This is a genomic window from Micromonospora sp. CV4 (assembly GCF_003667455.1).
GTDB lineage: Bacteria > Actinomycetota > Actinomycetes > Mycobacteriales > Micromonosporaceae > Micromonospora.
On the sequence record NZ_RCVI01000278.1, the window covers coordinates 56,731 to 172,073 of the forward strand.

Annotated in this window: 85 protein-coding genes and 1 pseudogene (2 of these 86 only partly in view); 51 read left to right on the plus strand and 35 right to left on the minus strand. The window is 69.0% G+C overall.

The window, feature by feature from the left end; all coding sequences use genetic code 11:
- Positions 1–1,341, minus strand: partial view of a hypothetical protein gene (locus EAD98_RS17390; protein WP_199723446.1) — the 5' portion only. The gene continues 15 nt to the left of window position 1, outside the view; 1,341 of the gene's 1,356 nt are visible here — the first part of the coding sequence; its start codon is at positions 1,339–1,341; its stop codon lies off the left edge, out of view.
- A 363-nt stretch (positions 1,342–1,704) separates the two neighbouring features.
- Here EAD98_RS17390 and EAD98_RS17395 point away from each other — a divergent pair, with 363 nt between their 5' ends.
- Genes EAD98_RS17395 through EAD98_RS17430 form a run of 8 tightly spaced genes read left to right on the plus strand, consistent with a single transcriptional unit; the run spans position 1,705 to position 10,761 of the window.
- On the plus strand, positions 1,705–2,751 hold the full coding sequence (locus tag EAD98_RS17395) for a LacI family DNA-binding transcriptional regulator (protein ID WP_121655104.1): 1,047 nt from the start codon (positions 1,705–1,707) through the stop codon (positions 2,749–2,751).
- A gap of 39 nt (positions 2,752–2,790) precedes the next feature.
- The gene (locus EAD98_RS17400; protein ID WP_121655105.1) at positions 2,791–4,386 is read left to right on the plus strand and encodes an FAD-dependent oxidoreductase; all 1,596 of its coding nucleotides are present in this window, start codon (positions 2,791–2,793) and stop codon (positions 4,384–4,386) included.
- A gap of 27 nt (positions 4,387–4,413) precedes the next feature.
- Positions 4,414–5,697, plus strand: a complete 1,284-nt coding sequence (locus tag EAD98_RS17405; RefSeq protein ID WP_121655106.1) for an ABC transporter substrate-binding protein — start codon at positions 4,414–4,416, stop codon at positions 5,695–5,697.
- Between the two features lie 11 nt (positions 5,698–5,708).
- Positions 5,709–6,656 (plus strand): carbohydrate ABC transporter permease, encoded by a 948-nt coding sequence (locus EAD98_RS17410; protein WP_121655107.1) that lies wholly within the window; start codon positions 5,709–5,711, stop codon positions 6,654–6,656.
- Positions 6,646–7,488 carry a carbohydrate ABC transporter permease gene (locus EAD98_RS17415; RefSeq protein ID WP_121655108.1) on the plus strand — a complete coding sequence of 281 codons (843 nt, stop codon included), beginning with the start codon at positions 6,646–6,648 and terminating at the stop codon, positions 7,486–7,488. The genes EAD98_RS17410 and EAD98_RS17415 overlap by 11 nt, the downstream gene beginning before the upstream one ends.
- The gene (locus EAD98_RS17420) at positions 7,485–8,414 is read left to right on the plus strand and encodes an ROK family protein (RefSeq protein WP_121655109.1); all 930 of its coding nucleotides are present in this window, start codon (positions 7,485–7,487) and stop codon (positions 8,412–8,414) included. The genes EAD98_RS17415 and EAD98_RS17420 overlap by 4 nt, the downstream gene beginning before the upstream one ends.
- Positions 8,411–9,118, plus strand: a complete 708-nt coding sequence (locus EAD98_RS17425) for an N-acetylmannosamine-6-phosphate 2-epimerase (RefSeq protein ID WP_121655110.1) — start codon at positions 8,411–8,413, stop codon at positions 9,116–9,118. Before EAD98_RS17420 ends, EAD98_RS17425 begins: the two co-directional genes overlap by 4 nt.
- Before the next feature lie 2 nt (positions 9,119–9,120).
- Positions 9,121–10,761: a DUF4127 family protein gene (locus tag EAD98_RS17430; protein ID WP_121655111.1), complete on the plus strand. Its 1,641-nt coding sequence runs from the start codon at positions 9,121–9,123 to the stop codon at positions 10,759–10,761.
- 99 nt (positions 10,762–10,860) lie between these two features.
- Here the strand turns inward: EAD98_RS17430 and EAD98_RS17435 are convergent, their stop codons facing one another.
- Positions 10,861–12,039: a MalY/PatB family protein gene (locus EAD98_RS17435; RefSeq protein ID WP_121655112.1), complete on the minus strand. Its 1,179-nt coding sequence runs from the start codon at positions 12,037–12,039 to the stop codon at positions 10,861–10,863.
- A 266-nt stretch (positions 12,040–12,305) separates the two neighbouring features.
- Here EAD98_RS17435 and EAD98_RS17440 point away from each other — a divergent pair, with 266 nt between their 5' ends.
- Together EAD98_RS17440 and EAD98_RS17445 are read left to right on the plus strand one after the other, a co-directional pair.
- Entirely contained in the window at positions 12,306–14,792 is a 2,487-nt protein-coding gene (locus EAD98_RS17440) for a M14 family metallopeptidase (protein ID WP_121655113.1), read from the plus strand.
- Positions 14,793–14,964: 172 nt separating this feature from the next.
- Positions 14,965–15,309: a DUF1801 domain-containing protein gene (locus EAD98_RS17445; protein WP_121655114.1), complete on the plus strand. Its 345-nt coding sequence runs from the start codon at positions 14,965–14,967 to the stop codon at positions 15,307–15,309.
- 86 nt (positions 15,310–15,395) lie between these two features.
- Here the strand turns inward: EAD98_RS17445 and EAD98_RS17450 are convergent, their stop codons facing one another.
- From EAD98_RS17450 to EAD98_RS17485, 8 genes are all read right to left on the minus strand, one after another.
- A complete protein-coding gene (locus EAD98_RS17450; RefSeq protein ID WP_121655115.1) occupies positions 15,396–16,019 on the minus strand; it encodes a response regulator transcription factor in 624 nt (207 codons plus the stop codon).
- A complete protein-coding gene (locus EAD98_RS17455) occupies positions 16,016–17,239 on the minus strand; it encodes a sensor histidine kinase (protein ID WP_233583863.1) in 1,224 nt (407 codons plus the stop codon). Before EAD98_RS17455 ends, EAD98_RS17450 begins: the two co-directional genes overlap by 4 nt.
- A complete protein-coding gene (locus EAD98_RS17460; RefSeq protein ID WP_121655116.1) occupies positions 17,197–18,021 on the minus strand; it encodes an ABC transporter permease in 825 nt (274 codons plus the stop codon). The genes EAD98_RS17455 and EAD98_RS17460 overlap by 43 nt, the downstream gene beginning before the upstream one ends.
- The gene (locus EAD98_RS17465) at positions 18,018–18,872 is read right to left on the minus strand and encodes an ABC transporter ATP-binding protein (protein WP_121655117.1); all 855 of its coding nucleotides are present in this window, start codon (positions 18,870–18,872) and stop codon (positions 18,018–18,020) included. The genes EAD98_RS17460 and EAD98_RS17465 overlap by 4 nt, the downstream gene beginning before the upstream one ends.
- Before the next feature lie 119 nt (positions 18,873–18,991).
- A complete protein-coding gene (locus EAD98_RS17470) occupies positions 18,992–19,177 on the minus strand; it encodes a hypothetical protein (protein WP_147457416.1) in 186 nt (61 codons plus the stop codon).
- Between the two features lie 97 nt (positions 19,178–19,274).
- Positions 19,275–19,709: a glutaredoxin domain-containing protein gene (locus EAD98_RS17475; protein ID WP_199723447.1), complete on the minus strand. Its 435-nt coding sequence runs from the start codon at positions 19,707–19,709 to the stop codon at positions 19,275–19,277.
- A 773-nt stretch (positions 19,710–20,482) separates the two neighbouring features.
- Positions 20,483–21,082, minus strand: a complete 600-nt coding sequence (gene wrbA / locus EAD98_RS17480; RefSeq protein WP_121655119.1) for an NAD(P)H:quinone oxidoreductase — start codon at positions 21,080–21,082, stop codon at positions 20,483–20,485.
- A gap of 412 nt (positions 21,083–21,494) precedes the next feature.
- Positions 21,495–21,962 carry a YkgB family protein gene (locus tag EAD98_RS17485; RefSeq protein WP_121655120.1) on the minus strand — a complete coding sequence of 156 codons (468 nt, stop codon included), beginning with the start codon at positions 21,960–21,962 and terminating at the stop codon, positions 21,495–21,497.
- A 209-nt stretch (positions 21,963–22,171) separates the two neighbouring features.
- Here EAD98_RS17485 and EAD98_RS17490 point away from each other — a divergent pair, with 209 nt between their 5' ends.
- Entirely contained in the window at positions 22,172–23,377 is a 1,206-nt protein-coding gene (locus tag EAD98_RS17490; RefSeq protein WP_121655121.1) for a low temperature requirement protein A, read from the plus strand.
- Positions 23,378–23,834: 457 nt separating this feature from the next.
- Positions 23,835–24,491, plus strand: a complete 657-nt coding sequence (locus EAD98_RS17495; RefSeq protein WP_121655122.1) for a TetR/AcrR family transcriptional regulator — start codon at positions 23,835–23,837, stop codon at positions 24,489–24,491.
- A gap of 11 nt (positions 24,492–24,502) precedes the next feature.
- Here EAD98_RS17495 and EAD98_RS17500 read toward each other — a convergent pair whose 3' ends face one another.
- Entirely contained in the window at positions 24,503–24,832 is a 330-nt protein-coding gene (locus tag EAD98_RS17500) for a hypothetical protein (protein ID WP_233578533.1), read from the minus strand.
- 424 nt (positions 24,833–25,256) lie between these two features.
- Between EAD98_RS17500 and EAD98_RS17505 the strand changes: the two genes are divergently transcribed.
- Genes EAD98_RS17505 through EAD98_RS17515 form a run of 3 tightly spaced genes read left to right on the plus strand, consistent with a single transcriptional unit; the run spans position 25,257 to position 26,856 of the window.
- The gene (locus EAD98_RS17505; RefSeq protein WP_121655199.1) at positions 25,257–25,853 is read left to right on the plus strand and encodes a sulfite oxidase-like oxidoreductase; all 597 of its coding nucleotides are present in this window, start codon (positions 25,257–25,259) and stop codon (positions 25,851–25,853) included.
- Positions 25,823–26,563: a ferredoxin reductase gene (locus EAD98_RS17510; RefSeq protein WP_121655123.1), complete on the plus strand. Its 741-nt coding sequence runs from the start codon at positions 25,823–25,825 to the stop codon at positions 26,561–26,563. The genes EAD98_RS17505 and EAD98_RS17510 overlap by 31 nt, the downstream gene beginning before the upstream one ends.
- Positions 26,560–26,856, plus strand: coding sequence for a DUF6510 family protein (locus tag EAD98_RS17515; RefSeq protein ID WP_233578532.1), 297 nt, complete (start codon positions 26,560–26,562; stop codon positions 26,854–26,856). Before EAD98_RS17510 ends, EAD98_RS17515 begins: the two co-directional genes overlap by 4 nt.
- A gap of 384 nt (positions 26,857–27,240) precedes the next feature.
- Here the strand turns inward: EAD98_RS17515 and EAD98_RS17520 are convergent, their stop codons facing one another.
- On the minus strand, positions 27,241–28,158 hold the full coding sequence (locus EAD98_RS17520; protein WP_121655125.1) for an NADP-dependent oxidoreductase: 918 nt from the start codon (positions 28,156–28,158) through the stop codon (positions 27,241–27,243).
- A gap of 864 nt (positions 28,159–29,022) precedes the next feature.
- On the opposite strand from EAD98_RS17520, the gene msrB reads away from it, so the two are divergent.
- From msrB to EAD98_RS17560, 7 genes are all read left to right on the plus strand, one after another.
- Entirely contained in the window at positions 29,023–29,502 is a 480-nt protein-coding gene (gene msrB / locus EAD98_RS17525) for a peptide-methionine (R)-S-oxide reductase MsrB (RefSeq protein ID WP_121655126.1), read from the plus strand.
- A 9-nt stretch (positions 29,503–29,511) separates the two neighbouring features.
- Positions 29,512–30,018 (plus strand): peptide-methionine (S)-S-oxide reductase MsrA, encoded by a 507-nt coding sequence (msrA, locus tag EAD98_RS17530; protein WP_121655127.1) that lies wholly within the window; start codon positions 29,512–29,514, stop codon positions 30,016–30,018.
- Between the two features lie 309 nt (positions 30,019–30,327).
- Positions 30,328–30,756, plus strand: coding sequence for a carboxymuconolactone decarboxylase family protein (locus tag EAD98_RS17535; RefSeq protein ID WP_121655128.1), 429 nt, complete (start codon positions 30,328–30,330; stop codon positions 30,754–30,756).
- A 445-nt stretch (positions 30,757–31,201) separates the two neighbouring features.
- The gene (locus tag EAD98_RS17540; protein ID WP_121655129.1) at positions 31,202–32,107 is read left to right on the plus strand and encodes a ferritin-like domain-containing protein; all 906 of its coding nucleotides are present in this window, start codon (positions 31,202–31,204) and stop codon (positions 32,105–32,107) included.
- An 802-nt stretch (positions 32,108–32,909) separates the two neighbouring features.
- Entirely contained in the window at positions 32,910–33,644 is a 735-nt protein-coding gene (locus EAD98_RS17550; protein ID WP_121655131.1) for an alpha/beta hydrolase, read from the plus strand.
- A 506-nt stretch (positions 33,645–34,150) separates the two neighbouring features.
- The gene (locus EAD98_RS17555; protein ID WP_368666161.1) at positions 34,151–35,944 is read left to right on the plus strand and encodes a hypothetical protein; all 1,794 of its coding nucleotides are present in this window, start codon (positions 34,151–34,153) and stop codon (positions 35,942–35,944) included.
- Positions 35,945–35,979: 35 nt separating this feature from the next.
- On the plus strand, positions 35,980–37,044 hold the full coding sequence (locus EAD98_RS17560; protein WP_121655133.1) for a glycosyltransferase family 2 protein: 1,065 nt from the start codon (positions 35,980–35,982) through the stop codon (positions 37,042–37,044).
- Between the two features lie 30 nt (positions 37,045–37,074).
- On the opposite strand, the gene EAD98_RS17565 is transcribed toward EAD98_RS17560, so the two are convergent.
- Both EAD98_RS17565 and EAD98_RS17570 read right to left on the minus strand, forming a co-directional pair.
- On the minus strand, positions 37,075–38,922 hold the full coding sequence (locus EAD98_RS17565) for a hypothetical protein (protein ID WP_121655134.1): 1,848 nt from the start codon (positions 38,920–38,922) through the stop codon (positions 37,075–37,077).
- 199 nt (positions 38,923–39,121) lie between these two features.
- A complete protein-coding gene (locus EAD98_RS17570; protein WP_233583864.1) occupies positions 39,122–40,360 on the minus strand; it encodes a DUF418 domain-containing protein in 1,239 nt (412 codons plus the stop codon).
- Positions 40,361–40,496: 136 nt separating this feature from the next.
- Between EAD98_RS17570 and EAD98_RS17575 the strand changes: the two genes are divergently transcribed.
- Positions 40,497–41,111: a TetR/AcrR family transcriptional regulator gene (locus EAD98_RS17575; protein WP_121655135.1), complete on the plus strand. Its 615-nt coding sequence runs from the start codon at positions 40,497–40,499 to the stop codon at positions 41,109–41,111.
- A gap of 117 nt (positions 41,112–41,228) precedes the next feature.
- Here the strand turns inward: EAD98_RS17575 and EAD98_RS17580 are convergent, their stop codons facing one another.
- Complete coding sequence (locus EAD98_RS17580; RefSeq protein ID WP_233583865.1) at positions 41,229–42,818, minus strand: HEAT repeat domain-containing protein; 1,590 nt, start codon at positions 42,816–42,818, stop codon at positions 41,229–41,231.
- 460 nt (positions 42,819–43,278) lie between these two features.
- Here EAD98_RS17580 and EAD98_RS17585 point away from each other — a divergent pair, with 460 nt between their 5' ends.
- The 5 genes from EAD98_RS17585 (at position 43,279) to EAD98_RS17610 (ending at position 50,270) form a co-directional block, all read left to right on the plus strand.
- Positions 43,279–43,668 (plus strand): hypothetical protein, encoded by a 390-nt coding sequence (locus EAD98_RS17585; protein ID WP_147457417.1) that lies wholly within the window; start codon positions 43,279–43,281, stop codon positions 43,666–43,668.
- A 953-nt stretch (positions 43,669–44,621) separates the two neighbouring features.
- Positions 44,622–45,155, plus strand: a complete 534-nt coding sequence (locus EAD98_RS17595; RefSeq protein WP_121655138.1) for a DUF6817 domain-containing protein — start codon at positions 44,622–44,624, stop codon at positions 45,153–45,155.
- A 273-nt stretch (positions 45,156–45,428) separates the two neighbouring features.
- Positions 45,429–46,163 (plus strand): alpha/beta fold hydrolase, encoded by a 735-nt coding sequence (locus EAD98_RS17600; protein ID WP_121655139.1) that lies wholly within the window; start codon positions 45,429–45,431, stop codon positions 46,161–46,163.
- 378 nt (positions 46,164–46,541) lie between these two features.
- On the plus strand, positions 46,542–47,237 hold the full coding sequence (locus EAD98_RS17605) for an ABC transporter ATP-binding protein (RefSeq protein ID WP_121655140.1): 696 nt from the start codon (positions 46,542–46,544) through the stop codon (positions 47,235–47,237).
- A gap of 201 nt (positions 47,238–47,438) precedes the next feature.
- Positions 47,439–50,270, plus strand: a complete 2,832-nt coding sequence (locus tag EAD98_RS17610) for an ABC transporter permease (protein WP_147457418.1) — start codon at positions 47,439–47,441, stop codon at positions 50,268–50,270.
- 135 nt (positions 50,271–50,405) lie between these two features.
- Here the strand turns inward: EAD98_RS17610 and EAD98_RS17615 are convergent, their stop codons facing one another.
- Together EAD98_RS17615 and EAD98_RS17620 are read right to left on the minus strand one after the other, a co-directional pair.
- Positions 50,406–50,999: a lytic polysaccharide monooxygenase gene (locus tag EAD98_RS17615; protein WP_121655202.1), complete on the minus strand. Its 594-nt coding sequence runs from the start codon at positions 50,997–50,999 to the stop codon at positions 50,406–50,408.
- A 468-nt stretch (positions 51,000–51,467) separates the two neighbouring features.
- The gene (locus EAD98_RS17620; RefSeq protein ID WP_121655142.1) at positions 51,468–52,049 is read right to left on the minus strand and encodes a hypothetical protein; all 582 of its coding nucleotides are present in this window, start codon (positions 52,047–52,049) and stop codon (positions 51,468–51,470) included.
- Between the two features lie 502 nt (positions 52,050–52,551).
- Between EAD98_RS17620 and EAD98_RS17625 the strand changes: the two genes are divergently transcribed.
- From EAD98_RS17625 to EAD98_RS17665, 7 genes are all read left to right on the plus strand, one after another.
- Positions 52,552–53,766 carry a sorbosone dehydrogenase family protein gene (locus EAD98_RS17625; RefSeq protein ID WP_233583866.1) on the plus strand — a complete coding sequence of 405 codons (1,215 nt, stop codon included), beginning with the start codon at positions 52,552–52,554 and terminating at the stop codon, positions 53,764–53,766.
- Between the two features lie 878 nt (positions 53,767–54,644).
- Positions 54,645–55,364, plus strand: coding sequence for a sulfite exporter TauE/SafE family protein (locus tag EAD98_RS17635; protein WP_158609813.1), 720 nt, complete (start codon positions 54,645–54,647; stop codon positions 55,362–55,364).
- Positions 55,365–56,089: 725 nt separating this feature from the next.
- Positions 56,090–56,470 carry a nuclear transport factor 2 family protein gene (locus EAD98_RS17645; RefSeq protein WP_121655146.1) on the plus strand — a complete coding sequence of 127 codons (381 nt, stop codon included), beginning with the start codon at positions 56,090–56,092 and terminating at the stop codon, positions 56,468–56,470.
- A gap of 89 nt (positions 56,471–56,559) precedes the next feature.
- A complete protein-coding gene (locus EAD98_RS17650) occupies positions 56,560–57,810 on the plus strand; it encodes an MFS transporter (protein ID WP_233583867.1) in 1,251 nt (416 codons plus the stop codon).
- 87 nt (positions 57,811–57,897) lie between these two features.
- A complete protein-coding gene (locus EAD98_RS17655; protein ID WP_121655147.1) occupies positions 57,898–58,866 on the plus strand; it encodes a GNAT family N-acetyltransferase in 969 nt (322 codons plus the stop codon).
- A 29-nt stretch (positions 58,867–58,895) separates the two neighbouring features.
- A complete protein-coding gene (locus EAD98_RS17660; protein WP_121655148.1) occupies positions 58,896–59,843 on the plus strand; it encodes a DNA-3-methyladenine glycosylase in 948 nt (315 codons plus the stop codon).
- A gap of 292 nt (positions 59,844–60,135) precedes the next feature.
- Positions 60,136–62,388 (plus strand): UvrD-helicase domain-containing protein, encoded by a 2,253-nt coding sequence (locus tag EAD98_RS17665; protein WP_121655149.1) that lies wholly within the window; start codon positions 60,136–60,138, stop codon positions 62,386–62,388.
- 37 nt (positions 62,389–62,425) lie between these two features.
- Here the strand turns inward: EAD98_RS17665 and EAD98_RS17670 are convergent, their stop codons facing one another.
- Positions 62,426–63,778, minus strand: coding sequence for an FAD-binding oxidoreductase (locus EAD98_RS17670; RefSeq protein WP_121655150.1), 1,353 nt, complete (start codon positions 63,776–63,778; stop codon positions 62,426–62,428).
- 47 nt (positions 63,779–63,825) lie between these two features.
- Here EAD98_RS17670 and EAD98_RS17675 point away from each other — a divergent pair, with 47 nt between their 5' ends.
- The 4 genes from EAD98_RS17675 to EAD98_RS17695 all read left to right on the plus strand — a co-directional run bounded on the left by EAD98_RS17675 (position 63,826) and on the right by EAD98_RS17695 (position 67,105).
- A complete protein-coding gene (locus tag EAD98_RS17675) occupies positions 63,826–65,250 on the plus strand; it encodes a PLP-dependent aminotransferase family protein (protein ID WP_121655151.1) in 1,425 nt (474 codons plus the stop codon).
- Positions 65,251–65,379: 129 nt separating this feature from the next.
- Positions 65,380–65,862, plus strand: coding sequence for a hypothetical protein (locus EAD98_RS17680; RefSeq protein WP_121655152.1), 483 nt, complete (start codon positions 65,380–65,382; stop codon positions 65,860–65,862).
- 91 nt (positions 65,863–65,953) lie between these two features.
- The gene (locus EAD98_RS17685; RefSeq protein ID WP_121655204.1) at positions 65,954–66,325 is read left to right on the plus strand and encodes a VOC family protein; all 372 of its coding nucleotides are present in this window, start codon (positions 65,954–65,956) and stop codon (positions 66,323–66,325) included.
- Between the two features lie 198 nt (positions 66,326–66,523).
- Positions 66,524–67,105 (plus strand): dihydrofolate reductase family protein, encoded by a 582-nt coding sequence (locus tag EAD98_RS17695; RefSeq protein ID WP_121655153.1) that lies wholly within the window; start codon positions 66,524–66,526, stop codon positions 67,103–67,105.
- Positions 67,106–67,250: 145 nt separating this feature from the next.
- On the opposite strand, the gene EAD98_RS17700 is transcribed toward EAD98_RS17695, so the two are convergent.
- The 4 genes from EAD98_RS17700 to EAD98_RS17715 form a co-directional block, all read right to left on the minus strand.
- The gene (locus EAD98_RS17700; protein ID WP_121655154.1) at positions 67,251–70,181 is read right to left on the minus strand and encodes a M20/M25/M40 family metallo-hydrolase; all 2,931 of its coding nucleotides are present in this window, start codon (positions 70,179–70,181) and stop codon (positions 67,251–67,253) included.
- A gap of 663 nt (positions 70,182–70,844) precedes the next feature.
- Positions 70,845–77,033: a S8 family serine peptidase gene (locus tag EAD98_RS17710; protein ID WP_121655156.1), complete on the minus strand. Its 6,189-nt coding sequence runs from the start codon at positions 77,031–77,033 to the stop codon at positions 70,845–70,847.
- Positions 77,034–77,047: 14 nt separating this feature from the next.
- Positions 77,048–77,200, minus strand: a complete 153-nt coding sequence (locus tag EAD98_RS30970; protein ID WP_158609814.1) for a hypothetical protein — start codon at positions 77,198–77,200, stop codon at positions 77,048–77,050.
- Between the two features lie 80 nt (positions 77,201–77,280).
- Positions 77,281–80,235, minus strand: a complete 2,955-nt coding sequence (locus EAD98_RS17715; protein ID WP_121655157.1) for an AAA family ATPase — start codon at positions 80,233–80,235, stop codon at positions 77,281–77,283.
- A gap of 269 nt (positions 80,236–80,504) precedes the next feature.
- On the opposite strand from EAD98_RS17715, the gene EAD98_RS17720 reads away from it, so the two are divergent.
- On the plus strand, positions 80,505–81,398 hold the full coding sequence (locus tag EAD98_RS17720) for a S41 family peptidase (RefSeq protein WP_121655158.1): 894 nt from the start codon (positions 80,505–80,507) through the stop codon (positions 81,396–81,398).
- 78 nt (positions 81,399–81,476) lie between these two features.
- On the opposite strand, the gene EAD98_RS17725 is transcribed toward EAD98_RS17720, so the two are convergent.
- On the minus strand, positions 81,477–82,871 hold the full coding sequence (locus EAD98_RS17725) for an alpha/beta hydrolase domain-containing protein (RefSeq protein WP_199723449.1): 1,395 nt from the start codon (positions 82,869–82,871) through the stop codon (positions 81,477–81,479).
- A 104-nt stretch (positions 82,872–82,975) separates the two neighbouring features.
- The gene (locus tag EAD98_RS17730) at positions 82,976–83,539 is read right to left on the minus strand and encodes a QsdR family transcriptional regulator (protein WP_121655159.1); all 564 of its coding nucleotides are present in this window, start codon (positions 83,537–83,539) and stop codon (positions 82,976–82,978) included.
- Between the two features lie 503 nt (positions 83,540–84,042).
- Between EAD98_RS17730 and EAD98_RS17735 the strand changes: the two genes are divergently transcribed.
- Positions 84,043–85,980, plus strand: coding sequence for a M14 family metallopeptidase (locus EAD98_RS17735; RefSeq protein ID WP_199723450.1), 1,938 nt, complete (start codon positions 84,043–84,045; stop codon positions 85,978–85,980).
- A gap of 117 nt (positions 85,981–86,097) precedes the next feature.
- Here the strand turns inward: EAD98_RS17735 and EAD98_RS17740 are convergent, their stop codons facing one another.
- The 4 genes from EAD98_RS17740 to EAD98_RS17755 all read right to left on the minus strand — a co-directional run bounded on the left by EAD98_RS17740 (position 86,098) and on the right by EAD98_RS17755 (position 90,816).
- Positions 86,098–86,304 carry a hypothetical protein gene (locus EAD98_RS17740; protein WP_121655160.1) on the minus strand — a complete coding sequence of 69 codons (207 nt, stop codon included), beginning with the start codon at positions 86,302–86,304 and terminating at the stop codon, positions 86,098–86,100.
- A 57-nt stretch (positions 86,305–86,361) separates the two neighbouring features.
- A complete protein-coding gene (locus EAD98_RS17745) occupies positions 86,362–88,686 on the minus strand; it encodes a M14 metallopeptidase family protein (protein ID WP_147457419.1) in 2,325 nt (774 codons plus the stop codon).
- Between the two features lie 190 nt (positions 88,687–88,876).
- A complete protein-coding gene (locus EAD98_RS17750; protein WP_199723451.1) occupies positions 88,877–90,517 on the minus strand; it encodes an amidase in 1,641 nt (546 codons plus the stop codon).
- Positions 90,514–90,816, minus strand: coding sequence for a hypothetical protein (locus EAD98_RS17755; protein ID WP_121655163.1), 303 nt, complete (start codon positions 90,814–90,816; stop codon positions 90,514–90,516). Before EAD98_RS17755 ends, EAD98_RS17750 begins: the two co-directional genes overlap by 4 nt.
- A 387-nt stretch (positions 90,817–91,203) precedes the next feature.
- Here EAD98_RS17755 and EAD98_RS17760 point away from each other — a divergent pair, with 387 nt between their 5' ends.
- The 7 genes from EAD98_RS17760 (at position 91,204) to EAD98_RS17790 (ending at position 95,232) form a co-directional block, all read left to right on the plus strand.
- Positions 91,204–92,271 carry a carboxypeptidase-like regulatory domain-containing protein gene (locus tag EAD98_RS17760; RefSeq protein WP_233583868.1) on the plus strand — a complete coding sequence of 356 codons (1,068 nt, stop codon included), beginning with the start codon at positions 91,204–91,206 and terminating at the stop codon, positions 92,269–92,271.
- 125 nt (positions 92,272–92,396) lie between these two features.
- Complete coding sequence (locus EAD98_RS17765) at positions 92,397–92,816, plus strand: YbaB/EbfC family nucleoid-associated protein (RefSeq protein WP_233583869.1); 420 nt, start codon at positions 92,397–92,399, stop codon at positions 92,814–92,816.
- Positions 92,813–93,136, plus strand: coding sequence for a WXG100 family type VII secretion target (locus EAD98_RS17770; RefSeq protein ID WP_121655166.1), 324 nt, complete (start codon positions 92,813–92,815; stop codon positions 93,134–93,136). The genes EAD98_RS17765 and EAD98_RS17770 overlap by 4 nt, the downstream gene beginning before the upstream one ends.
- Before the next feature lie 3 nt (positions 93,137–93,139).
- A complete protein-coding gene (locus EAD98_RS17775; protein WP_121655167.1) occupies positions 93,140–93,634 on the plus strand; it encodes a hypothetical protein in 495 nt (164 codons plus the stop codon).
- Entirely contained in the window at positions 93,627–94,175 is a 549-nt protein-coding gene (locus EAD98_RS17780; protein WP_121655168.1) for an endonuclease, read from the plus strand. The genes EAD98_RS17775 and EAD98_RS17780 overlap by 8 nt, the downstream gene beginning before the upstream one ends.
- Positions 94,172–94,705 carry a hypothetical protein gene (locus EAD98_RS17785; protein ID WP_121655169.1) on the plus strand — a complete coding sequence of 178 codons (534 nt, stop codon included), beginning with the start codon at positions 94,172–94,174 and terminating at the stop codon, positions 94,703–94,705. The genes EAD98_RS17780 and EAD98_RS17785 overlap by 4 nt, the downstream gene beginning before the upstream one ends.
- On the plus strand, positions 94,702–95,232 hold the full coding sequence (locus EAD98_RS17790; RefSeq protein WP_121655170.1) for an SUKH-4 family immunity protein: 531 nt from the start codon (positions 94,702–94,704) through the stop codon (positions 95,230–95,232). The genes EAD98_RS17785 and EAD98_RS17790 overlap by 4 nt, the downstream gene beginning before the upstream one ends.
- A 204-nt stretch (positions 95,233–95,436) precedes the next feature.
- Here the strand turns inward: EAD98_RS17790 and EAD98_RS17795 are convergent, their stop codons facing one another.
- The gene (locus EAD98_RS17795; RefSeq protein ID WP_121655171.1) at positions 95,437–95,649 is read right to left on the minus strand and encodes a hypothetical protein; all 213 of its coding nucleotides are present in this window, start codon (positions 95,647–95,649) and stop codon (positions 95,437–95,439) included.
- A 228-nt stretch (positions 95,650–95,877) separates the two neighbouring features.
- Between EAD98_RS17795 and EAD98_RS17800 the strand changes: the two genes are divergently transcribed.
- Positions 95,878–96,429: a GNAT family N-acetyltransferase gene (locus EAD98_RS17800; protein WP_121655207.1), complete on the plus strand. Its 552-nt coding sequence runs from the start codon at positions 95,878–95,880 to the stop codon at positions 96,427–96,429.
- Between the two features lie 431 nt (positions 96,430–96,860).
- Positions 96,861–97,195: pseudogene (locus tag EAD98_RS31885) on the plus strand (GntR family transcriptional regulator); the annotation flags it as partial.
- A 920-nt stretch (positions 97,196–98,115) separates the two neighbouring features.
- Here the strand turns inward: EAD98_RS31885 and EAD98_RS17810 are convergent.
- The 4 genes from EAD98_RS17810 to EAD98_RS17825 all read right to left on the minus strand — a co-directional run bounded on the left by EAD98_RS17810 (position 98,116) and on the right by EAD98_RS17825 (position 113,026).
- Positions 98,116–105,054 (minus strand): RHS repeat-associated core domain-containing protein, encoded by a 6,939-nt coding sequence (locus EAD98_RS17810; protein WP_147457420.1) that lies wholly within the window; start codon positions 105,052–105,054, stop codon positions 98,116–98,118.
- Between the two features lie 108 nt (positions 105,055–105,162).
- Positions 105,163–108,786 carry a LamG domain-containing protein gene (locus EAD98_RS17815; protein WP_147457421.1) on the minus strand — a complete coding sequence of 1,208 codons (3,624 nt, stop codon included), beginning with the start codon at positions 108,784–108,786 and terminating at the stop codon, positions 105,163–105,165.
- Between the two features lie 329 nt (positions 108,787–109,115).
- Entirely contained in the window at positions 109,116–109,652 is a 537-nt protein-coding gene (locus EAD98_RS17820; protein WP_147457422.1) for a hypothetical protein, read from the minus strand.
- Positions 109,653–109,939: 287 nt separating this feature from the next.
- Positions 109,940–113,026, minus strand: a complete 3,087-nt coding sequence (locus EAD98_RS17825; protein WP_158609815.1) for a LamG domain-containing protein — start codon at positions 113,024–113,026, stop codon at positions 109,940–109,942.
- 115 nt (positions 113,027–113,141) lie between these two features.
- On the opposite strand from EAD98_RS17825, the gene EAD98_RS30975 reads away from it, so the two are divergent.
- Complete coding sequence (locus tag EAD98_RS30975; protein ID WP_158609816.1) at positions 113,142–113,726, plus strand: hypothetical protein; 585 nt, start codon at positions 113,142–113,144, stop codon at positions 113,724–113,726.
- Positions 113,727–113,864: 138 nt separating this feature from the next.
- Here the strand turns inward: EAD98_RS30975 and EAD98_RS17830 are convergent, their stop codons facing one another.
- Together EAD98_RS17830 and EAD98_RS17835 are read right to left on the minus strand one after the other, a co-directional pair.
- Positions 113,865–114,332, minus strand: coding sequence for a hypothetical protein (locus EAD98_RS17830; protein WP_121655176.1), 468 nt, complete (start codon positions 114,330–114,332; stop codon positions 113,865–113,867).
- On the minus strand, positions 114,323–115,343 hold the final stretch of the coding sequence (locus tag EAD98_RS17835) for an RHS repeat domain-containing protein (RefSeq protein WP_147457423.1). The gene runs 5,381 nt beyond the window's last position; 1,021 of the gene's 6,402 nt are visible here — the last part of the coding sequence; the start codon falls outside the window, past its right edge; its stop codon occupies positions 114,323–114,325. The genes EAD98_RS17830 and EAD98_RS17835 overlap by 10 nt, the downstream gene beginning before the upstream one ends.

The window sequence follows — 115,343 nt, forward strand, 5'->3', positions numbered from 1 at the left end:
GTGTGGGACGGTGACGGTGACGGTGCAGCCGACCGGCCGCCCGATCTCGTCGTGGCCGGCATACGTGAGGTGGTACACCCGGTCTCCCCCGTTCCCGGCTCGTTCGGCCCGGAGCCTGCCACTCGTGTCCGGCGTGCCGATGGCGAAGTCGGTGACGTCCGCGGCGTCACCCCCGCTCACGCCGGTCAGGGCGAACGCGTTCGGTCCGAGTACGCCGTCGTGCAGGTCCACGTTGACGTTCACGTCGACCAGCTTGTGGTTCGGCGGCCACAGGACCGGGCGGTCCGCCACACAGTCCAGCTGCCGCGCCGGCAACGGGTTCGCCAGGGTGGCGGTGGCGTGTCCGATGGTCGCGGTGAGCCGGCCGCCGGCTTCGTAGTACATGTGCGCGGTACGCCCGTCGAAGTAGAACGTCGGCGCGGCTGAGCGGCCGAGGTCGGGCGCGGCGGCCATCGAGTCGTGCACGACGCCGAGGTGGATCTCCTGGTCGAAGTCCTGCCCGACGTCCACCGCGTGCATGTTGCCGTCGGCGGCGTGGTAGATCACCAGGTTGCGGTCGTTCCAGCGCAGGAAGAACGGTCCCGAGGCGTTCGGGCCTTCGACGCCCTGCGGGGTCACGATCGGTTCGGGCTGCATGCTCCAGGTCCGCGCGTCGTTGGAGACCGCCCAGCGGATCCGCCGTGACACGGGCCCGGTCGGTCCGGGCAGTGCCGCGGTCGGGTTGTCCATGAAGAGCATCAGGTACCGGGTGCCCAGGCGCGGCACGGACTGCTCGAACACCCGGGCGTACGAGGTCTCGCCACCGGTCGTGTCGTTCCGGCTGATCGCCGTCCCGCCGTAGCTGAAGTGGATGCCGTCGTCGGAGGTCGCGTACCGGGTGATCGAGTTCTCGCCGTGGAAGTAGAGGAAGAGTTTGCCCTCGCCCTCGATCCACACCGCGTGCGGCGAGGAGACATGGCTGACCGTCGGGTAGTTCGGCAGCCAGGTGTTGCTGATCAGGGGGTTGTCGGCGTACTCGGTCCACGGACCGTTGATCGAGTCGGAGTACGCGAGGGCGATGCCGCCGGGGCGCTCGTGCGGCGCGTAGTACAGGTAGTACGTGCCGAGCGGGTTGGGGAAGTAGTCGGCGGCCCGGATGACGCTCGGGAAGATGAACTCGTTCGTCGGGTTGTAGGCGAGGGCGCCCTTGTCGAACGCGGTGCCCTGGTAGGTGAACTGGGGGAAGTCCAGCCCTGGTTCGGCGGCTGCCGGCTGGGCGCCGGCCACGGCGGCGACGAGCAGGCCGGCACTGGCGGCGGCCAGGACGGCGCGTCGGGACGATGGGGCGGGTGGTCTCGTCATGCGGCTTCCTCTTCGGTCGGTCGGATCGGCGGCACGAGCGGCCCGGGGTGACGCTCAGTAAGAACACAGGGGACACCGCTCGACGGATGCCCCTTGGCGTCGTCGAGCTAATACGTATTAGCACCTATGTTTCTCGAATGTTGCTCGCCGGGCGCCGGTTCTGTCAAGAGGCCGCTCGGTGTCCGCCAATCCGGCCGGGCCACCCGCCAGCCCGGTGGGGACCCTGACCGCTAATGCGCATTACTCCAGCGGTTTTACCGCGCCGAAATCTTGCGGCCACCCCTTGACACACGCCGCTTCACCCACGAGGCTCCTTGCCAACACGAGCGCTAATACGCATTAGCCGCACCGGAAGGACCCGCCGTGACCGCTCCCCCCAGACGCGTCACCCAACGTGACATCGCGCGGATGGCCGGCGTCAGTCAGGCGACCGTGTCGCTGGTGCTCAACAACCGCACCGACGCCGACGTCCGCATCGCCCCGGAGACCCGGGACCGGGTGCTGCGGGTCATCACCGAGACCGGCTACGCCGCCGACCCCGTGGCCCGCCGGCTCGCCTCGCGGTTCAACCGGATCATCGGCGTCTTCACGTACGAGCCCGCCTTCCCCAGCGGCAGCCGGGACTTCTTCCACCCGTTCCTGCTCGGTATCGAGGAGTACGCCGAGCGGGTCGGCTGCGACCTGCTGCTGCTCACCAGCGCACCGGTGGTGGACGGCCGGCGACGCATCTTCCACCACGACAACCGGCTACGCCTGGCCGACGGGTGCATCCTGCTCGGGCGCGAGATCGACGGCGCGGAGCTGCACCGGCTCAACCGGGACGGATATCCGTACGTCGCCGTCGGGCGCCGCGACGACGCCGGCGGGCCGGTCCCCTACGTCGGCGCCGACTACGCCTCGGCGGTGGCCCAGCTCGTCGAGGCGGCGCTGCTGCGCGGTCACCGCCGCCTGACGTACGTGAGCATGGGCGCCCCCGCGGAATCCTCCGAAGACCGGCTCCGGGGGTTCCGGGCCGCCGCGACGACCGCGGAGAGCGCCGGGCAGATGTCGGCGTCGGCCGGGGAGGCCGACACGACCGTCGACACCCTGCTGGCCGACGGGACCACCGTCGTCTTCGTGGAGGACTTCGCCACGGCGGTCGCGCTGGAGTCCGCCGCCCGTCGGCGCGGCCTGAGCGTGCCCGGCGACCTGTCGATCGTGACCCTCGGCGATCCGACGTCCCCGGTCCCCACCGACATCGCGTTCACCGGATTCCGCATCCCCCGCGAGGAGATGGGCCGGCAGTCGGTCGAGGTGCTGACGGGCGTCATCGATGGCAGCGCCGCCGGCCTCCACCAGCGACTTCTCGCCTGCGAACTCGTCGAGGGCAGGACCCTCGGCACCCCTGATCCGGCGGTCGACCAGCGCTGAACGGTCGTCCGCGCAACTGGAAGGAAGCACGTGGTACTCATGCGTACGGACGTCCTCGTCGTCGGGGGCGGACTGGGCGGCGTCGCCGCGGCGCTCGCCGCGGTCCGGGCCGGCCGGTCCGTCATCCTGACCGAGGAGTTCGACTGGCTCGGCGGGCAACTCACCAGCCAGGCCGTCCCGCCGGACGAACACTCCTGGATCGAGCAGTTCGGCGCCACCGCCAGCTACCGGGCGCTGCGCAACGGCATCCGCGACTACTACCGTCGCCACTACCCGTTGACCGAACGGTCCCGGGCCTGGACGGACCTCAACCCCGGTGCGGGTTGGGTGAGCCGGCTCTGCCACGAGCCGCGGGTGGCCGTCGCCGTCCTCGACCAGATGCTCGCCCCGTACCTCGGTTCGGGACGACTGCGGGTGCTGCAGCCGTACCGGCCGGTCGCCGCGGAGACCGACGGGGACCGGGTGACCGGCGTGACGCTGGCGCACCGCGACCGGGACGAGCGGATCGACGTGGTCGCGCCGTACGTCCTGGACGCCACCGAGACCGGCGAGTTGCTGCCGCTGACGGGCACCGAGTACGTCACCGGGTTCGAGTCGCAGGCGGACACCGGTGAGCCGAGCGCACCGGCCGAGGCCCAGCCGATGAACATGCAGGCGGTGTCGGTCTGCTTCGCCCTCGACCACGTCGACGGCGACCACACCATCGACCGCCCCGCGGGGTACGACTTCTGGCGCGACTACAAGCCCGACTTCTGGGGTGACCGGCTGCTGTCCTGGAAGTCGCCGCACCCCCGCACGCTGGAGATCGTCGAGCGCAGCTTCACCCCCAACCCGGACGACGACCCGCTGAGCGTCAACGCCGACCAACGCGTCAACCCCGGTGACGGCAACCTGTGGACGTTCCGGCGGATCGCCGCGCGGCGCAACTTCACCGACGGCGCGTACGGCAGCGACATCACGCTGGTCAACTGGCCGATGATCGACTACTTCGAGGGTCCGGTCATCGATGTGCCGAACGCTTCGTGGCACCTGGCCAAGGCCCGCGAGCTGTCGTACTCGGTGCTCTACTGGCTCCAGACGGAGGCGCCCCGGCCGGACGGCGGCACCGGCTTCCCGGGGCTGCGGCTGCGCGGCGACGTGACCGGCAGCGCGGACGGCCTGGCCCAGGCACCGTACATCCGCGAGTCCCGCCGGATCCGGGCCGAGTACACCGTGGCCGAGCAGGACCTGTCCCTGGCGGTCCGCGGTGACCACGGCGCGGTCAGCTACCCGGACGCGGTGGGCGTGGGCATGTACCGGATCGACCTGCACCCGTCGACGGGCGGCGACAACTACATCGACGTCGGCTCCTGCCCGTTCGAGATCCCGCTGGGCGCGCTGATCCCGCGGCGGATGGAGAACCTGCTGCCGGCCGGCAAGAACATCGGCACCACGCACGTCACCAACGGCAGCTACCGGCTGCACCCGGTCGAGTGGAACGTCGGCGAGGTCGCCGGCCTGCTCGCCGACTTCTGTCTGGCGCGGGGCGAGTCCCCGCGTGCGGTCCGCAACACCCCCCGTCTGCTGGCCGATTTCCAGGACCGCCTCACCGCGGCCGGCGTGGAACAGCGCTGGCCGCGGATCGCGGGCTACTGAACAAACACCCCCGGTGAGGAGAAGATTGTGAGAGCAGGAAAGGCCCTGCGCGGCGTCGCCGTGGCACTGGCCGGCGCGCTCGCCCTGACCGCCTGCGGCGGCGGTGGCGAGGCCGAGGACAGTGGCCCGGCGAAGCTGCGGATGACCGTCTGGTCGGCCAACGAGGCGCATCTCAAGCTGTTCAACGAGATCGCCGACGAGTACCGCACGAGCCACCCGGACGTGGTGGAGATCAAGTTCGATCCGCTGCCGTTCGACACCTACACCACGACCCTGACCACCCAGATCGCGGGCGGGAACGCGCCCGACCTCGCGTGGGTGTTCGAGAACTCCGCCCCCGACTTCGTCGCGTCGGGCGCGCTGCTGCCCCTCGACGACGCTCTCAAGAAGGCCGAGGGTTACCAGTACGAGGACATCTCCCCCGCCACGCTCAAGCTGTGGCAGAACGACGGGAAGCTGTACGCGTACCCCTTCTCGACCTCGCCGTTCGGGGTCTTCGTCAACACCGACATGGTCAAGAAGGCCGGGCAGAAGACCCCGGCCGAGCTGATCGCGGCCGGTCAGTGGACCTGGGACAACGCCCTGGCCACCGCCGCGGCGACGGCGACGAAGTCCGGCAAGGCCGGCATGGTCATTCGGGACTTCGACTACAAGGGCTGGGACAACCTGTCCACCTTCTGGACCGGGTGGGGAGCCCAGGCGTGGAGCGAGGACGGCAAGGCCTGCGGCTTCAACAGCCCCGAGATGGTCGACGCGATGACCACCCTGCACCGGGCCACCTTCACCCAGAAGGCGCTGCCCGGTCCGGGCACGACCGCCGACTTCTTCGCCGGTGACTCGGCCATGACGATCACGCAGATCTCCCGCGCCTCGCTGCTGAAGGACGGCGGCTTCGGGTGGGACCTGGTGCCGCTGCCGGCGGGGCCGAAGGGGAACTACGCGGTGGTCGGCCAGGCCGGCGTCGGGGTGATGAAGAAGAGCCCGCACGCCAAGCAGGCGGCCGACTTCCTGGCCTTCCTCACCAACCCCACGAACTCGGCGAAGCTCGCCCAGTTCTTCCCGCCGCCCCGACAGTCGCAGCTCACCGCCGAGACCCTCGCCAAGACGAACCCGCAGCTCAAGCCGGAGCAGTTGCAGAAGGTCGTCATCGACGGCATCACCAGCGGCGTGGTCAAGCCGAGCCACTCCGGGCAGGCCGAGCTGAGCCAGCAGGTCCGCGCCGGGCTCGACCCGCTGTGGCAGCCGACCGCGGACGTCAAGGCCGTACTCGACGGCGTCTGCGCCAAGATCCAGCCACTGCTGGCGAAGTAAGGCCAACGATCATGACCCAGACGGACACCAGGGTGGGCTCGGCTGCTGCCGGGCCCGCCCCGGGCCCGGCCCGGCCGTTCTGGACCAGCCGCCGCCGGGATCAGCTCACCGGTTTCGTGTTCATCGCCCCGCAACTGCTCGGCAGCGCCGTCTTCGTGATCCTGCCGCTGATCCTCGTGCTCTGGTACAGCCTGCACGAGTGGAACGTGCTCGCCGGGACCTTCGACTTCGTCGGCACGGACAACTACACGGCTCTCGCCGATGATCCCAACCTCGGCGCGGTGCTGCGCGCCACCGGGCTGTTCTCCGTCGGCCTGGTGGTGCTGAACCTCGGCCTGGCCCTGCTGCTGGCCGTTCTGCTCAACCAGAGGCTGCGAGGCACGATCGTGTTCCGCACCCTGTTCTTCTCCCCGGTGGTGGTCTCGCTGGTGGCGTGGACCATCGTCTGGGGCTTCCTGCTCCAGGACAACGGCGGGATCAACGGGCTGCTCGACACCATCGGCGTCGACGGGCCGAACTGGCTGCGGGGCGAGTGCACCGCGATGGTGTCCGTGATCGTCGTGCAGGTGTTCAAGAACGTCGGCCTGAACATGGTGCTGTTCCTGGCCGCCCTGCAGGGCGTGCCGGCCGAGCTGTACGAGGCCGCGGAGGTGGACGGGGCGAGCCGGATGCGCCAGTTCTGGCGGATCACCGTTCCGCTGATCAGCCCGACGATCCTGCTGACCTCGATCATCACCGTGGTCGGGTCGTTGCAGGTCTTCGCGCAGATCGCGGTGCTCACCCAGGGTGGCCCCGGCACGTCGACGACGGTGCTCGTCTACTACCTGTACCAGCAGGCCTTCCAGTTCCACCACTTCGGCTACGGGGCCACGCTGTCGATCCTGCTGTTCGTCATCGTGCTCGCCCTCACCGTGTTGCAGTGGCAGATGCGCAAGAGGTGGGTCTTCCATGAGTCGTGACCTGTCCCGGCGGACCAAGCTGGTGCTCTACGGGGTGCTGCTGGTCCTGGCGATCCCGTTCGTCTTCCCGACCTGGTGGATGGTCACCTCGTCGCTGAAGCCGGTGGCGGACATCTTCGCCTTCCCGCCGCAGCTCCTGCCGACCAACCCGCGGTTCGACGCCTACCAGCGGGTGTTCGAGTTGCAGCCGTTCGGGCAGCAGTACCTGAACAGCCTCTACATCGCGCTGGTCGTCACGGTCGGCACGATGGCCGTCTCGGCGCTGGCCGGGTACGCGTTCGCGCGCATCCGGTTCCGCGGCCAGAACGTGTTGTTCCTTGTCGTCCTCGCGGGCCTGCTCATTCCCAGCGAGGTGACGATCGTGCCGCTGTTCCAGATGTTCTTCAAACTCGGCCTGGTCAACACCCACTGGCCGCTGATCCTGGTGCCGATCTTCGGCGCGCCGAGTGTCCTGGCGACGTTCATCATGCGGCAGTTCTTCATCAGCCTCCCCGGTGAGCTGGAGGAGGCGGCCCGGGTCGACGGGCTGGGCCGGTTCGCCACCTTCTGGCGGATCGCCCTGCCACTGTCGCGGCCGGCGCTGGGCGCGGTGGCCATCTTCACCTTCCTGCACAGCTGGAACCTCTACCTGGAACCGATCGTGTTCCTCTCCTCTCCGGAGAAGTTCACCCTGCCCCAGGCGCTCACCCAGTTCGTCGACGCCTACGGCGGCCCCATGTGGGACGTCCAGATGGCCGCGGCGTCGATGACCGCGCTGCCCGTCCTGGTGGTGTTCGTCATCGCGCAGAAGCAGTTCGTCGAGGGTCTCGCGCACACCGGCCTCAAGGGATGACGACACCGGTTGTCGGCATCGACATCGGCGGCACCAAGACGGCCGCCGCGCTGGTCGACCGGGCCGGGCGGGTGTTGGAGCGCCGCGAGGCGCCCACGCCGGCCCGGTCCGGGCCCGGGGCCGTGCTGGACGCCGCCGCCCGGCTGGCCACCGACCTGCTCGGCGCGACCGCCGGGCCGGTGGGGGTGGGCACCGCCGGCACGGTCGACCCCGCGACCGGCGGCATCCGGTACGCCACCGACAGCCTGCCCGGCTGGACCGGCACCCCGGTCGCCGACGCGTTGGCCGCCCGGCTGGGTCGAGGAGTGCGGGTCACCAACGACGTGAACGCCGCCGCGCTGGGCGAATGCTGGGCCGGCGCCGCCCAACCCGGTGCCGACGGCCACCAGCAGCACATGAGCACGGTCCCGTCCGGCGCCGGGTTGGGCGGCGCGGTCGTCCGCAACGGCCGCGTCGAGGCCGGCGCCCGTGGCGCCGCCGGCGAGGTCGGGCACCTGCCCGCCCCGGGCGCCGAACGGCTGCGGTGCGGCTGCGGCCGGTACGGGCACCTGGAGGCGATCGCCTCGGGCAGCGGACTGGCCGCCGCGTACCGCATCGAGAGCGGCGCCCGCGTCAGCGGGCGGACGGTGGCGGACCGCGCGACGGCCGGGGACGAAGTCGCCCAGCGGGTCGTGGAGCGGGCCGGCACCGCCCTCGGCGCGGCCCTGGCGGGGTTGGTGGCCCTGCTCGACCCGGACGCTGTCCTGGTGGCCGGCGGGGCGGCCGGCGCCCTGCTGCCCGCCGCGTCGGGCGCCTACTCGGCCGAGGTGCCGGCGGGCTGGGCCGACGTTGCGCTGCTGCCCGCCACGCTGGGCGCTGACGCGGTCGTGGTCGGCGCGGCCCGACTGGCCATCGACGAAGATGACATCGAAAGGAGCACCGGGTGAGCGTGCTCGACGACCTGGCCGGCGGGCTGGTGGTGTCCTGCCAACCGCTGCCGGACGAGCCGGACGACCCGATGCGGGACCCGTACGTCCAGGCCCGGGTGGCGGCCGCGGTGGTCCGCGGCGGCGCGGTGGCGGTCCGGGTCAACGGACCGGACGACGTCGGGGCCGTACGCGCCGCCGTCGACGTTCCGGTGATCGGGCTGTACAAGCACGGCACCGAGGGCGTCTTCATCACCCCGACGGCGGCGCACGCGCTCGAGGTGGCGCTGGCCGGTGCGGACATCATCGCGATCGACGCCACCGACCGGCCCCGACCGGACGGGCGCTCCTTCGCCGACACGGTCCGCGTGCTCCGCGAACGGACCGACGCGCTGGTCCTGGCCGACGTCTCCACCCCGGCCGAGGGCGTCGCCGCCGTCGAGGCCGGCGCGGACGCCGTGGCCACCACGCTGTCCGGCTACACCCCGGCCAGCCCACCGACTGACGGGCCCGACCTCGGGCTCGTGGCGCGACTCGTCGCCCTGCTGCCCGTGCCGGTGATCGCCGAAGGGCGGTACCGCGGCACGGACCAGATCGGCCGGGCCTTCGAGGCGGGTGCGCACGCGGTGGTGACGGGCAACGCCGTCACCTCACCGCTGTGGATCACCCGCCGGCTCGTGCCGAGCACCCCCCGCGCGGCGAGCGCCCCGAGAAAGAAGGAGTGAGGATGAGAAGGCGTACCCTCCTGGCCACCGGCGTGGCCGGGCTGAGCACCGTGGCCGTCGGCCGACCCGCGTTCGCCAAGCCCGCCGGTCGGCAGCTGACCATGGCGCTGGTCCCGTTGGACGACCGGCCGGTCAACACCTACGCCCCGCAGATGACCGCCGCGAGCGCCGGCGCCCAGGTGCGGCTGCCGCCACGGGACCTGCTCGGCCGCTTCTTCACCCCCGGCGACGGGGCCGCCATCGCCCGCTGGCTCGGCACCACCGAGGGCGTCGACGGGTACGTGATCTCGGTGAGCATGCTCGCCTACGGCGGCCTGATCGCCTCCCGCACCGCCGCCCCGACCCTGGCGGCCGCCCTGGAGAACCTGGCCGCGATCCGCAACCTGCGCTCGGTCCGGCCGGGGGCGGTGATCGAGGTGCACGACACCATCCAGCGTCTCGCCATCACCAGCACGGGCACCGAGTTGGACGAGTACCGCGACCTGCTGGTCACCTGGGCGAAGCTCTACGACCAGGTGGTGAACCTCGGGCAGGAGGAGCTGCGGGCCCAACTCGACGCCGTCCGGGCGCGGATCCCCGACCAGGTCGTGGAGGACTATCTCGCCGCGCGGGCCCGCAACCACCAGGTCAACCGGCTGATGGTCGAGTGGGTCGCCGACGGCACCATCAGCCACCTCGTGCTCTCCGAGGACGACACCGCGCCGGTCGGCCTGGCCCGAGCCGAGCGCGTGGAGTTGGAGGCGCTCGTCGCGGAACTCGGCGTCGGCGATCGAGTGGAGATCTTCCCCGGCGCCGACGAGGTCGACGCGTTGCTGGTCGCGCGCGTGATCGCAGCCCCCACGAAGCCCACCTACCGCGTGGAGTACGCGGGCGTCTCCGGCGAGGACTGGACCGCCCAACTGGAGGGCATCCCGTTCGCGGAGAACATCCGCCGGCACGTCACCGCCGTGGGGGGCCGGGTCGTCAGCGGCGACGCGGACATCGTGCTCGCCGTGAACACCCCCTCCTCGGCGCCCGGGCAGCGGGCCGCCGACCTGGACGCCTTCGTCGGACGGATCGGGACGCTGCTGACTGCCGGCACCCCGGTCATCGTGGTGGACCCGCTCATCGTGAACAAGGCGGACCACGACCTGGTCGCGCGGATGGAGAGCCGCCTGGATCTCGCGGCGCTGCTGTCGTATTCGGGGTGGAACACCGGCGGCAACGCCCTCGGCCTGGCGCTCGGCCACGGCACCGCCCGGTGGGCGTACCTCCGCTCCTCCGGCAGCGGGTTCGGCGTGCCGGACCTGCGCGGGCCCGGGCAGGCGCACGCCGAGTACCTGCTCTACCGGCTCGTCAAGGACGACCCGTGGAAGAACGTCGTGCAGGTCGAGGCGTACGCGCACGCCCGGGCGCAGGGCTGGGACCCGCTCGCGCTCACCCCCGAGCAGAAGAGCTACTTCGACGGCTGGGTGCGCGAACGGCTGGTGCCGCTGACCGAGCGGTACTTCGCCGACCACTTCGCGGGGCACCGCATCGTGCTGGGTCACCGGGGCGCGAAGACGTTCACGGCGACCCTGGCCCGCTTCGAGTCGGCGCGGGTCGAGCTGCCGTGGGACCGGCTCTTCGAGGTGATCCTGGAGCCTCGGCTGCGCCTGGCCTGACCGGGGCCGACGAGCACCCGGGCCGGCGGCGGGCGAACACGATCAGGGGACGCGTTCGCCCGCCGCCGCAATCCTGCTCGCGTACGCGTGACGGGATCGTCAGGCGACGGCGGTGGCCATCCGGCGTACCGCCTCGGTGATCAGCTCCGGTGCGGTGGCCAGATTCAGCCGCACGTGCCCGTCGCCGCCGGTGCCGAAGGCCGATCCGGAGTTGAGGGCCACCCGGCCACGCTCGAGGAACACGGTGGCGGGGTCGTCGCCCAGGCCCAGGGCACGACAGTCGAGCCAGGCGAGATAGGTGGCCTGACCGGGGCGGTGACGGATCGCCGGCAGGTGCTCGGTGAGCAGCCCGGCGAGGAGCCGACGGTTGTCGTCCAGGCCGGTCAACAAGGCGTCGAGCCACTCGCCGCCGTCGCCGAAGGCGGCGGTGTGGGCGATCACGCCGAGGTGGCTGGTGCTGACGCTGACCTCGTACGGAACGCGGGCCAGATCGCCGGCCGCGGCCGGGCCGGCGACGAGCAGCGCAGCGCGCAGGCCGGCCAGGTTCCACCCCTTGGAGGCGGACATCAGCGACAGGCCGTTCTCCGCGCCGGGCACCGAGAGGTACGGCACGAAACGCTCCCCCGCCGCCACCACCGGAGCGTGGATCTCGTCGGCGACCACCCGCACCCCGTGCCGCTCGGCCAGGCCGGCGACGGCGGCCAACTCGTCCGCGGTGTGGGTGACGCCGGTCGGGTTGTGCGGGTTGCACAGCAGGTACGCCGCTGGCCGCCCACCGGCCCGAGCCTGCCGGAACGCGTCCTTCAGTGTGCCGAGGTCGATCCGCAGATCCTCGCCGAGCGGCGCCTCCACGATCCGGCGGCCGGCGTGCGCCACGAACTCGTAGAACGGCGGGTAGACCGGGCAGTTGACGACCACCGCGTCCCCCGGCTCGGTGACCAGGCGCAGCGCCTCGACGACGCCGTGCATCACGTCGGGCGTCAGTGCGCTGCGCTCCACGGCCAGGCCGTCCCACCCCCACCGCCGCCGGGCGAACTCCGCCAGCGCCCCCGCGTACGCCGTGCCGGCGGTGTAGCCGGTGTCGCCACGCGCGACGGCGTCGGTGATCGCCCGCGCGACCGGCTCGGCCAGCGGCACGTCCATCTCCGCCACCCAGAGCGGCAGCACGTCGTCCGGGTACTCCCGCCACTTGAGGCTCGTCCGTTGCCGAAGCTGGTCGATCGTGAGCTGACGAAGGGGATTCACCGCGTTCCGGACACCGCTCTGCACGCCACTCATGGCTGAAGCCTATTCCGCCGCCTCGAACGGCCAACTCAAGCAATGCTCAAGATCCGGCTCACGCGACCCGTCGATGCGAAGAACGTGCATACACTCACCGCACTCAGGTCGCCCACAGCCCGCACGCTCCTCTTACGACGGTGACCGTCGTCGTATCCAGGCTCGCCGTGGGTGAGCTCAGCACGGCCGTCCTACCTGGACCGGTCCCGTCCGTTCGTGGGTCGGCCACGGCATCAACCACAGGCCGCAAACAGAAGGAGGGAAGCATGCACCGCAGACGACTGCGCATCGCGCTTCTCGCGCTGCCCGCCCTGGTGGCGAGCGTCCTCACCGTGCCCGCGCCCGCGCCCGCAGGCGCGGATCCCGCGGATTCCGCAGCGACGGCGGGCTCGGGGCGTTCCCACCTCGAGGACCAGGAGTTGGTGCGCCCCGTACGCATCCAGCTGACCGGCGCCGACATGCTGGACAAGGTGGTCGCCGCCGGATTCGACCTCGAACACGGCCTCCGGCGCGTGCCCAGCGGCATCGAGGGCGAGGCGGTGCTGACCGCCGAACAGGCTGCCGAGCTGAAGGGGATGGGCGTCAAGATCCTCGGCGACAACGAGGGCTTCGCCTGGAGCGAGGAGGCCGACGGCGGCATCCAGGCTCTCCGTACGCAAGCTGCCCAGCCGCTCAGCCACGAGGAGACGGTACGGGTCGTCCGCGCTGACTGGTTCACCACCAAGGGCCAGGGTTTCCTCTACGTCGAGGCGCGCACCACCGAAGGGCAGCAGGCCGACCCGATCGTCACGATGCAGCTCGAGAACGACTCGGGCCGCCGCACCCCGTTCGGCTTCGCCCGCACGATGAGCCGGTTCGTCGACTCCGGGCAGTACATGTTCCACCGGAACCTGTTCAAGCTCGACGCGCGCCCGAACCAGATCCGGGTCACCAGCTCGACCGGCGGCGTCACCACCGGCGACGTCTCGGACTGGCTCGAGGACGCTCCGCCGCCGCTGACGGAGAACCGGGGCTACAAGTCGGACTTCGTCGACGGCTACCGCAACCCCCAGCAGCTCTACAGCCGCGCCAAGGAGATCGCCCGGCAGTACCCGGACATCGCCGAGATCGTCTACCTGCCGAACCAGACGAACGGCTACCAGCGCAAGGCGCAGGCCACCATCGGTGGCACCGGGCAGTCCGCGGTCGTCGTCAGCTCGGCGGCGTGGGGCCACGAGGGCGGCAACGACATCACCGTCGAGTTCGTGGACCGGCCGGGGGCGGACCTCCCGCTCAGCGTCGAGGTGGCGGGCAAGGCCGTGCGCGTCCTCCTCGCGAAGGACGCCTCCGCCGCGGTCGCGAGTACGGCTACCGAGGTGGCGGCGGCGCTGGAGACCCAGTCCCAGGGCCTCATCGACCGGTCGCACCCGTACCGGACCAACGCGGGCACCGGCATCGTCGCTCCGACGTCCGGCCCGGTCGCGCTGACCGACTTCCTCGACCAGAAGCGCGTCGGCGCTCCGGAGGGCGAGGTGCCGCGTGGCCCGGTCACGATCCCCGTCCTGCGGATCGGTAAGCACCGCGACGGCCGGAACCCCGGCGTCCTGATCCAGGCGCAGGACCACGCCCGCGAGTGGGTGCCCGCGACGACGTCGCTGGAGTCGGCCGAGCGTCTGGTGCACAACTACAAGTCCGACAGGGAGACGAAGAAGATCGTCGAGAGCACCGACGTCTTCTTCATTCTGTCCAACAACCCGGACGGGGCGAACTACAGCTTCTACAACTTCGCCTCGCAGCGCCGGAACATGACGAACCACTGCCCGGACGAGAACGCCGATCCGGCCCGCCGCAACTCCTGGGGCGTCGACCTGAACCGGAACTACCGGGTCGGGTCGGGTCACGACGGCTACGCGGGTGCGTCGACCAGCTGCGTCAGCGACACCTACCAGGGACCGGAGAAGCTGTCCGAACCTGAGGCGGCGAACATCATCTGGCTGGTCGAGAAGTACAAGAACATCAAGTTCATGATGTCGGTGCACTCCAACGGCGGCCAGCTGTTCTGGCAGCCCGGCGCCTACATCGCGGACGGGCGGATCACCACGCCGCGCCCGCCGCTGGGCGACGAGGCGTTCTACTGGCAGTCGGCGGGCAGGATCCTGTCGCAGGTCAAGGCGCACCGGGAGACCGTCGTGACGCCGGAGAACGTCGGCGGCTCGTCGGACGTCCTCTACTCCTCCGCCGGCAACGTGCGCGAGGACCTGTACCACACCTATGGGATCTACGCCTTCGGCTGGGAGGTCGGCGGCTCGGTCTACAACCCGGCCACCGGCAACTGGCAGGGCGGCTCGTTCCAGCCGGTGTGGGAGGGCGATCCCAACCTCGTCAGCGGACACGCCGAGACGATGGAGTACGCCAACGGAATCATGGAGATGTTCCGGGTCGCGGCGGACTGGGGCAAGGACAAGAAGGACCCGCGCTCCACGCTCGTTCCCGGCGGCGGGAAGTACTCCAAGCCCGTCGACGTGCGCTTCGAGACCAACGAGCCGGCCACGATCTACTACACGACGGACGGCAGCCGGCCCACGCTCCAGTCGCCGCGCTACGAGGCGACCGAGTTCCGGGAGCCGGGCGAGGTGTTCCACGTGACCGAGACGACGACGTTCCACTGGTTCTCCGTCGACGCGGCCGGAAACATCGAACAGAACTACGACCCGACGAAGAGCGACAAGCGCAACAACTACCGCAAGGCGACGATCACCATTCGCCAGAGGTAGGCGCCCGTCCGGTCCGGGTGGGATCGCCGGGCCAGTTTTGCGCACCCAACTGGATTAGATTGATCCCCGGTACAGGCTCTCCTCGGAGAGCCTGTACCGGCCTATGCACGGCGCGTCGCGTCGGTCTCGACCGGGGCCGTCATTCTTGACGACGACGATGAGGGGGAAGACGATGAGTGACGAGGTCACCCGGTACGTCAACAAGGCGCAGCCGTGGCAGATCGATGTGTGCGAGAAACTACGTGCGATGGTCCGCCAGACCATTCCGGATGTCGAGGAGCGGCTCCAGTACGGCAAGCCGCACTACCTCAAGAACGGGCACTACGCGGCCGTCATCGCGGTGGCCAAGGACAAGGTCTCGTTCATGGTGTTCAACGCAACGGACATTCCGGAGGTCAAGGGGTTCCTTCGGGCTCTGGGCAACGGTGAACGCAAAGCCGTCGACATCAAGGATGGGCAGAGCGTCGACTACGACGCACTTGCCCGCATCCTGAAAGAGACCACGGACGCCCTGTAGGCACTGCCGCCGCGGGCTGACGTCTCCGGCGACCACAGCAGTGATGCGACGGTCGCCGGACCGGCTGGCCGCGGGTGACCGCTGAGTCAGGACGGCAGCAGGCCCGCGGCCATCGCGGTCGTCACCGCCGCGGTCCGGTCGGTGACGCCGAGCTTCGCGAACGCGCGCAGCAGGTGCGTCTTCACGGTGGCCTCGGTGATGTGCAGCCGCAGCCCGATCTCACCATTGGACAGACCCTGCGCGACCAGCCGCAGCACGTCGACCTCACGCGGTGACAGGGTGGCCGGCCGGGGGTTGCGGAGTTGACGGAGCACCCGGCCGGCCACCGACGGCGCCAGCACGGTCTCGCCGCGGGCGGCGCCGCGGACCGCGTCCACCAGCTCGGCCCGGGACACGTCCTTGAGCAGGTACCCCGCCGCTCCGGCCTCGACCGCGCGCAGGATGTCCCCGTCCGTCTCGTACGTGGTGAGCACGACCACCCGCGTGCCGGGCGCCACGGCCAGCACCTCGGCGGTCGCCGCCGCGCCGTCCACCCCGGGCATCCGGAGGTCCATGAGCACGACGTCGGGGCGCACCGCCCGGACGGCGGTGACCGCCTCGACGGCCGAGGCGGACTCGCCGACCACCTCGATGTCCGGTTCGCCGGCGAGCATGCCGCGCACCCCGGCCCGCACCACCGGATGGTCGTCCACCAGCAGCACCGAGATCATCCGATCGGCACCTCCGCCCGTACCGTGGTGCCGGCCCCGGGGCTGGACGACACCCGCAGCGTGCCGGCGACCTGCTCGACCCGGTTCCGCATGCTGGCCAGACCGTACCCGTCGCCGGCCGGCGGGATGGTGAAGCCGCAGCCGTCGTCGCGGACCTCCAGCACGACGACGCCGTCCCGCCCTTCGAGGCGCACCTCGACCCGGCCGGCGGCGGCGTGCTTGCGCGCGTTGGCCAACGCCTCCTGGGTGACCCGTAGCAGGACCACCTCGACCGGGGTGGGCAGCGGACGCTGCGTTCCGGGTGTGGCCAGGGTGACCGGCACGCCGGTCTCGGCCGTGAACCGGTCCGCCACCCGCCGCACCGCCTCGACCAGTGGTGACCCGGCCAGCTCCGCCGGGGTCAGCGCGGCGACGAGTGCCCGCGCCTCGGCCAGGTTGGCCCGGGCGGTGGTCACGGCGAGGGCCAGGTGGCGGCGGGCCTGCCCGGTGTCGCGGTCCAACTCCGCGTCGGCCGCCTGAATCAGCATGACCACACTGGACAGTCCCTGGGCGATCGTGTCGTGGATCTCGCCGGCCAGCCGTTGCCGCTCGGCGTCGACGCCGGCCTGCCGGGACAGTCGGGCCACCTCGTCACGGGAGGCGGCCAGCTCGTCGACCAGCGCGGCCCGCCGGTCGGCGTCGACGAACAGGTGCTGCACCCAGCTTCCGGTCACCGACACCACGACGGCGATCATCACGGCCGCCAGCAGCGTCTCCCGGGCGTCCGGGCCGCCGCCGGAGCGCAGCCAGTCCAGCACCACCTGGACGGCGGTGAATACCACCACCGCGCCGACCGCGGACGCCGTCGGCAGCAGCATGAACGCCTGCGGCAGGAGCACGAACAGGGCGAACGACGCGGACGACGCCAGCGCCACCGCCGCCACGTAGAGCGCGAGGGCGACGCTTAGATAGAGGTACGGCTGCGAGCCCCCGACCCCGTACCGCATGAGCGCCCGGCCGAAGACGGCGTACCAGATGCTGATCGTGGCCAGCAGCGCGACGGACCCGACGCGGTACGGCACGGGTGGGGCGCTGGTCGCCACGGCGACCCCGATGGCGACGGTCAGCACCGCGAAGTAGGCATCCCAGAGCGGGAACCGGGCGACCCACGCCGCCGAGGGCGGCGGATCGCCCGTGCTCACCGGTCCCGTCGGCCGCGCCAGCGGAAGGTGGTCAGACACAGCAGCAGACCTCCGATGCACCAGGCCGCGAGGATGAGCGCGGTCCGCCCGTGCTCCCAGTCGCGTACGACCTCCGCACCGAGAATCGTGTCGGGCAGCAGCGCCGAGCGGAAGCCCTGGGCCATCCATTTCAGCGGGAAGACCGAACCCAGCACCAGCAGCGGCTGCGGCAGGGCGCTGACCGGGGTGAAGAAGATGCCCGAGACGAAGGCCAGCACCAGGTACGGCAGTTGGGTCACCGCGCCCGCGCTGCGGGCCGAGCGGATCACGCTGCTCACCGCGATGCCGAGCAGCGAGCAGGCGGTGACGCCGAGCAGGAGCACCCAACCGAAGGTGAGCCAGCGCCCCGGGTCGGTGGGCAGCCGCAGGTCGAACAGGGCCACCCCGACGGCGAGCAGCAGCACGATCTCGGCCGCGACCACGACCATCGTCTGCACCGTCTTGCCCAGGAAGTACGCGATCGGTGGCATCGGTGCGCCACGGAGCCGCTTGAGGGTGCCGTCCTCCCGGTCGCTGGCGATACCGGCGCCGAGGTTGACGAAGGTGACGGCCGCTATCCCCGCCGCGATCATGCTGGGCACCAGGTACTGGGCGGAGGTGACGTCGCTGCCCGGGTAGACCCCGGAGATGAGCGAGCCGAGCAGTGCCAGGGTGACCACCGGCAGGGCGAACGTGAAGGCCACCGCATCCCACTCGCGGAAGAACGCCTTCAGCTCGACGACGCCGCGGTGCAGGCCGAGCGTCACCGCGGACGGGTGGTTGGTGCCGCTGGTCATCGTCATGGCCGGTGTCCGATCAGGTCGAGGTAGACGTCTTCCAGGCTGGGTCTGGTCACGGTGAGCCCGGGGATCGGGCCGCCGAACCGCCGGGTCAGCTCGGCGATCACCGTCGCCGGGTCGTCGGTCCGGCGCTCGCCGCCGGACCACCGCACCGTGACCTGGTGGCCGGCCCGCTCGGCGAGGGCTGTCGGCGGGTCGTCGGCGACCACCCGGCCGCCGGCCAGCACCACCACCCGGTCGGCGAGGGTTTCGGCCTCGTCCAGGTAGTGCGTGGTGAGCAGGATCGTGGTGCCGCCTCCGGCCAGGGCCCGGATCAGCTCCCAGAACGCCCGCCGGGCGGCCGGGTCGAAGCCGGTGGTCGGCTCGTCGAGGAACACCAGGCGCGGGTCGCCGACCAGACCGACGGCCACGTCCAGCCGGCGCCGCTGGCCGCCGGAGAGCTTGCGGACCCGGGTCCGGGTCCGGTCGGTCAGTCCGACCACCTCAATCACCTCGGCCGGGTCGCGGGGCGCGGGGTAGTAGCGGGCGAAGTGCCGGACCGTCTCGCCCACGGTCAACTCGCCGAGGTCAGCGGCCTCCTGGAGCACGATGCCGATGCCGGACCGCCAGTCCCGGGCGGCCCGACCGAACCGGCCGACCCGCGCCGGGTCCACCCCGAGCACGGTCACCTCGCCGCCGTCGCGGCTCCGGTGTCCCTCCAGGATCTCCACGGTGCTGGTCTTGCCCGCGCCATTGGGGCCGAGCAGGGCGACCACCTCGCCGTACGCGATGTCCAGGTCGATCCCGGCCAGCGCGGCGCGCCGGCCGTACCGCTTGTGCAGTCCGCGTACCCGGACCGCGGGGGATTCCGTCATGTCCTGATGCTCCGCCCGCCGAGCCCGGTCGCGGGACGACCGGTCGGTCGAGGGCGGGTGTCCACCGGTCGACGGACAGAGTGCTCGCCAGGGTCACCGCGGCCGGGGACTCGCAGCCGTCACGTCCTGGGCCGGCCCGTGCCGAACGTCAGGGTCGGCGGCCTGCGGCGCTGCCGCGCCGCGGGCGATGCGGACACTCGGCCGTCCACGACACCGTCGCAGACGACAATTTCGTAGGCGCCGGCCTGATCGTCGCCCACCTCGCCGAGCGCGGGCACCGGCGCATCGCCGACATCGAACTTCACGAGACCAATCCGGTACGGCTCACCGAGATGCCGAACGTCGTACGCGCTGACGGCTACCGCCACGCCATGGGGCAGCCGACAACCCCGCCAGGCGTGCTCAGGACGAGCGAAGCTGCTCGCGGAACCAGGCCCGGTCAGGGTTCACGACAGCCCGACCGCCGAGCACGACGGTGGGCACGGTCTCGTTGCCGTCGGCCACCGCCCGGACAGCGGCGGCACCCGCCGGGTCGCGCCAGATGTCCACCCAGTGCGCCCGCCGGGCGAGCCGGCCGAGGGAGAACCGGAGCTGAAGGCAGTAGCGACAGCCGGGGCGCCAGTACACGATCGGCCTGCCGTCCGCGGCGCTGGCCCGCTGCGCTTCGGCGGCGTCCATTGAGCGGGGAAAGGCCCGCGGCGACAGCAGCAGTGCCAGCGCCAAGAAGATCAGCAACTCGACGCCGCCGACGACGGGCAAGCCGGCGGCCAGTTGCGCCACCAGGACCAGCACGCCGCACGTCGCCATCAGGATCGTCAGGGTCCACCGCCGCAGCACGTCGAGGACCCTACCGCCAGATACCCGGATGGGCCGTCTTCGCTCGCCCATCCACGACTCAGAACGTGCCCCGTCAATCCGACCAGAGCCTGAGTCGGCGCTCAGGCCACGGCCGCGGGCGCCGCGCACGGCCGTGGGCCGCGGGAAGGGACTCACGCCCGGTCCTCGGACGTCACAGCGCCTGCTCCGGCCATGATCTCGCTGGCCAGCGAGATCATGGTGCCTGCGGCCGTGCTCGCGGGACGGTCGACCGGAGTTGGCCAGTTTCGCCGGTCGCCGCGTCAGCGACCGTCGCGCGGATGCTGCGGTGGCTCCAGAACGTCCGATGGTGGCGGTGGCTTCTTCGGGCCCAACCCGTACCGCACCGCCCAGAACGCGATGCCCGCCACGATGACGGCAACCAGAAAGACGCATGCTATGCCGCCGGTGATGCCCATAGCGGAAAATTACCGTGTTGCACGCAGTGGGGGACTCGGTTTCCAGGACCGGGGCTGACAACTCGGGCGGCCAGGGCTGAGCACTCCCCCAACCGTTTCCGCCCGACCGTCGACGCGTCGCCCCGGCGTTCACCGACCACCAGTCCGCGAAGGCTCGGGGCACGGCAGCTACCCGGCGACAGCGTGCGTCCGGGACGACGTCGAGCGGTCCCTCAAGCGGCGGACCAGGGCCGGTCTCCCGTGCGGGGAGACCGGCCCTTGGCCTGCTGCGGGCTCGAACCGCTGCCCTCTGATCGTTCTACGGCCGCTCGGAGACGACCGGCGCCTGCGGGTTTGTCAGGCGCTGAGCTTGCTGGCGATCTTGACGACCCGCTGGGCCATGTGGTCGAGGGCGTTGAGCTGGGCGTCGCCCAGCGGAGCGTCGTTGCCGCCGCCGGTGACGTGCGAGACGCCGTACGGGTTGCCGTCGCCGAACTTCAACGGGTCGGTGTAGCCGGGGGCGACGACCAGGCCGCCGAAGTGGTGGATCGTGTTGTAGAGCGCCAGGAGCGTCGACTCCTGGCCGCCGTGGGCGGTCATGGATGCGGTGAAGCCGGCGTACACCTTGTCGGCCAGCAGCCCCTGGCCCCACTGCGGGCCTAGGGTGTCGATGAACTGCTTCAGCTGGCTGGAGACGTTGCCGTAGCGGGTGGGGGTGCCGAACAGCACGGCGTCGGCCCAGACGACGTCGTCGGCGGTCGCCTTTGCCTCGCTCTTCGTGGCGTCGAAGTGCTGGCTCCAGGCGGCGTTGGAGGCGATGGCCTCCTCGGGTGCAAGCTCCGGAACCTGGCGCAGCCGCACCTCGGCGCCGGCCTTCTCGCCAGCCTCGGCGAGCCGCCTGGCCATGGCGTGGACCGTGCCGGTCGAGGAGTAGTAGATGACGGAGAGCTTGGTCATCGGAGGGGTCCTTTCCAAGGTAGTTGCCGCTGAGAAATTTGATTCGGCAACAAACTGACTGTAGCAACGCCAGCGGCGCCGTCGCCACCGGGCCCGACTGGGCGTCGCGACAGCGAACCGGGCTCGGACACGGACGCGCCCCACGGGCCTGAGCCCGCTTGGTGGCCGCTGCAGGGCCGGATTTCGTCGTGTCCGACGATGCTCACCTGGGTTGTTCGTCCCTGTTCCCAGCCAGAGCAGGCCTAAGCAACGCCTGTGGCGCGATTCGTCCCACCTGAAGAAGGCCGGGCCAGCTCGAAGCAGCCGGTCACCGCGGAGCTTTTTCGTCAGCTACTCGTACGGTGCAGCTAGTTCTGGGTCAGCGAGCGCAGGCAGATGCCCACGCTCCATCAAAGCGAGGGAAACTCAGGCGTTACCGGTGGCCGGCGACGCGCAGCGACTCGGCAGCTGTCAAGAGAGCGGCACCGAGGAGCACCGTGTCCTTCAACAGGAATTGCCCCAGCTGAGAAAGGCTGAACTTCCCCTGCCCTTCCTGCCGAGTTCCGGGTGCCGTGGCCAGGAAACTGAGCGTGGTGAGGAACATCCCCGCCGCCCCGAAGCTGCCGATCGCCGACGCTCTGGGCGCAAAGGGCTTCGCGGCGATCAGAGAGCCCACGGTGATCTCCGTGACACCGATGAGTCGGTTGAGCTTTCGTGCGCCCAGCTTCGTCCGGAACCGCGAGAACAGCGGACTCGAGGTGACCAGGGGCTCATCGTTCTCGACCTCGTACTGCTTGAATTTGAGCGCACCGATCCACAAGATGTTCGTCGCCAGTGCGGAGCGCAGGACCGAGAACCCCACGGAAGCGAGGTCATCGGCCAAGGCATATCGTGTGCCCATCGCTCGCTCCTAGTCGCTGTGTCGACGGTCGGCGTGCCGGGGACCATTACCCGCTGGGGTCCGCCACACACACCGAAGGGCTTCACCGGCGAGCATCGACGTTTCGACAGGTCATCCGCGCCGAAGTCATCCGTGATGCCCGGCGGCGGCTGCCGGGTTTAAGTGTTGAGTCCGGATCTGCCGGTCGTTGGGCGAAACAAGATAGGCCCATGAAACGCATCTTCCAGGCCAGGCCGCCGGTGCCGACCGAGGAAGCCCATCGGACCACGCCGTTCGAGGTGTTCTTCGACCTGGTGTTCGTGTTCGCATTCATCCAGGTGGCAACGTTCACGGCACAGGCGCCGACGCCACTCAGGCTGGCGCACAGCCTTGTGCTCCTGCTGCTGCTGTGGTGGCCGTTCACCAACTACGCCTGGTTGGCCAACCAGGTCCGCGCCGACGTGGGCCTGGTCCGCGCCGGAAACACCGCTGTCATGGCCGCGATGTTCGTGGCCGCCCTGGTCCTCCCCCAGGCGTGGCGGCACGACAGCCAGTCACTGGCCGCGCCCATGACCCTGGCCCTCGTCTACATCGTCATCCGGGCGGTGTATCTGGCCCTCGTCTGGCACATTTCGGCCGGTAACGCGCGGCTACGCGCTTCGCTGCGCTTGCGGCTCATCCCGGTCTCGCTGGGCTTTCCTGCTCTGCTTCTCGGCGCGGTGTTCGGCGGCGCCACGCAGACGCTGTTGTGGACCGCGGCGTTCCTCATCGACTGCGTCGGCGGCCTGTTCATCGCGGTGTCTGCCGGACGCGCTCCGTTGCCAAGCCCCGGCCATTTCGCCGAGCGGCACGGCCTGATAGTGATCATTGCTCTGGGCGAGTCGCTGATCGCGGTGGGCGTCGGCGCCGGATCGGCGGTCATTCGTTGGCCGGTCCTGATCGCTGCGCTGCTCGCCCTGACCACGGCGCTGACTCTGTGGTGGCTGTACTTCGAAAACGCCGCCGCACCCGCCGGTCAAGCCCTGGCGCGGATCCCCGTTGCGGACCGGACTCGGACCGGCAGCATCGCCTACAGCTTGACTCACTTCGTGCTCATCGCCGGGATCATCTACCTGGCCGTCGGCATCGAGGTGGTGCTCGCCCACATGACCCACCACCCGCCCCGGCGGCCCGCTGGGACCTCGCTGGACTGGACTTCGACCGCAGCTCTGCTCGGCGGCCCGGCCCTCTACCTCGTTGGTCGGGCCCTGTTTCTTCGACTCACCGTCCGGCACACCCCACCCGCCCCGATCCTCGCGGCCGGCATCATTCTCGCGCTGCTGCCGGTCGCCCGACACCTTCCCGCCCTCGCCGCCCTCGCTCTAGTCGCCATCATCCTGATCGCCCTGGTCTGCTACGAACGGATCACTTGGCAACCAACTGCCGCGGCGAAATGACCACGTATCCAGGCCTGGCGAACCCGAATACCGGCAATCTGGTCAAGTTCCCCGCTGCCGCTGAACACCTCGCTGGACGCGAGGACTTCCTCGCGTTCACTTGTTTGCTCCGTTGATTCCCCCCTTGTTGTTTCCTGGCCGCAGCCAGGTCAGCCGCGGTGGTGCGCGTGACGTACCGACGTATGTCAACGAGCGTTGACATGCGCTGTCCTCCGGCGCACCGCCCGCGACGCAGCGCCGAGCAACTCTCAGCAGCAACTTGCCACAATGAGGACCGTATGGTCCGGGTAAAGATCCGCCCTATTGATGATCCCGCGGACATAGCACCCGTCCAACCAAGCTGGCAGCGCATCCGCTCGTCCTTCACCATCACGTCAATGCGACATCACGCTGAATGGACTCCAAGGTCCCATCCTTCGTAGATTATTTAGCGCGCGCCGATGGATACACTTGACCGATGGGCGACGAGCAGGTGGCTGCGCCGACGAAGCAGCGGAGGATCAGCCAACGGGGCATCGCGACCCGAGAACGGATCCTCGAGGCGGCGAACCGGCTGATGTTCGTGCGCGGGGTGAACGCGACGACCCTTGACGACGTCCGCGAGGCAAGCCAGACGAGCAAGTCGCAGCTTTACCACCACTTCGCGGACAAGCAGGAGCTCGTGCGCGAGTTGGTCAAATATCGAGGCGCGCTTGTGCTTCAGCGTGAGCGCGCAGGGCTCGAACGACTGAGATCGTTCTCAGGGCTGGTCCGGTGGCGTAACGCGCTGGTCCAGGCCAACTCACTGAACAACGGCAAGTACGGGTGCGGCCTCGGGTCGATGGCTGTCGAGCTGTCTGATCAAGATGAGCAGGCTCGATCGATGCTGTCGGAGACGTTTGCGGCATGGGGAAAGCTGATCAGTGATGGTCTGCACCGGATGCGGGACAGCGGCGCACTGCGCCAGGACGCCGACCCGGAGAAGTTGGCCACGGGGTTGATGGCAGCCTTGCAAGGCGGCTACCTGCTGGCGAACGCCGCGCACAACGTCGAACCCATGGAAGTTGCTCTGGACATGGCGCTGGACCACATCAAATCGTTCCTCTCGGAGCCGTCCGGCGAGCCGACCCGTTAGTTGAACCCTGTTCATCGGTATCGGCCGTCGTAGCGGACTCGGCTCCGGGCATCCGTGAAGCTGACGCCCACTCGCACGCCGTCCTCGACGATCCACCGAACCGTGTACGTCGCCCGGTACGTTGGCGGCCAGAACGAAGCGAAGGTCCCGTCACCCGTAACAGACCACTCGCCAGCCGACGGTGTGCCCCTGTCGACGTAGGTCGTTCGACCCTCTGCCGTGAACGATTGAGTGGCGCCGTCTTGGAACACAAACTGTGCAGCGGTCAGGGCGGCGATCATGTCCGCCGCATCGACCGGCTGGCCATCGACAACGTCCCCACCGGAGGGAACAGGGTTCATCAAACTCTCCTGACATCGGACAAGACCTGGCCCGCGGCCATCTCGCACCGGCTGCAACATGTCGACGACCAACTCGGAACAGTCTCTAGCCGCGCCGCATGGACTGCATAGTCCCTTTATACTCGCGCTGCGGAGGTATCCGCCAGATGGGGTACGCACCCGCCACGACCGCCAGTCCCCGCTGTTGACCCCACCCACTGGCGGCCAGCGGAGGGATTTGCCGGCTGACGCCACGCCAGCCTATTCTGGACGTGGTGGTCCAGTAAATATACTCCGGACTGCGGGCGACTACGGTCCCAACGGGTGAAATCTCATTACCGGGGCACTCGCAAACGATGACGTCATGGGCGGGGTGGATCACCGGCCGAGCGGAAGCACGGGCAGCAGCGGGATCGCGGCCGCCTGGCCACATGGGGAGGGACGCATGGCATTGATCACACGCGGTTTCGGGGGCCGCAGACGCGACGACACGGACCTCCCGCCCGGCCAGTACCGCACGGACGACTTTCCGGTGCTGTCGGCGGGACCGACACCGCGCATCGGCCTCGACCGGTGGGAGCTCGCCGTCGTCACCGAGACCGGCGAGCGGAGCACGTGGTCATGGGCGGAGTTCACCGCCCTTCCTGCCGAGGAACCGACCGTGGACATCCATTGCGTGACGCACTGGTCGAAGTTCGGCACGCGCTGGCGAGGCGTCTCGGTGGACACGCTGCTGGCCGACGTCGAGACGACGGCCGAGTACGTCGTCGCCCACTCCTACGGCGGCTACACCACGAACCTGCCGCTCGAGGACCTTCTCGACGGCCAGGCCTGGGTGGCGTACGAGTTCGACGGTGAGCCGCTGGTTCCGGTGCACGGCGGGCCAGCGCGTCTCCTCGTTCCTCACCTGTACTTCTGGAAGAGCGCGAAGTGGCTGCGCGCTCTGGAACTGCGCCTCGACGACGAGCCTGGGTTCTGGGAGACGGCCGGCTATCACAACTACGGGGACCCATGGCGCGAGCAGCGATACCTGTCAGACTGACCTGGCAGCCGGCGACCGTCGCCGCCACCCGCGCGGAGACTGCGACGGCGCGGACCCTGGTCCTCGACGTCGACGGCTGGACAGGTCACGTGCCGGGCCAGCACGTCGACGTCCGGTTGACGGCTCCCGACGGCTACACGGCGTACCGCAGCTACTCGATCTCGTCCGCCCCGGGGCCCGACCGCCTCGGGGTGACCGTCCAGGCGGTGCCCGACGGTGAGGTCTCGCCGTACCTCGTCGACGTTGCAGAACCGGGTGACCAGCTCGAGATCCGTGGGCCGCTCGGCGGCTGGTTCGTACGCCGACCCGCCGATCCGCGCCCGGCGTTGCTGATCGGCGGCGGGTCCGGCGTGGCGCCGCTGATGTCGATGGTGCGCGCGGCGACGAATCCCACCAGGCTGCTCTACTCGACGCGATCCCCTTCCGATGCGCTGTTCACGGCGGATCTTGCCGCTGCACAAACCGCAGGCGATGGGCGCATCGCCGTCACACACGTCTATACCAGGGTCGCGCCTCCTGGTTGGCCGGCTCCACCCCGACGACTGGACGCGGACGCCCTCGCCCGCGTCGCCTGGCCCCGCGATGCCGACGCTGTGGCGTTCGTCTGCGGACCCACCGGCTTCGTCGAGACCGTTGCCGACCTCCTCGTCGACATCGGCCACGATCCCGCGAACATCCGCACTGAACGTTTCGGACCCACCGGAGGATGAGCATGCCGACCAACGTCGGAGCCGACGACGCACCCTGGGTGGACGGCAACGCCCTCGCCGGGCCGCTCGGCGAGATCATGGGGACCGACCTCACCGTTGCCGAGCTCACCTGCGCCGGGTGCCGGACGACCCGTCCGCTGGCCGCGATGCGCGTGTTCGACCGAGCGCCCGGCCTCGTCGCCCGGTGTCCCGGCTGCGAGGACGTCGTTATGCGCGTGGTGCGCACGGCCGGTCGTGTCCTGGTCGACCTGCGTGGGTCGCTCGTCCTCAGCCTGCCGGTGCCGACTGCCTGAGCGCTGAGAATCCGCTCAATCCTGACGCATCCGGACATGCCCACGTCTCGGACGTCGGTCACCCAACAGTCCGGGGCGGGATAGTCCTGCCGCTTCATCCGACCTGACTGGGCACTCCCAAATCGCTGACCAGACGCGAGATTCTAGGTGGGCGCCGGCGACGAGTACCGCTGTGCCCGGCAATCTCGTCGACGTCACGCTGGAGCAGCGCCAGTTGGCCGGGGCGGGGCAAGGAGTGCTGGTGGTCTCCGGCGGGCGGGGGCTGCGGACGCGTACAGGCACGTCCGCAGCCCAACCGGCGTTACGTTCCGAGGGTCAATCGCGGCCGACCATGATTCGACCCCGGGTTGACGCTGATCCACAAGGAGGGCTGCCCCCGCGTCCTTACGAACGAACGCGGATGACCGTCTTCCCGGTGATCCGCTCGGTCGAATTGAAAGCGGCGACGGCGTCGTCGAGGGTCGCGACCCTGCCGATGTTCGTCCGCAGTCGTCCGTCCCGCACCCGTCGGACGACCTCACCCAGTTGAGCGCGGTCGGGCTCGACGACGAAGTCGACCGCCAGGCCGTCGGCGGGCCGCGCCTCCGGCGGGCCGACGACGGATACCAGCGTTCCTCCGGCTCGAATCAGGCCTGTGGACCGCTTCCCGATGTCGCCGCCGATGACATCGAACACCAGCTCGACTCCGCCGACGTCTTCGAGGACATCATTCTCGAGGTCAACGAACTCCTGCGCGCCGAAGTCGAGCGCCGTCTGGCGGTCGGCAGCGCGCCCGGTGCCGATGACGTAGGCGCCGAACTCGCGTGCGAGCTGCGTCACCATCGAACCGACTGCGCCGGCCGCGCCGTGCACGAGGACGCTCTGACCCGCCCGAAGGCGGCCGTGCTCGAACAGTCCCTGCCACGCGGTCAGGCCCGAGATCGGCAGGCTCGCGCCCACCGTGAAGTCGACGTCGCCGGGAAGCGGCGCGAGGTTACGCGCCTCGACGGCCACATACTCCGCCAGGGTGCCGTCGCGGGTCCAGTCCGTGAGGCCGAACACCCGCTGCCCCACCGACAGACCCGTGGTGCCATAGCCGAGAGCGGTAACCACCCCGGCCAGCTCGTGCCCGGGGATCGACGGCGTCCGGTCACGGCCGAGGCGATCGGTCCAGGTCGAGGGCCACGCCAACTCAGTCGGGACGAATCCCGACGCATGGACCTGAACAACGACGTCGTTCAGCGCCGCGTCCGGCTCGGGCCGCTCCATTAGCGTCATCCCGGCCATTCCCGCGGCCTCGTCCGTCACTACGATCGCCTTCATCCGGCGCCTCCCTGTATCCAGTCCTCGTTTGCACGGGCACGAGGTGCACGTTTCGTTTCACCAGCATCAGCGGCGTCAGGCCTCGGTGTCTCACCACGTTGATCGGTAGCGGTTGTGGCGCGAGAGTGTCGAGGAACGAGCGCGACAGCGAAGTCGTCGGTAATGCGGCGCCGGGGTCGGGGCTCCGCCAGCGCGATCCCGGCGTTACGTTTCGAGAGTCAGTTGCGGCCGGCCACGGTGCCGCCGTCGACCTCGACGATGGCGCCGGTCATCCAGCTCGACTTCACCGACAGCAGGAATGACACCGCTTCGCGATCTCCTCCGGACGACGGGCCCCGACCTTGTCCTGGTCGCGGCCCGTGATCACGGCGGTGCCGCCCCCTGCGACGACCTGGTGGGCCGTGGCGAGACCCATGCCGCTGCCGCCGCCGACGACCACGACCTTACGGCCCCCGAAACCCTCACTCACGACAGTTGGCCCCTTCCCCACCCGATCGCGATGTGTGTTGGCCGCACCCGGCGCCCCGAGAGTGACACGACCTCCGTGAACTCGACGCCGGTAGGCACGTCGGACAGTTCGTCGCCAGCGGAGGCACCCCGTCGGCCGCCCCGAACCTAGTCGCGGTAGAACTGGTCGGTCAAGTCCACTCTTGGGATCACGCCGGTGCTACTGTGGCGGCGACATCTCCGAGGCCACACACCACAGCGACGCCGCCCAGCCGGGTACTTTCAAAGAGTCTTCCGGGACTTGGTGGTCCAAGGAAGCTAAGGGCCGCGGGAATACAGCCGGCCCGCAGGGTGTCTCTACAGGTGCGTTTCGCCTCGTTCCCCAGTTCCACGCCGAAAGGCCGGGAAGGGAGAGCTGTGCCCCAGCAGACCCACTACCACAAGAACCCGGACGCCGTTTCGCAGCTTGACCCGGAGCAGTACCGCGTGACCCAGGAGAACGGCACCGAGCGGCCGTTCGCCAACGCGTACTGGGACAACCACGAGCCCGGCATCTACGTCGACGTCGTGTCCGGCGAGCCGCTGTTCGCATCGGTCGACAAGTACGACAGCAACTCCGGCTGGCCGAGCTTCACGAAGCCGATCGCCAAGACGAACGTCGTCGAGAGCAAAGACTCCAGCCACGGGATGATCCGGACTGAGGCCCGCTCGCTGCACGGGGACAGCCACCTCGGCCACGTCTTCAACGACGGTCCCCGCGACAAGGGTGGACTGCGCTACTGCATCAACTCCGCGTCGTTGCGGTTCATCCACCTCGACGACCTCGCGAACGCGGGGTACGGCGAATACCGCACCCTGTTCACGAGTGGCAGCAACACTGACACCGACGACAAGTAAGGAGACGATGTGACCACCGAGAAGGCGATCCTCGCCGGCGGCTGCTTCTGGGGCATGGAGGAGCTCTTCCGCCACCAGCCCGGCGTCGTGTCCACGCGCGTCGGCTACAGCGGCGGCGACGTCCCGAACGCCACCTACCGCAACCACGGCACCCACGCGGAGTCCATCGAGGTCGTATACGACACCGAGAAGACCGACTTCCGCGCGCTGCTCGAGTTCTTCTTCCAGGTCCACGACCCCTCGACGAAGAACCGCCAGGGCAACGACATCGGCATCAGCTACCGCTCGGCGATCTTCTACACCAACGACGAGCAGAAGCGGGTCGCCGAGGACACCATCGCCGACGTCGACGCCTCAGGCCTGTGGCCCGGCAAGGTCGTTACCGAGGTCACCCCGGCAGGCGACTTCTGGGAAGCTGAGCCCGAGCACCAGAACTACCTGCAGACCTACCCCAACGGTTACACCTGCCACTTCCCCCGCCCCGGGTGGAAGCTCCCGAAGCGGGCGACGGCCTGACACCTCCGGCGCGCGGACCCCGGGTCCGCGCGCCGGCACGGGGCCGAGGCGTGGACGAGGAGTCAGCCGGATGGGTACAGGCAGGCTCTTGATTCCAGATGCCGGGGCATGCCCGTCACCGGGCTTGCGCACCTGAGGACGCGGTACGCGACCTACGCCAGCTATCAAGGCTGCTGGGACTCGCGGGTGCGGCCGTCCAGCTACGTGGACATCCCCACACCGGTGTTGTCGTTGTGACCTCCAGGAGGTCATCACTTGGATACCAAGATCCAGAACGTCCGACTGAACGCCACGTCAAACGAGCAACTCATGGCTCTGGCAAACGCCGGGGCCGTAGCTTTCGGCCATACCGCCACACTCCAGGTGGAACCGGCACTGGCCCAGCTTCTGCGGTTACGCGTCGCACAGATCAACAATTGCAGCTACTGCCTTCTGGTGCACCACGCCGCTGCCCGTACCGCCGACATCCCGCCATCCAAGATCGAGACCCTCACCGCGTGGTGGGAGACGCACCTGTTCACCGAGGAGGAGCGAGCCGCGCTGGCCTACGCCGAGGCGTTGACCCGAGCCGCCGACGCCACCGTCAACAACCGGTTCCAGGAGGCACACGACAGGATGACCACGCACTTCACGCAGGACGAGATCCTGGAGATCGTGGGCGTTGTGATCAACATGAACGTCTGGACGCGACTCAAGCTCGCCGAAGGTGCCATGCCCACGACCGCGCCTCCCGTGTGAGTTGATACCCGGCCCTGTCGTCGCAAGAGACGTGCAGCCGTCCGGTCTGCCTGCTGCCGACCTCGAACTCGGCCTGCCCCCCGAACTGGCAACTGTCGCGCGGATTCCGTCGCACCGTGCTGCCGGGAGCTACCGCGGCGACCCCTCGCCAAACACGCCCTGCTCGACCTTGAAAGCGCCGTATGACCGACGCACCTCCGCGGTCACCGGCACCCACGGTCAGCCTGACCTCCGAGGAGCCGGCGCACCTTGGCTACTGCGCGCGCCGCGACCGGTGCACGGTCCATCGCGCGCAGCGTAGTCGAAGTTTGATTCATCCCGTACCGCCTTTCGGCAAACAATTCCTGAAGTTCGTCCGCGCAACCTAACGTGAGTGTCATCCCTTCCACTCAGGTCGGCCGGCGCGGACAGCCAGGGGACCTGGATGCATCAAAACGGAGGCGGCATGGACAACTGGTTCATCACAGAGGCAGTGTCACGCAGTGCAGAATCCGAAACGGATCGGCGGAGGCTGGCGGCCTTGGTAGATCCAGGGGTGTGCAAAGCCGACCCGGCGGGTGGTGGCTCGCCGAGCGACGCGGCTATCCTCAACTTCGCCCTCAACCTCGAATATCTCGAAGCTGAGTTCTATCTTCGTGCGACGACGGGATCCGGGCTGCCTGACGACATGACTACCGGCGCTGGGGTGCGCGGCGAGGTGTCCGGCGGAGGATCAGTCAACTTCAGCAGCAACTTCGTGCAGAGATTCGCGAAGGAAATTGCCTCCGACGAGATGCAGCATGTGGCTTTCTTGCGATCCGCGCTCGGCAATGCGGCTGTTGCCCGTCCCGCGATTTCGCTGGACACGAGCTTCACTGCGGCGGCGACTGCCGCTGGGCTGATCAAGCAAGGCGAAAGCTTCGATCCGTACGCGAACGATCTCAACTTCCTCTTTGCGGCGTTCCTCTTCGAAGACGTCGGAGTTTCGGCCTTCAAAGGATCCGCGTCACTGTTGTCGAACAAAACGTACCTTGATGCGGCAGCCGGTCTGCTGGCCACCGAGGCATACCACGCGGGCATTGTCCGATCCGCGCTCTACAGCGCCGGACTGGCCGAAGACACAGTATTTGACTCGGTAAAAAAGATCTCCGACGCGCGTAACAGTCTTGATGGTCCGGCCGATGACGATCAGGGTGTCGGCACGGCGGCGGACCCGAATTTCATCCCCACGGATGAAAACGGGATGTGCTACGGCCGATCGGCCCAGTCCATCTTGAACATCGTGTACTTGAGCCCGACCTCGGCGGCTTCGGGTGGCTTCTACCCAGCCGGCATGAACGGCGAAATCGCGGTGAGCGCCGGAGCAGCCTGAGGGTTCACGCCGCCCGAGCTGGTCCCTTGAGGAAGTCCACGCAGAAACGCTTGTGGTGGTCGCCGCCTTGACAGCTCGGGAAGACCCCCGGCTTGCGGGACAACCGGTCGTGGTCCGACCGCCGCAGCGCCGTCGTGGAAAGATCCCCGCATGTGGGGACGACGCCTTCAGGCCCCTCTGCCCATACGCGTAGCCCGAAAGACCCTCCGTGTGCGGGGACGACGCCCGGGACCATCATGGTCGGCCGATACAGGTCCGAAAGGCCCCCGCGCATGCGGTGGTCTTCCGATGTAGCCGTTGCTGCCGCGGATGCTGGCCCCGCCCTCCCTGCAAGCGGGGTCTTCCCTACGTAAGCCCGGCCGCGGGCGTTCCACTGGCGTCGTCCCCGCACGCGTGGCAACTTCTTGTCGGACTCATCGTCAACCACCGCCCCGCCACACCTCGCGCCGAGCACGACCAGGCCGCGCATCATCCGCAACGCCAACCGCACCGCCCCGACACGCAGAACCAATAGCCGCCCAGCAGGTGCAGCTAATGCTGGTCAGCAGCCGTCAACGCCTGGACCTGCTTGGTCTCGACCGCGCCGGTCGACTGCGGCCTGTCCGTGGCATCCGGCCACGGAGCCTGCGCAGAAATCGTTTGGCGGATCACGGCGGCCGCTGCTAGTTTTCCGGAGGCCGTGCGAGAGACCGAGGAGGTGGTACCCGTGAACGTTTCGACATGGGTGCTCCCCTCTGGGGTCACGGTCGGGCGATAGGTCGTCCGGGAGCGCCGTTCACGAGCACTCCCGAAGGGCACGACCATGCGATTCACTTCTGAACGGCGCCTCGATGACAGCGTCCTCGAACGCGAATTCACCCTCGGCGAGATCCCCGGCATCCTGTGGACGCCCGCGTCCGCATCCACACCGGTCCCGCTGATCCTGCTCGGCCACCCCCCGCTCGGACTGCACAAGATGTACCCCCGCCTGGTGGCGCGGGCCCGGCACGCCGCGGCGGAGGGCTTCGCTGCGGCCACCATCGAGCTCCCCGGGAGCGGTGACCGGCCCCGTTGGGCCGCCGCCGAGCAGGCCCGCGCCGACCTGCGCCGGGCAATGGAGGCCGGCGAGCCGGTCACCGCCGAGATCATCGACGCCCTCATCCTCCCGCTCGTCGACAAGGCGGTCCCGGAAGCGCAGGCCGCCCTGGACGCCCTCCTGTCGCTGCCCGAGATCGGCGGCCCGGTCGGGTACTCGGGGGGAGTGATCTCCGTCGGCATCCGGCTCGCGGTGGTCGAGCCGCGCATTGTGGCCGCCGGCTTCTTCGCCGGGAGTTTCGTGCCTCGCATCATGTTCGAGGAGGCCCGACAGGTCACCATCCCGCTGCATGTCCTGCTGCAGTGGGATGACGAAGGAAACGACCGGCAGGCGGCGCTGGACCTGTTCGACGCCTTCGGCTCCAAGGAGAAATCGCTGCACGCCAATATGGGCGGACACGCCGGTGTCCCGCAGTTCGCAGGGGAGGACGCGGCCGGGTTCTTCGCCCGGCATCTGCGCTAGCCGCAGGCCGGGTCCCCGCCGCAAGGCCAGCAGCAGGCGGTAGGCGGCGTCGGCCAGCACGCCGCTCATCGAGGGCAGGCCCCGGCCCTCCTCGATGGCGGTGGCCAGTAGATGCACAACCGCCCCGATCGCGGCGGTACCGGCCATCGGCGGTACCGGCCGGTCGGGGCGGAGGTGTGCTCGCGGGCCAATGGGGCTCGGCGTCGCAGTGCGAATCGGGCCGCTTGGAGACGGCGGGATACCCGGGTCTGGGGCGGGAACGGGTTCGGCCAGCGCGGGCGATGCAGGACCTGCCGGCCGGTACCGCCTACGCCGTGTTCACCGGCATCGGCGCGATCTCGCTCGGAATCGTCGCGCACAGGGACCCGATCAGCATTCGGCCGCTTCACCGCGCTGGCAATGATCACCGGCGGCATCATGCTCGCCTGGATCACCAGTTCCGACCGATCACTCGGCGAGTCCACACTTCGGGTCGACCGTCGACAACACGATCAGCATCGAGGATCATGCATATCGTGTCTACCCGAGCCGCCGACGGCCCGCCGGTCGCCGCGAGCGACGACCACAGCCCGGCCCCCACCCCGACCCGTGACCGCTGGGCCCGGTGGCGCTGGCTACGCCACGAATGGACCGGCGTCATGGTCGGTGGCGTGCTGCTCGCGGTGGCGCTGACCTGGCCCACGATGCGGCACCCGGCCAGCACGGTGCCCGGCGACCTCGGCGACCCGACGTTGCAGGCGTGGCAGATCGCCTGGTCGGGCCACGCGCTGGTGAGCCAGCCCCTCGACCTCTGGCACTCGAACACCTTCTACCCGGAGAGGTACACGTTCGCCTACAGCGACACCCTCCTCGGATACGCCCCGATGGGCGCGCTCGGCTCGGGCTTCGAGGCCGCACTGGTCCACTACAACATCATGTACGTGCTGGCACACGCGTTGGCGTTCGTCGGGGCGTACGCGTTGGTTCGCCAGCTCGGGGCGGGCCGGTGGGGCGGCGCGGTCGCCGGGCTCGCGTGGGCGTTCGCGCCGTGGCGGTTGGCGCACGCGGGTCACCTGAACATCCTGTCCAGTGGTGGGATCGCGTTGTCCCTGGCGATGCTGGCGCGCGGGCACGGCTGGTCGTTGCGGCACGGGTACCGGCCGGAGCGACGCCGACCCGGGTGGGCGTTGGCCGGGTGGGTCGTCGCCGCCTGGCAGGTCAGCCTGGGCTTCGGCATCGGGCTGCCACTGGTCTACTTCCTGCTCGCCGCGGTGCTGGTGGCCGCCGGCTGCTACGGCTGGTCGTGGTGGCGGCGGCGGACGAGAGTCCCGTTCGGCCGCCGGTTACTGCTGGCCGATCTGGCCGGGGGGCTCGTCTTCGGCGCGGTGACGCTGCTCCTGGGGCTGCTCTACCTGCGCGTCGTCGACCTCAATCCGCAGGCCGTGCGGTCCCTGGACTGGACGGAGATGTTCTCGCCGCCGCCGATCGGCTTCATCACCGCCCCGGCGGACTCCTGGTTGTGGGGTGAGCGGCACGCGGCGGCCCGGGCACAGCTGTCCTGGCCCCCGGAGATGGCGTTGCTGCCCGGGATGGCCCTGATCGGGATGGCCATGGCGGGGCTGTTCGTCTCGGTGTATCCGGTCCGGCACCGGGTCGCGTTGGCGCTGGGCATCCTCGGGACGGTGCTGCTGGGCCTCGGCGTCACGCTGGGCGGCGATGGTGACCCCGGCTACCTCACGCTGTCGCGGCACCTGCCCGGCTGGGACGCGCTGCGGACGCCGGGCCGGATGATGCACTGGACCAGCCTGCTGCTGGCGGTGCTGGCGGCCGGGCTGGTGACGGCGATCGCCGAGTCGGGGCAACGCTCCCCCACCCGGAGGCGCACGCGGCTGCTGACGCCGGCGCTTCTCCTGATACCGCTGGTCCTGGTCGGGCTGGAGGGGGTCAACCGGACGCCGCACCTGGTGGTGCCGCGGCCACCGGCCGCGATGCGGGTGGCGCAGGAGCCCGTCCTGCTGCTGCCGATCGGCGGCACGAACGACCTGCACTACATGCTGTGGACGACCGACGGGTTCCCCCGGGTGGCGAACGGGCTCGCCGGCTTCGAGCCCGCCACCCTGGCGCAGACCCGGACGACGGCGGCCACCTTCCCCGATCCCGGCAGCGTCGCCTACCTGCGCGGAATCGGCGTCCGGTCGGTCGTGGTCCTGCCCGACCGGGCCGTGGGGACGCCGTGGGAGGGCATCGCGGCCCGGCCGGTCGACGGACTGGGCATCACGCGGGAGGAGCTCGACGGTGCGCTGGTCTACGACCTCGGGTGACGGCTCTCCCGATACGGGCCGGGCGGGGTGACGACGTGCGGCTGTCGGTAGTGGTCCCCTGCTTCAACGAGGAAGCGTCGGTGGAAGGGCTGCACCGGGCGGTGACCGCCGCGCTGGCCGAGCTGTCCGACGTCGATGTCGAGGTGGTCTACGTCGACGACGGGAGCGCGGACGGCACCCTCGTGGCGCTTCGCCGGCTGGCCGCCGGCGACCCGTCGGTGCGGTACACGTCGCTGAGCCGGAACTTCGGCAAGGAGGCGGCGATGCTGGCCGGCCTGGAGCGCGCCACCGGGGACGCCGTGGTCATCATGGACGCCGACCTGCAGCACCCGCCGCGGCTGCTGCCCGACATGGTGGCGTTGTACCGCCAGGGTTTCGACCAGGTGATCGCCCGCCGAGACCGGCATGGTGACCGGTTCCTGCGGATGCTCGCCTCGCGATCCTTCTACCGGGTGGTCAACTGGTGGATCGACGTACGGCTGCTGGACGGCGCGGGTGACTTCCGGCTGCTGTCCCGGCTCGCGGTGGACGCCGTGCTCGCCATGCCCGAGTACAACCGGTTCTCCAAGGGACTGTTCTCCTGGATCGGGTTCCGGACGGTCGTGGTCGCGCACCGCAACGAGACACGTCGGGCCGGTCGAAGCCGGTGGACGTTCGGCAAGCTCTTCAACTACGCCTTCGACGGTCTCCTGTCGTTCAACAACCGGCCGCTGCGACTGGCCATCTACGGCGGCCTGTTCCTCACCCTGATCGCGCTGGGATACATGATCTGGGTGGTCGCCGACGCCGTCGAGAAGGGCATCGACGTGCCCGGCTACACCACCATCATCGTCAGCGTGATCGGTCTCGGCGGGATCCAGATGATGATCCTCGGCGTCGTCGGGGAGTACATCGGCCGGATCTACTACGAGACCAAACGCCGCCCGCACTACCTGGTCCAGGAGACGGAGGACCTGCTGACGGAGAGCGGGCAGGCCCCGCGCGTGCCGGCCCGGCCGGTGGACCCCGTCCGGCAGCGGATGCCCGCCCGCGAGGAGCCCTCCCGGCACGACCGCCTGCGTCGCGCCGCCGACCGGTCCGTGCGCGGCGACGCGCCGTAGCCGCCGGGCCGGCCCGAGCCGTCGTCAGTCCTACGCTCGGTGCGGTGGCCACTGGAAGCCGAGCTGTTCCGCGGCTTCCCGGCTACCGCCGGCCAGCCGGTCCTGCCTGCGCGGGTCGCGGTCACAGAGTTCTCTGACGATGTCGTCGGCGACGGTCGCCGGCTCGCCCGCGGGAACGTCGAGAACGGCCACGAACTGGAGCCACGGTTCGGCGCCGCCGGTCTGACGCCGCCGGAAGAGGTACGACACGTGGATGCGTCCGCGGTCATTCGGACGGGCTTCCATCCAGCCGGGGTGGCAGTCCCATCTGCCCAGCAGTTCGGGTTCGTCGCTCAGTCGCCCACGCACGAGGCGGGCCACGGTCCGCTCGTGCCACTCCCAGGTGCGGTCGGATTCGGCGCGGGCGATCTCGGCGTCGTACTGAGCCGCGTCGAACGTGAACACCGGCACGGTGAGGTCACAGTCGTCCGGGTTGCGCCAGTCGCGCCACACGACTTCGTCGCCGCGTCGCTGGATGGTGACGTAGAGAGCGCCGCAGCAGCCCTCGGTGCACCCCGCTTCGGCCAACCGCACCTCGTGTGGCTCGACGTCGGCGTGGAGCCGATGGGCGGGACCGAGAAGGTACTCGGGCGGCTCGGCCGGTCCGAGGGTGAAGGTCTCGACGACGATGGGCCGATCGTCGATGAATATTCTCGTCTCCACGGCACCTGCATACTCCGGGTCAGCTACTGCGACCCGGATCGACATTCGGCTGGTGGCACCGCCCATGGCGAGTCCTATCGGTTGCGGCGGCCGGTTCGTCGTTCGAGCCCAGACAGCCCAGTGCGCTCGGTGACAGGCCTTGGGATCGGCAGATCGTTGAGCAGTTTCCAGGACGTCAGCCCAGGCCGGCTGAGCGAGGAGCTGATCGAGCCCCGATCTCACCCGGTCCAAGTCCTGGCGCTGCCAGCTGAGGGTCGCCGCCTGGCCGATGGCGAGGTCCGACAGCAGTCCAACGATCAACGCGTACCGGTCGAGCGTCGCGGTCATGACCGGGGCTGCGTACGCGAAGCGAGTGATCGCGGTGCGCGCGTCGCGGTACGCGCGGAGCTCGGCGTTCCCTGCGGCCCGCTGGGTCATCGCCAGGAGCACCCGCCCAACCTGCTCGACAACATCCTCGTTGACGTCGTCAGCCGCCACCCGGTCGGCGATATTGACGGTCTCGGCGATCAGGCGAGCGGCTGTCACCGACCGGCCGTCGAGTCTGATGCCGTGCTCGAGCAGCCAGTCGAACGTCGCCGGCTCCGCGAGGGCGCACAGAGCTGCGACCGCCTGTGCGTGCCGCCACCGGTCCGAGCGCTCGGCCAGCCAGACCAGATCACCTGCGGCGCCGGGAACATCGCGCAGAACCCGGATGGCCAGCTCACCAAAAGGACTGCTCAGCAGCCCAAGGAGGCGAACCGGGCCGGCATCGTGAGGCTCGGCGACGCCAGTCAGCAGCGCCAGTCCGACACTCACCGTGCCACGCTGTCGACCACCGTAGGCGAGTTCCCGGCCCACCTGTCGCCGCCATCGCGGATCGACGTCGGCGACCGCCTCCAGAAGTGGGACAACCACGCGGTGATCGACGCGCATTGACGCCAACGCCTCAGTCAAGCGTTTCCCAGCAGCGGCGGGTGAAGGTACAGCCTGGTGAACCGACGTCACCAGGTCGACGAGAAGCCGCTTACGGTCGCGGTACGACGCGCCGATCGATGAGGCGCTTGCGACGTGGTCGGGGTCCGGGTACGGCCGGCCGCCACTGGGGAGCGGGCCGTCGGGATGGGCGGCGTGCGCGGCGGTGGCGTGATTGAGAATCGTCGGCAGATCGAGCGCCTCGCGCTCGTCGACGTCGCTCACCAGGTCGGGCGGAACTCGATTCTGATCGTCATGTCGCACACCCTGTCACGGGCGCCAGATCCTCGGCAAGCCGAGGTCTTGCGGCAGACCGACGGACTGAACGAATCGACGGCATGGAGCACGCGCCGAATAGACGACGGTCGGGGCAGGACGGTGGCGCCGGTCCGTCGACCGGCGCCACCGCTGCTCTGCTCCAGGGTCAGCGCCGCCAGGCCGGGCGCTCGGCGTTGGTGACCGCCCGCAGCACCCACTCGACCGGCCCGTACCGGTGGCCGCGCAGCCAGTACGCGCTCACCGCCAGTTGGGCGGCGAAAATGCCGGCCGCGATGGCCAGTACGCCCAGCGGGGCGATCCGACCGACCAGGCCGAATCCGACACCGGTGAAGAGCAGCACACAGACCAGGGACTGGCCAAGGTAGTTGGTCAGCGCCATCCGCCCGCCCGGGGCGAGCGCCGCGGCCACCCGCCGCCCGACTCCGGTGTGAAAGAGCTGGAGCATGCTGGCCGCGTATGCGGCGGCCAGGGCGGGGCCGGTGGCGGTGGTGAGGGCGAGCCCTTCGACGGTGGCGATACCGCCCAGCCCGACAACTGTCATCGCACCAGCCAGGCCGATCGGGTAGCCGATCAACTGGAGCAGCCGCAGGCCGCGGCGGTATGACGATACGTCGGCGAGGATCCGGTGGCGTCCGGCGGCCAGCCCGAGCAGGAACATGGCGAAGGCGACCGGTGCTTGGAGGACGATCGTCCCGGCCACCATCGTCGGCAGGGTGCGCAGGTGCTCGGCGATCACCGATGAGGGACCGCCCGCCAGCGCCTCGGTGGTCTGCTGTCCGGCGGTCAGGGCCGCCGCCTGGTCGACCGAGGAGACGCTGGCCAGCGCCAGAGAGGCGAAGAACAGCACCACCAGCCCGATCAGGACGCCGGCCAGGATGAGCGCGGTGCGCGGTCGGATCCGCTGTACGGCGAGCAGCACCAGCCCGAGCACCGCGTACGTGCTGAGGATGTCGCCCTGGAAGAGCAGCAGTGCGTGGATGCCGCCGAGGACGAAGAGCCCGGCGAGCCGGCGCAGGAAGCGGGGGTGGAACGCGGCGCCGTGCCGGTTGGCCGAGTCGAGTTGCAGGGTGAAGCTGTAGCCGAACAGGAACGAGAACAGCAGGTAGAACTTCATCTCGAAGAGCAACGCCACCGCGGTGTGCACGCCGTGGTCCAGGCCGCTGTCGTAGGCCGGATCGAGTACCCGGTGGAACGCGAACCCCGAGGCGAAGTACCACACGTTCACCACGAGGATGCCGAGCAGCGCGAAGCCGCGCAGCGCGTCGACGTCCAGGATTCGCCGCACGTCACGCCCCGGACCGGAGCGCTCGCGCTCGCCGGGCCGGGGCTGTCGGTCCGTTTCCCGCTGATCGTTGCTCGCTGCGGCGTTTCGCATCTTCGTCATCGCTCTACCTCCAGTGCCCGTGCTCCCTGTGGTTCCGAAGTGGACCGACCGTAACAACCACTTGCACGCTTGTGCAATACGTTTGTGCAACACGCTTGTCTGAGACACCCGTGCAACAAGCTGATAGACTGCTCGCATGGGCAACAGGGAAGACCTGCTCGACGGGGCCAAGCGGTGTCTGCTGGAGAAGGGTTACGCAAGGACCACCGCCCGCGACATCGCGGCGGCGGCTGGCGTGAGCACCGCAGCGATCGGATACCACTACGGGTCGCGCGAGGCGTTGCTGAACACGGCGATGTTCCAGGCCCTGGAGGAGTGGGGCACCCAGGTGGGCCAACTCATCGCTGAGCGGGTGGCGACGGTGACCGACCCCGCGGAACGGTATGAACGCGAGTGGGAGGGCGTGATCACGTCCTTCGTGACCCACCGACCATTGTGGATCGCCACCATCGAGGCGTTCCTGCAGTCGGAGCACAACCCCCAGCTACGCGAGCAGCTTGCCGCCGGTCAGCGGGAGGGCCTGCGCAGCCTTACGGCCGGGCTGACCGGCCGAGCGGTCGATGAGGTGTCCGAGCACGACGTTCGCACCGTCGGGGCGGTACAGACCGCTCTGATCTCCGGGTTGATGTTCCAGTGGGTCAGCGACCCCGACCACGCCCCGGCGAGCGCCGAGGTGATCGCAGGACTCCGCGCGCTCGCCCAGCTCGCCACCCGCCGCCGAGATCCGGCGGGTTCGACCTCATCGGGCTGAGCCGCACCCGGCCGCTCTGACTCATCCTTTGACGGTGGGCCGACCTCAACACATCTGAAAGGTCTCACGGGCGACGACGGCGCGCGGATCGCCGCGCCCTCCCGGCCAGTGGCATCGTCACTCGCCGGGGCGGCCACTCGTCAGCCAATCAGCGAGCTGCCGACCGGTCTCCTCTCCGAGCGCAGCCGCCGCTCGCGCCGCCAGCGTGACCAGTTCGGCGTGTTCCGTCGCGGTGACCTGCAACTCCGGCCGAGGAGCAGATCGCCAGGCGGTGAACGCAGCATCGCGGGTGATCCGGGTGGCATCGGCCTTGCCCCGCTCGGCCAGGCGTGGGTCCACGTCGGCGGCCAGGATCAGGGCCGCCCGCAGCTCGATGCCGACGCCATGGCCACGCAGGAGCTTGTAGCCGGCCCGACGCAACTCCGCACGGCCATCCCGGAGCAGGTCCCACGGCAGGGCCGGTGGCAGAGCGCCGGCGACCGGGCGCAGCGCCAGGGTCACCTCCCGCACCACCGCCGGCGACGGGTCTCGTACCAACGCCACCAGCTCCCCCGCCACGACTGCGTCCAGCAGCCGCAGACCCCGTACCGCCTGGGCACGGACCCTCGGCCGCTCGTGGTTGAGCAGCCGAAGCAGCAACGGGACGTCCGCCACGGAGCCGGTCTCGGCGAGTCCGGCGATCGCCCCGACAGCGGGCTCGTCGGCGTCGACGCCTCTCCGGTAGTGCTCCCGCGCGTCCGTACCGACTCGGCGGGCCGCGTCTCGGGCCACGGCCCGCACCAACGGCGCGCCGTCATCCAGGTACCGGACGACGTCGGCGTCCTGGCCGACCCGCACCAGCCCGGTCAACGCCACCACCCGCACCTCGGCCCGAGCCGACCGCGCCAGCCGGCGCAGGACATCGTGGCGGCGGGTCCAGACCGCGTCACGGCACGCCGCCTCCGCCGCCCGTGCCCGCACTCGCACATCCGGATCCGACTCGGCGAGGGTCACGAGTTCCGGCACACGCAGCCGACCCTGCGCCAGCACGACGTCGAAGACGAACCGCCGCTCCCGACGATCACCCGAGCCGAGCAGGCCGCGCCACGACTGCTCCGTCGCAGCCAACAGCGCCGCTCGTACCTGGGTGACCGCGAAGCCAGCGCGCAGACGCGCCTCAAGGCGCAGCGCCATCGGCAGAACGGCGGGCAGGTAGAGAGCAGCGCCGTCGGCGAGCGACACCGCGAGCCCGGCCCGCGCCCGATCCCGCACCGGCCCGACCCAATCAGCGGTACGCACCACCAGGAACGGCATCACCTCCGCGTACGGGCGGGCAACCATCGCCGCGATCGCACGCTCCCGGATCCGCCCGTCGCCGTGCATGCTCGCGAGCGCCGTCGCCACCGGCCCCGACGACGCACCCGTGAACCGTCCCGCGACCCGCCGCCACGCGGGCTCCCGGTACTGGTCGTACCAGGGTGCCGACCGCGCGTGCCCGTCGAGCCGAACCACCAACCGCGGTACGCCGGCCACCAGCCCCAATGCCGACCGCGCCAGCACCTCATCGCCTACGGCATCGACCTTGAGCAGCGCGTCGACCAAACGGTCAACCGCGTCCCATTGGCCTGCCCGGGCGTTCTTGACAGCAACTCGCACCGCCCCAAGCAGCCGGTCCTGCCCGACCATCGAGGGCGGGAGGACCTGACCGTCGCGTCTGCCCCAGTTCACCCCGACATCCTGCCCTGCCAGCCAACCCCATCGAACTGCATTTCCGGGCCAGCCAGTCCCACCCAGCCGTGGACCTGCCAACCTCGAACCACGTGCCGACGACGGCACCGGCAACCTCGTCCTGCGCCCAACCCACTGCCGCTTTGTCGCCTACCGAGATCACGACGCGCTTACCGACACATCTGCGCGCGCATTCGCGGACTGCCCAGGGCAGAGTGTCGGCGGACGATGCGAGACGCCATGTGCCCGTGCGCTTCACCGACGCCGATGCCCGGCGCCAGCTGACCGCGCTGGGCTTCCGCGCTGTCGCGGAGTAGCCGGGTAGCACGAAGGCGTGGGCCGCCATCTGCACCACCTGCCGGGCTGGAGCAGAACGATCCAACACAAATCCAACATCTGTCAGGCACGCTCTTGTCCCTGATCGGCGCCGCCGGTCACCCCACACGAACAGGAGCGTCACATGCGCACGAGTCCCCGAGCCCCTCGAATCACCGCACGGCAACGGGTGGCGGCTGGCGTCGCGGCCGCGGTGCTGGGCCTGTCGACGTCGCTGGTCACCGCGACCGCGGCGCAGGCAGCCCCAGACAACTGCCAGAACGGCCAGATCGTCGGGCTCTACGCCAACTGGCCGAACAGCGCCATGTCCTGGTTGTCCGTGTGCGCCGGCACCTTCACCGTCAACAAGAGCGGCGACCTCTTCGAGTCGAACAACTGGTCCGGCTGGTTCCAGGTCGGAAGCCGGAAGACACTGTTCTGCGACAACCAGTCGCTGTGGGTCACCGGCACGCCCGGCCAGAACGCCGTGGTCAGCAAGGTCTACGTCAGCGTGACGCGCATGCCCGGTTGCTGAGGTCGCCACGAGGGACCGCGGTGGGGTGAGCCCGAGGAGGACCCCCACCGCGATGGCTCACGCAGGCGGCGTCTACAAGCCGGGCAGATCTCGAGAAGATGCTGAACGGCATCGCCGCGATCGCCCGGGCGCGGACTCGTTCGCCCAGAGGACGTGTCGACGTGACCGCTGACCACGACCGCCTTGCACGCTCAGCTCTGCCGTCAAGCAAGCTCCAGGCGTCGAGGCTCATGCTCAATCATCCTCGCACGGTCAGTTTGGACGGTGCCTGGCCGACTACAGTCGCCGATCAGCTCGACGAGGTGAGCAGGCGTGAGACTGGTCGCGAAGGACGGAGCGGCGCGGTCCGAGGCCGTGCCGCTACCCCTGCTGACCCGCGTTGACCGATAGATCCGGCACGGGTCGGCATGCTGGCAGTTCGTCCGAGTCCCTTCATCGACTGATGCCTCTACCCTCCAGATATGGCCGGGATTCGCCTCGCGTGGCTCGCTCTGCCTCTGCTGGTCGTCCTTGTGTTGGTCGTCGTCGTGGCACTACGGCGTCGGCGCAGGGCGTCGTCCCTGGCGGACAACATGAAAATGGAACTGGTTACCGCGCGGAAGGCGATCCGCCAGAGCGCCCGCGAGAGCCGTCGGCGTCGCCGTGGCAGTCTTCGTGGTAAGGGCGGTGATGGTGATGAGGGTCAGGCTCTCAGCGCTGGCGTGACGAGTGAATCCGGCGGCACGCCATAGTCTGCTTGCTCGTCTGTGCGCCTGCTGCGGGTGCGACCAGCCACCCAACCAGCGGAAACCCGCCTTTCGTGCCCGCTCACAGGGCACCTGCGCCTGCCATGGCTGCTCACCGGGGAACAGCCATCCGCTCGGGGTCGTAGCACTTCCGTTCCCAGGAGCTGTGCTGAACTGCGCACGCTGCGGGTCGGCCTGACGTAGCCGTTCTGCCCTAGGGTCGGGGCCATGAACGCAGATGTCGATGTGCGGGCTTGGCTACGCGACCGTGGAGCCGAGAACATCGACCATCCCGGCGGCACCCTGTACGCCCATCTGTGTCGTGTGCAGCAGCGCCTTGCCGAGCTGGGCCAGGAACCGGATGTGCAATCAGCGGGTCTGGCGCACGCGGTCTACGGCACCGATGGTTTCGACGTGGCGTTGCTGGATTGGACCGACCGGGGCCGGCTGCGTGACCTCATCGGGGCCGACGCGGAGGCCTTGGTGTACCTGTATGGCGCGTGCGACCGGAAGCGTTCGTGGCGGCAGCTCGCAACCAGCGGGCAGGTCCACGACCGCTTCACCGGGCAGACACGGAGGGTCCGCTCCGACCAGCTGACCCCGTTGGTCGATCTGAGCATCGTCAACGAGTTGGACGTCATCGCTCAGATGCCGTCGCTGCTCGATATGCACCAGGCTTATTTCCGCGAACTGTTTGCCGCTTGGGCGCCCGTCACGTCTTCGGCCGTCCGCAGCGAGGCGGGACGCGTCCTCGGGCGGTAGCTGCTACTGCTTCAGCTGCCCGCGTTGCCGCTCGACAGCTGAGCTGACTCGTCCTACCACGTCCGATTGGGCCACCCGGACAAGATCGTTCAACCGCCAGGCCAGCACTACGAATGACGGACCAGCTAGATAAGCAGTTAAGACACGCGAGGCATCCCCGACGGTTACGGTCAGCAAAGAAGGGCCCCCGCATCACTCAGTGGAGCCCGGAGCGAAGCCAGCTCCTTCCACAGCGGCTGGGCTGAGGTGACACCCGTCGATGAGGGAGAGAAGATGACCACCGCCGCTTCCCGTACCGGCACACCGACGGTCGTTCTCGTGCACGGCGCCTTCGCCGACAGCTCCAGTTGGAGCGGGGTCGTGGCCCGCCTTTTAGCCGCAGGAATCCCGGTGAAGGCGGTGTCCAATCCGCTGCGTGGGATCACGGAGGACGCCGCATACGTCGCGAGCCAACTACAGCAGACCGAGGGGCCTGTACTCGCCGTCGGCCACTCCTACGGCGGGGCCGTCATCACCAATGCCGCCTCGCGCGCTGACAACGTCGTCGGTCTTGTCTACGTCGCCGCCTTCGCGCCCGACGAGGGCGAGAGCCTGATGGATGTCGAAGGCAACTCAAAGGACAGCGTCTTGACCGCGGTGCTGCTGCCGGTGCAGTACCCGACCACGTCGGGCACCGAGACTGAGTTCTACATCGACCCGGCGAAGTTTCACGACGCGTTCGCCGCCGATGTCGCCGAAAAGGACGCCGCGGTCATGGCGGCAACCCAGCGCTCTGCCTCCTCGCTGGCATTCTCCACACCCACGTCGGACCCCGCCTGGAAGAAGCTGCCCTCCTGGGCCATCGTCGCCACCGGGGACAAGGCCGCTGGCAGCGATGTCCTGCTCCAGATGGCCCAACGCGCCGGCGCCACGATCACCGAGATCGACGCCTCCCACGTCGTCATGGTCACCCAAGCCCAAGCAGTCACCGACGTCATCATGCAGGCCCTCGACGGCCTCTCCCGCTGAATGGAACGCGCCCGACGACGGGCAGTGAAGCAGCGTTCCACGACGTTGCGCTTCTTGTAGATCACCTTGTCGAAGGCCGGTGGCCCAGGCAGCCACGGAACCGGAGGCAAATGCACTACGGGTGCAAATCCCACTCGGCGGGAGCAGCTGTGGGACCTGGCGAGACGGCGCAGGTGCGCGAGCCCGGGGTGGACGAACAGCATCGACACGGTCCGGGATTCGGTTCAAACTCCACGCCGCTGATGGTTGATTGATTGACGCTCACTCATGTAGCTTCTCGTGTCATGCCGAGCAGTACGGGGGCTGGGCAATGAGCGAGCTTCTCGTGCCTTCTCCATTTCGGCGCGATTTCGCAGCGTTGACGACGCCCGGTGCCCGATGAACGCCGGCGGCCAGCGCACCGACACCCGGGGCACGCCCGTTCGGGTGACCGATCTGGTTAAGCGGTTCCGCTCGGGTGACGAAACGATCGTCGGCGTGGACCGGATCACCCTCGACGTGCCGGCGGGCGCCACCGTCGCGGTGACCGGCCCGAGTGGTTCGGGCAAGTCCACCCTGCTGCACCTGATCGGCGCGATCGAACGCGCCGACGAGGGCCGCATCGAGGTCGACGACGTGGAGGTGACCCGCCTGTCGGGCAGGCGGCTCGCCAAGTACCGCAACGGCATCGGTTTCGTCTTCCAGCGCTTCCACCTGCTGCCCGCGCTCTCCGCGCTGGACAACGTTCTCGCCCCCCTGGTGCCGACCCGGCCCGGCTTCGACGAGGTGGAAAGGGCGCGGAACCTGCTGGCCGAGGTGGGGCTGGCCGGCCGGGAACGCGCCATGCCCGGGCAGCTCTCCGGCGGCCAGCAGCAGCGCGTCGCCATCGCGCGGGCCCTGGTCGGTCGGCCCCGGCTGCTGCTGGCCGACGAACCGACCGGCAACCTGGACTCCGCCACGGGCGCCGGAATCATCGACCTGCTCTGGCGGCTCCGTGACGAGCACGGCATGACCCTGCTCATGGCGACCCACGAGGCGTCGCTGGCGGACCGCTGTGACCGGACCGTCGGGGTTCACGACGGACGGATTGTCTAACGTCGACGCACTGGCGCGCAAACGGGGGTGAGGCCATCAGGAACCGGCAGCGTCACGAATTCGTACGGCACTCACGACAGGTCGATCAAAGGGAGTGGAAACGGTACGAATGCTCGAAGCGGCAGCGGACCGGATGCTCAGCATGTCCGTTCCGAAGCTGACGGCACAGCCAGAGCGGAGAAGCCCCCACCCATGTTGCGGATGGTCTGGTCACAACTGCGGCACACGCCCGGCCGGAGCCTGGCGGTGTTCGCCGCCGTGTTGGTCGCGACCACCGGGTTCACCGTGCTCACCGGCGTCGCCTCCACCTCCCGGCTGGTCGCCCGCGGTTCCATCGACGGCCAGTTCCGGCCGTCGTACGACATTCTGGTCCACCCGTCAGTGCCCGACGCGGGCCTGCTGCCCCAGCACCGGCCCACGGCGGCCTACGGCGGCGTCACCATGGACCAGTGGCGGCGGATCGAACGCATCCCCGGCGTCGAGGTGGCCGCTCCGCTGGCCATCCTGGGCCTCGCCGACATCCGACCGGACCTGCGGGTTGACGTGACCGACCAGATCGACCGGACGGCCGACCGGCAGATCATCGAGATCGCCCCCCGCATCAGCGCGGACCGTGGGCTGAGCACCCTCGCCGCCGCCCCCACCTACGTGTACGTGTCCCGCCGCCCCCTGCTGCCACTGTCCCGGATCAACGGCGAACAGCGCCTGTTCGTCTACACCGACAACACCCGCGTCGACCAGGCCACCTCCGCCGCCGAGTGCCCGGGCACCGGAGGGGGTGGGGTCCTGGAGGTGCAGCCCGACGGGCGGCGCCTGCAGGTGTGCTCGACCGCCGTCGGCAGCTTCCTACCGGGCTCCCGCCGGACAAGGGTCAGCGTGCTGGAGTCCTACCAGCTGCTCCCCGACGGCACCTTCCGGTTGGCGTCGGTGGACACGTCGGGCCGCCCCGTCTCCGCCATACCCACCACCGTCCGGCTGGAGATTCGGCTACCCGCGGTGGTGCCGATGCTGGTGGCGGGCATCGACCCGGCGGCCGAGGCACGCCTGTCCGGCCTGGATCGGGCCGTACGCCAGGGCCGCTACCTGACCGGCTCCGACACGACCGGGCCCGCCACCCGCACCACGTCGATGTCCCCGTTCGCACCGACCGGCCCCACCGGCCCGACCCTGCCGGTACTGGCCGCCACGGACCTCGCGGTGGACGAGCAGATGGACCTCGCCGTGTCCCGGCTCGCGGGTCAGACCGCCACCCGGGTACCCGGCGCCACGACGGAAGCGCTGTGGCCGCTGCTGCGCGACTCGGCGAAGGCACCGCCCCGGACAGCCGCACACGACCTGGGGCAGCTCTACCGTGCCCGACTCGACACGGCGCTGGCCGAAAACATCCCGCTGTCCGGCGTCCAGACCCTGCTGCGGCCCGCACCGCCGGCCTACACACCACAAGCCGACGGCATCGGCCGGATACTGCCCAGGACCGGTGAGCCGGGCTCCACCGACCAGGCCGTCGACGACGTCTGGCGGGACGCCTGGCTCAGCACCGGCGGGGTCGGCACCGGCGAGCCGATCAACCTGAACGCGCAGGACGAGGAGTGGTCGGTCACCGCCGTGGGCAGCTTCGCACCCGACGCCCTGCCCGTCGCCGGCGGCCCCGCGCAGCAGGCCCTCGACCTGTACCGCCAGGCCCCACCGGTGGGCGCCGACCCCCGTACCCGGCGACTGCTCGCCGACCGTCCACTACTGCCCGGCGACGACCCGCTGGGCTACCCGTCGCGCCCACCCCACCTGTTGACCACGCTGACCGCCGCCCGCGACCTGTACGGGAGCGTCGGATCACCGGCGGTCGACACACCGCTGAGTTCCGTCCGGGTCCGGGTCGCGGACATCGACCGCTTCGACGGGGTGGCCCGGGAACGGGTCCGGCTCGTGGCCGACGAGATCGTCCAGCAGACCGGACTGAGCGTCGAGATCGTGCTCGGCGGCTCCACCGTACGCAGTCCCGTGCTGCTGCCCGCCAACCACCTGGGCCGCCCGGACCTTTCCCTCGGCGAGGCCCGTACCCGTAAGGGCGTGGCCGCCGAGATCGTCACCGCCGTCGACCGCAAGAACATCATGCTGCTCGGCCTGCTCCTGGTGGTCTGCGCCCTGTTGGTCGGCAACTCGGTGTCGACCGCCGTGCGCGCCCGCCGACGCGAGCTGGCCATCCTGGCCTGCGTCGGCTGGCCCGGCTGGAGACTGAGCCTGCTGGTGCTCAGCGAAACCACGATGCTCGGCCTCGCCGCCGGCCTGCTCGGCGCGGTTCTGTCCGGACCACTCGGCCATTTGGCCGGCGTCCGGGTCTCCGGTGCCGTCGTCCTCCTGTGCATACCGATCGCGGTGCTCCTCACCGCGGTGGCCGGCGCGCTTCCGGCGATCCGGGCCGCCCGCACTCGATCCGCCGAGGCACTCCAGGCCGCCCCCGCGCCGGCCCGACGCTCCGCCCCACGGCGGACCGTCGCTGGCCTCGCGGCGGCCAATCTGGTACGGGCACCGGCACGTACCCTCGCCGGAGCGGTCAGCCTCGCCGCCGGCGTCGGCGCTGTCACGTTGATCGCCGCCGCGCTCTGGGCGTTCCGCGACGGCATGGTCGGGTCCCTGCTCGGCCAGGCCGTCTCCGTACAGGTGCGCGGAGTGGACCTGGTCGCGGTCGGTGGGGTGCTGCTGTTCGGGGTGCTCAGCGTGGCTGACGTGCTCTACCTCAACGTGCGGGAACGGGCGGCCGAGTTCGCCACCCTCCGCGCCGTCGGATGGCCGGACTCCGTACTCAACCGGCTGCTCATCTACGAAGCTCTCGGCGTCGGTGTACTCGGCTGCGTCCTCGGCAACGTGGCGGGCCTCGGATCGGTGGCCCTGCTGGTCGGTCACCTCGACGGTCGGTCGGCGGTGCTGGCGCTGGCCGTGACCGCCGGCGCGCTGCTGCTGACCGTGCTCGCCGCTCTGGTCCCGGCGATCCTCATCCGACGGCTCCCGACCGCCGCCCTGCTCAGCGAACAATGACAAGCAACGGCATACGTCCGCCCAGTGCGCCGCTGCTCTTCGGCACCCACAGGTAGGGCACTACCGGAAGAACACTCCGGCCCAGGACGCCAACGCCCTGGGCCGAAGTGATGCCGCGCTGTCGGTCTTTGCCGATCAGGTGATGTTGATGTCGCTGCACCACATGTAGGTCTGGTCCATGTGTGACGCCTTCCAGACCACGAACAGGACGTGGCTTCCGGTGCGTCCGGAGATCGAGACGTTGAACGAGATGTTCTGTGCTGGCGCGTAGCGCCCGGTCGTCGTGATCAAGTCGAGGTTGCCCCACCCGACCCGCTGGGTGGCCGGGTTGAATCCCTGCTTGGTGACGTAGACCCGGAAGTAGTCAGCACCGTGGCTGGCCTGGTCGTACATCTGGACCGTGAAGCTGCGGCTGACGGTGGTCGCCTTCCACGCTCCGGGCTGGTTCACGGTGTCGTTCCTGGAGAGGGCGTTGCTGCACAGCTGTCCGTCCGGGGTGCGGGCTTGGTACTGGCCGGCGAGGCCGTCCCGCAGCTGGCTCATCCAGTTCCACATGGTGTCGGGGTTGGCCTGGAACGCCCGCCAGCACATGGGGTCCTGTTGCTGCATGGCTGGGTTTGTGTGTTGGTTGCCCCAGGTCTTCCAGCACTGGTAGGCGCGACTGGCCGGGTTGATGACGGTGCCGTGGGCCTGGGCTGCGCCGGTCAAGGGCAGCGTACTGGCCACCATGGCGAACAGCAGGACGAGCACTCGGAGGGACTGACGGACGGTTGACCGGGATCGTCCGTCGGATTGATCGGACTTGTGTGAACGCACTGTTCATCCTCCGTTCTTCGGTACGAGAGATCAGTATGGGAACGCTCCCAACCCCCACTGTTACATCCATAAACTCAAATATCAATGCTGATCTACTTATTGTCGGATGTGGATCGAGCTGACCGGAATCGCCGTCGAGCGCAGCTCCCAGAACCGTCCACGTCCGACCACTGGAACTGCCGGCAACCAAAGATCAACAGCTTGGCCGCTGACCGCTGACGACACGCCGACCACCTGGGCTGGACCACGACTGAAGTGCGCGGACGGTTCGCAGCTACCGGAGGGCCCGGTGATGGAGACGTCCAGCCGCTGGTTTCGCAGGTTCGATCCGGCAGCCGGGTGGGTGCGGGTACGACGGCCCCGCCCGGCCGCCCGGCATGGTCAGAGCCCGGCTGCGGCGTCGTACCGGCGGCGCTGCTCGGCCATTTCCGAGTCGGTCAGCGCCTCCTTGATCGCCAGCTCCGCGTACTTCTGCGGGAACATCTGCCGCAGCCGGTCGACGAACATGACGTCGGCGGTCGCCTCGACCACCTGGATGCCGGGAGGCTCAGTGGACATGTCCATGATCACAGGGCCGGCCAGCTTGACCGCCACGTCCCAGGGGCGCTTCTGCTCGGCGACCCCGCAGAGGTGGAAGCCGTAGACCGTCTGCACGTCGGCGAGCGCGGTGACCTCGGCCGGCTCGTAGCCGTAGACGCGGACCCCGCAGATCACTGCCGGCTTCTCCTCCTCGGTGGCCACCTGCTGGGCACTGTGTCCGGCGTGGTTGTGCTCCCCCGGGTCCGCCTGTTCGAGCGTGGTGCGCATCCGGGTCATGATCTGCCCTTGCAGATCCGCCGGCTCCGCCTCCGGGCCAGCCCGGTCGACAATTACGACCGTGCCGACCGACACCGCCAGCAGGATCACCGCCACCCACACGAAGCGGTTTCGGTACCAACCCGCGAAACTCTCTCGGGAAATCATGATTGCTTCTCACCTCGTCGCCGGTTCTGGTGCGCTGGCAGACCGAATCGGACGCCCCCGGCGTGTCAGACGTCGAGCCCGTCGGAGACACGTGCCCGGGGCGATACGTACGGCGGGCGAGGATGCCTGCCCGTCGTCGTAGAGATGGCCCGGCGATGCGGCATGCGAGCGTCTGCCAAAGCGGCGCGCTACCGGCACTGCGATGCTCCCGTGCTGGCCGTTCCCAGCACGGTTGCCCCCGCGCTGCGGCGATGTGAGCCATTCCAACACGCCTGCATCTACTCTGGCAACATCGATGAGCATCAGCGTGGATTCGGTCCGGCCATCCTCTCGGCACGGCCAGTTGGTGGCTCCGCCGAGCGAACCACACACCTTGCGGATTGATCGACGGGTTGGATATTGGCGAGAGTCGATGTACCGTGGGAACGCTCCCAGATCGCGTTCTCCACACCACCTGCCCGAGGAGCTGAACATGTCGCGACGGCGTTGTCGGCCGGCCACCATGCTGGCCGGGCTGCTCGTTCTGGCCCTGTCTGTGTCTCTGTTGCCACCGGCGCCGGTGCCCGGCACCGCCGCGGCCGGCACATCCCACACCCGTCCTGTGCCACTCGCTCAGCTGACGGTGGTATCCGAACAGGTGGCTTTCGGTCTGCAGCGTCCAATCGCGCTCACCGGGCTGCCGGACGGCCGGATGCTGATCGCGGAGAAGAACGGCACCGTCCGCGCCTACCACCCCGACACCGGCTTGGCGGCCGAGCCGGTTCTCGACCTGACCGCCCGAATCGACACGTCGGACAACGAGCGCGGCCTCCTCGGCATCACGCCTGCCCCGAACTTCGCGCGGACCGGGATCCTCTACGTGGCCTACACGAGCCTCCCAGCCGGCGCGCTGACCCTGGCGCGAGTACCCATCGGCGCTCCTGAGCGGATACAGGTGTTGCTCACCCAGGAGCACGCCGAGTACGGCAACCACAACGGTGGACAGGTAGCGTTCGGCCGCGACGGCTACCTCTACTGGTCCCTCGGCGACGGCGGCCACACGAAAGACCCGTTCAAGGCCGGTCAGAACCTCGGCACCCTGCTCGGCAAGATCTTGCGGATCGACGTCAACCGCACCTGCGGGGGGAAGCCCTACTGCGTGCCGTTCGACAACCCGTTCGTCCGCGTGCCGGGCGCACGGCCGGAGATCTGGGTCTACGGGCTGCGCAATCCGTGGCGGTTCTCCGTCGACCCGGTCGACGGCTCGCTGTGGATCGGTGATGTCGGCCAGGGCCTGGTAGAAGAGATCAACCACATCCGCCCGTGGCAGCGTGGGGCGAACCTCGGCTGGTCCTGCCGAGAGGGCACTCCAGTTTTCGACCCGGAGCAGTGCCGGTCGGGCGTGCGGTACACCGACCCGGTCTTCGAGTACGAACATTTCCTTACGGAGAACTGCTCGGTGACCGGCGGCGTCGTGTACCGAGGGTCCGCCACCCCGGAGGCGTGGGGGACCTACGTCGCGAGCGACTACTGCTCGACCCTCGCGTTCGCCGTGCGTCCCAAACCCACGGGCGGCTACGAATCCGCCACGATCGGCAACTTCCCCACCCAGCCGACCGCGATCGACACCGACGTGCACGGCGAGCTGTACGTGCTCAGTGACCTCCCGGGATGGCTGAGCCGGGTGCGGTTCGAGCGGGTCCAGTCAGCCTCTGGCGGCGGGGCGCCGAACCGCTGAACCTCACGGCAATCCCTCCGCATCCGCAATACCCCTGGGGACGGCTGCATCCGGGTGGCCGTCCCCTGGTCGGCCTCTTAGCGTCCCGTCGATTCAGGCGCCGATCTCGATCAGTCGGCTCTGGTCGTCCTCGCCCGGGCGCCGCCATACCTGCTCGTTCGGCCAGTGGCGGTACAACAGGTTCGTTCTGGTCGTGGCGGTAGGCACCCGCGGCGGCCCAGCTCGACAGCGAGCCCTGTGTTCGGCATCGCTCGTGGGCGTATGGCCCCCAACCGGTCTCCGGATCCAACCAGCGTTACCGTGCGCGCTACCCGCGGCCAGCGGCGGAGAAGCAGCAAAAGACTCGGTCGACGTGGCCCATGATGAGGTCATGACGACATGTGGGCGCTGCGGTTCGCCGGTCCCGCGTTGGCACCGGCGCACTGGCGCCGCCGCCACCGGCGCGGCTGCCGGGGGTGCATCGGCGGTCGGCGTCGTCAGTCTCGGCGCTTTGGCCGTCGGCGCACTGGCCCTGGGTTCCGTCGCCGTCGGTGCGATGGCAATCGGGCGCCTGGTGGTCCGCCGCGCGGCCGTACGACACCTGCAGCTCCATTCGGTACGCGTCGGTCGGCTGGAGATCGACGCTCTCCTTGTAGGGGACGATGGGGAACGTACGTCCCACAGCAATCTCGATGCTCCGACGGACGTCAACCCGTGACTCCTTGACCTCCAGGCACCAACACAACCGGCCGACCTGCTCCCGCGCGTAGTAGGGACCCGGCGATGCCGCCGTCCGGCCTGAACGGCAGATTCATGAGCATTGCCGGCCGCTGGTCGTGTGTCGGGGATCTCCGGCAGCCCGGTTGTGCGCCCGCCGTCCGGTGCGTCAGTCTCAGCGGGTGGTGATCCTGCTCAGCGCGTTCGGCATCGTGCTGCTCGGCGCCTTCGCCCAGGCGGTCAGCGGCTTCGGGTACGCGCTGGTGACCGTGCCACTGCTGGCCGCCGCCGTCGACCCGCGCGCCGCCGTCGTGGTGTCGGCGTTGACCGGCATCGGTTCGACCGTCACCGCGGCCATCCGGGAACGCGCCCACGCCCGGTGGCGGGTCGCGGCGGCACTCAACGCCACCGCCCTGCTCGGCCTTCCGGCCGGCCTGCTGATTCTCACGCTCGCGCCGGAGCGGCTGTTGAGCGCGCTGATCGCGGTCGTGGTGCTCGGCTGCGCCGCACTGGTCTGGTCGAGGGCACGGATCCGCACCGGACGGGTCGGTCTCGGGGCCATCGGCGTCCTCGTCGGGGTGCTGACCGCCGCCACCGGGACGAACGGGCCGCCGCTGGTCGCCGCGTTCCAGTCGCTCGGCTACGACCAACGCACCTTCCGGGCCACCCTGGCGGCGACCTTCTTGGGCACCAGTGTGATAGGGGTGACAGGGTTCCTGCTGGCTGGTCAGGTACACGCCGATGTGGTGCGGCTCTCCCTCGTGGCGCTCCCCGCGGTGCCGCTGGGGTGGTGGCTGGGAAACCGACTGTTCCACCGCATCGACCCCGTGGTGTTCCGACGGATCGTCCTGGTCGGGCTGCTCGGCAGCGCCGGTGCCGCGCTCGCGAGCATGGCCGGCTGAGCCGGTCGTCCACGAACCTCTTCGACCGGTCAGCGGAAGTCGCGTGCCACGGCGACCTGCGGCTCGATTCCGTCGAGCCGCACCGACCGGCGCCGATTCAACCGAGGCGGGGACAGGATGGCCAACAGGGCCCTCAACCTCGTCGCGGTCAACCGGATGCGCTGACCTACGTCGAGCGCCGCAAACAAGGACTGAGCAACAGGCCTCTGCCGGTGTCTGAAGCGCATCGCGCGTCAGGTCGACCCGGTGATCCGGAAATCCCTGCAGATCCGACCCCCGATCATGCAACGACGACGATCGCTGCCCTGATAGGTGAACGACGACGGCATATCTTGGCAGGAACGGACTGTTGAGTCCATCTTGCCTTCCGACGTTGAGCGAGTTCAGCTGGGGACGATCGGTTACGAACGGCCCATCAGTGCTGCTTGAGATACCGGGTGTGATGGTCACGAGGGTCGCACGGTCCCGGCCGCGAGCGATCAGTTGGACTATTGGGTCCGGGGAAGCTAACCTTCCGAGGTACTCGGCCGCGGGGTGGTAAGCCCGGGCTACTGAGCGCCGGCGCACGGACATGACCAGGACGCGGCTTCACGTTCGTCGCCGATGAACCGCACAACGGGCGAGATCGAGACCTCGAAGTAGGACTGCGCGCAAACCGACACTAAACAGTCGGACCGTTGTGGCGACCTACAGCGAACGTCGAACCAGACAGAAGGAGAAAGAAAATGACCGACACCAAGCAGGCCGCCGAAGATCTGGCGATCCTCGAGCAGCTCAACCTCGACTACAACAATGCGGACCAGGCCAGCGATGCCAAGCGCTTCAGTGAGTTTCTTGCTGAAGATTTCATCGTGCAGACACCGGGTGTCACCCGCAACCGCGACGAGTACCTCGAGTACATCGCCAAGCCGCGCCCTTTCAAGGATCTCGCGCTGCGCGAGGCCAAGATTCGCATCCTCGGTGACGTTGCTCTGATCCACGGCCGCGCCTCATACACCATGATCGCAAACGGCGCGGAGCAGGAAGCTCTGTACACGGACGTGTACCAGAAGCGTGAGGGCACCTGGGTCTGCGTCTCAGCCTGTGCGATCGCTCCGGGCGCCTGACGCCGGTCGAACGAGGCTCCTGGTCGCGAGACATCTTTGCACCCGGGTAGGGACCACACGGGAGCCAAGGGATAGTTCAGGACGAAGGAATGCGCAGCTCGATGCTCAACACGGCACCAGCGACCAACGTGGCCGGCCGGGGCAGAACGCTCCGGCTGACCTTCATATCTGCGGTGGTCTCCCTGGTGGCCGCTTTTGCCGCTGTGGGGTCGACGATCCCGCTGTTCAACATCTATCGTGCCGAGGACGGGTTCACCAACGCCGGCATCTCGATGACCGTCGTCGCGTACTCCGCCGCCACTCTGACCACCCTGCTGGTGCTGGGGCGACTGTCCAATCATCTGGGCCGACGGCCCACCTCGATCGCCAGCCTCGTCCTGCTCCTCCTGGGCTGTGCGCTGCTGTTGAACGTGCACGACATCGGCATCCTGATCACCGGCCGGCTCCTGATGGGGCTTGGTGCCGGGCTGGCCAGTAGCAGCCTCACTGCGTACATCGTCGACGCCGCACCCGTCAGGCCCGCGTGGTTGGCCTCTGTCGCCTCCAGCCAGACGGTCATGCTTGGCCTCGCCGTCGGCGCCATCGCCTCCGGCGCTCTGGTTCAGTTCGGGCCGTGGCCACGCGACCTCATCTTCCTGGCGGTCATCGGCCTTCTCCTGCTGTCTGTCGGTCTCATTGCCGTCAGCCCGGAGACCGTGACTCGGACGCCGGGTGCCTGGCGATCGCTGCGACCCCGGGTCTACGTGCCGGCCCGGGTCAGGCATCTGCTCCCCGTTGCGGCGGCGGTGTTCCTGGCCACCTGGGCGGCCGGGGCCTTCTACCAGGCGTTCGTGCCTGCGCTGGTCGAGGATCAGCTCCACACCAGCAGCCCGCTCATCGTCGGACTGGTGTTCGCCGCCTACATGGGTCCCAGCGTTCTCGGCGCTCCCCTCGGCGGCCGGTTCACCACAACGGCAGCCCAACGTCTCGGCATGATCGCCTTCCTGACCGGAATGATCGGCATCATCACAGCGATCGCCACCGGCACACTGGCGTTGTTCATCGCCGCAACGATCGTCGCCGGCGCCGCTCAAGGGATCGCCATCAGCGCCGCCACTCGCGGTCTGCTGCACGGAAGCACACTGGCCGATCGGGCCCCGACCCTCAGCGTGATCTACCTACTCTGCTACAGCGGCGCGACGATCCCGGCCCTCATCGCCGGCCGACTCTCCCACACCTTCTCGCTGCCGCAGATCGCGCTCGGCTACGGTGCGCTCGCCCTCATCGCCACCCTGTTCACCGCCATCGCCGCGCGCAACGCGCACACCGACACGGTCGAGAACAGCCAGCACGGTGAGTAATTCTCTGTCGACGACATGCCGCCGGACGAGCACGACTATCGCCGCGACCCGGGACCGATCTGATGACCAACAACGAAGGGACACCCCATGACCGGCCCAGCCGAGCCGACCCGCTACGCCTCCGGGTACCCCGACGAGGCCGGACACCCCGGCGAAAAAGGCACCCTCAGTCAGGACCAGGCCGTCCTCATCGACGAGGCGCTCGATGATCCCCATGCCCCCGCACTCGACTTCGCCCTCGTCAACGACGAGAAGACCGGCATCTACGACGCCATCGTCGGCGACCGCACGATCGCCGGACTGACCTACAACGTCGCCGGAGACGACCGACTCGTGCTGCTGGCCGCCTTGGTGTACCCCGAGTTCCGCAAACAGGGCATCGCCTCCGAACTGATCCGACGCGTCCTGGACGACGTACGCGCGCAAGGCAAGACCGTCACCATCCTGTGCCCGATCGTGCGCACCTTCATCGAGCACAACCCCGAGTACGCCGACCTCATCGACCCTGCGCACCCGGGAGTGACCAAAGGGTCCACACCGGTCCTGAACCCACCTGTCAGCTCTCCGGCAGAAAGTGTGACGATGACGATCAATCTCGAGGCCGAGGCGGCCGCCCGTGAAGCGAACAACGCGGCGATCATCGCCGCTTTGGACAAGTCAGGTCTCAGCGACGTGGAGTCCAGCTGGGAGCTCGATGTCATCAACGACGCGGAGCACGGGCGCTGGATCGCCACCCTCGGTGCCGAAGCGATCGCGGAGCTGCCGTACCGGTTCGTGGGCGGCCGTGTCGTTCTGCTGGCGACCTGGGTCGATCCCGCCTATCGCAACCATCGGGTAGCCACGGAACTCGTCTCTCGCGTCCTGAACGAGATCCGCGAGAGCGGGAAGAAAATCACTATCATCTGCCCGGTCGTGGGTGAGTTCATTGCCCGCCACCCGGAGTACACCGACCTCATCGACAAGATCCGTCCCGGCTCCGGCGCGTACCCCAAGCACGAACCCGCGGGAGGCCGGGACGACGAGCAGCTCACCGCGTTCGAACGCGACCTCGGCTGAGCCCCCCTCGCTGAACAAACGCTCACATCATGCCCCTCGACGCGGACCCCGAGTTCGTCCGTGAGGACGTGTACCGACCTCGCCACGAGGTGGACCTGCGGGCGACGGTGCGGCCGCTCTTCTCCGGTGACGGCGATCCCACGTTCCTCTCAACGCCGGATGGGTTCTGGCGCGCGGTGCGCACCCCTGACGGCCCCGCGACGCTGCACGTCCAGATGGGGGCGGGTGCGGATCGGGGTGCGTTCCGGATCCGGGCGTGGGGAGGCGGCGCCGAGTGGGCGAGAACGTCCGTGCCGGATCTGCTTGGCGCGCGCGACGACTGGAGCGGGCTCGACCTCTCCGGTCACGCGCGGCTCGCTGAGGTACGCCGCCGGTGTTCCGGCCTGCACCTCACTCGAACTGGACTCGTGTTCTCCGCGCTCGTCGCTGCCATTTTCGAGCAGAAGACGACCGGGCGGCAGGCGCACCATTCCTGGCGCCACCTGGTCGTCCGCTACGGCTCTGCCGCGCCGGGACCAGCGCCGCACGGTCTGCGAGTCCCGCCGAGCGCGCAGGAGTGGAGCCGCATCCCATCCTGGGCCTGGCACCGGGCCGGCGTACAGCCGGCACAGTCCCGCACAGCCATCGCCGCGAGCAGAGTCGCCGCCTCCGTGGATCGTCTGGCAGGTCTCGACGCCGGCGACGAGCGCGTCGGTGCCGGTCTGCGCAGCATCCCCGGCGTCGGCGTGTGGACAGCCGCCGAAACCACCCAGCGGTCCCACGGCGATCCGGATTCGGTGAGCGTCGGCGACTACAACCTCGCAAAGGAGGTCGGCTGGGCGCTCACCGGAAGCCCCGTCGACGATGACGGCATGCTCGAGCTGCTCGAGCCGTGGCGTGGGCACCGGCAGCGGATCGTGCGGCTCATCGGCGCCAGCGGATTCCGCAAACCCCGATTCGGCCCGCGTATCACGATCCAGGACCACCGCGTCCACTGACGACTCCGCGTCCGCACCGCCCACTCATCGGCACGCGCCGCGGTCGTCGTGGATCCGCATCGCGGGCGACGTGGGGCTCGTCGAAACGCACCCGCAGATCAGCTAAGGGCCGGACTGTCAATAAGCAAATCAATATTGGTTGAGGCCACAAGCGACCAGAAACTGCAAGGCATTGAGATTCCCATCTCTGCCGGCGGAGTTCCTGGCCGACGAGGGAAACCAACTCTATGCTTGCCGCCGAATACACTGCGGCTCATCCGGGCCGAGGGGACACCAATACAAGGATTTGCGAATGCGCCGGAGGTCTGCTCTGAACAACGGCACTGCTGGCGTCAGCGAAGTAACACCAGACGGCGAACCGACGACCTCTACCGCAGAGGGCGTCGCGCGCCGATCCGCGGTCGCCGAGGAGCAGGCGTTTCTCGACGTGGCCACGGCCCGGCGCGAGAGGCTGGCCGACCATCTACGGGTCGAGCTTTCGTCAGAGGCCCTGGACGCGTTGGAACGGGCTCGGCACCGCATGCTCCGCCAGCAGTACGAAGAGCTGCGGCGAGCACGAGAAGGGCTGGTCTTCGGCCGCCTCGACGGTCTTGATGGCACCGTGCGACACGTAGGTCGTGTCGGTCTCCGCAACGACGGCGAGGACAGTGAGCCACTACTGGTCGATTGGCGCGCTCCCGCAGCTCGGCCCTTCTACACAGCGACGGCGGTCGACCCACAGGGTCAGGCACGGCGCCGTCACATACGCACGAGGGGAACTGCCGTCGTCGGCGTGGACGACGAGCCACTGGACGGGACGATGACGGCGGAACTCGTCGGTGAAGGCGCGCTACTTGCCGCCCTCGACCAGCGGCGCACCGGCCGCATGTCGACGGCGATCTCCACTCTGCAACGCGAACAGGACGAGATCATCCGGGCGGAGGCGACCGGTCCACTGATCGTTCAGGGCGGTCCCGGCACCGGAAAGACCGTGGTTGCTCTGCACCGCGTCGCCTACCTGCTGTTCGCCCACCGACAGATGGCCGACCAAGCGGTCCTGGTCCTCGGCCCTTCGCCGCGGTTCCTCGAGTACATCGCTCAGGTGCTACCCGCGCTCGGTGAGACCGCCGTCGTCTCGGCGACCTGCGACACTCTGCTGACCGGGACCAGCGTGGGCCGCGACGAGAGTCGGCTTCTCGCCGAGATCAAGGGCCGCGCCCTCTGGCAGCGCGCGCTCGAAAACTACGTCACGTCGCTGCTCCCCCGGCCCCGCGAGCTGAAGCTGCGCTGGGAGGGCGAGTTCTACGTCATCGCGGCCGCAACGGTGGCGCAGGCGCTCGCCTCGGCGGTGCAGGGACGCCCGTACCACCGCGCCCGCGCGGCGTTCGCCGAGCAGTTGCACCATCTCCTCGCCGAAGTCGTCGTCGAGCAGCGCGAGGCGCTGATGAACGAGATGGAGGAGGGCTTCGAGGACATCCTCGCCCGCGTCGACAGGAGCATGCGGCATGACCACCACACCGGCAGGACGTCCACCGGCAGCGACATCGACGGGTTGCTCTCCGAGGAGGAGATAGAACACCTCCGTGATCGGATCGCCGAGAACGCCACCATCGCCCGGTTCATCGAGGCATGGTGGCCCACCCTCGACGCCGAAACCCTGCTGGGTGACCTCCTGACCGACCGCACCCTGCTGGCCCGGTTCGCCCCGCAACTGTCCCCGGAGGAGATCACCGCTGTCTCGGCCGAGCCCGCCCCATGGGCATCGAGCGACATTCCCCTGCTCGACGCCCTCGCCGACCTACTCGGCGAGGTCGACGCCCCGCAACCACAGGGCGAGTTCGTCGCCGACCGCGCTCGCCGGCAGCGCGGCTGGGTGTACGGCCACGTCGTCATCGACGAGGCGCAAGAGCTGTCCGAGATGCAGTGGCACATGGTCCTACGGCGCTGTCCCAGTCGATCCATCACCGCCGTCGGTGACATCGACCAGGCGGAGGCAGCGCACCGGCACACCAGCTGGGCGCAAGCGGTGCAGGCTGTCTTCGGGGACCGCTGGACCGCCGCGGAACTGACCATCTGCTACCGGACCCCGCGTGAGGTTATGGATCTCACCGAACCGGTCTTGAAGAGAGCTGGCAGCCACAACACGCCGCCCCGGGCGGTACGCACCTCCGGCATCGCCCCCTGGGAGCTCACGATCACACCGGCCGAGCTTGCCGACGCCGCCGCCCAGGCTGTTGGACAGCTGCAGCAACGGTGGCATGGCGGCACGGTCGGCGTCATCGCCCCCGCCGACCGCATCGCCGACCTCCTGGCCGTGCTGAGTGATGTGCCAGTGCTCACCGCAGCGCAGTCCAAGGGACTGGAATGGGACGCGGCGCTACTCGTCGACCCCCACGGCATCGCGGCTGAGCCGCGCGGCTGGAACGGCCTCTACGTCGCGCTCACCCGATGCACCCAGGAACTCGGACAGCTGATCCTCACGCAGCAATCGCCATATCGTGGGACACCATCTCCGGATAGTGGACGTGTCCCATGGACGGCCGGTGGCGGCGGCGGAGGGTCATGAGCATCCTCTCGATCTGTCGGCAATCCCGGCTGTCGGCTCAGGCATGGCTGGGCCGGATGTTGTGGTTGAGGTGGAAGACGTTGTGCGGGTCCCAAATGCTCTTGAGGGCGGTGAGCCTGGCGAGCTTGGCGGCCGGGTATGCACGGCGTAGGCCGCGTTGCCCCTCGTCCGCGGCGAGCGAGTTGACATAGACGCCGTCCGCGTACGGCTCGAGCGCAGCTCCGGCACTGCGAGCCGCTGCCATCCGACTGTCGTCTTCGGATGGCTCGGTCCAGCGGGAGCCGGCGCCGTACTCGAACATGGTGCCGCGGTGGCTGAACGCGGCGTCGGCGTCCGCGACGTCGGCGATGGCGCCGCCGTGCGCCTGCAGGCCGACGCCGGGCAGGTCAGTGCCGGCGTGCAGGTCCGACGCGCCACGCAGCAGGAAGGCCTCGATCGCAGCGGTGGGGAACTGCCGCAGGTAGTGCGCGCTGGAGTACCGGCGGTAGGCGTGACCGCCGGTGGTGTCGTCGCGGTGCTGAAGTTCGAGGTATGACGGGGTGGTGACCCGCTCGGCGACCGGGCGCCCGAGCGCGCGCAACGCCGGCAGCAACCGCTGACCCTGTGCAGGGTCGCCGACCCATACGAAGCCGACGGTGGCGATCGGGCCGCTGGCCGTGCTGTGGACATCTGCGGTGAAGGTCGCCTGCCGCGGCGCGACGGCGTTGAGGTCCCGCCAGCCTTCGAGCACCGGCACCGCGTCCTCGGCGCGGAAGTCGAACTCGGCGACCAGGGTCTGCGTTCCGGTGTGGTGCAGTTGGAAGTCGAAGGTAGTGACGATGCCGAAGTTGCCGCCCCCGCCGCGCAGGCCCCAGTAGAGGTCGGGGTTCTCGGTTCGGCTCGCGGTCACAACCTCCCCGTCGGCGGTGACCATCGTGTAGGAGACGACGTTGTCGCAGGCCAATCCATGTTGGCGGGCGAGCCAGCCCATGCCGCCGCCGAGGGTCAGGCCGCCGACGCCGGTGTGCGAGACGTTACCGGCGGTCGTGGCGAGGCCGTATGGCTGCGACGCCCGGTCGAGTGCGCCGAGCAGCGCGCCGCCCTGGACCCGGGCGCGCCGCCGGTTCGGGTCGACCCGAACGCCGTTCAACGGGGTCAGGTCGATCATCAGGCCGTTCGCGGGGACGGCGAGGCCGGCCACGTTGTGCCCGCCGCAGCGCACCCCGATCTCCAGGTCGAGTTCGCGGGCCAGGCGCACCGCGGTCACCACGTCGGTGACGCTCGCGGCCCGCACGATCATCCGCGGGCGTCGGTCGATCATGGCGTTCCAGACGGTGCGGGCCTCGTCGTAACCCGGGTCGCCCGGGGTGAGGAGGTGGCCGTCGAAGCGAGAGTTGGTTGCTGTCGTCATACGTCTGAGCCTGACGGAAATCGGTACACCCGGTAAGGTCCGATTACATGGGCCGTAGCAGGACCAATTCGAGCACGGCCGAGGACCTGCTCATCGATGTCGACCGGTCCGCGGCCGAACCGCTGCACCGGCAGATCGCCGCCTCGATCCGCGGCAGCATCCGGGCCGGCCGGTTGCGTCTTGGGACGTCCCTGCCACCCACTCGCACCATCGCAGCGGATCTGGGAGTGTCACGCGGCGTCGTGGTCGAGGCCTACCAGCAACTCGTCGCCGAGGGCTACCTCACCAGTCGGGCGGGCGGCTACACCCGGGTCGCGGTCGAGCCGGTTCCGACGCCGCTGGATCGCCGCGGCGGGGATCGGCCGGCGGCCCGGATCGACTTCGGGTACGGCCGTACCGACGTGTCGTCGTTCCCCCGTTCCGCCTGGCTGCGTTCGGTGCGAACGGTCCTCACCACCACGCCGAACGAGCGCTTCGCCTACCTCGACGGGCGCGGCGTACCCGAACTGCACGCAGCCCTGACCGATTACCTCAACCGGGTCCGCGGCACATCGGCCCGCCCGGAGAACGTCGTGATCTGCAGTGGCTACGGCCAGGGCGTCGCGCTGCTGCTCCAGGTGCTCGCGGCGCGCGGCGCCCGCCGGCTGGCCGTCGAGGACCCCTCCGCGGACGACGATGTCCGCCCCGTCGCGGCCGCCGCCGGCCTGGAGGTGATCGGCGTCCCGGTCGGGCCGGACGGCATTCTCGTCGAGGAGCTCGAACAGACCGACGCGGACGCCGTCGTGCTGACGCCCTCGCACCAGTGGCCCACCGGTGGGGTCCTGTCGGCCACCGGGCGCGCCCAAGTGATCGGCTGGGCGCAGCGTCGCCGCGCCGTGGTGATCGAGGACGACTACGACGCGGAGTACCGCTACGACCGCTCGCCCGTCGGTGCCATGCAGGGGCTGGCGCCCGACACCGTCGTGTACTGCGGCACCGCGAGCAAGACCCTGGCACCAGGGCTGCGCCTCGGCTGGCTGCTGGCGCCGTCACACCTGGTCGACGAGATCACGGCGGCCAAGGTACTGGCCGACCGTGGCTCTCCCGTCATCGACCAACTGACCTTCGCCGATTTCCTCACCCGCGGCGAATTCGACCGGCACCTGCGGCGAATGCGCCCGGTCTACCGCCGCCGCCGCGACGCACTCCTGGCGGCGCTGCGCACACGGCTGCCCGACCTGGAACCGGTCGGTGTCGCGGCGGGCCAACACGTCGTAACCTGGCTCCCGCACGACCTCGACGAGGCCGCGGTCGTGGCCGCCGCCGCCCGGCACGGACTGGTCGTGCAAGGCGTCTCCCGGTACCGATTGAGCCCTGCCGGACCCGGCGGGCTGATCTTCGGCTACGCCAACCTCACCGAACGCGCCATCGCAGACGGAGTGGAGGCACTTGCCGACGCGGTCGCAGAGGTCCGTGCGTACATCTGCCGCTGATCGTGCATTGCGGGCTCGTTTGCGACCGTCACGCTCCGGCGGCTTGCTCTGCGGTCGGTACGGGCCGCGCCGCTGATCGCGCGCGGATGAACGGACCTTGCTGCCCACGGTCTGGCTAAGGTTCTGGGCATGGTGACCAATCCATCCGTCGCCGTCGCTGCGGCCTTCCTCGCGGACGGGCCTGCCGATGGTGCCGACCTCAGCCTGTTCGGACAGTTCGCCGGGTCCTGGGCGCTGGACTGTACCGAGTACAACCCCGACGGATCCTCGGTTGAACGACGAGGCGAGTGGCACTTCGGGTATGCGTTGGGTGGGTGGGCGACCACCGATGTCTGGATCCTGCCCGGCGTCGAACATGGTGTCAGCGTGCGATTTCCCGATCCAGCAGCCGGTGCGGGTGTCTGGCGCTCGACGTGGGTGGGACCGGGCCGGCGCCGGACGCACACCTTCCTGGCATCTCGCATCGGCGAACAGATCGTGCTCGACGGCGGCGATCTGCGCTGGACCTTCTCCCACATCGAGACCGACGAGTTCCGCTGGCGCAACGAGGCACAGCAGCCCGACGGCACGTGGCGGCTTCAGCAGACGTTCCGGGTTTGGCGGCAGGCCTGATTTCTCGCTCGCCGTCGCGAGGAAAAACGCCTCATCCGCCGCGGATGGTGCGGTGGGCCCGAAGGTCGTACCCACGTCATACGGTGGCACCATGGACTGGAAAATTGAACTCATCCCCGTTCCGGTGACCGATGTCGACCGGGCCAAGGCGTTCTACCAGAAGGTGGGCTTCAACGCCGACCACGATCACACGGTGCACGAGGGTCTGCGCTTCGTGCAGCTGACACCACCCGGCTCGGCCTGCTCCATCGTGATCGGCCAGGGCATCACCGACAAGACTCCCGGCACACAGGAAATCCAGGTTGTGGTCGCCGACGCCGAAACAGCGCGCCGGCAACTGCTCGACGCCGGCGTCGATGCCAGCGAGGTCGAGGTGCAGCCGTGGGGTAGCTTCGTCTACTTCGGCGACCCTGACGGCAACAAGTGGTCGCTTCAGGCGATCGAGTCACGCCCCAACGGCTGACCGACGCTGCGGTCGCTCCGTCTCTACCGCCATCATCGGCCTCACACCGACCGATACGTCGAAGTCCGGCGGCGGTTCCTGCGCGAACATCCCGGCCACGCGATGGACGGCTGGCCGCTGCCGACGGATTGATTTCTTACCAGAGCGACAGCTCATCACACGCTAATTTAGGGCCGTCCCAGAGCAGAGGAGAGCCGCGTGGGCAAGGTGGTCATGTACAGCTCGGTGTCGGTGGACGGCTTCGTCGCGGACGAGAATGACCAGCCCGGACCGCTGTTCGACTGGTTGTCCAGCGGTGACGTCCCGTTGGACGAGAGCGGCGAGGTGAAGGTGTCGCAGACGTCCTACGACTACACCCGGCCGTACTGGGACCAGATCGGGGTGACAATCGTCGGCCGTCACGTCTTCGACATGACGGACGGCTGGGACGGGAAGCCTCCGGGCGGGATCGACCACGTGGTCGTCGTGACGCACCGGCCGGAGCCCGAGGGCTGGGACCCCGAGGCGCCGTTTCACTTCGTCGACGGCGTCGAGGCCGCCGTGGCCAAGGCGCAGGAGCTTGCGGGTGACCGCCTGGTCGAGGTCGCCGCTGGCGACGTCGGTGGCCAGGTGCTTGCCGCGGGCCTGATCGACGAGGTGCGCATGGACGTCGTACCCGTCGTGTTCGGGTCCGGCAAGCGCTACTTCGGGTCGGTCGACGCGCAGCACCTGTTGGAGGATCCGGACGTGGTGATTCAGGGCAACCGGGTGCTTCACCTGCGCTATCGGGTGCGCCGTTGACCGATCTGAGCGGGTACGCGAAGAAGTCCACTGCGAACGGTGACACAAGCGCGGCCTCCGGCTGCGCAGGAAGCGCGGCCCTTGCCGGGGCCCTGCACCGCGCACGCTTTCTCGTGCGCGGTGCAGGACCTCCGTTTCACAGGCGTCACACGATGGAGATCGACCGCACCTGGGTGTTGCCCTTGGTTTCGACGTACACCTTGTAATCGCCGACGGTGTAAGTGCCAGCAGCGTTGTTGTCGATGGTGAACGTGGCCGTCACCGGAGACTCGCTGCCGTCGACGTGCGTCTGCTTCACCGTCACGGTCAACTCGTTCTTGTTGCCCTTCAGCTTCTTCACCACCGCCGACGGCTTCGCATCGACGACCGCGTTGGCGACTGTCACGTAGACCGCGTCGGGCGAAGAGAACTCCGCGTTCTTCTGCCCATCACCGAAGGTGAAGAAGCCCCGTTGTTCGACGGCCCCGCGCCCGGGGAACGGATCAGGGTTCGAAGCCAAGTACGTCGGATTGACCGTGTACAGGTCCGTCTTGGAATCCGCCAGGATGCCCTGCACCCCGGTGTACGGGGCATCGGTGATCGCGAGGTTGACCGACAGGTAGATGGCGTCGGGGTTGTTGGCCGAGATGCGCGAGGAGAAGTACTTGTCCGCACTCTGCCCCGCGGGAACGGCCAGCGGCACAACCGCGTCGCCGACGAGAATGTTGAACTGGAAGTCGCCGTACCCGCCGGCGACGAACTTCGCCCAAGCCGCGTCCGACATGTGATCGGGGCGCTCCACCTTGAACTCCAGACGCATCGGCGCCACGTACGTGTTGTTCAGGTACTCGGTGTCGGTCAGGGGAAGGTAGACCCCTCCCGGGGCGTGCCCCAGTGCGAAAGCCGACGCCGACGGGGCCGAGTTGCCGCGCCCGTTCCACATCGGGATGTTGAACGAGGTGGCGCCGAGCAGGGCCTGGTTGCCCAACTTGCTCGTGCCGACAGCGGCCGACGCGTCCTTGAAGGTTCCGATCGTGACGTCGAGCAGGTCGAGGTCCGCCCGGTCGGCGTTCAGCCCAGGGATGCTTGCCGACATGAACTTGGCACCGGCGGGCCCGGAGTACCGGGCCATTTCCAGCATGCCATCGGCCATGATCTTGGTCATCTGCACTGCCGAGTCGACCTTCATGCGCTCGTTGGCGGTGTGCCACCAGCGCTCGTTACCCGGGATGACGGCGCCGAAGGCGGTCATCTTGTTGCGGAAACTGCTGGCCAGGGTGCCGCCGGTCGTGCCCTGCGGATAGACCACGTCCCGGAGGGAATACGGATCCGCGAACTCCTCCGGGTTGCGGTCGACCGACGCTTGGTAGCTCCCGAACTGCAGAGCCGTCAGCGGGTTGTCGTGAGTGACGTACAACCCGGCGCCGACGGGCGAGCCGAGGTTGCCGATGGTGAACCCCTTCGCCTGGAAGGCGGCCGTGACCGCCGCCGTTGCCTGGCCGGAGTCGGCCGCGGTGACGTGCATGCTGCGCACAAACATCGGCATGCTCAGGTTGCCGGAGGCGTCCGTGTAAAAGCTCGTCGGGGTCTCCGAATTGATGCCTCCCATGAGGGCAAAGGTCAGGTTCGGCGTGCCGTTGCTCGGGTTGCGCAGCAGGCTCGCCGGGATGCCCATGTACTTGCCGATATAGGCTTCGCCTTCGACACCGTCGCGGAAGAACAGGTCGGCTATGCCGTCGGCGGCCTTCTTCAATTGCATGTCGGCGGCCGCGGTTCCCAATGCGCCGAGTCCCTTGGAGAGGAGGAACATTCCCCACACGATGGCATTCTTGCCGTACTGCGGGGTCGGCATCTCCATCGCCACATCGGTGTTGATCTCCAGCGTGAGCGAGTCGCCGGTGATCGTGGTCTGCACCTTGGGCGTGGTGCGGGGAGCAGCCGGGAGCCAACCCTTCGTGGTCGCGGCAGCGGTGATCGCCGAGACGAATCGGTCGCGCTCGGCGGAGCCGGCCCCCGCCAGGTCGAGGGTGAAGGTGGCCCGCGAGGCGATCTGCGTGGTGCTGCCGTAGGCGATGTCCTTGAGCGTCGGGTCGCCTTCGCGCAGGGTGACGCCGGCTGTGGCATCCGTCAGCCGGAAGGCCTTGGTGCTGTCCGCGGACAAGCTCATCGACACCGACGGGGTCACCGATCCGGAGTTGCCGACGATGACCGGGAACCGCGAGTCGGAGGTGTAGCCCGCGATCGGGGTCTCCTCGCGGTTGAGGTTCTTGTAGGCCCAGTTGTCGTAGAAGCTCGGGTTCGAGTTGTACGGGATGGACTGGAAGGTGGCGGTGTTCGTCGTCGAGGGCGTGCCGGGACCGCCGTCTTCGTAGATTCCCATGACGATGCGGATGCGTCGGTCGAGGGGCAACCCCGCCTCGAGCAGCGCCTTGGCCGCGAGCAGCGTCGCCAGCGTCGGGCCGCTGTCGTCCTGCAGGCCCGCCCCGTAGACCCAGCCGTCCTGGACATAAGGCGAGTGGTACGCACCAGGAGTGCCGAGGTTGCCATCGGCGTCCCGCCAGCGCGCCAGCTGTGCAGGCGAAACGGAAGCCGTCGGCGAGTCGAGATGGCTCAACGCCATGACCATCTCCGGGGCGTCCGGGTCACCGATCTCGGCGTAGACGTACTTGTCGGGCTGGCGTTGGACGACCACCGGGAAACCCAGGTCAGTGGCCAGCTTGACCACCCAGGCGAGCTTGGCGACCTTGCGGTCGTACTCGTTCTGGTTGGCTTCGGTGTTGCTGACCGGGAAGGGGTACGCCGTCGCGGCCGTGCCGCCTCGGGAGATGGAGTCGTAGCTCGACCCGTCCAGCATCGCCCCGATCAGACTGAGCGGGTCGTAGGTGCCGTCCCCCGCCCGCGCGCTGTTGACGCGTCCAGCCAACGCCTCGACTTCCGCGTGGATCGCGTCGCGCTCGGCGTCGGTCACCGACAGGTCGTAGGTGGCGCTCGGCTGGAAGGGCTCCTCGCCGACGCTGGTCGCGGACGCGTTGGACGGGACACCCATGGACAGGAGCAATGACATGCCAAGTGTCAGTGCAAGAGGTTTCTTCCGCATGCCGTGATCTCCCCGAGATGGTCAGACCCAAAAAACATAGGATGAATTTCCTTGTACGCGAGACCCTTTCAGGGGTCTCCCAGCTTGTCAATGAACCTTTCCCGGTAACGGCTCGTGGCGCTGCGTGACCAGGTGGCGCGGAGCGAATGTGTCCGAAGTGGAGGACGACGGGCGCGGCGCGCGCGAACATCGACACTTTTCAAGAGGGTCACCATCATCGATGCCAGCAGGGGAAACCCCATTCATCTACGGGCCTCGAAATAGAGAATGGCCTCTTTTCGATGGTCCCCCATGAATCGGGACGGCGCTCTCGACGGCTGTGCGAAGCAGACAGCCACCGCGCGCGCTATTGTCAGCGCGGCGCAGGGAGGCGTCGACCCGGTGGCCGCGGCCACCCCTCTGGTCACGTACGGCGAGAGCCTGATGACGCTGGCGCTGCGCGGTGCCGCGCGGCCGTGCACGCGGGGAGGATCGTCACCTCGCCGGGCAACCCGTTCGTGGACCGTCGACCGGTCTGGCGGCGGGCCGTGTCGGGGCTTCCCGGTGCGGCGAGGCCAGCGTGAGTACGGTCCGAAGCCGCGAACTCGGTAGTCGTGGTCAGAGCCTCCACGGCAATCGTCGCCGTGGAGGCTCTGACCACTGTTGGCCGATCGGTTGGCTAGCTCACAGGCGCGGGTCCTGTTGGACCTTCAGGGCGTTGAGGATCGGGTCGCCCTCGCCCTTCTCGCGGCGAAGCTCGATCTTCAGATCGCCGCCGGCGTGCTCAACGGTGACCGTGTTCAGGTCCGCGGTCAGCGCACCCACCTTCGCCTGCACGTCGTGGTCGTAGAGCACGACCTTGCCGTCGGCGAGAACATCGAAGGCGCGCTTGCCAACCTTGACCTTCTCGATCTCCGCGAAGTCGAGGCCGATCCGGTACGTCCCGGCGGGGGCGTTCTTGAACACGTAGCTGAACGTCTCGCCGGTTCGCTGGGTGCGGAGCAGTGCGTCGTCCGTCGTGCCGGCGATGTCGGCCTTGGTGGAACGCGCCTTGCCGCCGACGTAGCCCCACGGCCGCGAGCCGAGTTGCTGGTCGGGCGACCAGAAGAAACCGTCGGCACCGACGTGTCCGGACCCGCCCACGTCGACGCCCTTCCAGTAGGCCGAGGTTGCCAGGCGGACCGGCTTGAGCTGGGCCTCACCCTTGCCGGCGTTCGACGCCACGAGTACGTCCCCGACGAGCACGCCGGGCTCGACGGCGGCGTTGTCGGCCGTCGCCGTGACCGTGGTGGACTCGCCGACCGCGAGCGTGACCGCGTCGGTTGCGGCCGCGCCCGTGAGGGTCAGCCACGGAAGGTCGGCGGCCTCGTGCCCGCCGTCGCTGGTGCGTTTCTGTTCGCTGAGCCGCACCTCGAGCGGGGCGGAGCCGGTGTTGGTCACGGTCACGTCGGCCGTCGCCTTCTGGTCCTTGTCGAGGAGCCAGTCGAGGTCACCTGCGGTGACGGTGGCGATGCCCGTGGTCAACGCCGTGTCGACGACCTCGGCCTGATCCTTCTTGGCGATGGTCACGGGGTGGCTGGCGGTGACGTAGTTCGGCGTCTCGACCTGCACGGTGTTCTCGCCGACCAGCGCCTGGGCCTTCCACCGGCCCTTCGCGTCGGTCGTGATGACCCGTTCACCGCTCGGTCCCTTGAGCGTGACGATCGCGCCCGCGATCGGCTTGCCGTCGTTCTTGTCGGTGACGGTGCCCTCGATCGTGCCCGCGGCCGGGAGGGTGTACTCCAGCCCCAGGCCGGCCTTCAGGATGGGCTGGTTGAAGGAGTACTGGCTCGCGGGGTTGCGCGTCAGGCTCTCCAGGCCGACGGTCGCCGACGATCCCCCGGTGAGGGGGTTGTCGCCGCCGACGCCGTCGCCGTACCCGATCTGGATCCGTCCGTCCGCGATCAGGGTGACCGAGAAGCTCACGCGAGCCGTCCGGTCGTCGTAGAAGGTGGCGTTGCGCCACTCGATCACCTCAGCGGCCAGGCCGTCCACCTCGGTGGTGCCGAAGTAGATGCCCGCCTGGTCGTCGACGAGCAGGTCGTCCCAGAGCGGATAGATCGCGTCGAACGTGTATGGCGACGGCAGCTCCGTGTTGCCTCCCACGGCGCTGGCCTGGTCGAAGATCAGCTGGCCGTTCGTCGTCACGCACACGCCGTCCCAGGCCGTGTCGTAGAACGGGAACAGGAAGCTGGAGTCGAACCACAGCACGCCGCAGACGTCATCGCCGTGCCACCCGGACTCCTCCGTGCCCTGGCGGTAGAGCCCGTCGGTCACCTTCATCGAGTACGAGCGACCCGCGGGGGCCACCGGCACGGGGCCCGGCTCCGGCTGCTCGGGCTGGGGCTCCGGCTCCGCCGTGTCTGCGCGCGGGTCGAGCGTCACCCGCAGCGCGGCAATGGTCGGAGGCCGTAGGCCCTTCGAGCCCCGCAGCTCCACGGTCAGCGGACCGCCCTCGTGCTTCACAACGGCCGTGCGCCAGTCGGCGGCGTTCGGCCCCACGGCCGCGGCCGGGTCGTAGGCGTACTCCGTCAGCGTTCCGTCCACGAGGACGTCGAACACCCGCTTGCCCTTGGCCACGTTCTCGATCTCGGCGAACCCGAGATCGATAGCGTAGGTGCCCTTGGGCGCGTCAGGGAAGCGGTAGAACAACTGCTTGTCCGGCGTGGTGCGCTGCGACTGGAACAGCGCGTCGTCCGTCGTACGTTCGATCCCGGCCTTCGTGAAGGTGACCTTCGTCTTCCCCTCGTAGCCCCACGCCTTCTTGCCGGCGGCCTGGTCGCCGGACCAGGTGTAGCCGGAGCCGTCGGTGAACTTTGAGCCGCCGGCGTTGACGCCGACCTGGTACTTCGTGGTCGTGAGCGTCACGGGAACGTAGGTCTTGGACTGGCGTCCGGAGTCGGACCGGACCACGATGTTCGCGCCGAGGACGCCTGGCTTGGCGTCCTTCGAGGAGATCGAGACCTTGACGGTCGTCGACTGACCCGGGGCAAGGGTGCCGCCGGTCGAGGAGAGCGACAACCACGGCAGGTCGGTGAGCAGGTCGTCCTCGACGTCGACCAGCACGACGTCATCGGCGACCTGGTCCGCCGCCCACAGCGCGCCGGTCGAGTCGGTCTCGAGGCCGCCGCCCTGGCCCGCCTTCTGGCCCGGGAACCACCACGCGTTGACGAGCGAGCAGTCGTCGGGGTCGACCTGCAGCAGGCGGGTGGCCCTGTTCGAGGTGAGGTCGGTGTACCAGATGGTGTCGGACGTCTGGTTGTAGGCCAGGCCCATCACCTCGGGCAGCGGCGGGGCGCAGAAGGACAGCAGCGCACCCGCGTTGTCGTGCGACGTCCCGGCGACGGTGCCGATCATGCCGTTCGCCCGGCCGCCGACGTAGAACACGTCCTGGATCGGGTTGTAGGCGAGTCCGGTCAGCTGCAGCGTGGACCAGTCACCCTTGATCTGCCGGGTCTCCTTCCCGGTTTCCCGGTCGAAGCAGTGGATGTAGCTGGCCGGGCTGTCCTCCATCTGGCACATGTCACCGGTCTTGGTGTCGAGCGCCATGTCGAACGCCCGGTACGCGGGGTTCCACGACGCGTCGAAGACCTTGCCGGTCGGCTTGCCCGTCACCGTGTAGGCGGTGTTGGTCCGCGCGTTGTAGTCGTGGACCCAGACGTCGCCGTCGTACCCGACGCCGGAGGGCTCCTTCTCCTGAATCGTGCCCGGGATGGCGATCCGGGTGATGACGTCTCCGCCGGAGGTCACGCCGACCTTGCCGGCCGCCTGTGCTTCCGCGGCCTTCGCCGTCGCAGCCTTGCCGTCGGCGTTCGACGGCTTCATGCCGCTCGCACCGTCCTTCCACGCGGTGAGGTCGATCGTGCTGGCCGCACCCTTCCCGGTGCGCGTGGTGGCGCCGGCGGCGTCGAGCTCGGGGTGGCGCGCGGCCTCGCCCAGGTCGTACGTCAGCGCTGCCGAGCCGGTGTTGGTCAGCGTGAGCGTGCCGACGCCCTTCTGGTCGGTGCCCAGCACCGCGTCGAGGCCGTCGGACTTCAACCCGGCGACACCCGTGGTCAGACGTGCGTCGATCTTGGCCTTCGCGTAGAGCTTGTCGAGGGTGAAGGGGTATGCCGCGGTCGTGTAGTTCGGCGTGTCGACCGTCATGGTGTAGTCGCCGACCGGAAGCTGGCGGTGCACGATGCCCGTCCCGTTGGTCGTGACGGTCTCGACGAGCCCATTCTTGTTCGTGAACGAGACCTTGGCCCCGGCCACCGGCAGCCCGTCGTTCTGATCGACGACGGTCGCGTCGAGATACCCGAAGTCGGGCATGTCGTAGGAGACGATCATCCCGTCGTGCAGCACCGGGGCGCTGTCGGAGAACCGGATGCCGTCGACGCCGGCCCAGCCCTGTATGCCGGTGGTGGCGTGGGCGCCGGCGGTCACCGGGTCGTTGGTCCCGATGCCGTCGCCGTACCCGAAGATCACGGTGCCGGAGCGGGTGAGCGTGGCCGAGTAGCTGACCGGCTCCGTGTACTCGGACCGGGTCGGGTAGGCCCAGAGTTTGGCGTTGCGGAACTCGACGACGAACGCGTCCTCGCCGTTGACCTTGGTGGCTGCCGTGAAGACTCCCCCACCGTCGGCGAACTCGACGGGGGTCTGGACGTAGAGCGGGAAGATGCCCGCACCGCCGCTGCCGGGTCCGGTGGAGGTGTCCGGGGAGATCACGCCGCGCAGGCTGACGCCGAGGGTGTCGTGGCTGCCGTTGTAGAGCGCGATCGGGAACGGCAGCTTCACGGTCGCCCACACGCCGCTGGTGAACTCGACCGGGTCGGTGCCGCGCAGGTACTCGCCGTCGGAGACGGCGCAGCTGTAGCCGCCCTTGTCAACGACGAGCCCGACCGGGATCTCGCGCGACTCGTTCTGCGCGCCGACGGTCAGCGGGACCGTCGTCGGCGAGTAGCAGGCGTTGGGCTTGATGGTCAGCGTGTACCCGCCCTCGGGGACACCGGTGATCGTGAACGCCCCGTTGGCATCCGTGCGTACCGGCTTCAGCGGTGTGTCCTTAACGGAGACGTCGGCGTTCGGGACGGGCTTCTTCTTGTCGTCGACGACCCTGCCGCTGATGTCGTGCTTCGCGGCGGCCGTGAGCGGCAGCGTGACGGAGGTGTCCTGGCCGAGGGAGATCGTGACGTTGGCGGTCGCGGTCAGGTAGCCGAAGACCTTGGTGCTGAGCTGGTAGTCGCCGACCGGGAGGTTCGTCGTGAACCGGCCGTCCTTGTCGGTTCCGATCGACCGGCTGAACGGCCCGCTGATCGTCACATCGGCGGCGGGAACCGGGGCGCCGTTGGCGGTGACGACACCGGTGAGGGTGCCGCCCTGCCGGGGCGCGAGCTCGAGCAGGCGGACGAGGTCGAGCCGGCCTTCGCCGTACTTGTTGTTGACCTCGGCGGCGCCGCCGCACTCGGTGTCGTCGACGTCGACGGCCGACTCGCCGAGCAGACGGCGGGTCTGCTCGACCTGCCCGATGAGGGTCGGGTCGTAACTCCACAGCGCCGCGACGGCGCCGGCGACGTGGGGCGCCGCCATCGACGTGCCGGACATCTCGGTGTAGCTGTTGCCCGGGTAGGACGAGCGGACGGCGACACCCGGAGCGGAGATCTCAGGCTTGATCCGGCCACCTTCACCCTCGCCCTTGCGGGAGAACGACGCGAGCGTGCCGCTCGAGTCGTACGCGCCGACGGAGTAGGCACTCTCGGCGGAGCCGGGCGAGGAGACGGTGTCGCAGGCCGCGTACGGCGTGGTGTTGCCCGATGACCAGGCGCTGAAGATGCCCGCCGCGGTCCAGGCCTCGTCGATGGCCTGGAAGAAGTCGTCGAAGCTGTGCTCGACGGTCTGGCCCCACGAGTTGTTGATGACGTGGGGGCGCTTGGACGGGTCGGGGTTGTTCCCCTGGACGTCGGTCGGGGCGAGCAGCCACCAGCCGGACCGGAGCAGCGATTCGACGCCGGTGCTGTCGCAGCAGCCGTTCGTCGCGATCCACTGCGCGTCCGGGGCGACGCCGACGTGGTTGGTGCCGTCGTCGCCGACCATGGTGCCCATGGTGTGCGTGCCGTGTCCGTTGTCGTCGCAGGGTGCGCCCGTGCACGTGCCCCGGGTGCCCATCCAGTTGTAGTTGTGGTCGATGGTGCCGTCGGGCTTCGTGCCGCGGTACTGGTGCATCAGGGCGGGGTGGTCGAATTGAACGCCCGAGTCGAGGTTGGACACGGTGATGCCCGCACCGGTGGCCCCCATGGCCCACGCCTGGGGGGCGTGGATGGCGTCCAGACCCCACGAGACGGTGCCATCCTCGGCGGCGGCCTTCGGGGCGGCTGGGCGGGCAGCCTGGTCAGCTGGGATCTTCTCGTCCACGGGCTCGACCAGCGCGACCTGCGGCGTCGCGTGGATCTCGGCGACCTGCGCCTTCGAGGCCACGTTGAGGGCGAGCTTTTCGGTGCCCTCCTTGACGAGCACGGTGTTGGCGATCGGGTAGGAGGTGTATTTGACGCCTGCCCGATCGAGTTCGGTGGAGACGGATGCCAGAGAGTTCTTCGCCGCTGCGGTCAGCGCGTCGTGGACGAACTGACCGCGAGCGGTCCAGTCGGTGATCTTTTTCGCCGGCCCGAGGTCGGCCTTGGTGTCGAACGTGATCCAGAAGTCGGAAGCCGGCTCCGTGCGGAAGCGGTCCTTGAGGTTCGACGCGATCTTCTTGTCGGCAGCGCCGGGATCCGGCTCAGCGGCGGACGCCGGTGGTGGCTGGATCATGCTCAGGCCGACCGCCACGGCCAGCGAAGCCGCGAGGGCTTTGAGTCTCATATGGGTCCTTTGACCTACAGGGGTTGATAGGGGTCGTGGTTCTTGTGGTCGTCAGCACCGTCGGCACCGTCGGCGTCGGGGGCGTCGACGCGCGGCTCGCGGGACAGCTCGGGTGGTGGCTGGTGCTCGATGGCGGCGTCGTCACGCGCGACAGGTCGCTCAGGCATGCATTGCCATAGGGCTATGGATCATGCAGTCATGCTCGGGGGGACGAGTGACCTTCGCTATCCAGCGGATACGTCAATATTCACGACGGCGGCTCGAGGGAGTCCTCTTCTGCGAACACTCCGGCCTCCACCGCCTTGACCGCGAGCGCGGTCCGGGAGGTCACCTTCAACTTGCGCATCGCCGCACGCAGCTGTTGATCCACCGTGGCCGGTGACTTGGCCAGGATCCGGCTGATCTCCCGGTTCGTCTTGCCGGCGACAACCAGTTGGACCACGTCGAGTTCACGAGGTGAGAGCTGGTCGCCGTACCCTCGCCGGCCGCCGCGCCACAATCGCGGGACCTCGGCGCCGTGTTCGCGAAGCCGCTGTGCCACGCGGTCCGCATCACCGCGGGCTCCGAGCCTGAACAGTTGCTCGTACTGTGCGGCCAGCAGCTCTCGGCCCTGTTCGATCTGGCCGTGTGCGATGAGCGCCTCGGCCTGACGCTCGCGGGCGAGCATCGCGTCGTAGGGGCGCGGCAACGCGCTCCAGGCGCGCGCCGCCCTGTCGTACGCCGTCGCCGCTCGGGCGTGGTCCCCGGCTGCGGCGAGCAGCAGGGCACGGCATACGGTGAGGGCGGCGCGGGGCGCAGGCGCCGTACGGCCACGCAGTCCCCTGGCGAACTGGTCACCCAGGCGTGTCGCGGTCTTCAGGTCGCCGGCGGCGAGGTGCGCCTCGATCCGGGCGGGGACGAGGTCCGTGGCCCAGACCCAGATGCCTTTTCTCCGGACGGTGTCCATCGGCTCGTTCGTGATCTGCAGCGCCCGGCCGCTGTTTCCGTCCGTCAGCCACAGTCTGGCCAGCGCAGCGGCGGCCTCCATCGTGTCGTCGGCTGCGCCGAGACGGGCAGACTCTTCGAGGACCAGCCGGAACTGCTCCTCCGCAGCGCGCCGCCGTCCGGCTGCGGCTGCCAGCCGGGCCGCGAGGCGAATGCTCCCGAGGTAGTGCGCCGGCCGGTCCCGGTCGACATCGGCGAGTGCCGCGCTTCGCTCCGCGAGGCCCTCCCACCGGCCGGTGAGCCACGCCAGGTTGGCCTGTTCGAGTCGGACGTTGTGCTGCAGCCGGGACGCCTGCTCGGCCTCGGCAAGGCGCATGGTAACGGCGAGGTGTTTTTCCGCGTCGGCGTACCGGCCCCAGATCAGTGCGCCGGTGCCGACATTTGCGTGGATGCGGGCCACGTCGAGACGCTCCGCCGACGTCGCGCCGTCGATGGGCAGGCCGGCGACGACGTCCCAGGCCTCCTCTTCGCCGAGCATGAGCAACGCGGCGGCCCGGTTGCCGGCCAGGTTCAGCCGCTCGGCGGGAGAATCGAATTCGGCGGTGAGTTCAGCGGCGCGATCCAGCCAACGCCGATGGGTCGACGCCGGCCACGGTCCCGCATAGGCCCATCCGAGGTAGGTCATTGCCCGAGCCGCCTCGACCGGGTCATGGTCGAGGTTGGCCACCGCCTGCTCCAGCTCGCCGAGTGCGGCCTGCGCCTCACCCCCGGTGATCAGGAGCCGACCCAGGGGGTTGCGGATCTCGGCCTGCTGGCGGGCGGAGAGACCGGGGGTCTCCAGCACCGAGCGCATGGTGCGGATCACGCGGTGGTAGACCTCGTCGACCGGTTCACGACGACCCAGTGCGGCAACTCCGGCGATGCGCGCGACTCGTGCCCGATCCGCTGGCGGCAGCACGGCCCACGACAACAGATCGACCAGCAGGTCGACCGCCTTGGTGTGGTCACCCGAGGCCATCGCCAGCTCGGCACCCTGCTCGGCGTACCGCGCCCAGGACCGCGTCTCGCCCGCCTCACAAGAGTGGTGGGCAAGGCGTGCGACAGGCGGCGGATGGATGTCCTCCAAGGCCCGGCCGGCCAGCAGGTGGAAGTGTCGGCGGTCGGTCAACGGGATCGCTTCGTAGACGGCCGTGGCGGCCAGCACATGCCGGAAGCGCCACAGGCCGCGGTCGTCTCCGTCCAGGACGCCGGCGTTGGCCGCCTCCGCCACAGCGCCTCGACACGCAGCTGGGGACAGGCCGGCGGTCACCGCGATCGTGGCCTCCGATGACCGCTCAGCCAACGTGGCCGCGGCTCGCAAGACCTGCTGCGCCGTCGGCGACAGACGGCCCACCCGCTCCCGGGTGGAGTCGCGCACCGTCGGCGGCACCTGTAGCTCGCGCAGCTTCAGCCGGACCCACTGTCCGTCGCAGAAGACGAGGTCGGCGCGGTCGCACATGAGGCGAACCGATTCCTCCAGCGCCAGAGGAACGCCACCGGTCCGCTCGTGCATGAACGTCGTGAACTCCTGCGAGATCGGGTTGCCGTCCAGCATCGAGGACACCAGCGCCGACGTGTCGTTGGGTCGCATCGGCGCCAGGGCGATCCTCAGCTGGGTCACGCCAGCAGGCAACCGGGACGTCAGCCGCAGCAACAGCGATCCGACGTCCACCTCCTCCGGCCGATAGGAGATCACGAGGCTCGGCCCGTCCGAGTGCTGTCGGGAGGTGATGAACAGCAGGAACTCCAAGGTCACCTCGTCGGCCCAGTGCGCGTCCTCGAGCACGAGAACGTCGACACGCAGGGCCCGCAGCAGCTCGTCCAGAGCGCGGAACAGGCGATGCCGTGCCGCCTTCGCGTCGTCCAAGGGCGGCAGTGCGGCCGGCAGGTCCGAGGACCATTCAGGGAACAGGGGCCGTAACGCACCCGCAAGCTCGGTGAGCCGCAATCGCGACACCGGGCGGTCGATCCCACGGAACGCGTCGACGATCGGCCCCAACGTCAGCGACTCACGAAGCGGTGGGCACACCGAGACCAAGGCGGTGCGCTGGTTCGGCGCGGCCAACCACTCTCGCAGCAGTCGGCTCTTCCCGATCCCCGCCTCGCCCTCTACCAGCACGATCGCCGGTGGCCGGGCCAGGGCACCCCGAAGCGCCGCCATCTCCCGATCACGACCCACGAAATGCGGCGTAGAAACCGTCGGCGAGGTCCTGTCGTCCTCGGGCGAGGGGTCGAGCATGCGTGATGATCTCGCTTTTCGCTGCTCGGGCGCAACTACCCGCCCGCTACGCATAGGTAACCACCCGTATGCCGACCGGGAGCGTGGGCGGCGCAGCGATCGGCCGGGGAGACCCGAGCCCCGCGCCACCATGGCAAGCGCGCGGATCGTGGCCACTGTAACGTCGTCCCCCGGGCGCGTGTCGCGCAGCTATGGCCACACCTCGTGGCACCTGGGCCTGCGCGAAATTCGGCAGTCGTGAGGCTGTCTGCGGTCTACCATGGCCCGCCGTGCTCACAAATGAACAGATAGTCGGACAGGCGCTGGATCGGATCGAGGCAGGGTACGTCTTTCCTGCGAAGGTCGTGGAAATCGGTGCCGCGATTCGGCGCCGTCTCGCGGCAGGCGAGTACGACGACCTGGACGGGCCGGTGCTCTGCGAGACGGTGACCGCTCACCTTCAGGAGGTGTGCCCGGACAAGCATCTGCGGCTGCTGTGGTCGGACCAGCCGCAGTCGCTGGATCCAGCGGACGAAGACGGCGGGCGGGCCGCGTTCCTCGCGCTGCTCAGGGCGGAGAACCAGGGGATCCGCCGTGTCGAGCACCTGGACGGGAACGTCGGGCTCATCGACGTGCGGCGCATCGCGTACGCCGATGAAGGCGCCGACGCGATCGGCGCGGCCATGCAACTGGTCGCCCTCAGCTCCGCCCTCATCCTGGACTTGCGCGCATGCGTCGGCGGCGCACCGGAGGGAGCCGCGATGTGGTGCAGCTACTTCTTCCGCGACGATCAGGTGCACCTCAACGACTTCTACGAGCGGTCCACCGGCACCACACGCCAGTTCTGGACGACCGCGCACCTTCCCGCGCCGCGCTATGCCGACCGCCCGGTCTATGTGCTCACCAGCGCGATGACGTTCTCCGGGGGCGAGGACGTGGCGTACACCCTTCAGGCGCACGGCCAGGCCGTCGTCATCGGTGAGACGACACGTGGTGGCGCGCATCCGACGGCCCGCCACGCGGTCACCGAACACGTCCTTGTGACCGTGCCGACCGCCCGGACCATCAACAGCGTTACCGGCACCAACTGGGAAGGCGTCGGAGTGGTCCCCGATGTACCCGTCCCGGCAGACCAGGCACTCGACACGGCACTCAACGCCATCCGGGGCGCCCCGGGCGCATAGGCGCGGGGCTGCGTCCCAGCCGTTCGCTCGAACAAGGGACTCGACGCATCGGCAGCTCGGCATGCCGGCCGGGATTGTTCAGACGCCGGGGTTTCCCACGTCGGCGTGGAGTGCGTCGCGGAGGTTCGCGGCGGCGTCGGCCGGCCGGAGGTATCCGGCGGCGATGTTGCGGACGTCGGCGGTCACCACGCGGGCCACGTAGCCGGAGTGGGTCCGGTAGAGCTGGTCCAGGGTGGCCTCGTCAAACGGCTGGTAGGTGCCGAACAGCCCGCAGAACGACTCGCCGGCGTTGTCGCCGGTGTTCAGTGCGGTCGGCACGGCCACCTGCGACAGCCGGATCCCGCCGCGGGCCAGACCGTGTGCGTCGCGGGCCTTCGTGCCGTCCGGGTTGAACACCAGCGGCGGCGCGGTCGGCGGCGGGGTGCCCCGCTGCACCCAGCGCACCAGGTGGGCGTACGCAGCGGCGGTGACGTGGTGCATCGGCACGCGGCTGAACGGCGGTCGCGCGCAGGTGTAGACCGGGGCGGCGCCCAGGTCGCGCTCCTGAATCGGCGCCCGGTAGACCTGGCCGTGCTGGCCGCTGTGTGCCGCGCCGGCCACCTCCCACCGGCGGAACCGGTCGGTGTCGGCCGGGCGGACGGGCGTGCGCACGTCGGTCTCGGACAGCACCTGGAACACCGGCTCGTCACCGACCCGGGTAGGCGCGGAGCCCACGATGAAGCCGTACCCCTCGAACACGGGCTGCACCTGGGGCAGGACCCGGTCGTAGTAGACAGTCATCCGGCCGGCCGACTGGGAGGCGCCGATGGCCAGCACGGTGCGGGCACGCAGCCGGCCCAGCGGCGAGACACTCCGCGGGTCGGCGACGGCCCTGCCGGCCTGGGCGAAGATGTCGTACGAGAGCTCGTCGCCGACGTATCGTCCCCCGCCGGTGACGTCGAGCCCGCCGTACCGGGTCGGGCTCCAGCCGCGCAACTGGTCGACACCGACCCGCTGGGCGGAGACTCCGATCCAAGCGTCGCCGGCGCGGATCGTCGCCTCGGCGTTCCATAGCGCGTCCAGGTCGTACCCCGCCGTGACGTTCTGCCACTCCACCAGGGCGATGCCGCTGAACCGGCGCGGGTCAGCAGGCCGGCGCACGACCAGCCGGGTCTGGTACGCCACGTCGGTCGCGACCCGGTTGCCGGCGGTGTCCCAACCGTCGGCGACGCCGGAGAGATAGAACTCCTCCTCGACGTAGCCCTTGGCGGCCAGGTCGAACGGCGTCGAGAAGAAGGGGTAGGTGTCGGCCAGCCGCTTTGCGAGCGGGTCGCCCGGCACGGTGCCCGGGATCGGACCGTGGACCGCGGCGCGGGCGACCGGCTCCCGCTGCGGGGGTGCGGCAGCGCCCGCCGGTGCCGAGGCGAGTAGCGTGCCGACCAGGGTGGTGACCAGAGCGGCGGTGAGTGCGGCGGTACGCCGTGGACGTGTCATGGCGAAGACTCCTTCACAACGACTTTCCTGGCCGTACCATAAACGGTCTTCAATGCCGTCGGAACTGGGCGGCGGAGAGCTGAGACGGCTGTCGCAGCCGCCGCTCAGCACGCTTCGAGCACCGCCCGGGCGGCCCGTTCCGCTGTGGCGGGATCGGCCCGCCGCCCATGAATCAGCTCCGCGTACAGCAGGGACTCGACGATGCGCACGTACAGGAAGGCGGCGCCGTCGAGGTCAACCGGCGACCAGGCCTGGTCGCCGGCGGCGGCCAGGATGCCCTTCTGCGCATCGACGACCCGGGTGTGTACGCCACCAGCCGGCGTGAACAGCACTCGCGCGGCCGTCGCCGGCTCGTCGCGCAGGAAGGCCCGGAACGGCCGAGCCCGGCGGACCGCGACGGTGAACCGGCGGGTCGTCTCGAGCACTCCCTCGACGCCGGTGGCGGCGGTCTCGGCGCAGGCCTGGGCGAGCAGCCGCTCCGCGAGGCGCCAGAGCACGTCACCGAGCAGCCGGTCGCGGCTGTGCACCACCCGGTAGAGGGTGGCCCGGCTGACCGAGAGGCTGCCGGCGAGCGCGTCCATGTCGACAGTGGCGTTACGGAGAAAGAACACACACCCGCCCTGGACGACACGCTCCGCGCTGACCACCCGTCGCGACGGCACCGGCATTCCCCGACGATAACGCCGCCGTGACGCCGCCACCCCGGACCGCGCTTCCCAGCGGCGGAGAAACTACAGGGGCTGGTTGTGGACGGACCGGGCGACGCCTTTTGTCTCGACGGATCGTTGCGGCCCGCCTACCGGGTCAGATGATCCCCGAGCGGTTCGTCCTCGCCGACCTCATGCCCCTCACTAGACACGGAAAGATCGACACCGACACGCGTTTCGTTCCCTTTCCCGTGGACGGGACAGCCGCCGTCACGCTGCTCCGATGCCGCCGGAGGTAAGGAGCCAACGGCATGCAGGCATTTACATCTATGCGCCGACCGATTACGGTGATCGCAACTCGAGTACCCAGTGGGTTGCAACCCTCACAGAACGTAGCTGCCCCTGCCTACGCGCGGGCACGCACGACGTGACACGGGAGATTTGCCTTGGGTTCCGACGTTCGACAGCCCTCATCCGATCAGTCACCAGCCTCCTCTCACTCCGCCGCCGTTCAGCGGTCGCTGGTGAGCCAGCACCTCCGCCGACGCCCGCGCCCGCTCTTCATGGTGGCGGCCCTGGCAGCGGGGGCCCTCGTCCTCGGCGTCACGCCCCTCTGGGGGTCGGACCGCGCGGACCTCCTCGACGGCGCGGCCCTCTCCTCGACCCCCACCTACACCGTCGGCCTGCAGCCGCCGCAGGATCCGGGGCCGTTCCCCGGCAGCGTGACCCCCACGTCCCCCACCATCACCATCGCCGGCCAACGAGACGGCGAAAGCACGTTCAAGGTCGTCAAGTACGACCAGGTGCAGCCGAAGAACCCCGGCCAGATGGACTTCGACCACTACCACACCGGCATCGAGATCCAATGGTGGCTGCGGAAGTGGGCACACGAACGTCCTGACATCGTCGACCTGCACATCGTCGGGGAGAGCTTCAGCGGCCAGCCGATCTACCAGGTGACCGTCACGGACAAGTCCACCGGCGCGGACACCGACAAGCCGGCGGCCTACTTCGAGGGGAACCGGCACTCCGGCGAGGTCTCGTCGGCCGAGAGCTCGCTGTGGCTGGCGCACCACCTCATCACTAAGGCCGGCCGCGACCAGAAGGTCGACAAGCTGCTCGACGAGAAGACCGTGTACATCCGTCCGGTCAACAACCCGGACGGGCACGACATGTACCTGTACACCGCCCAGACCAACCGGTCGACGGTGCGGCCGTACGACAACGACGGGGACGGCAAGCGCGACGAGGATCCGGGTGAGGACCTCAACGGTGACGGGTACCTGAGCCAGATGCGCCAGTACGTCGGCGTCGGCAAGGGCACGCACGTCGTCGACGAGCGGGACCCGGCCAGGAACGCCATGCTCAACGTCGGCGCGGGCAGGGGCGACTACCTGATGTTCTCCGAGGGTACGGACAACGACGGCGACGGTCGCTACGACGAGGACGGTGTCGGCGGCCTGGACCTGCACCGCAACTACCCGTACAACTGGCACGTCATGCCGGAGGACGACGCCACCGACCGGAACCTGACCCAGGGCGGCGCCGGCGAGTACCCGCTGTCCGAGCCGGAGACCCGGCACGTCTACACCTGGCTGATGTCGCACACCAACATCGGCGCCGTCAACAGCATGGACACCCGGGTGCCCATGCATCTGCGGGGGCCCTCGACCTGCGACCCGGTCGAGTGCATGTACTCGACCGACCGCAAGCTCTACGAGCACTTCGACAAGGCGGGGGTCTCGTTCACCGGCTATCGGCATGCCGGGAGCGTCTACATCGACTACGCCACCCGCAACGGTGGCGAGCCGACGCCGCTGTTCGGGCACGGCCCCGACTTCGGCTACTTCCAGTACGGCGCCGTCTGGTACGGCGACGAGATCTGGAACGGTGGTGACTTCACCGACTACGACAAGGACGGCAGGTACGCCGACTGGGAGCGGTCGCGGTGGTGCGCCGAGAACGGGCGGACGAACTGTTTCCTGCCGTGGACGAAGGTGGAGCACCCGAAGCTGGGGGCGGTCGAGATCGGCGGCATCAACCCGAAGTTCTGGTCGCAGAACCCTTCGGCCGATCTGATCGGCGGGTGGGCCACCAACCAGGCACGGTTCAACCTGTATCTGACCGAGTCCCTGCCGCAGGTCGACCTGAGCGACGTGAAGGTCAGGAAGCTCAAGGGCGCTCAGGGTGACGGAGCGACGCACGAGATCACGGCTTCGGTCCGGAACACCGGCCGCATCCCGACCGCTCTCGAGCAGGCGAAGGAAATCAAGATCGTCGCTCCGGACACCGTGCAGGTGGAGGGCGCGCGCGCCGTCGGAACCGCACCCCAGTTCTATCTGGACGGGGGTGACCGGCAGAAGGTCCGCCTGCGGGTCGTCAAGGCCGCCACCGACACCGTCACGGTGAAGGCTGTCAGCGTCCGGGGAGGCCTGGACTCCGCGTCGGCGCGGCTGAACTGATCGCTCGAGAGGTCCACGTCCCGCAGTGTGGGGCGGGGACCTCGCCATGTCGTCCCACATACGCGCGTGCGGTGGCCGAGCGCAGGAGTGCGCTCGGCCACCACGACCCACGTCAGGTCAGCGCTGACCCCCCAGGTACATCGCGTTGAACAGCAGCCGGTAGGTGCCGTGCGACTGGGCCCGGTGCTGCGGCTTGAAGCCGATCATCACCACCTGGCCGTCGCCCACCTTCGCGGTCACCACGGCCGCCTTGCCGCCGATGACGTCCTCGCCGAGGAGGAAGCCGCTCTTCAGCAGCTTGGTCTTCGGCCAGGTGGCCGCCACCGTGACACCCTGGGCACCCTCGTCGACCTCGAATGCGGGGCCGTTGGCGACGAACGCCTACGCGTTCGGGCCGAACCCGGCGGCGACCGGGTCACTGGCGTCGAGGTTGAGGTTCAGCACCGACCCCGGGATGTTGTAGGTGGTCTCCGGTACCCCTTCGGTGACGTCCTTGACCGGCACGCCGAACGCCTTGATCGGCAGTTGGGCGGCCTTGTTCAGGGTCACCACCGTGCCGCCCGCCTCGACGAACGCCTTCAGGTTGGCCACACCCGCATCGGTCATTCCGCCGGTGTACTCCGGCGGCAGCGAGCCGGCCGCCCGGCCGTTGCGCATCGAGTTGTAGGTGGCGTCGGGCAGCACGATCGTGTCGAACTTCGCCCGCAGGTCACCGGCCCGGACCGACGCGTTCGTCAGCTTCTCGTACTGGAAGCCGAACTGGTCCAGGATCAGCCGGGTCCAACCCTCGTCGTAGTTGTTGAAGCCGTCGTACAGTCCGATCCGGGGCGCGACGAGTGCGGTCACCTTCGCCGGCTTCGCGTCCACCGCGGCGATGCTGAGCCCGAACTGGGTGGCGAGCCGCGTCACCCGCGCGTCGGTGCCCGGACGCGGTGTGACCAGGAACGTGCCAGCCGGCAGCTTGCCCGTGCGGGTGGTCACCGCAGCGCTGCTGTGGAAGACCTTGTCCCCCGCCGCGAGCAGGGCGTTCACGGCGGCCGAGCTGTCGTTGACCCGGGGGTCGAGGGCGTACGCGTACTTCGGCGCACCGGCCACCGCGCCGGTCGGCACCGTCGGCCAGTCGACCGCGACGGTCTCGGCCCGCACGGCCTGATCGAGCTTGTTGACGGTGACGCCCATCTGGAACGAGAGCGTGTATCCGGTGATGTCGTACGGCGGCTCGAGCGGGCCGCCGGGGTAGAGCCGGCGATCCGGGTAGACCTGCGGGTTGAGCAGGTCCAGCACCGCCGCCCGGTAGGGCTGCGCCTCCCGGACGAGGTAGCTGCCGGCCGGATACCTGCGGTCGCCCACCGTGAACGGCTTCACCGCGCGCTCGACCCGGATGTTGTTCCAGCGCAGCTTGTCCACCAGCTTCGTGGCGGTCGGGAAGTCCGCCTGATCCGCGGGGATCACGTAGGTGGTCGAGGCGCCGTTGCGCCCCCCGTCCCGCGCCATCTGCGCCGCGCCGTAGAGCAGGGCCTCGCGGTCGTCACTGGCCACGCGAAGCATCGCCCACGAGGCGGTCTTGATGTAGTCGCAGCTCTGCGACAGGTGCCACTCGCCGCCCTTCCAGGGGCTCGGGTAGAAGACCGAGGGCTCGCTGGTGGAGGTGCCGTCCGCGAAGGTCTTCGGGAAGGTCGCCGGGTCGTAGACCCGCGGCGTCGCCGAGGCGTGCGCGGTCTCGGTCAGGATGCCGATCTGGTTGTGGTAGTACGGCGCGGTCCGCGCGCCGCCGTTCCACCAGATGTCGTACGACTGGCGGGCCAGCGCGCCGCCCTTGTCCTCGCGTTCCAGCCGCTGGCCCATCGCGTCACCGACGATGTTGACGCCCCGGACCACCTGGGGGTGGATGTTCGGGTTCAGCGGGTCCTCGTACGGCGGGATGCTGATCCGGGCGGGGAAGACCGCGGTCTGGTGGACGTTGTGCATGACCTGCGGGATCCACTCGTGGAACAGTTGGCGCCCGACGTTCTGCGTCTCCTGCAGGTTGAACATGTACCAGTCACGGTTGTTGTCGTGTCCGGCGTACTTCTGGTACAGCTCGGGATAGCCGGCGTCCTGGTAGGGCCCGCCCAGGTTCTGCCGGTACCACTCGGCGACCTTCGTTCCGCCGTCCGGGTTCACGTTCGGCACCAGCAGGGTGATGAGGTTGTCCCGGATCTCTCGCGCCTCGGACGTCTCGCTGGTCACCAGGTCGTACGCGAACTGCGGGGCGGTCTGGTGCCCGGCAACTTCGGTGGAGTGGATGCCGAAGTCGACCCAGGCGATGGCCTTGCCGCCCTTCGCCAGCGCCCGCGCCTCGGACTCGGAGAGCGAGTCGCCCTGCGAGAGGCGTACCGAGGATTCCCGGTAGCGCTTAAGGTTGGCGTCCTTGAGGTTCTTCTCCGACGAGACGATGGCCATCAGCTGCGGCCGTCCCTCGCTGGTCTTGCCGATCTCCACCAGCTTCATCCGGTCGCTGGCCTTGTCGAGCTTCCGGTAGTAGTCGGCGATCTGCTCGTAGGTGGCCAGCTTGTAGTCGGTACACGGCGTCCAGCCGATCACCGACTCCGGCTTCGGTACCCGGTTCGAGGCGGTAGCGGTGGTCGCCGACGTCAACACCGGCGTACCGACCAGAGCCAGCGCGCATACGACCGGCAGCGCCGCCCGAGACAGTCTTCGTTTCACCTGATACCCCTTCGCAGTACGGGACGGAAAAGGGTCCGGCAGGGGCGGCCGCGCCAACTCGGATAGCTTGATTCAACAGGCTTCGATCGATGTCCGAAGCGCTCAGGGTGGCAATTGAGGAAATCTTGAGCCTCACCACCCGCAATGAGGAAAAACGAACGGCGGGCATCGACTGCCCGCCGTTCGCACGTCACTGGCTGAGCTCGGCGACCTCCTCAGCCGTCAGGCGGGGCACCGGGGCCGGAACCGCACCACGCGCGCCGGCGTCGGTCGGCGGGTCGGCCGGCCGCCGCAGATGCCAGTCCGTCACCGCCTGGTAGGCGGCCACCACCGACAACAGCCGGTCTTCGGCGTACGGGAGGCCGCCCAGGATGGTGCCGATCGGCAGCCCGGCGGCGGTGGCCCCGATCGGGAAGGCGATCTCGGGCAGGCCCAGGATGTCGAAGGGCACCGGGTCGGTCTGCACCACCACGTCGCAGCCGTCGAAGAGCTCGGTGAGCACCCGGTCCAGCAGCAGCAGCTTGGCCCGCTGAGTGGTGAGGAACTCGTTGCCGCCCAGCAGCGCTCCCTGCAGCCAGCTGGTCACCGACACCCCGAAGCCGCGCAGGTCGGTGCGCAGGTAGGGCATGAACGGCTCGGTGCGCTCGGGTAGCCGGGCGTTGTTGAAGGTGCTGCCGGTCAACAGGCTCCACTCGTCCGGCAGCGGCACGTCCACCAGGGTGGCGCCAGGGATAGCGGCGAGCTGCGCCAGGTACGCCGCACGGGCCAGTGCAGTGGGCGAGGTGCCGTTGGCGAAGCCCGGCAGCACCCCGATCCGGGTGTTCCAGCGCAGCTTGACGCGGCGGCGGTGATAGACCGGGCTGGCCGCGTCGATCAGGTCGGGCACCTGGGGCAGGCCCTGACTGCGCGGGTCCATCGAGTCCTCGCCGGCCATCGCGGTCAGCATGATCGCGGCGTCCTTGGCGTCCCGAGCCAGCGGTCCCGGATGGTCGCGGGTGTAGGTGAGCGGAATGATGCCGGCCGCCGAGACCCGGCCCATGGTCGGCTTGAGGCCGGTCAGGTTCTGCGCGTTGGACGGGGCGGTGATCGAGCCGCCGGTCTGCGTACCGATGCCGGAGGTGGCCATCCGGCCGGCGACCGCGGTGGCGGTGCCGGTGGACGACCCGCCCGGGTCGATGCCGCGGTCGGTCGGCGCCCAGGCGTTCACCGTGGTGATCACACCGGCTGGCGTGGTGGCGCGGGTGGTCGCCAGCGGGCCCATCTGGGTCTTGCCGAGCACGATCGCACCGCTTGCCTTCAGCCGGGCCACCGCGGTCGCGTCGTACGGCGGCACGAAGTCCTGGAACAGGAAGGAGTTGGCGGTGGTGGGGACTCCTTCGGTGTAGTAGTTGTCCTTGATGGCCAACGGGATGCCGTGCAGCACGCCGCTTCGAGGCCGGCGTGCGGCAGCTCTCGCCGCCGCGATGGCGGCGTCGGCGAGCACCAGGTTGAACGCCTGGTAGCTGCCGTCGTACCGGGAGATGCGGGCCAGGTACGCCTCGACCAACTGCTCCGGAATGAGTCTGCCGGCGCGGATGAGCCAGCCTGCCTCGGCGATGGTCAGCTCGGTCGGCTCGGCTAGTGCCGCCGGCCGGGGCTCGGTGTAGGCGTTGGGATGGTCCAGCGGCCGTCTCCTCGTTCCCGGCCCGGTGTTGGTGGACAGGCTGCTGCTCGCCAGCGCCACCGAGGGCAGTCCGACGCTGGCACCCACGGCTGAGGCGGTGGCCAGCGCGGCAGCGCGGGCCAGAAATGCCCGGCGGTCGACCGTACGATCGAACGGTTCGGACGTCATGCCTTCCGCCATTCCGTGCTGTTGGAGGGGTACAGGACCGGCACGTGCTGCTGCGACAGCGCCTTCGCGACCTCGGGATCGGTGCCGACGGGTGCGGGTAGCTGGTATGCGGCGAGCGTCGCCACGGTGCCCCGCACGAAGGAGCGCAGGGAAGCGAGCACGGAGTCCCGGCCGGGCGAGCCGGTCTCGGGGTCGGCGGTGGTCCCGGGCGGAAGTTGGTCGAGGTCGATCCCGAGCGCGGCGAGCCGGGCGCGGATCAGAACGTTCAGCTCAGCATCCGTCGGCGGAGTAGGTGCCATGACACTCCCAGGGTTGTTGCGTGATCCGGTCGAGGTGAGCTGACCGTAGGCCGGCCGCCATTCGCGACAACCCGCTGCGGGCACAAGTTGAGCAACATTTGAGTTTGCCGATCACCAGCGCCCTCGACGCACCATCGCTCCCGGCATGACCTCGTCAACGTCGAGACCAGCAGAGTCCACAGAGGAATACTTCTGCCGGTCAACCCGCTCACACCCCCGTTCCTGGCACGGTTGGGCCTTCCGGCCAGACGTCGGAGGTGGGTCGCGCGACCCGTTCCAGACAGGGCATAGTGGCCCGCGGCGCCATCGACCGGCGATGCCCGCTCTTGGAGAAGGTGGTTGGAAGTGACGACGCGCTTATGTGTCCGATGGACCCGAGCGGCCGCATTGATCACGCTGACCGGGGGGACGCTCGCGGTGTCGGCGGCACCCGCGACGGCCGCCCCGGAGACCGTCCGCATCCTGAGCGTGTCGGCGGAGAACGTCAAACCCAACGAGACGGTACGCGTGCGGTTCCGCGTCACCAACAACGGAAGCGGGGCCGAAACGGCCATCATCGTGGTCGGCGGCGGCTTGCGATGCACCTCCGGATGCCGGGCAGAGCCGAACCTCGGACCTGGCCGGAGCCAGACCTTCGACACGACGCTCGTCGCCCCCGCGGCTCGCCCGGGTGAGATCACCGGCCTCAACATCTCGATCGGCGTGCGGCTGGCCGGGCAGAACACCTATGACTACAAGATGGTCTACGTCCACGGCCCGGGCGCGTCGTCGTCCGGCGGGGACAAGCCGGCGGCTGGGGTGCGCGGGGTCTCCGGCCGGGTCCGCGACGCTGGCGGACAGGCAATCGGCGGCGTGGACCTGACCATCCGGGACAGCGCCGGGCACGAATTCCGGACGACCAGCAGCCCCAGCGGTCAGTTCTCGATCACCTCGAGCGCCGGCAAGACAATCGCCGAGGGACCCATCACGGTCCGCGCGGCGATGGACGGCTACCGCACCGCTCGCACGACCGTACGGGGCAGCGCCGGTGACGTCGCGACCGTGCGGCTGACTCTCTCTGCGGTGGCAGCGCCCACCAAGACGTCGCCGTCGCCCGCTGCAGAGGCAAGCCCTCTCGCCGCGGCGGGCGACGACACCCCCGAGGCTGCGCCGCCCACCCTCAAGGCCGTCAGCGACGAGGGAAACAGTTCGTCGCTGTTCTTCCTCCTGGGCGGCGTGCTGGTCGCTGCGGGCCTGGGCGCGCTCGCACTGGTGGTGATGCGCCGGAGAAACGCACCGGAGGCGGCGGCGGAGACGGATGTTCCCTCGACGACCCAACTGTTGGCGCAGGCCGGTGGGAGCATGGCCGACGCTCCTACCGCGGTACTGCACACCGGGCCAGTGGGCGGCGGGTTCCCGGGCTCGTACGGCGCACCCTCGCAGGGTGGCATCCACCAGAACAGCTACCGAGGTTGAAAGATCTGGAGTCCAGATTCTGTTCGGTGCGCATGTACCCATCAGAGGTAGAACAGCGGCTCGGTTGACCAGTGTCCGTACGCTCGCGAATGTTTCGAGCACTATCGGGAGGACGATCTATGTCGATGTCACGGGACGCGAGTGGGGACTTCGCCCGCATGCTCGATGCCACTGTCGGAGCCCTTCGGGCGGTGAGCCCACCGCCGGAAGACGAGGAAGCCGCCCGGCAGCGGCGGATCGGCGAGGCAGCGGATGGCCAGGTCCGTGCCGAGTTCGGTGCCGACGGTCGGCTTTCGTCGCTTGCCGTGGATCCGCGCTTGATGCGCCTGGGCTCCGCCGAGCTGTGTGACCGGATCGTCGAGGCGGTAAATGCGGCGATCGACTCCATGCGTAGCGGCGCCTCCGCGCCGGACGCTGCGGACCTTACGCAGCTCACCGAGCAGCTGCAACAGGTCCGGGATACGGCGGTGCCGCGGCTGAGCACGTTTCTGCAGACATTGACCGAGGCGCAGGCCCGGATGTCCGGCGGGAGTGCTAACCGGTGAGCGGCTTCGAGGTGGAGCCGACGGCCCTGCGGGCAGGCGGTGATCAGGTGATCGGCGCGTCCGAGCGGTTCATCGGGCAGCTGGAGAGTTTCGAGGCGCAGATGGCCGGCTACGGCGAGCCCTGGGGCGGCGACGACATCGGCTCGCTGATCGGGGTCGTGTACACCGGGGTCTCGGCCTGGGTGTTGGACTGCATCGGTGTCGCTGCCGAGGAGATCGGCGCGGCGGGCAGTGATCTGACCGCGATGGCCGAGAACTACGAGTCGGTTGAGCGCGAAGCTGCTAACGCGATGCGCGGCATCCTCGGAATGCTGGGGTGAGGGATGGGACTTCAGCTACCGGGTGAGCTGGTCACCGCCCTCGGTTGGATCGGCTTCTCCTGGCCGGAGGGCGACGAGGAGAAGCTGTTCGAGATGGGGCAGGCCTGGATCAATTTCGCCGGAACGGTCGGCGACGCCTCCGGCGAGGCTGGGGCGGCCGCTGCGGCGGTCATGTCGCAGCAGAGCGGCGAGGCGATGCAGGCGTTCGCCCAGTGGTGGGCGAAACCGGAGAGCGGGCCGGGCACCCTGCCGGACTACGCGCAGGCGGCGATGCTTGTCGGCACCGGCCTGATCATCTGCGCCGGGATCGTGCTCGCGTTGAAGATTTCGATGATCGTGCAGCTGGCCATCTTCGCGTTCCAGGTGGCGCAAGCCATCGCAACCGCGGTCGTCACCTTCGGCGCGTCGCTGGCGGAGATCCCGATTTTCCAACTGATCACGCGGGAGATCATCGGTCTGCTGATCGACCAGGTGATCACGGAGCTGATCAGTGGCTAGCCGGAGCCGGAAGCGAGGTGGCGCGGCCAAGCCGAATGAGGGCAACCTCGTCGGCGCGGCGGTGAAGAAGGCCTCCGCGCCCCCGGTGCGGCGCAACAATGACCTGCCCGAGGTCACCATCCGGGTCCAGCGCAAGAGCACGCACCACCGCACCGACTTCGACCGCAAGATGGCCGCCCTGAAGCGGCTGAGTGATCAGGGCAAGTTGTTCAAGCAGGCGAACCCGGTGGCGCGCGACAGCAGCATCACCGGCGGTTTCAAGGACCGGATCATCCGGAAGATCCACAACAAGTACGTCAAGAACAACAAGGGCAGCGACGCGCAGAAGGCCAGGGACAAGGCAGCGGCCGAGCGGATGGAGCAACGGGTACGCGACCAGAACCCCGATCATGTCTGGGAGCTGCAACTTGGCGGTCCTGACGAGGTCAGTAACCTGAAGTTGATGGACGCCGTTACCAACCAGGACATCGGCACCCAGATCAGGGTGGAGATCATGAACCTGCCGGACGGCACGCCGATCCGAATAGAGGTAGTGGATTGAACCCCGATCTGCGGGAACTCATCGAGGAGCTGCGCGTCGATCTGCTGGCGGACGAGGACAACACCGTCAGCTGGGGAAAGATCAGCGCGGGCGCTCCGGCCGACACGATCCCGGCGGAGGTCCCGCAGCCGGTCCGCGAGCTGATGGAGGTCGCCGAGAGTATCGCGGCCGGCGCGTTCTACCTGCCTGGCATCTCCTCCTCACCCCGTATGCAGGCCGGCCTGGACATCATGCCGGAATACACCGGCGTCGCCGCCGAGCCCGACGAGTGGTACTACTTCGGGCGCCTGAAGGAAGAGCCACTGCTGCTGCGGCGTGACTCCGGCGCGGTCTGGTACTTCCCGGAGGTCAGCACCGACGAGTGGTTCATCCGCGAGGCTTTCCAGCAGATCGCCCCGGACCTGGACTCGTTCCTCGCCTACTACGTGTTCGGCGCGGGCTACGCCGAGATCGGCTATGACGATGACGACTGGTGGCGGTTCCTTGAGGAGCAGGACCTGACCTCCCCCGGCGAGCAGGAGGACGAATGAGCGTGTCGCTGGCCGAACTCACCGCGCTCTGGGGCCCGGACGGCGTGATCGAGGTGCCGACCGACCTGCTCGGCGACGTGCTCGCACCGGGGGTCCTGCCGGCCGGTGCCGCCCTCCCGGTCGAGGTGCCGATCCTGTTCACCGCGGACGTCACCGCCCCGGGCATGACGCCGTTCGGCAAGCTGAAGATTGAGATCGGCGACGAGGGCCCGCGGATGTACGTCATCCTCGGCAGCTCGCCCGATGACGCCCAGATGCTCTTCATCCTTGACTCGCAGAACGGCTCGGTCATCCTGCTGGACCTCGCGACGCCGAACTTCGAGCACGTCAACGCCTCGTTTGCTGCGTTCGTCGAGTTCCTCTACAAGCTCGGGCAGCTTATCGACACCGACCCGGGTGGCAGGGCCCGCGCCGAGCGCGCCGCGGCCATCCGCGCCGAGCTGACGCGGGTCGACGCGTCCGCATTCACCGACCCAGAATCGTGGTGGAGCATCGCCTTCGACCAGCTCGAGTCCACCGCCGCCTGACGCACCGAACACGCGACCGTCAACGTACGAGCTCAGCGACGAACGAGCTGCGCCGAAGTACGTGCCGGACGGCGGCCTCACCAATATCCCGAACGGGTAGCGCCGAGCGGGCCGGCAGACCTCCGGTCAAACGCAGGTCTGCCGGCCCGGCCGCTTACGCGCGAGCCTCCTCACCCAAAGCGACCTGATGTTTGCCTGCCGCAATCACCGTGACGCGGTGGTGACATGATCCACGGTGGACGCATCGAGGTCGGCGAGCTGGTAGTCCAGCAGCTGCTCCTGGAAAGCCAGCATCAGGCTGGCCAACAGGCCGCTGAGGGCCAGATTGGCCAGCATGAGCACGATCATGCGGGGCACTTGCGGCGGGGTAGCCGTAGCGGCGTCGAGATCGGTAGCGGCGGTGCTCGGCGTCATCATCGGCAGGGATCAGATCACACGGCGTGTCCGGGCGAGCTTCGTCAGCCCTGCACAATCAGCTACCGTGACTGCGAGGCAGCTCGCTACGTATCGATCATCGACCCGCCCAGTTCTCGTCACCCCGCTACCGCCGAATGCGGCGCAGACCCGAGTTGAACAGGCGGGCGAAAGCCGCACCCGGTCGAAATGAGGTGCTTGATGATCCCGACGCCTGCCAGGCTGCGCGGCATGGACGTTCGTCTTGAGCCGTGGTCGGAATCCGCGCTCGACCTCCTGCGCCGGATCAACACTCCGCAGATGCGCCGATACGTCGGCGGTCCCGAGCCGGAGGAACGACTGCTTGCCCGGCACCGCCGATACCTTGCCATGCCGGCAACTGGGCGCGGTTGCATGTTCGCCGTACTGCTTGGCGACGAGATGGTCGGCAGCATCGCCTATCACCAGCGTGACTGGCAGGGCGAGCAGATTTACGAGACCGGCTGGAACGTCCTACCGCCCTACCAGGGCCGAGGCATTGCCTCCGCAGCCGGCAAGGCCCTGATCACCATCGTCCGCGAGGTTGCCCGCCACTCCGACGCACCCCACAGCCTGCACGCGTTCCCCTCAGTCGAGAACGCCCCCTCCAACGCGCTTTGCCACCGCCTTGGCTTCACTCTCCTCGGCCCCTGCAATTTCGAGTACCCGCCGGGTAGCGGCTCCCTGATGCGCAGCAACGACTGGCGCATCGACCTCGCCAACTCCGGCCGGCCTGCCGTCACGCCGCGGCGCGACCGCCTGTGACTTCGGCACAGGCCCTAGAACGTGTATCGAAGTCGGCTACAGCGATTCGTTGATCGTGGCGATGGTCGCGGTGGCTTAGTGGCGGACGGTGGGGCGGCTCGGCCGGATCCGCCGTCCAGCACCTCACGGCGGCGACGGACGGCCACCCGGCCACCGGCACCGAGACCTTCCGGTCCGCCTGATCACCCGCGAGTCCGCCACCCGCTGCGCTAGAGCGCGCAGGATTTGGAAGCATTTCGTCCTGGCCAGGGCATGTTCGACTCCGGCGCAGACGGTGCGGTGGTGGGTGTTCAGCTCTTCTTTCAGGCTGGCAGGGTGCCGCCGCCGGCGGGCTTGCGGTATCACCTCGGGGTTGCCGCGATAGCCTGCCGACGGTTGACCCTGGATTCGAGGGGTCAGTAGAGGGATCAACGCCGAACACCTCGTTGACGGACGCCTTCGACCTGCTACGCGGCGGCGTTCTCCGCGAACCATCGACGACCCCGACCTGCGGCGCCGAGTCGCCGCCTACCTCGCCGACCAGCAGGCCATCACCATCCGCTACCACCACGCCCGCACCGCCGACGACAAGAACGGAGCCCTGCACGATCTACTGCGCCACGCCGACACCAACAGCGACCTCATCGACGACGTGATCAAATACCAGGCAGACCGAGGCAACTTCGCCCAGTAGCCCGAACACCTCCGCAGGCCCAGCAACGCCGAGAAGGCCCCGCCGCCCGACAAGCACCCTCGCGGCAGCCACGACCGCACACCAAAGCAGTGAGCCAGCCGAACCAAGGCCCCCGACCAAGATCCGACTGGCTCAAAAATGCTCTACAGGATCAAGACCGGCCCGGCAAAGCCGGGCCGCGCGCACGCGCTACAGGCCTACGGCCCCCGCGCGCACGCCCACCAACACCGAGTCGACCAACTACCGGCCGGGACGACCCACCAGTCAAGGCCGTAACGATCCCTTCACGATGCGACCTGGGCGAGTGGTTCCGGGGATCGACGCCGCTCCGCTACGCGGCGCGCCACCGGAGCCCGCATCCGCCGTCATCGCGGATGGACGCATCGACACATCGACATTTACGTCCTGCTTCTGACGGCAACGGTGACGGCAACACAGACAGACCACCCAGGCCGTCAGAACACTTTGGCAGCTCAGGATTACTCACCGCATAATATTTCTGGTCGCCGCCCCAGCATTTCAGCCTGTCCCTTCACCCGCCGTCAGACCTCAAATACAGTGGCACCAGAATGGAGCAATCAGTCGGCCCCCTCCAACCTCTGCACAGCGCCCTCCATTTCATGCCATTGGTACCCCGTGCGCAGGAAAAGTTCGCGACGGCTGAGGCTCGACATTACTAGTTCTGTCAGCAAAGGCCAGCGGCTGGCCCAGACGGCAGGAAGATCTATCCGAACCTCGTCTTCAGACTCGCCCCCATGGCGCACTTTTGATTTGCTAGCGACGTCGCCATCAGTTCCAACGGATGGGTCCTGGAAATCAATTCGGATCCGGGCGACACGGTCCACCTCATCTCGAACTGACCTCAATGCAACTATCAGCCGTTCGAGATCATCGACTGTCACGCCCAGCTCACGCAGTCGCGACTCATCGAAATTCGTCGCCTGATACGTAACTTGGAAAGCTATCTCAAACTGGTTGCCAGTCAGAACTATCGATCGCATAGGCTCCGCCCGTCACTTCAGGATGTTATCGAACCAGTCTTCCCCACCCCTGGGAGTGAAGACTGTTCCAGCATCGCCGTCCTCGATGACAACCGCTCGCTTGTCGGAATCCCAGTAACCAACTCGTCCGTTGCGGAGGTAACGGACCCGGACATTCGGCACATTGCCATTAATGACACCGTCGACATAATAGCCGAGAGCCTTCGGGTCGACACCCCTGACGAAATGGGTTCCGTCACCGTCGGGACGCAGCGCCTCGCCGTTCGCGTGATTGGCAATATTCCGAGATACGTCATCCAACTCATCGCCGCAGGTGTTGTGCACCAGCACTGGCGTGCTGCCGGCCATCACATAGTACGTGTGGATCTCGGCAACGTTCAGGTTGTAGGTAGTCTCCCGCTCCGAGGAGGCTGAGACCTGCTTGCCGACCTTCACCGCGACGCCGTTCGGCGTCAGCAGCTTGTCGCCCGATTGAAGCGCCTGCGCCGGCTGCCACTTCCGCTCTGCCGCATTCCAGAACGGGTGATCCTCCGTCGTCTTGAGCTCCGCCCCGGCGACCTGCAAGGCGCGCAGGTCGTCCTGGTGGATCCAGAGGTGGGTGACCCTGCGGCTGCCCTTCTCCCCCGTCTCCGGATCGGCAGCCTGCACCTCGTCACCGACCTTGAGTTCGCTGATCGGTTTGGTGCTGCCATCGGCCATGAGCACCCGGGTATCGCCGCTGAAGCTGCAGAGGCCGAGGGACACCGACTCGACCTCCACCGCACCCCGGCGGGTCAGGTTGCGCAGCGCGCCGAGTCCGGAGCCTCCACCGCTGACCAGTGCACCGGTGGCAGCGAATTCGCCCTCGGCCGCGGCAGCTTCCATGAAGCAGGCGGGACCCGTCAGGGCACAGGCCAGGGCGCCAACGATCAGCGCGGTCTGCGCCAGTTGCTCCAATTTGGAGAGCTTGTGGAACGGGTTGTTGAGGCTGCACTTGAGCCGGTCGTTGCCCATCACGTCTGAGCAGAGGAAGACCCAGTTGTCCTGGTACTTCGACGCCCAGTCGCGAAGGTCCCCCCAGGTCATCTTCGCCGAGCCCGTGTACTCGCGCGCGCGGATCATGTCCCGCTTGGTCTTGTCGAGCGGCGCCGCGTACGTCATCACATCGTTGATCGTCGGCGGCTTCTTGTGGGCGTACGGGTCCACGGTGTTGCTGCACCCGTTGCAGCCGTCGTTGTGCCCGTCGACGTAGTGGTAGTCGCCGTTGACGTCCTCGTAGTCCGCCCCAGGGGCGCAGGCGTCGTCCGAGCACGCCTTCTCGCCGGTCGGGTCGCTGAAGGTGATCGGGCTGTTGTTGCCGTAGGCGTAGGCGTTCCACTGCTGGGGATCGGTGATGTCCTGCACCGGGTCGACCGAGATGAACCGGCCCAGTTGCGGGTCGTACTCGCGGGCACCGATATGGGTGAGACCGGTCGTGTCGATGTCCCCGCCGACGAAGCCCTTCTTGTTCACCCAGGTCGACTGCTGACCGCGCGGGACGCCGTACGGGGTCTGCCGCCGGACCGTCACCGTCTGCTTCAACGCGTCGACGGCCACGCTCTGCGTGCCCTGGTGGTCGTCGAACACCCAGGTCAGGCCCGCGCCGTTGCGGGAGGCGACGGTGCTGCCACCGAACGCGTAGTACCGGGTCCCGGAGGTCAACCCGTTGTCGCGCCGGACCTCCTGACCGGGCAGGTAGAGCGTCGCCCCGGTGGCGTCACGGTGGATCAGTCGGCCACCCTCGGCGTCGTAAATGTTGCTGCCGGCGGAGGCCGCGGCACCCGACACGGAGGCCAACCGGCCCTCGGAGTCCCAGCTCAGCGACTGGGCGTTGGCGTCCGGCGGGCAGGTGTTCGCCGTCGTGCCGGCCGGGCGGCAGGTGGTGTTGCCCGCCTTGTCGTAGTCGAAGCGGGTGGTCACCGCGGACTGCCCGGGCGCCGCCACGGTCACCGACTTCACCGCGTGCGGCCGGACGACACCCTTGCCCGGGGCGGGCAGCTCGTAGGTACGGGTGGTGTCCCCGCCGAGCGCGTGCGAGACCTCCTTCGTGCGGTTGCCGATGGCGTCGACCGTCCAGTCGAACCAGTACGGAGCCGGGCCGCCGAGGTTGGCCACCGTCGGTGCGGAACCACAGTTCACACCCGCCTTCGGTGTCCAGGCGGAGGTGAGGCGGCGCAGGTCGTCGTAGCCGAAACACTGGGTGTCGGCCTGGCCGACCGCCGGCGCGTCCGCGACGGAGGTCATGTTGCCCGCGTCGTCGTACCCGTAGGTCAGGTCCGCGACCGTCCCGGCGGCGGTTTCCGGCTGCACCCGACTACGGGCCAGCCGGTGGGTGGTGAGGTCGTAGTCGAACGCCTGCTGGACGTAGACCCCGCCGTCGGTCTTCCGCGTGTTGATCGTCGGCTCGCCGTACATCGTGTACTGCTGTCCGATGACGTACCGACCCACGTTGATCAGGTTGGTGTCCAACGAGGTCGGCAGGCCGGTGACCGGGTCGTAGTTGGTGGTGACGGTCTCCGTGGTGAGGTTCGCGACCGCCGGCAGCGTGACCGAGGTCGGGCTGCCGTCGTAGGCCGAGTAGCCGTACCCGTAGGACCATGTGCCGGTGAGCCCGGTGCCCTCGACCGACGGGATCACGTACTGCACGCCGGTCGGCTGGTATCGGGTGTTGAATCCGGTCGGACGGATGGTGTACGCGTTCGCCGAGCCCGGCGGGTCGTACCGGGTGCTCTGCGTCAGCTGTCCCCGCAGGGTCTGACCGGTGTACAGCTTGTCGTACTTCCACTCGGCGCGCTTCGTGGTCGTCGACTTGCTGCCGTCGTACAGGCCGATCTTCCGCCCGATCTGGTCGTAGTCGTAGACCAGTACCCTGCCGTTGGCGTCGGTGCTCTCGATGACGTCGCCGAAGGCGTTGTGCTTGGTGGTGGTGGTCCCCTTGTCGGGGTCGCTCACCGAAGCCTGCCGGCCCTGGATGTCGTACGTGTAGGTCCACTCGTCGCCCGCGGTGTCCCGCATGCCGGTGAGCTGACCCTTGCGGTTGAAGGAGTAGCTGGTCGAGTGCTGCGGCGTCACGTGCTGGCGCAGCTCGACCGTGTTGCCACGCGCGTCGGTGACGGTCGTGACCGGAGCGTTCTTCGCCGGCGGGGTCACCTTCGTCGAGTCACCGAAGTACTCGGTCGTGGTGCGCCACTTCTCCACCAGGTTGGTGACGCCGTCGGTGCCGTAGAAGATCGAGGCCCTGGTGCGGCCCGCGTCGTCGTAGACGGTCCGGTTGAGCGCCGGAACCGACCACTCCGGCTCCCACCAGAGGCCACCGGTGGGCGCGCCGGGCTCGCCGTGCGCGGCGTAGCTGGTCACCGCCCGGCCGGCCTTGTCGTAGAGGGTGTCGGTGACGACCCGGCCGCCGCCCACGCCCGCACTCTGGGTCTGGCGTGGCCGGAACAGGGCGTCCTGGATCTGGTACGAGACCAGGTAGCCACCGCCGGCGTGCAGGGTCTTGGACATGGTGTACGGGTAGGCGTCCCGGTTGGCGGCGAACACGTAGGTGTGCTCCACCGACGGGCTGGTGGGGTGATCGGCCTTCGCCCACCCGACCTGCCACGCCCGGAACAGCCGGCCGAGGGCGTCGTACTCGCGCTCGCTGGCCCGCCCGTTGAGATCGGTGGACTTGGTGGGCGCACCCCGGTACGGGTCGATCTCGATGGACGAGCTCCAGCCGGTGGTGCCGCCGGCGGGATCGGGGGCGGTGGTGGTCACCTTCAGCAGCGGGCCGCCCGAGGCCGGCGTGTAGCCGGTCTTCGTGACGTTGCCGCGGACGTCGGTGGTGGTCAGCGGCCGCCAGTAGGCGTCGAAGGTGCCCTTGCTGACGACCTGCCAGGACGTGCCGGTCGTCTTGCTCCAGTCCTTGAGCTTCTCCAGCTGGGTGACCGCGCCGACCGTCGGCGCGGTGTCGACGCTGGTGGCGCCGTCGTAGTAGTTCCGCTCGTCGGAGATGACGTCGTCGGTGGTCTGTGGCGCACTGCCGCAGGCGAGGGCGGTGACCGTCGTCTGCTTGACCAGCGTCACCAGGTTCTTACCGGTGTTGCGGTTGTAGCTGTAGGTGGTGCACCGCTCGTCGCCGGTCTTGCCGGTGTCGCCGTCGTCCTGGACCTGGGTGACCGTGCCGTAGGTGTCGTCGAAGCTGGACTGGGTGCGTGTCACCCGCCAGCCGGAGGCCCCGTCGACACCGAGGGCGGTCCCGGAGTAGGTGGCCCTGGTGTTGGTGAACCGGGCGGTGACGGTGTCGCCGTTGATGGTGCGGGTGGCCGACGCCGACGACAACCACGGCACGTTCACCGTCTTCGACACCGGCTTGGTGTCGACGCCGTTGTAGACGATTTGCTCACGGACCATGCCTGCGAACTGGTCCTCGTCCTTCACCGTCTCGGTGCCCAGCGACGCCCCCACGGTGACGTCCCGGGTGCCGCCGGAGGTGGACGCCTTGTCGCCGTGCATGCCGCGCAGGTAGGTGGTACGGGTCAACGTCTGGCTCGGCGCATCACCGACCCGGGTCTCGACCGTCGCGTAGCCGCGGAACTGGTTCCAGGTCTTGCGCTTCGGCTTGATCAGGCCGTTGTCGTCGGCGTAGTGCCAGGCCGGCGCGCCGACGTAGGTGTAGAAGGTGTTCTTGACGGGCTGGCCGTGGTCGGTGCCGTTGACCACCACCATCAGGTCGGACTCGGAGACCTGGGTGACCACGTACTTGTGCCACCACTCGGTGACGTCGGGGCCGTCCGGGTCGTACGGGTCCGGCCCGATCACGGGGAAACACCGCTTGGTGTTGCCGTAGGTCGACGCGGGCAGGTTGCCCGACGAGCAGTCCGGCAGGCTGTAGGTCACCTGGATCTTCGCGCCGGTCTCGGTGACGATGTTGCCGATGCGCATCCGGTTGTTGGTGGTGTTGTTCTTCGTCAGCACCCGGTTGCGCAGGGCGACCGGCTCGAAGGTCACCGGCGGCATGGTGACCGTGCCGCCCACGTGTCCCGCGCGCACCACCGAGGTGAGGAACATGCCGGCGTAGTCGCTGCCGTCACCGACCGCCGGCCAGGAGTGGACGAGCGTCCAGGAATCCACCGCCTGCCAGGCCGGGGTGCTCCTGGTGGTGTCCCACACCTGCGTGGTGATCTTTGACAGCCGCTTCGTCGACCAGAACGTCGGCGCGTAGTTGCTACCGCAGTTGGCCGCGGCAGCGGTGCACTCCTGGTCCCAGGGCACGTCCTTCCAGTGCGCCGCGTCGTGGGTGGAGCAGTTGGCCTCGCAGCGGTCGGCGGTGGCGAAGAGTACCTGCGCGGTCGGCGTGATCGACCGGTCGGTGGCACCCCGGTCCCAGGTGCCGTAGTCGATCCGCTTCAGGGTGCCACCGCGGACGTAGGAAGCCTTGTTCGTCGTGGAGAAGTTCTTGGCGTAGTAGTTGGTCTCCTGGGCGTACCAGTACGACATGGTGTTGCCACGCGGGTCCACCACGTAGTCCAGGTTCCAGCGCCATGCCTGGTCGCAGAACGAGGACGCGAAGGTGGATCCGTTGCAGGGCTCACCGGCGTGGTTGCCGGCCACCGGACTGGTCCAGGTGGAGCCGGTGGTGGTGGTCTGCCCCGGCAGGTTGTGCAGGCCGAAGAAGTACTGCACACCGTCGGTGGCGGTGACCTTCCAGTACTCGCCGTTGTCGTCACCGTTGGACGCGCCGGACAGCTTCTCGATCTTCGAGCCGTCCTCGCTGCGGCTGTGCCAGCCCTTACCCGACTCGTACACCAGCTCGGCGCCCCGGCCGTTGAGCGACAGGGTGGCGTTCTCCGAACGCCAGCACTGGTCACCGGTCTTCTGGCTGTTGTTGTTCTCGCCGGTCATGTCGTCGGAGCAGCCGACGTAACTGCGCTCGATGTAGCCGGGCCAGTAGTCGAAGCCCTCGCCGAGCCAGGAGGGCTGGTTGTTCGACGCCTCCGACTTGCCGTCCACGGCGCTGCTGGAATAGGCCAGCGACATCGACGGGGCGGGGCCCCCGATGGCCGGCGGGAACTGCAGCGGGTAGGACCAGGAGAAGTCACCGGTGGCGCCCCCGGCCGACCAGGTCGAGGAGGCCGCCAGGGGCGTCGCCGAGAAGTCTCCCTCGCTGCCGGACGCGCCCGCGCTCAGCGCGACCAGCGTCGCGGCCGAGGTCGTCGCCGCGGTGGTCCGGGCGCCCGTCCCGGCCGCCGACAGCGGTACCTCCGCGGTGACCGTGCCGTCCGCATTACGGGACTCCAGCGGCGTGGCCGCACACCCGGCCTTCTGCGGGCTGGTCAGCGCGCAGTCGGGTACCTGCCAGAGCTTCAGCCGCGACGACCAGCTACCGCCGTACGCGTTCTTGAAGCTGCGATAGTCCACCGAGACGGTCGCCGCGCCCGCTCCGCCCGGCTTCGCCGCCGCGCCCGTTCCACCGGCGCTGCCCGAAACCTTCAACAGCAGCCCGTCCTGCCACTGCGCCGGCACGGCCGCGCGATCCAGCACCTCCACCGAGACCGCATCGGTCCGGGCGCCTGCCGCGCTGGGCGCCCGGCCCACCGACACGGGCAGGGTGCCGGCGCGCACCGGCGTCGCGGCGGCCTGCCGCTGGGCGGTCGACGCGGCGGGCAGGGTCACCGAGGCCCGGCCCGGCTTCGGCCAGACCGGCGTGGCGAGCTGGGCGCTGGGGACCTTCTTGACGGGCCACGCCCGACCCTTGGCCGGCCCGCCGTCGGAGTCCAGCTTCTCCTGTTGAGCCGTCAGGTGCGGCCGCGGCTTGGCCGCCGCCTGGGCCGGCACGGAGAGCACCGACAGGACGAGGGTGCCGGTCAGCACCGCGGCGACGGCGGCCCGCAGCCGGGTCCGGATCAATGGGGTACGTAGGGACGTGCGGGATGTGCTCAGGGGGTGTCTCACCCATGCCTCCACAGGCGGTTGTTGCTGAAGGGTGGTTTGACGCGCGGGGGATGGCCGAGGGGCGCGCCGGCCAGCCCGGAGGCCGACCGGCGCGCGCGCCGTGAGCGGTCAGTCGGTCGGCGTGACGTCCGCCACCGACTGCCTCTCGTTGAGCTGCTTGACGTCGACGTCGGTCAGCGCCCCCTGGTAGAGGCTGAGGTTCGACACGTCGCCGTCCCACTTGTCGACGGTCTGGGTGGCCTGGCCCGGCGGCGTGTACCGGGAGGCACCGACCCAGAGCGGCCCGGTGGCGTCGAAGGCGGCGGTGAAGGTGCTCGGGAACGGCACGGTGGTCACCCGGTCGCCGTTGACGTAGAGACGGACCTCACGGCGGCCCAGGTCGTACACGCCGACCAGATGGGTCCAGGTCGACAGGTCGTCCTCCGCGTTCATCTGCCGGGACGTCATCATGGCGTCCACGACGTTGCCGTTCTGGGGCGAACTGTCCAGCCCGAAGAGGCTGAACGACCACCAGTTGCCGGCGACCCCGTTCACGGTCTTCGTCCGCTGCCCGAGATAGAAGGCGGAGTTCTTGCTGCCGATCTGGGCGATCGCCGTCTGGATGCCGAGCGACTCCGGCCGCAGCCACACCGACACCGAGAACGAGTCGTCCGTCTTCGCCACCCGGGTGTCCTGCCAGGTGCCACCGACGTTCTTCATCGAGTGGCCGTACTCCGTGGTGACCTGGTTGGGGTCCTCGAGGCCGTGCGAGTCGAACCGCAGGAAGCTGCGGCTGTCGCTGCCGACGTCGGTGCCGAGGGTCAGCGCGAGACGGCGGCCGAACTGACCGGCCTCCGGCGCGTTGCACAGGTCCGGATCGGTCGACTCGACGTAGCAGGGGATGGCGGCGTTGAAGTTCCAGTCACCGACCAGGGTCGGACGCAGCATTCCCGGCTCGTCGAAGCCACCGGAGTTCGGGTCCTCGGCGAGCTGACCGGTGAAGTCGTGACCCACCAGCGCCCGGTTGAAGACCTGGACGTCGGCCAGGGATCCGGTGAAGAAGTTGTCGGACACCTTGGTGTTCATGGCGTAGTTGCGGCCGACGTGGAACGGGCCGGCGGCGTTCCATGCCGTCGTCCACGGGGTGGACGCGACAGCCGCGCCGTCCACGAACAGGGTCAGGGTGCGAGCGGCCTCGTCGTAGGAGAAGGCGACGTGTCGCCAACGGTTGACGTCGGCCCCGGTGATTGCGGTGGGCGCCTGCAACACCGTGTAGGGAGAACCGGTGCAGTCGCCGTTCCGCATGGTGACGTTCCACCGTGGCACTCCGGCGACCTGGACGATGCCGAAGAAGAAGCCGAAGTCGCAGGCGCCGCTCTGGGTCGCGATCGCCATGTTGTGTGGCGGCACGCTGGGCAGCCGCACCCACGCCGCCACACCGTACGACTTCGTCGTGTCGACGACCCGCCCGGACGTCGACAGGTACGAGCCGGCAGCGGGTCCGCCGAGGGTGGCGGCCTGCCCACCGACCAGGCGGGCGTCCGACGGCCAGGTGACGTTCGTCGCCGTCAGCGGGGTGTCGCCGCCCAGCGCCGGCTGGCCGTCAGCGAGAGCCTGCGCCTGCGTCACACCCGGGTAGCTCTCCAGGCCCCAGCGAGCGACGGCCGGCGAGGGCCGGCTCGCGGTGAACTCGGCGGAAGCACGCCCGACGTTGTTGGCAGCGTCGACCGCGGAAACCTGGAGCACGTTGAGGCCGTACCTGGGCACGACGAGCGAGACCTCGGCGCTCATGCCGCAGACGGTGCTGCCTCCCGACGGCGCACACCACCTGTTGGCCGCCACCTCGGTGGTCGGCGCCGTCCAGCCGTAGCGGAACTTGGTGACGGTCGTGTCCGACGAGCCGATGGAGAACGTCGCCACCGTGCCGGGCAGGGGGTTCGGGCTCGACGACGTGAGGTTGACGCTCACCTCGGGGAGCTTGGTGTCGACGAGGAACTCGCACCACGCGGACCAGGCGCTGGTCTTGCTGTAGGGCGCCGGGTCGGTCGACCTGGCGCGGAAGGCGTAGGCGCCGCCTTCGACCAGACCGGAGAGGGCTGCAGTGGTGGAGCGGCCGTTGGCCGGCACCGATGCTCCCGCCGGCGCCGTCTTGCGCGGCGTGGAGTCGTTGTAGCCGCCGGTGGTGGGAATCTGAAGCCACTCGTACGCGGTCCGCAGCGCCTGCCCGGTGTCGGCGTCCGGGAAGATCGCCGAGAAGGTCGGGTTGAGCGTGCCGATCCCGATCCGTTGTCCGGTGGGGCAGGCAACGCCCTTGACCTGAAGGTTGTTAGGCGCGCCGGGGATGGAGTCGAAGTCGACGATCAGCTTCGCGCTGTCCGGCCAGAACTTCTTGTAGCGGTCGGTGGTGGACTCCCCCGAGCCGTCGGTGGCGCTGCACGCGCAGAAGCCCATGGTGATGTTGGTCCACTTGTTGGTGGCGTGGGTCTGGATGACGCTGGTGACGGCCGAGCCGGTGAAGTTGACCGTCATGTCCGGCTGCGGCGAGTCGGAGCAGCCGGAGCCCTCGTTCGCGTGCGACTGCGCGGTCGACTTCAAGCTGTTCAGCTTCGGCGCCCACGCGGTCCGCGGCGTCGAGGAGATGCCCGCCGAGTGGTACATATACGTCGGCGTGTTCGTGCACGACCAGGAGTGGTCCAGCTTCATCTGCACGTACGCCGACTCGATGTGCTTGCCCTTCATCGAGGTCAGCGGGAAGTCGAAGTACGAGCGGTAGATCTTGCCGCTGTCGGGGTCCCGGCCGACCCGGGCCACCGCCGTGTCGGTGTTGTTGGTGTTGTTGTTCGTGGCGTATGCCCACCGGGACTTGCCCGTGGACCAGGCCGGATCGATGAACACCGGGTAGGCGGCCGCGGTCGACAGCAGGCCGGTGTCCGGGCGAAGCACCAGGTCACCACCATCGACCTCGACGCCGACGGCGGCCGTTGCCGCGGCATCGCCCGGTGCCGCCGCCGTGGAACGGCCGAGCTGTGCGCCGCCCTGGACGTCGCCGGCGGCCATCGACTTCGCGGCCGCCGCCGACGGCGTGGTGTTCGAGTCCCACATCACGGCCGGCTCGGCCGACGCGAGCACCTCGGCACCCGCCAAGGCGGAAAGCCGTCCGTCGGCGCCGCGCACCACGCGCGCGTCGCCGCCGAGGTCGAAGCGCAGGCTGCGTAGCGCGGGGTTGGCGGCGGCCTGCGCGTTCTTGACCGCGAAGACGTGCGTGAAGCCGGTCCGGGTGGCCCGCAGCACCAGGTCCGTGCCCGGTAGCACCTCCGGGTAGGTGGCCGAGTCGCCGCTGACGGCCGGCTTCGGCAGCCCACCCGGCCAGGACAGGGTCAACGACTTCCCCTGCCGCACCAGCGTCACCGCCGGGCGCTTGCCGCCGGCGGAGAACCGCACGTCGGCCACCGAAGCGGCCGGACGCAGCGAACCGTCCGCGCCGGCCCGGAGCGACAGGTCGACGGACGCCCAGGACCCGTCCGCACGGCGGACCCGCTGTGGCGTGACCGCCGACTCCGACGTGAACCCTCCGGACGGGTTCGCGAAGACCTGCGTCAACTCGGTGCGGGCGTCGGCCACCTCCACCCGGCGGCCGGAACGCCTCGCCTGGGCGACCGCGGTGGCGGCGTCCGGCGCGACCGACGGATTGGTGGGCTTCGGAGCGGGCGGCGCCGCCTCGACGGACGCCGGTGCGACGAGTAGAGAACCCACGAGCACAGCCGCAACGCCAGCGGCGGTGAATCGGGAACGTCTCAGGAAGAAGGCAGGCAGCATCGAGCGGCCAGTCACCATCTCAACCCCCGTGATTGAACATGAACCAGTGGCGAGACTGTAGGGCTCAGGCGACACCGTGTCTATATCAACCACTCTGAGTAACCCAGGATCGGACAAGATCGCCTATACGGAGACCGTCCATGACGGAAGGTGATGGCTACGGATCGCCGGGTCCTCACCGGTTCTGAGCGGCGCGGTCACCGCTGGACCGCCATGGCGACGGGCGACCGGCAACGAGCCAACCAGCGAGTTGCTGACCGGTCACCTCACCGAGCGCAGCCGTTCTCCGCACAGACGGGATCGGCCAGGGCAGCCGCGCGACTCCATGCAGGTACTCCGCCGGTAGGCACCCAGGCCCGGGCAGGTCTCGCGCGGAGCCGCGGCGCCACGAGATCGTCGGCGAACCGTCGTCGCTCGGCGACCAGAGCGTCCGCGGCGCCCGGCGTGCCCATCGAGATCTCGCCTTCGATGTGACCGGTGATCTCGACATGGCGGCGAACCTCCGACGCCTCGCACCGTCTCACGTCGTCGGCGTCGATGACCGCCGTCAGCGTCATCAGTGGCGGCTCGACCGCGTCGGCCAGGCAGGCGGCCAGCCGGTCATGCCCGTCGAGAATCAGGTACGAGTCCGGGCCACTCACCCACCACAACAGGATCGGCGGCAGCGTGCCGTCGCGGACCTGCTTGCGGTAGGCCTTCACCCGAGCGTCATCGGGCCGGGACATCGGTCGCATGGGCAGGACGAGGCCACTGCCGCCGTGGATGTACCAGTCAAGCTGCCCCCCATCGTCGTCGACCAGCAACTCGGACCACCGCTCGGCGGGCGGGGCGGGGTTGAGAAGCGACCCGGAAGCCTCCACATGGCTGTGCCCTCGCCCATTCGGCGTGCGTCCGCCCACCGCAGAGTTGGCAACCCGACCGGTAGCCACGCAGTCGCAGGTAATCGACGTGGTAGGAGGCAGCCCCCGCGACAGCCAGCGCGACGACGCCCGCGTCGCTGTACAGAAGTGGGCCGCCGTATCACCGCCGGCCCACTTCTATCGCGAAACCGCCGGCCGCCCCCCTCGTCCCCGGCGGCCGGCAACCGACGTCACTCGATGGGGATGACGTCCTGCACCTTCTCGGCGTCGAAGAGGGTCTGCACCCCGGCGTCGGTGAGCGCGCCCTGATAGAGGCCCAGGTCGTCGATGCCGCCGTTCCAACGGTCGGCCCATTGCGTCGCCTGGCCGGTGGGTGTGAACCGGGCGCCGCCCACGACCAGCGGACCCGTCGCGTCGAACGCGCCGGTGAACAGGCCGGTCGCGAAGGACACGGTGTTCACGAGGTCACCGTTGACGTAGAGCCGGATCTCCCGCCGGGATAGGTCGTACACGCCCACCAGGTGGGTCCAGGTGGACAGATCCCCCTCGTCCATGATGCGCGACGTCATCCTCGCGGTGATGGTCTTACCCTGTGAGTCGTCGCTGTCTACGCCCCACATCGTGAAGCTCCATCGGTACTCGGTGGTGCCATTGACGTTGAAGCCCCGCTGCCCGAGGTAGAACGCCGACTGCTTGGTCCCGATCTGCGACACGGCGGTTTGCGTGCCGAAGGCGTTCGGGTTGACCCAGGCGGACACCGAGAACGACTCGTTGGTCCGCAGCACCCGGCCGTCCTGCCATACCGGTGCCTGCGGGTCGGCGAGGTTGTTCTGGGACCGGCCGTACTCCCGGGTTGCCAGGCCGTAGTACGGGTCGGCCGGGTCGTCGACGAAATGCGTCGCGTCCAGCAACAGGCCGTCGTCGCGGTGACCGTACCCGACGTTGCTGCCCTGCGTCAGGGCCAGCCGGCGACCGAACTGCCCAGCCTCCGGGGCGCCGCACAGCCACGGATCGGTCGACTCCTCATAGCACGGAGTGGCACCAGCGAAGGACCATTCGCCCACCTTGACGGCCGCCAGCATGCCCGGCTCGTCGACGCCGCCGGACGTGGGGTCACTGGCCAGCTGACCGGTGAAGTCGTGAGCGACCAGTAGCCGGTCGTAGACCTGTACGTCGGTGACCCAGCCGGAGAAGAAGCCGCCGTTGGCGTCTGCGAGGCGGTCCCGACCGACGACGAGCGGCCCGGTCGCCGCCCATCCCAGGCCACGGTTGGCCATGAAGGTGCCGGACGCGGTGACGGTCGTCGGCACGCCGTCCACCCACAGCGTGATCTTGTTGTTCGTCGCGTCCCAACTACCGGCGAGGTGGACCCACCGATCGGCCACGGCAGTGGTGGGTGCCACCGCATTCTCGAGTACCACACCGATCTTGTCGGCGTCCGGGATCCGCATCCGCCACTTCTTCGCGGTGCAGTCGTAGGTGAGGTAGAAGGCGCTGTTGTGCGCACCGTCGGCCGAGAGGACGGTCTGGTTGCCTCCGCAGGTGGTCGACCTCAGCCGCACCCAGGCCGCTACCGAGAAGTCGTCCGAAGTGTCCACCACCGGCCCGGTCGCCGTCAGGGCCGAGGCGGAGCCTCCCTGGAAGGTGGCCGCCTGGCCACGGACGAGGTGCGCGTCCGAGTCCCAGGTGGTCGTCCCGCCGCTGAGTGGCGTGTCACCGGCGAGGCTCGGTTGGCTGTCGGCTAATGCCTGGGCCCGGGTCGCCCCGGGGTACGTCTCCAGGCTCCACCGCGCGACCGCCGGCGACGGGCGCTTCGCGATGAACTCGTACGACCCGTACCCGATGTTCCCGGCTCCGTCGACAGCGGAGAAGTAGAGGACGTTCAACCCGTACTTCGGCACCACGAGCCGGAGCGTCGCGCTCTTACCCGGCTCATACCAGACGGTACCGGCACCGATCCCCGTCGTGGGCGGGCTGGTCCATCCGTACCTGAAGCTCTTGACCGTTTCGTCCCGAGTGTTGATCCGGATCATCTTGACGCTTCCCGGGCCCGAGTCGGCACCGACCGCGACGACCCCGACCCGCGGCACGAACGTGTCCACCATGAACTGGCACCAGCCAGACCAGGCACTGGTCCGACTGTAGGGGGCAGGGTCCGTGGCCTTCGCTCGGAACGCGTAGCGGGTGAGCGCGGTCAGGCCGGACAGCGTCGCGGTGGTGGACCGCCCGTTGGCCGGCACGGACGCCCCGGTAGGCGGCGTTCGGCGCGGGGTGGTGCTGTCGATGACACCGCTGCTCGGCACCTGAACCCATTCGTAGGCGGTGGTCAACGCCTGCGTGGAGTCGGAGTCCGGGAAGATCGCGGAGAATGTTGGGGTCAGCGTGCCAATGGTGATCTGCTGCCCGGTCGGGCAGGACAGCCCCGCGGCCTGCAGGACGATCGGCGCGCCGGGGATGCTGTCGTAGTCGACAATGAGTTTCGCGTTGGCCGGCCAGAACTTCTTGTAGCGGTCGGTGGTGGACTCGCCCGTGCCGTCGGTGGCGCTGCACGCGCAGAAGCCGAGGGTGATGTTGGTCCAGTTGTTGGTGGCGTGGGTCTGGATGATGCTGGTGACGGCCGAGCCGGTGAAGTTGACCGTCATGTCCGGCTGCGGCGAGTCCGAGCAGCCGGAGCCCTCGTTCGCATGCGACTGCGCGCTGGCCTTGAGGCTGTTGAGCTTCGGTGCCCAGCTCGTACGCGGGGTCGTCGAGATGCTGGCCGAGTGGTACATGTAGGTCGGGGTGTTGTCGCACGACCACGAGTGGTCCAGCTTCATCTGCACGTACGCCGACTCGATGTGCTTGCCCTTCATCGACGACAACGGAAAATCGAAGTACGAGCGGTAGATCTTGCCGCTGTCCGGATCCCTACCGACCCGTGCCACCGCCGTGTCGGTGTTGTTGGTGTTGTTGTTCGTCGCGTACGCCCATCGCGACTTCCCCGTCGACCACGCCGGATCGATGAACACCGGATAGGCCGCGGCCTCGGACAACAAAGCGGCGTCCGGTCGCAGCAACAGCGCCCGACCGGCGACCTCGACTCCGACCGCCGCAGTCCTCGCCACGTCACCCGGAGCCGCCGCCGAGGATCGGCCCGGCAGGCCACCGCCCTGGTTCTTCCCGACGGCTGCGGCCCGTGCCGAGGCCGACAGGACGGTGTTCGAGTCCCACATCACCGCCGGCTCTGCCGTCGCCAGGACCGCCGTGCCCGCGAACGCGGACAACCGCCCATCGGCGCCACGCACCACCCGGGCGTCCCCACCCAGGTCGAATCGCAACGACCGCAGCGCCGGATTCGCCGCCGCTTGCGGAGACTTGACCGCGAAGACATGCGTGAATCCCGTGCGGGTCGCCCGGAGCACCAGGTCCGTGCCCGGCAATACCTCCGCGTACGTGGCCGAGTCACCCGACACGGTCGGCCTCGGCAACCCACCCGGCCACGACAACGTGAACGACTTCCCGGCCCGTACCAACGTCACCGCCGGACCCTTGCCACCGGTCGAGAACCGCACGTCCGCCACTGAGGCCACCGGCCGCAGAGTTCGACCGGCGGACCGCAGCGACAGGTCGATCTCGGCCCACGAGCCGTCCGCCCGACGCGTCCGCTGCGGCACCACCGCCGACTCCGTCGTGAACCCACCGGACGGATTCGCGAAAACCTGTGACAACTCCGACCGCGCCGACAGCACCTCCACCCGCCGGCCGGACCGCTTCGCCGCCACCACAGCGGACTCGGCGTCAGGCGCCACCGACGGGTTCGGCGCCGCAGCCACGGGCGCCGCCGCCTCGGCGGGTGATGGCGCCACCAGCAAGGAACTGACGACCACGGCCGCGATGCCAGCGGCAAGGAAACGTCTCAGCGGAAAGGCAGGCAGCATCAAGCGGCCAGTCGCCATCTCAACCCCCGTGAAGGATTTCAACCAGTCGCGCGCACTGTATGGCACTCGGTGCGCTCCGTCTACAAACGCCATCAGGTAAGCCAGCGCTCGACCGTGAGCGGCCCGGCACGAACGGCCGTCGATACCGCAGGTCGCACGTTCGCGGCACGAGGTCAGCAGCGGACCTCGCTCCGGCGATCGGTGCGGGCCGGCAGGAGAACCGCCGACCCGCACCGGGTCACTTGTCGGCCTGCGCGTCGCAGAGCACGTCGATCTGCACGATCCTCGACGTGCCCTGACGCACCATCTGCTGTTGGTTGCTGCTCAGGTCGTCACCGAGGTAGTCCACCGCCTTGGTCCGGTCCCGGATCTCGTACACGGTCACCCGGCAGGTGCCGGTGCCCGAGTCGGTGCCCTGGCCGGTGGCCAGGTAGTCGTAGAACAGGTAGGACAGGTCCGTGCCGCCCGAACTCAGGGTGAGCCCGGGCGCGGTGACCGCAGGCACGCCGTCGCCGGCCGGCCCGACGTAGGACAGACCTTCGCCGTCCGCGTACGTCGTCTTGACCAGCGTGAATCCCTCCACGCGGATGCGGTCGGCGTAGCGCTGGGTCTCGTTGCCGTCGCCGCTGCAGCCAACCACGGCGACGACCAGCAGCGTGGCCGTCACCGCGTATCCGGCCCGGCGGGGCACCGACGTCAGGAACACGTGAACACTCCGGAGTAGCAGACAATCCGGTCGGCCGTCTGATAGTAGCGACCGATGCTCGTGGCGTAGACCGTTGCCCGAGGGCCCAGATCACCACCCTGCAGCCGAGCCTCGTTGTAGTTGCGTTCCCCGACGTTGTAGACCCCGGCGCCCACCTGCTGCGGCGTCCACTTCTCCTTCATGCCGGCGGTGGCGGTCCGCTCCGCCAGGGCCGTGGTGTCCTTCAGCCGGTACGCCGTCACTTTGATGGAGAGGTCGTTGTGCCAGATGAGCGAGGACCAGTCGACGTCTCCCAATGCCTCCGGGTGGTTCGCCTTGGTCTGCTCGAACGATTCCTGTTGGATGTTGCCCCAACCAATCGACGGAGGGTTCGCCTGCTCGCCCTTCTTGAAGCCCGTCACGTTGCCGACGAACTCCTTCAACGGGCCGTAGATGCCCAGCTTGTCCGCCACCACGCTGGCCGCCTGCACGTTCTGGTCGATCGACGCGTACTTCTCGGAGTTGCCCACCTCGGCCATCAGCACCGCGAGCAGCCACCGCGGGTCGATGTCCGCCTCCTGAGCCGACTCGACGGCCATCAGCAGCCAGGCCGCCGGACCACTCGGGTTGCGCCACATCGTGGCTCCGACCACCTTGCGGTAACTCTGCTCCCAGTCCTTGGTCTTGGTCAGTCGCGGTGGCCGACGTCCACCCCAGCCGTTGAGCTCCGGATCACGATCCAGCCGCTTGCGGTTCTCGACGTCATGCAGGATGTCCTGCTGATACTCCTGCATCGAGACCCCCTCCGGGATGGTGCCCGTCGGGTCGGAGGCCGTCACCGGCGAGTTGTTCGCATACGCGTAGGCGTGGAACTGCTGCGGATCCTTCAGGTCCTGAACCGGGTCCACTGACACGAAGCGGCCGAGGCCGGGGTCGTAGTCGCGTGCCCCGATGTGGGTCAGACCGGTCGGGTCCTTGTCGCCGCCGACGAAGCCCTTCGGGTTGCGCCACTGCGGCTGGCTGCCACGTGGA

Coding starts and splice junctions, on each gene's coding strand:
- EAD98_RS17400 (WP_121655105.1), top strand. CDS start 2,791: ATGCGTACGGACGTCCTCGTCGTCGGGGGCGGACTGGGCGGCGTCGCC.
- EAD98_RS17410 (WP_121655107.1), top strand. CDS start 5,709: ATGACCCAGACGGACACCAGGGTGGGCTCGGCTGCTGCCGGGCCCGCC.
- EAD98_RS17415 (WP_121655108.1), top strand. CDS start 6,646: ATGAGTCGTGACCTGTCCCGGCGGACCAAGCTGGTGCTCTACGGGGTG.
- EAD98_RS17420 (WP_121655109.1), top strand. CDS start 7,485: ATGACGACACCGGTTGTCGGCATCGACATCGGCGGCACCAAGACGGCC.
- EAD98_RS17430 (WP_121655111.1), top strand. CDS start 9,121: ATGAGAAGGCGTACCCTCCTGGCCACCGGCGTGGCCGGGCTGAGCACC.
- EAD98_RS17435 (WP_121655112.1), bottom strand. CDS start 12,039: ATGAGTGGCGTGCAGAGCGGTGTCCGGAACGCGGTGAATCCCCTTCGT.
- EAD98_RS17440 (WP_121655113.1), top strand. CDS start 12,306: ATGCACCGCAGACGACTGCGCATCGCGCTTCTCGCGCTGCCCGCCCTG.
- EAD98_RS17445 (WP_121655114.1), top strand. CDS start 14,965: ATGAGTGACGAGGTCACCCGGTACGTCAACAAGGCGCAGCCGTGGCAG.
- EAD98_RS17450 (WP_121655115.1), bottom strand. CDS start 16,019: ATGATCTCGGTGCTGCTGGTGGACGACCATCCGGTGGTGCGGGCCGGG.
- EAD98_RS17460 (WP_121655116.1), bottom strand. CDS start 18,021: ATGACGATGACCAGCGGCACCAACCACCCGTCCGCGGTGACGCTCGGC.
- EAD98_RS17465 (WP_121655117.1), bottom strand. CDS start 18,872: ATGACGGAATCCCCCGCGGTCCGGGTACGCGGACTGCACAAGCGGTAC.
- wrbA (WP_121655119.1), bottom strand. CDS start 21,082: ATGACCAAGCTCTCCGTCATCTACTACTCCTCGACCGGCACGGTCCAC.
- EAD98_RS17485 (WP_121655120.1), bottom strand. CDS start 21,962: ATGGGCACACGATATGCCTTGGCCGATGACCTCGCTTCCGTGGGGTTC.
- EAD98_RS17490 (WP_121655121.1), top strand. CDS start 22,172: ATGAAACGCATCTTCCAGGCCAGGCCGCCGGTGCCGACCGAGGAAGCC.
- EAD98_RS17495 (WP_121655122.1), top strand. CDS start 23,835: ATGGGCGACGAGCAGGTGGCTGCGCCGACGAAGCAGCGGAGGATCAGC.
- EAD98_RS17500 (WP_233578533.1), bottom strand. CDS start 24,832: ATGAACCCTGTTCCCTCCGGTGGGGACGTTGTCGATGGCCAGCCGGTC.
- EAD98_RS17505 (WP_121655199.1), top strand. CDS start 25,257: ATGGCATTGATCACACGCGGTTTCGGGGGCCGCAGACGCGACGACACG.
- EAD98_RS17510 (WP_121655123.1), top strand. CDS start 25,823: ATGGCGCGAGCAGCGATACCTGTCAGACTGACCTGGCAGCCGGCGACC.
- EAD98_RS17515 (WP_233578532.1), top strand. CDS start 26,560: ATGAGCATGCCGACCAACGTCGGAGCCGACGACGCACCCTGGGTGGAC.
- EAD98_RS17520 (WP_121655125.1), bottom strand. CDS start 28,158: ATGAAGGCGATCGTAGTGACGGACGAGGCCGCGGGAATGGCCGGGATG.
- EAD98_RS17535 (WP_121655128.1), top strand. CDS start 30,328: ATGGCTCTGGCAAACGCCGGGGCCGTAGCTTTCGGCCATACCGCCACA.
- EAD98_RS17540 (WP_121655129.1), top strand. CDS start 31,202: ATGGACAACTGGTTCATCACAGAGGCAGTGTCACGCAGTGCAGAATCC.
- EAD98_RS17550 (WP_121655131.1), top strand. CDS start 32,910: ATGCGATTCACTTCTGAACGGCGCCTCGATGACAGCGTCCTCGAACGC.
- EAD98_RS17555 (WP_368666161.1), top strand. CDS start 34,151: ATGCATATCGTGTCTACCCGAGCCGCCGACGGCCCGCCGGTCGCCGCG.
- EAD98_RS17570 (WP_233583864.1), bottom strand. CDS start 40,360: ATGACGAAGATGCGAAACGCCGCAGCGAGCAACGATCAGCGGGAAACG.
- EAD98_RS17575 (WP_121655135.1), top strand. CDS start 40,497: ATGGGCAACAGGGAAGACCTGCTCGACGGGGCCAAGCGGTGTCTGCTG.
- EAD98_RS17585 (WP_147457417.1), top strand. CDS start 43,279: ATGCGCACGAGTCCCCGAGCCCCTCGAATCACCGCACGGCAACGGGTG.
- EAD98_RS17595 (WP_121655138.1), top strand. CDS start 44,622: ATGAACGCAGATGTCGATGTGCGGGCTTGGCTACGCGACCGTGGAGCC.
- EAD98_RS17600 (WP_121655139.1), top strand. CDS start 45,429: ATGACCACCGCCGCTTCCCGTACCGGCACACCGACGGTCGTTCTCGTG.
- EAD98_RS17605 (WP_121655140.1), top strand. CDS start 46,542: ATGAACGCCGGCGGCCAGCGCACCGACACCCGGGGCACGCCCGTTCGG.
- EAD98_RS17610 (WP_147457418.1), top strand. CDS start 47,439: ATGGTCTGGTCACAACTGCGGCACACGCCCGGCCGGAGCCTGGCGGTG.
- EAD98_RS17615 (WP_121655202.1), bottom strand. CDS start 50,999: ATGGTGGCCAGTACGCTGCCCTTGACCGGCGCAGCCCAGGCCCACGGC.
- EAD98_RS17620 (WP_121655142.1), bottom strand. CDS start 52,049: ATGATTTCCCGAGAGAGTTTCGCGGGTTGGTACCGAAACCGCTTCGTG.
- EAD98_RS17625 (WP_233583866.1), top strand. CDS start 52,552: ATGCTGGCCGGGCTGCTCGTTCTGGCCCTGTCTGTGTCTCTGTTGCCA.
- EAD98_RS17645 (WP_121655146.1), top strand. CDS start 56,090: ATGACCGACACCAAGCAGGCCGCCGAAGATCTGGCGATCCTCGAGCAG.
- EAD98_RS17650 (WP_233583867.1), top strand. CDS start 56,560: ATGCGCAGCTCGATGCTCAACACGGCACCAGCGACCAACGTGGCCGGC.
- EAD98_RS17655 (WP_121655147.1), top strand. CDS start 57,898: ATGACCGGCCCAGCCGAGCCGACCCGCTACGCCTCCGGGTACCCCGAC.
- EAD98_RS17660 (WP_121655148.1), top strand. CDS start 58,896: ATGCCCCTCGACGCGGACCCCGAGTTCGTCCGTGAGGACGTGTACCGA.
- EAD98_RS17665 (WP_121655149.1), top strand. CDS start 60,136: ATGCGCCGGAGGTCTGCTCTGAACAACGGCACTGCTGGCGTCAGCGAA.
- EAD98_RS17670 (WP_121655150.1), bottom strand. CDS start 63,778: ATGACGACAGCAACCAACTCTCGCTTCGACGGCCACCTCCTCACCCCG.
- EAD98_RS17675 (WP_121655151.1), top strand. CDS start 63,826: ATGGGCCGTAGCAGGACCAATTCGAGCACGGCCGAGGACCTGCTCATC.
- EAD98_RS17680 (WP_121655152.1), top strand. CDS start 65,380: ATGGTGACCAATCCATCCGTCGCCGTCGCTGCGGCCTTCCTCGCGGAC.
- EAD98_RS17685 (WP_121655204.1), top strand. CDS start 65,954: ATGGACTGGAAAATTGAACTCATCCCCGTTCCGGTGACCGATGTCGAC.
- EAD98_RS17700 (WP_121655154.1), bottom strand. CDS start 70,181: ATGCGGAAGAAACCTCTTGCACTGACACTTGGCATGTCATTGCTCCTG.
- EAD98_RS17710 (WP_121655156.1), bottom strand. CDS start 77,033: ATGAGACTCAAAGCCCTCGCGGCTTCGCTGGCCGTGGCGGTCGGCCTG.
- EAD98_RS30970 (WP_158609814.1), bottom strand. CDS start 77,200: ATGCCTGAGCGACCTGTCGCGCGTGACGACGCCGCCATCGAGCACCAG.
- EAD98_RS17715 (WP_121655157.1), bottom strand. CDS start 80,235: ATGCTCGACCCCTCGCCCGAGGACGACAGGACCTCGCCGACGGTTTCT.
- EAD98_RS17725 (WP_199723449.1), bottom strand. CDS start 82,871: ATGACACGTCCACGGCGTACCGCCGCACTCACCGCCGCTCTGGTCACC.
- EAD98_RS17730 (WP_121655159.1), bottom strand. CDS start 83,539: ATGCCGGTGCCGTCGCGACGGGTGGTCAGCGCGGAGCGTGTCGTCCAG.
- EAD98_RS17750 (WP_199723451.1), bottom strand. CDS start 90,517: ATGACGTCCGAACCGTTCGATCGTACGGTCGACCGCCGGGCATTTCTG.
- EAD98_RS17755 (WP_121655163.1), bottom strand. CDS start 90,816: ATGGCACCTACTCCGCCGACGGATGCTGAGCTGAACGTTCTGATCCGC.
- EAD98_RS17765 (WP_233583869.1), top strand. CDS start 92,397: ATGTCACGGGACGCGAGTGGGGACTTCGCCCGCATGCTCGATGCCACT.
- EAD98_RS17775 (WP_121655167.1), top strand. CDS start 93,140: ATGGGACTTCAGCTACCGGGTGAGCTGGTCACCGCCCTCGGTTGGATC.
- EAD98_RS17790 (WP_121655170.1), top strand. CDS start 94,702: ATGAGCGTGTCGCTGGCCGAACTCACCGCGCTCTGGGGCCCGGACGGC.
- EAD98_RS17795 (WP_121655171.1), bottom strand. CDS start 95,649: ATGATGACGCCGAGCACCGCCGCTACCGATCTCGACGCCGCTACGGCT.
- EAD98_RS17800 (WP_121655207.1), top strand. CDS start 95,878: ATGGACGTTCGTCTTGAGCCGTGGTCGGAATCCGCGCTCGACCTCCTG.